Origin of the sequence: Flavobacterium aerium, from assembly GCF_030766725.1 — a bacterium.
GTDB lineage: Bacteria > Bacteroidota > Bacteroidia > Flavobacteriales > Flavobacteriaceae > Flavobacterium > Flavobacterium aerium.
This window is the reverse complement of record NZ_JARQWR010000002.1, coordinates 346,029-428,540: the sequence shown is the minus strand read 5'-3', so window position 1 is coordinate 428,540 and position 82,512 is coordinate 346,029. Positions and strand designations below refer to the sequence as shown.

The 82,512-nt window shown below is 32.5% G+C and carries 76 protein-coding genes, 1 other RNA gene and 2 riboswitches (1 of these 79 cut by a window edge); of the genes, 35 read left to right on the top strand and 42 right to left on the bottom strand.

What is annotated here, in order from left to right; genetic code table 11:
• A partial coding sequence (locus tag P6733_RS04525) for an immunoglobulin domain-containing protein (RefSeq protein ID WP_459553638.1) occupies positions 1–6,640 on the bottom strand: 6,640 nt, incomplete at its 3' end.
• Between the two features lie 31 nt (positions 6,641–6,671).
• Positions 6,672–7,205, bottom strand: coding sequence for a hypothetical protein (locus P6733_RS04520; RefSeq protein WP_306350417.1), 534 nt, complete (start codon positions 7,203–7,205; stop codon positions 6,672–6,674).
• A gap of 559 nt (positions 7,206–7,764) precedes the next feature.
• On the opposite strand from P6733_RS04520, the gene P6733_RS04515 reads away from it, so the two are divergent.
• The 7 genes from P6733_RS04515 to P6733_RS04485 all read left to right on the top strand — a co-directional run bounded on the left by P6733_RS04515 (position 7,765) and on the right by P6733_RS04485 (position 15,915).
• The gene (locus P6733_RS04515; RefSeq protein ID WP_306350416.1) at positions 7,765–8,253 is read left to right on the top strand and encodes a SixA phosphatase family protein; all 489 of its coding nucleotides are present in this window, start codon (positions 7,765–7,767) and stop codon (positions 8,251–8,253) included.
• Positions 8,250–10,361 (top strand): polyphosphate kinase 1, encoded by a 2,112-nt coding sequence (gene ppk1, locus P6733_RS04510; protein WP_306350415.1) that lies wholly within the window; start codon positions 8,250–8,252, stop codon positions 10,359–10,361. The genes P6733_RS04515 and ppk1 overlap by 4 nt, the downstream gene beginning before the upstream one ends.
• Before the next feature lie 12 nt (positions 10,362–10,373).
• Positions 10,374–11,264 (top strand): Ppx/GppA phosphatase family protein, encoded by an 891-nt coding sequence (locus P6733_RS04505; protein ID WP_306350414.1) that lies wholly within the window; start codon positions 10,374–10,376, stop codon positions 11,262–11,264.
• Positions 11,265–11,462: 198 nt separating this feature from the next.
• Positions 11,463–11,669: a Nif11-like leader peptide family natural product precursor gene (locus P6733_RS04500; RefSeq protein ID WP_306350413.1), complete on the top strand. Its 207-nt coding sequence runs from the start codon at positions 11,463–11,465 to the stop codon at positions 11,667–11,669.
• Positions 11,670–11,768: 99 nt separating this feature from the next.
• Positions 11,769–14,579 carry a type 2 lanthipeptide synthetase LanM gene (lanM, locus tag P6733_RS04495; RefSeq protein WP_306350412.1) on the top strand — a complete coding sequence of 937 codons (2,811 nt, stop codon included), beginning with the start codon at positions 11,769–11,771 and terminating at the stop codon, positions 14,577–14,579.
• Between the two features lie 62 nt (positions 14,580–14,641).
• Positions 14,642–15,190, top strand: coding sequence for a GNAT family N-acetyltransferase (locus P6733_RS04490; RefSeq protein WP_306350411.1), 549 nt, complete (start codon positions 14,642–14,644; stop codon positions 15,188–15,190).
• A gap of 11 nt (positions 15,191–15,201) precedes the next feature.
• On the top strand, positions 15,202–15,915 hold the full coding sequence (locus P6733_RS04485; RefSeq protein WP_306350410.1) for an aspartyl/asparaginyl beta-hydroxylase domain-containing protein: 714 nt from the start codon (positions 15,202–15,204) through the stop codon (positions 15,913–15,915).
• Positions 15,916–15,940: 25 nt separating this feature from the next.
• Here the strand turns inward: P6733_RS04485 and P6733_RS04480 are convergent, their stop codons facing one another.
• Positions 15,941–16,354: a hypothetical protein gene (locus P6733_RS04480; protein WP_306350409.1), complete on the bottom strand. Its 414-nt coding sequence runs from the start codon at positions 16,352–16,354 to the stop codon at positions 15,941–15,943.
• A gap of 19 nt (positions 16,355–16,373) precedes the next feature.
• Here P6733_RS04480 and P6733_RS04475 point away from each other — a divergent pair, with 19 nt between their 5' ends.
• The gene (locus P6733_RS04475) at positions 16,374–16,661 is read left to right on the top strand and encodes a hypothetical protein (RefSeq protein WP_306350408.1); all 288 of its coding nucleotides are present in this window, start codon (positions 16,374–16,376) and stop codon (positions 16,659–16,661) included.
• Here the strand turns inward: P6733_RS04475 and dnaX are convergent.
• From dnaX to P6733_RS04440, 7 genes are all read right to left on the bottom strand, one after another.
• The gene (gene dnaX, locus P6733_RS04470; RefSeq protein WP_306350407.1) at positions 16,621–17,706 is read right to left on the bottom strand and encodes a DNA polymerase III subunit gamma/tau; all 1,086 of its coding nucleotides are present in this window, start codon (positions 17,704–17,706) and stop codon (positions 16,621–16,623) included. The two genes, P6733_RS04475 and dnaX, sit on opposite strands and share 41 nt — an antisense overlap.
• A 132-nt stretch (positions 17,707–17,838) precedes the next feature.
• Positions 17,839–18,372, bottom strand: coding sequence for a DMP19 family protein (locus tag P6733_RS04465; protein WP_306350406.1), 534 nt, complete (start codon positions 18,370–18,372; stop codon positions 17,839–17,841).
• 73 nt (positions 18,373–18,445) lie between these two features.
• Positions 18,446–19,072: an HD domain-containing protein gene (locus P6733_RS04460; protein ID WP_306350405.1), complete on the bottom strand. Its 627-nt coding sequence runs from the start codon at positions 19,070–19,072 to the stop codon at positions 18,446–18,448.
• Positions 19,073–19,106: 34 nt separating this feature from the next.
• A complete protein-coding gene (locus P6733_RS04455; protein ID WP_306350404.1) occupies positions 19,107–19,544 on the bottom strand; it encodes a hypothetical protein in 438 nt (145 codons plus the stop codon).
• Between the two features lie 205 nt (positions 19,545–19,749).
• On the bottom strand, positions 19,750–21,066 hold the full coding sequence (locus P6733_RS04450) for a TolC family protein (RefSeq protein ID WP_306350403.1): 1,317 nt from the start codon (positions 21,064–21,066) through the stop codon (positions 19,750–19,752).
• 5 nt (positions 21,067–21,071) lie between these two features.
• Positions 21,072–24,167, bottom strand: coding sequence for an efflux RND transporter permease subunit (locus P6733_RS04445; RefSeq protein ID WP_306350402.1), 3,096 nt, complete (start codon positions 24,165–24,167; stop codon positions 21,072–21,074).
• A gap of 5 nt (positions 24,168–24,172) precedes the next feature.
• A complete protein-coding gene (locus P6733_RS04440; protein ID WP_306350401.1) occupies positions 24,173–25,243 on the bottom strand; it encodes an efflux RND transporter periplasmic adaptor subunit in 1,071 nt (356 codons plus the stop codon).
• 626 nt (positions 25,244–25,869) lie between these two features.
• Between P6733_RS04440 and P6733_RS04435 the strand changes: the two genes are divergently transcribed.
• Entirely contained in the window at positions 25,870–27,402 is a 1,533-nt protein-coding gene (locus P6733_RS04435; RefSeq protein ID WP_306350400.1) for an amidohydrolase family protein, read from the top strand.
• Here P6733_RS04435 and P6733_RS04430 read toward each other — a convergent pair.
• The 4 genes from P6733_RS04430 to P6733_RS04415 form a co-directional block, all read right to left on the bottom strand.
• Complete coding sequence (locus P6733_RS04430; RefSeq protein ID WP_306350399.1) at positions 27,399–27,788, bottom strand: hypothetical protein; 390 nt, start codon at positions 27,786–27,788, stop codon at positions 27,399–27,401. The genes P6733_RS04435 and P6733_RS04430 overlap by 4 nt on opposite strands.
• Entirely contained in the window at positions 27,769–28,329 is a 561-nt protein-coding gene (locus P6733_RS04425) for a LemA family protein (protein ID WP_306350398.1), read from the bottom strand. Before P6733_RS04425 ends, P6733_RS04430 begins: the two co-directional genes overlap by 20 nt.
• 3 nt (positions 28,330–28,332) lie before the next feature.
• Entirely contained in the window at positions 28,333–29,067 is a 735-nt protein-coding gene (locus tag P6733_RS04420; RefSeq protein ID WP_306350397.1) for a hypothetical protein, read from the bottom strand.
• A gap of 185 nt (positions 29,068–29,252) precedes the next feature.
• Positions 29,253–30,578, bottom strand: a complete 1,326-nt coding sequence (locus P6733_RS04415) for a T9SS type A sorting domain-containing protein (RefSeq protein ID WP_306350396.1) — start codon at positions 30,576–30,578, stop codon at positions 29,253–29,255.
• A 123-nt stretch (positions 30,579–30,701) separates the two neighbouring features.
• Positions 30,702–30,880, bottom strand: a riboswitch (cobalamin riboswitch).
• A gap of 141 nt (positions 30,881–31,021) precedes the next feature.
• Between P6733_RS04415 and P6733_RS04410 the strand changes: the two genes are divergently transcribed.
• A complete protein-coding gene (locus P6733_RS04410) occupies positions 31,022–31,846 on the top strand; it encodes a hypothetical protein (protein ID WP_306350395.1) in 825 nt (274 codons plus the stop codon).
• Positions 31,847–31,903: 57 nt separating this feature from the next.
• On the opposite strand, the gene P6733_RS04405 is transcribed toward P6733_RS04410, so the two are convergent.
• The 8 genes from P6733_RS04405 to P6733_RS04370 all read right to left on the bottom strand — a co-directional run bounded on the left by P6733_RS04405 (position 31,904) and on the right by P6733_RS04370 (position 39,984).
• On the bottom strand, positions 31,904–32,359 hold the full coding sequence (locus tag P6733_RS04405) for a DUF2750 domain-containing protein (RefSeq protein WP_306350393.1): 456 nt from the start codon (positions 32,357–32,359) through the stop codon (positions 31,904–31,906).
• Between the two features lie 118 nt (positions 32,360–32,477).
• On the bottom strand, positions 32,478–34,067 hold the full coding sequence (locus P6733_RS04400) for a hypothetical protein (protein ID WP_306350392.1): 1,590 nt from the start codon (positions 34,065–34,067) through the stop codon (positions 32,478–32,480).
• A 139-nt stretch (positions 34,068–34,206) separates the two neighbouring features.
• Complete coding sequence (locus tag P6733_RS04395) at positions 34,207–34,659, bottom strand: DinB family protein (RefSeq protein WP_306350391.1); 453 nt, start codon at positions 34,657–34,659, stop codon at positions 34,207–34,209.
• Between the two features lie 115 nt (positions 34,660–34,774).
• Positions 34,775–35,368, bottom strand: coding sequence for a hypothetical protein (locus P6733_RS04390; RefSeq protein ID WP_306350390.1), 594 nt, complete (start codon positions 35,366–35,368; stop codon positions 34,775–34,777).
• Between the two features lie 22 nt (positions 35,369–35,390).
• On the bottom strand, positions 35,391–36,401 hold the full coding sequence (locus P6733_RS04385) for an XAC2610-related protein (protein ID WP_306350389.1): 1,011 nt from the start codon (positions 36,399–36,401) through the stop codon (positions 35,391–35,393).
• Positions 36,402–36,416: 15 nt separating this feature from the next.
• Positions 36,417–37,310, bottom strand: a complete 894-nt coding sequence (locus tag P6733_RS04380) for a hypothetical protein (protein WP_306350388.1) — start codon at positions 37,308–37,310, stop codon at positions 36,417–36,419.
• Between the two features lie 128 nt (positions 37,311–37,438).
• A complete protein-coding gene (locus P6733_RS04375) occupies positions 37,439–38,650 on the bottom strand; it encodes a serine hydrolase domain-containing protein (RefSeq protein ID WP_306350387.1) in 1,212 nt (403 codons plus the stop codon).
• A 215-nt stretch (positions 38,651–38,865) separates the two neighbouring features.
• Positions 38,866–39,984, bottom strand: coding sequence for a C1 family peptidase (locus P6733_RS04370; RefSeq protein ID WP_306350386.1), 1,119 nt, complete (start codon positions 39,982–39,984; stop codon positions 38,866–38,868).
• A 69-nt stretch (positions 39,985–40,053) separates the two neighbouring features.
• On the opposite strand from P6733_RS04370, the gene P6733_RS04365 reads away from it, so the two are divergent.
• From P6733_RS04365 to P6733_RS04335, 7 genes are all read left to right on the top strand, one after another.
• Complete coding sequence (locus tag P6733_RS04365; RefSeq protein ID WP_306350385.1) at positions 40,054–40,896, top strand: 1,4-dihydroxy-2-naphthoyl-CoA synthase; 843 nt, start codon at positions 40,054–40,056, stop codon at positions 40,894–40,896.
• 54 nt (positions 40,897–40,950) lie between these two features.
• The gene (locus tag P6733_RS04360; protein ID WP_306350384.1) at positions 40,951–41,466 is read left to right on the top strand and encodes a PH domain-containing protein; all 516 of its coding nucleotides are present in this window, start codon (positions 40,951–40,953) and stop codon (positions 41,464–41,466) included.
• The gene (locus P6733_RS04355) at positions 41,467–42,966 is read left to right on the top strand and encodes a PH domain-containing protein (protein ID WP_306350383.1); all 1,500 of its coding nucleotides are present in this window, start codon (positions 41,467–41,469) and stop codon (positions 42,964–42,966) included.
• A 67-nt stretch (positions 42,967–43,033) separates the two neighbouring features.
• A complete protein-coding gene (locus P6733_RS04350; RefSeq protein ID WP_306350382.1) occupies positions 43,034–43,933 on the top strand; it encodes a 1,4-dihydroxy-2-naphthoate polyprenyltransferase in 900 nt (299 codons plus the stop codon).
• Positions 43,934–43,946: 13 nt separating this feature from the next.
• The gene (locus P6733_RS04345) at positions 43,947–44,624 is read left to right on the top strand and encodes a metal-dependent hydrolase (protein WP_306350381.1); all 678 of its coding nucleotides are present in this window, start codon (positions 43,947–43,949) and stop codon (positions 44,622–44,624) included.
• 79 nt (positions 44,625–44,703) lie between these two features.
• A complete protein-coding gene (locus tag P6733_RS04340) occupies positions 44,704–45,759 on the top strand; it encodes an o-succinylbenzoate synthase (RefSeq protein WP_306350380.1) in 1,056 nt (351 codons plus the stop codon).
• A 31-nt stretch (positions 45,760–45,790) separates the two neighbouring features.
• Entirely contained in the window at positions 45,791–46,042 is a 252-nt protein-coding gene (locus P6733_RS04335) for a hypothetical protein (RefSeq protein WP_306350379.1), read from the top strand.
• Between the two features lie 2 nt (positions 46,043–46,044).
• On the opposite strand, the gene P6733_RS04330 is transcribed toward P6733_RS04335, so the two are convergent.
• On the bottom strand, positions 46,045–46,515 hold the full coding sequence (locus tag P6733_RS04330) for a nuclear transport factor 2 family protein (protein WP_306350378.1): 471 nt from the start codon (positions 46,513–46,515) through the stop codon (positions 46,045–46,047).
• A 159-nt stretch (positions 46,516–46,674) separates the two neighbouring features.
• On the opposite strand from P6733_RS04330, the gene rnpB reads away from it, so the two are divergent.
• Together rnpB and P6733_RS04320 are read left to right on the top strand one after the other, a co-directional pair.
• An RNA gene (gene rnpB, locus P6733_RS04325) (RNase P RNA component class A) lies at positions 46,675–46,983 on the top strand.
• A gap of 31 nt (positions 46,984–47,014) precedes the next feature.
• Entirely contained in the window at positions 47,015–47,749 is a 735-nt protein-coding gene (locus P6733_RS04320) for a class I SAM-dependent methyltransferase (RefSeq protein WP_306350377.1), read from the top strand.
• A 6-nt stretch (positions 47,750–47,755) separates the two neighbouring features.
• On the opposite strand, the gene P6733_RS04315 is transcribed toward P6733_RS04320, so the two are convergent.
• Positions 47,756–48,601, bottom strand: coding sequence for an AraC family transcriptional regulator (locus tag P6733_RS04315; protein ID WP_306350376.1), 846 nt, complete (start codon positions 48,599–48,601; stop codon positions 47,756–47,758).
• 82 nt (positions 48,602–48,683) lie between these two features.
• Between P6733_RS04315 and P6733_RS04310 the strand changes: the two genes are divergently transcribed.
• Entirely contained in the window at positions 48,684–49,889 is a 1,206-nt protein-coding gene (locus P6733_RS04310) for an MFS transporter (RefSeq protein WP_306350375.1), read from the top strand.
• A gap of 65 nt (positions 49,890–49,954) precedes the next feature.
• Here P6733_RS04310 and rsmD read toward each other — a convergent pair whose 3' ends face one another.
• Both rsmD and P6733_RS04300 read right to left on the bottom strand, forming a co-directional pair.
• Entirely contained in the window at positions 49,955–50,548 is a 594-nt protein-coding gene (gene rsmD, locus P6733_RS04305; RefSeq protein ID WP_306350374.1) for a 16S rRNA (guanine(966)-N(2))-methyltransferase RsmD, read from the bottom strand.
• Positions 50,545–51,366 (bottom strand): DUF3822 family protein, encoded by an 822-nt coding sequence (locus tag P6733_RS04300; protein ID WP_306350373.1) that lies wholly within the window; start codon positions 51,364–51,366, stop codon positions 50,545–50,547. The genes rsmD and P6733_RS04300 overlap by 4 nt, the downstream gene beginning before the upstream one ends.
• 146 nt (positions 51,367–51,512) lie before the next feature.
• Between P6733_RS04300 and P6733_RS04295 the strand changes: the two genes are divergently transcribed.
• From P6733_RS04295 to P6733_RS04285, 3 genes are all read left to right on the top strand, one after another.
• Positions 51,513–52,937, top strand: coding sequence for an ATP-dependent DNA helicase (locus P6733_RS04295; RefSeq protein WP_306350372.1), 1,425 nt, complete (start codon positions 51,513–51,515; stop codon positions 52,935–52,937).
• Between the two features lie 134 nt (positions 52,938–53,071).
• Positions 53,072–53,797 (top strand): 3-deoxy-manno-octulosonate cytidylyltransferase, encoded by a 726-nt coding sequence (kdsB, locus tag P6733_RS04290; protein ID WP_306350371.1) that lies wholly within the window; start codon positions 53,072–53,074, stop codon positions 53,795–53,797.
• Between the two features lie 187 nt (positions 53,798–53,984).
• Positions 53,985–54,308: a hypothetical protein gene (locus P6733_RS04285; RefSeq protein ID WP_306350370.1), complete on the top strand. Its 324-nt coding sequence runs from the start codon at positions 53,985–53,987 to the stop codon at positions 54,306–54,308.
• Between the two features lie 79 nt (positions 54,309–54,387).
• Here the strand turns inward: P6733_RS04285 and P6733_RS04280 are convergent, their stop codons facing one another.
• The 9 genes from P6733_RS04280 to P6733_RS04240 form a co-directional block, all read right to left on the bottom strand.
• Positions 54,388–54,900, bottom strand: coding sequence for a nuclear transport factor 2 family protein (locus tag P6733_RS04280; protein ID WP_306350369.1), 513 nt, complete (start codon positions 54,898–54,900; stop codon positions 54,388–54,390).
• 28 nt (positions 54,901–54,928) lie between these two features.
• Complete coding sequence (locus tag P6733_RS04275) at positions 54,929–55,321, bottom strand: nuclear transport factor 2 family protein (protein ID WP_306350368.1); 393 nt, start codon at positions 55,319–55,321, stop codon at positions 54,929–54,931.
• Positions 55,322–55,325: 4 nt separating this feature from the next.
• A complete protein-coding gene (locus tag P6733_RS04270; RefSeq protein ID WP_306350367.1) occupies positions 55,326–56,144 on the bottom strand; it encodes an MBL fold metallo-hydrolase in 819 nt (272 codons plus the stop codon).
• Positions 56,145–56,146: 2 nt separating this feature from the next.
• The gene (locus P6733_RS04265; protein ID WP_306350366.1) at positions 56,147–56,764 is read right to left on the bottom strand and encodes a DsbA family protein; all 618 of its coding nucleotides are present in this window, start codon (positions 56,762–56,764) and stop codon (positions 56,147–56,149) included.
• 105 nt (positions 56,765–56,869) lie between these two features.
• On the bottom strand, positions 56,870–57,451 hold the full coding sequence (locus P6733_RS04260) for a Crp/Fnr family transcriptional regulator (protein ID WP_306350365.1): 582 nt from the start codon (positions 57,449–57,451) through the stop codon (positions 56,870–56,872).
• A gap of 28 nt (positions 57,452–57,479) precedes the next feature.
• Entirely contained in the window at positions 57,480–58,028 is a 549-nt protein-coding gene (locus P6733_RS04255) for a GNAT family N-acetyltransferase (RefSeq protein ID WP_306350364.1), read from the bottom strand.
• 47 nt (positions 58,029–58,075) lie between these two features.
• Positions 58,076–58,471 (bottom strand): peptide-methionine (R)-S-oxide reductase MsrB, encoded by a 396-nt coding sequence (gene msrB / locus P6733_RS04250; protein ID WP_306350363.1) that lies wholly within the window; start codon positions 58,469–58,471, stop codon positions 58,076–58,078.
• A gap of 26 nt (positions 58,472–58,497) precedes the next feature.
• Complete coding sequence (msrB, locus tag P6733_RS04245; protein ID WP_306350362.1) at positions 58,498–58,965, bottom strand: peptide-methionine (R)-S-oxide reductase MsrB; 468 nt, start codon at positions 58,963–58,965, stop codon at positions 58,498–58,500.
• A 4-nt stretch (positions 58,966–58,969) separates the two neighbouring features.
• Positions 58,970–59,833 (bottom strand): alpha/beta hydrolase, encoded by an 864-nt coding sequence (locus tag P6733_RS04240; RefSeq protein WP_306350361.1) that lies wholly within the window; start codon positions 59,831–59,833, stop codon positions 58,970–58,972.
• Positions 59,834–60,062: 229 nt separating this feature from the next.
• On the opposite strand from P6733_RS04240, the gene P6733_RS04235 reads away from it, so the two are divergent.
• Together P6733_RS04235 and P6733_RS04230 are read left to right on the top strand one after the other, a co-directional pair.
• Positions 60,063–60,878 carry a M48 family metallopeptidase gene (locus P6733_RS04235; RefSeq protein WP_306350360.1) on the top strand — a complete coding sequence of 272 codons (816 nt, stop codon included), beginning with the start codon at positions 60,063–60,065 and terminating at the stop codon, positions 60,876–60,878.
• A 65-nt stretch (positions 60,879–60,943) separates the two neighbouring features.
• Positions 60,944–62,263 carry an MFS transporter gene (locus tag P6733_RS04230; RefSeq protein ID WP_306350359.1) on the top strand — a complete coding sequence of 440 codons (1,320 nt, stop codon included), beginning with the start codon at positions 60,944–60,946 and terminating at the stop codon, positions 62,261–62,263.
• A gap of 38 nt (positions 62,264–62,301) precedes the next feature.
• Here P6733_RS04230 and P6733_RS04225 read toward each other — a convergent pair whose 3' ends face one another.
• Genes P6733_RS04225 through P6733_RS04210 form a run of 4 tightly spaced genes read right to left on the bottom strand, consistent with a single transcriptional unit; the run spans position 62,302 to position 65,176 of the window.
• Entirely contained in the window at positions 62,302–63,021 is a 720-nt protein-coding gene (locus P6733_RS04225) for a head GIN domain-containing protein (RefSeq protein ID WP_306350358.1), read from the bottom strand.
• A gap of 22 nt (positions 63,022–63,043) precedes the next feature.
• Entirely contained in the window at positions 63,044–64,105 is a 1,062-nt protein-coding gene (locus P6733_RS04220; protein ID WP_306350357.1) for a hypothetical protein, read from the bottom strand.
• The gene (locus P6733_RS04215) at positions 64,086–64,628 is read right to left on the bottom strand and encodes an anti-sigma factor (RefSeq protein WP_306350356.1); all 543 of its coding nucleotides are present in this window, start codon (positions 64,626–64,628) and stop codon (positions 64,086–64,088) included. Before P6733_RS04215 ends, P6733_RS04220 begins: the two co-directional genes overlap by 20 nt.
• Positions 64,625–65,176 (bottom strand): RNA polymerase sigma factor, encoded by a 552-nt coding sequence (locus P6733_RS04210; protein ID WP_306350355.1) that lies wholly within the window; start codon positions 65,174–65,176, stop codon positions 64,625–64,627. Before P6733_RS04210 ends, P6733_RS04215 begins: the two co-directional genes overlap by 4 nt.
• A 208-nt stretch (positions 65,177–65,384) precedes the next feature.
• Here P6733_RS04210 and P6733_RS04205 point away from each other — a divergent pair, with 208 nt between their 5' ends.
• The 7 genes from P6733_RS04205 to P6733_RS04175 all read left to right on the top strand — a co-directional run bounded on the left by P6733_RS04205 (position 65,385) and on the right by P6733_RS04175 (position 75,170).
• A complete protein-coding gene (locus P6733_RS04205) occupies positions 65,385–66,296 on the top strand; it encodes a DUF6252 domain-containing protein (protein WP_306350354.1) in 912 nt (303 codons plus the stop codon).
• 197 nt (positions 66,297–66,493) lie between these two features.
• Entirely contained in the window at positions 66,494–68,944 is a 2,451-nt protein-coding gene (gene lon, locus P6733_RS04200; protein WP_306350353.1) for an endopeptidase La, read from the top strand.
• A gap of 169 nt (positions 68,945–69,113) precedes the next feature.
• Complete coding sequence (gene porQ, locus P6733_RS04195; protein WP_306350352.1) at positions 69,114–70,133, top strand: type IX secretion system protein PorQ; 1,020 nt, start codon at positions 69,114–69,116, stop codon at positions 70,131–70,133.
• 5 nt (positions 70,134–70,138) lie between these two features.
• Positions 70,139–70,831, top strand: a complete 693-nt coding sequence (gene cmk, locus P6733_RS04190; RefSeq protein ID WP_306350351.1) for a (d)CMP kinase — start codon at positions 70,139–70,141, stop codon at positions 70,829–70,831.
• Between the two features lie 165 nt (positions 70,832–70,996).
• The gene (locus P6733_RS04185; RefSeq protein WP_306350350.1) at positions 70,997–72,253 is read left to right on the top strand and encodes a nucleoside permease; all 1,257 of its coding nucleotides are present in this window, start codon (positions 70,997–70,999) and stop codon (positions 72,251–72,253) included.
• Positions 72,254–72,518: 265 nt separating this feature from the next.
• Entirely contained in the window at positions 72,519–74,297 is a 1,779-nt protein-coding gene (rpsA, locus tag P6733_RS04180; protein WP_306350349.1) for a 30S ribosomal protein S1, read from the top strand.
• Positions 74,298–74,615: 318 nt separating this feature from the next.
• Entirely contained in the window at positions 74,616–75,170 is a 555-nt protein-coding gene (locus tag P6733_RS04175) for a fasciclin domain-containing protein (RefSeq protein ID WP_306350348.1), read from the top strand.
• A 74-nt stretch (positions 75,171–75,244) separates the two neighbouring features.
• Here the strand turns inward: P6733_RS04175 and pheT are convergent, their stop codons facing one another.
• Both pheT and P6733_RS04165 read right to left on the bottom strand, forming a co-directional pair.
• A complete protein-coding gene (gene pheT / locus P6733_RS04170; RefSeq protein WP_306350347.1) occupies positions 75,245–77,671 on the bottom strand; it encodes a phenylalanine--tRNA ligase subunit beta in 2,427 nt (808 codons plus the stop codon).
• A gap of 185 nt (positions 77,672–77,856) precedes the next feature.
• On the bottom strand, positions 77,857–79,167 hold the full coding sequence (locus P6733_RS04165; RefSeq protein ID WP_306350346.1) for a Na+/H+ antiporter NhaC family protein: 1,311 nt from the start codon (positions 79,165–79,167) through the stop codon (positions 77,857–77,859).
• Between the two features lie 70 nt (positions 79,168–79,237).
• Positions 79,238–79,335: riboswitch (SAM-I-IV-variant riboswitch) on the bottom strand.
• Positions 79,336–79,748: 413 nt separating this feature from the next.
• Here P6733_RS04165 and P6733_RS04160 point away from each other — a divergent pair.
• Positions 79,749–80,468: a hypothetical protein gene (locus tag P6733_RS04160; protein ID WP_306350344.1), complete on the top strand. Its 720-nt coding sequence runs from the start codon at positions 79,749–79,751 to the stop codon at positions 80,466–80,468.
• Positions 80,469–80,478: 10 nt separating this feature from the next.
• Here P6733_RS04160 and P6733_RS04155 read toward each other — a convergent pair whose 3' ends face one another.
• A complete protein-coding gene (locus P6733_RS04155; RefSeq protein ID WP_306350343.1) occupies positions 80,479–80,928 on the bottom strand; it encodes a GNAT family N-acetyltransferase in 450 nt (149 codons plus the stop codon).
• 202 nt (positions 80,929–81,130) lie between these two features.
• Here P6733_RS04155 and P6733_RS04150 point away from each other — a divergent pair, with 202 nt between their 5' ends.
• Positions 81,131–81,580, top strand: coding sequence for a tRNA (cytidine(34)-2'-O)-methyltransferase (locus P6733_RS04150; RefSeq protein ID WP_306350342.1), 450 nt, complete (start codon positions 81,131–81,133; stop codon positions 81,578–81,580).
• Between the two features lie 101 nt (positions 81,581–81,681).
• Positions 81,682–82,512 carry the 5' portion of a vWA domain-containing protein gene (locus P6733_RS04145; RefSeq protein WP_306350422.1) on the top strand. Its footprint extends 291 nt past the window's final position, so the window shows 831 of its 1,122 coding nt (coding positions 1–831); the start codon lies at positions 81,682–81,684; its stop codon lies off the right edge, out of view.

Below are 82,512 nucleotides of genomic sequence, written 5' to 3'. Positions count from 1 at the left end.
AGAAGGTCTGTGTTGTTTGTGTTGTTGTTGGTGCTTCTGTTTTAGTAATAACTACCGTTACCGCTAAACGTGTTGCACTCTCACAAGAGTCTGCCGTTTGAGAGGCGTAATACGTTGCTCCATCTACTAAAGCAGTTGTTGTAGCTAGAGCCGTAGTTGAAGTAGCACTCGCGTACCACTGCACCTGTGTTCCTGTTACTTGTAAACTTGCAATAGTAGTGTTATCAATTTCACAGAATGTCTGTGTTGTCTCACTTGTTGTTGGCGCTTCTGTTTTAGTAATAACTACCGTTACCGCTAAACGTGTTGCACTCTCACAAGAGTCTGCCGTTTGAGAAGCGTAATACGTCGTTCCATCTACTAATGCTGTAGTTGTAGCTAGAGCCGTAGTTGAAGTAGCACTCGCATACCACTGAACCTGTGTTCCTGTTACATTTAAACTTGCAATAGTAGTGTTATCAATTTCACAGAAGGTCTGTGTTGTTTCACTTGTTGTCGGTGCTTCTGTTTTAGTAATAACTACGGTTACAGCAAAACGTCCTTTACTTTCACAGATTGGTCCACCACCTCCATATTGAGATACATAATAAGTTGTTCCATCCACTAAAGCTACTGTTGATGCTAAAGCAGTTCCACCTGTAGCAGCAGTATACCAGTTAAAATCAGTTCCAGGTGCCTGTAAAACACCAGTTGCTTGTAAATTAGCAACAGTAGGATTATCAATTTCACAAAAAGTTTGATTTGTCGATCCTGTTGGAGTAAATGGTTTAACGATAGTAACCTTTACAACCAAACGTTCTTTGCTTTCACATCCATCTACAGTTTGAGAAGCATAGTATTGGAATCCTTGTCCCAAAATAGTTGTAATTGGTAATTCATCTGTTGAAGTAGCACTTGCATACCATTTAATATTTATTCCAGAAACAACTAAGTTTTGTAAAGTTGCCTCATCAATTTCACAAAATGTTTGTGCAGTAGATCCTATAGGAGCTGGTGTAACAGTGATTTTGGCTAGAACGGCTAAACGAGTTTTGCTTTCACAACCGTTTGCGGTTTGAGAGGCGTAATACGTCGTTCCATCCACTAAAGCTACTGTTGATGCTAAAGCAGTTCCACCTGTAGCAGCACTATACCACTGAATTGCAGTTCCTGTTACATTTAAATTTGCAATAGTAACATTATCAATCTCACAGAATGTTTGTGTAGACTGTGTTGTTGTTGGTGCCGGTGTAACAGTAATTTTGGCTAGAACGGCTAAACGAGTTTTACTCTCACATCCGTTTGCGGTTTGAGAAGCGTAATACGTTGTTCCATCCACTAAAGCTACTGTTGACGCTAAAGCAGTTCCACCTGTGGCAGCAGAGTACCACTGAATAGTTGTTCCTGTTGCTTGTAAGTTCGCTACTGTTGGATTGGCAATCTCACAGAAAGTCTGTGTAGACTGTGTTGTCGTTGGTGCTGGTGTAACAGTGATTTTGGCTAGAACGGCTAAACGAGTTTTACTCTCACATCCGTTTGCGGTTTGAGAAGCGTAGTAGGTTGTTCCATCCACTAAAGCTACTGTTGACGCTAAAGCTGTTCCACCAGTGGCAGCAGAGTACCACTGAATCGTAGTTCCTGTTGCTTGTAAGTTCGCTACTGTTGGATTAGCAATCTCACAAAAAGTCTGTGTTGCTTGTGTTGTTGTTGGCGCTTCTGTTTTAGTAATAACTACCGTTACCGCTAAACGTGTTGCACTCTCACAAGAATCCGCTGTTTGAGAAGCGTAGTAGGTTGTTCCATCTACTAAAGCTACTGTTGTTGCTAAAGCTGTTCCACCTGTAGCAGCAGTATACCACTGAATAGTTGTTCCTGTTGCTTGTAAGTTTGCTACTGTTGGATTGGCGATCTCACAGAAAGTCTGTGTAGACTGTGTTGTGGTTGGTGCTTCTGTTTTAGTAATAACTACAGTTACTTCCAAACGGATTACGCTTGGACATGCATTTAATATTTGAGTAGCATAATACGTCGCTCCATCTACCAAAACAGTTGTTGGTGCTAATGGAGTTGTTGAAGTAGCACTGGCGTACCACTGCACTTGTGTTCCTGTTACTTGTAAACTTTCTATAGTAGCGCCATCAATTTCACAGAAAGTCTGTGTTGCTTGTGTTGTGGTTGGTGCTGGTGTTTTATTAATTCTTACTGTCACTGCTAAACGTGTTGCACTTTCACAAGAATTTGCTGTTTGAGAAGCATAGTACGTTGTTCCATCTACTAAAGCGGTTGTTGTAGCTAGAGGAGTTGTTGAAGTAGCACTGACATACCACTGAATCTGAGTTCCTGTTATTTGTAAGTTTGCAATAGTAGTGTTATCAATTTCGCAGAAAGTCAGAGTCGTATGTGTTGTAGTCGGTGCTGGTGTAACAGTAATTTTTGCAGTTACCGCTAAACGAGTTTTACTCTCACATCCGTTAGCAGTTTGAGAAGCGTAATACGTTGTTCCATCCACTAAAGCTATTGTTGCTGCTAAAGCTGTTCCACCTGTGGCAGCAGTATACCACTGAATAGTTGTTCCTGTTGCAGATAAATTCGCTACTGTTGGATTGGCAATCTCACAGAAAGTCTGTGTAGACTGTGTTGTCGTTGGTGCTGGTGTAACAGTAATTTTTGCAGTTACCGCTAAACGAGTTTTACTCTCACATCCGTTAGCAGTTTGAGAAGCGTAATACGTTGTTCCATCCACTAAAGCTACTGTTGCTGCTAAAGCTGTTCCACCTGTAGCAGCAGTATACCACTGAATTGCAGTTCCTGTTGCTTGTAAGTTCGCTACTGTTGGGTTTATAATCTCACAAAATGTTTGTGTTGACTGTGTTGTCGTTGGTGCTGGTGTAACAGTAATTTTTGCTAGAACGGCTAAACGAGTTTTACTCTCACATCCGTTTGCTGTTTGAGAAGCGTAATACGTTGTTCCGTCTACTAAAGCTACTGTTGCTGCTAAAGCTGTTCCACCTGTGGCAGCAGAGTACCACTGAATCGCAGTTCCTGTTGCAGATAAATTCGCTACTGTTGGGTTTACAATCTCACAGAATGTCTGTGTTGACTGTGTTGTCGTTGGTGCTGGTGTAACAGTAATTTTGGCTAGAACGGCTAAACGAGTTTTACTCTCACATCCGTTTGCGGTTTGAGAAGCGTAATACGTTGTTCCATCCACTAAAGCTACTGTTGACGCTAAAGCAGTTCCACCTGTGGCAGCAGAGTACCACTGAATAGTTGTTCCTGTTGCTTGTAAGTTCGCTACTGTTGGGTTTACAATCTCACAGAAAGTCTGTATTGATTGTGTTGTCGTTGGTGCTGGTGTAACAGTAATTTTTGCTAGAACGGCTAAGCGAGTTTTACTCTCACATCCGTTTGCGGTTTGAGAAGCGTAATACGTTGTTCCATCCACTAAAGCTACTGTTGCTGCTAAAGCAGTTCCACCTGTAGCAGCAGTGTACCACTGAATAGTTGTTCCTGTTACTAGTAAGTTTGCTACTGTTGGGTTGGCGATCTCACAGAATGTTTGTGTTGTTTGTGTTGTAGTTGGTGCTGGTGTAACAGTAATTTTTGCTAGAACGGCTAAACGAGTTTTACTCTCGCATCCGTTTGCTGTTTGAGAAGCGTAGTAGGTCGTTCCGTCTACTAAAGCTACTGTTGCTGCTAAAGCAGTTCCACCCGTTGCAGCAGTATACCACTGAATAGTTGTTCCTGTTGCAGATAAGTTTGCTACTGTTGGATTGGCAATCTCACAGAATGTTTGTGTAGACTGTGTTGTAGTCGGTGCTGGTGTAACAGTAATTTTTGCTAGAACGGCTAAACGAGTTTTACTCTCACATCCGTTTGCGGTTTGAGAAGCGTAATACGTTGTTCCATCCACTAAAGCTACTGTTGATGCTAAAGCAGTTCCACCAGTGGCAGCAGTATACCACTGAATAGTTGTTCCTGTTGCTTGTAAGTTCGCTACTGTTGGATTGGCAATCTCACAGAATGTCTGTGTAGACTGCGTTGTGGTTGGTGCCGGTGTTTTAGTAATTTTTACTACAACCGCTAAACGAGTTTTACTCTCGCAGCCATTTGCAGTTTGAGAAGCGTAATACGTTGTTCCGTCTACTAAAGCTACTGTTGCTGCTAAAGCTGTTCCACCTGTGGCAGCAGAGTACCACTGAATCGCAGTTCCTGTTGCTTGTAAGTTCGCTACTGTTGGATTAGCAATCTCACAGAATGTTTGTGTTGACTGTGTTGTGGTTGGTGCCGGTGTTTTAGTGATTTTTACTACAACCGCTAAACGCGTTACACTCTCGCATCCGTTTGCTGTTTGAGAAGCGTAATACGTTGTTCCATCCACTAAAGCTATTGTTGCTGCTAAAGCTGTTCCACTAGTGGCAGCAGTATACCACTGAATCGCAGTTCCTGTTGCTTGTAAGTTCGCTACTGTTGGATTAGCAATCTCACAGAATGTTTGTGTAGACTGCGTTGTTGTTGGTGCTGGTGTAGCCGTAACCGTAACTTTTATAGGTGTTTGATTAGGGCTAATACAAGAAGAAGATTGACCTTCAGCAACATAATATGTTGTTTCTCCAGCTACTAATGTAGAAGGTGTAATTGAAAGTTGAGGCGAAGCTGTTGGACTTGTATAATAGTATAATGTATAAGCTGGATTAGTAGCAGTAGCTGTTAAAGGTTGTGCCACTGCATTCTGACAGTATGTAATATTTACGGACGTAGGTTTTGTTGTAATATTTGTAACCTGAATTGTAAATTTTAATGAGCAACCATTTGATCCAGGAGGAACAGCATAGTAAGTGTTTGTTCCCGTTGAAGCTGGAAATGGATTACTTGCTGTATACTCAGTAGAAGAGCTAGTTACAGGAAATTGGTTATAGAATCTTGATCCTGGAGGAAAAGCACTATTAACATCTGTAATAGGGATGCTTGTAGTTACGTTACAATATACAAAAGCTCTTTCACTTGGCGTATTACCACAATTATTGGCTACATAATCAGTTGCATTAATTGGAATTCTTAAAGGTTCAGTTATAGCTTCACCCTGACAAATTCCATCTTGTGTGTATCCTTGTATTAATGCTTTGTTTTCAAATTTTGTACCTGTAATTGCTCCAGTACCACTAGTTGCTCCATTAATGGTAATTTCATTACCACAAGCAGTATTCTTTAAAAGAACACAATCTTCTGTAGCTTTTAATTTGAAAGAAAGTGTTGCTAAAAGATCATTGGTATTTGCAGGAAGAGGTAATGTACCAAAATCCCATACAATGGATCCTGTAGCTCCTAATGATGGATCAAAATATAAATTATTTGGTGTTGGAGCAGGATTGAAGTTGATTGTTTTGGTTAAACTTCCGTTTACAAAAGTGGCTGAATAGGGTATAGGAATAACAATTTTAGAATTATTGATAGCTTCTGTACCTTTATTTTTTATTTCTACTTTATAAGCAATTTCTTGACCAGGTAATATGGTCGGATTAGGAGTGATTGGTGCGTTATTGATTGTTTGAGCAGTGATATTAGCCTCCAAATCGGGGATGTAAGCTTCCACAGACATTACAGCATTGTAGATGATGTATGTATCTTGGGATGTACCATATCTGAATTTTACTGAAGATTGACTGTTTCCAATCACTTTATTATCAGCATTTGGTATTTCAAACATACTAATATCGATACCCGTATTATTTGCTAAATTAGGATTTCTTGCATTTCCTCCTGTATTAATAGAAGAATTAAAGAAATTATTGGTTGAATTACCTGAGTGATTTAAAGTTAACCAAGTTGCATCGCTACTTTTTTGAATTTGAAAATAATCACCCGAGATATTAACGTCTCCTTCACCAGCCATTAATCCAAGTTTCATTTTTACATTACCATTTTGAATGGTATTAAAACCTGTGATTGGTAATTCAAAAGCATTATTACCACTGGCAACATATGCATATCCATCAAAAAGAGTAATATCTCTCCAATTCATTTTTGAATTTTCGTAGATAATAACCATTCCCCAACCGCCATAATAACCAGTTCCTCCACCATTTCCTTCAGTTAATGCCATGTCGGCAACCCAATATTCTCCAGTACCTTGTGCTTTTACTAAATCTGTAACTTCAACATAGGCAGCATACATACGATCGTCACCAGGGAATTGAATATCACTTGTTTTAGCTGTATACGATGTGTAAGAAGATTGTCCAGGACCTTTTAATTTTATTTTAGTTTTATCAGCTGTAGATGGAGTAGCATTTGTTCTTCCTGACCAATATAAACCGGCATAGATGATATTTGAACAAGATTCAATACTCCCATTTTCTGGAGTGAAGTTTAATGTTGCAGATGATGAATTATTAGTATTAGAATCATTGTCTTTATCTACTTTAACCATGTAATTGTTATTACCAGTATTATTGCCATAACTATATAGCGTAAGGTTGGTATTTCCAATCATCGTAAAGTCTCCTTTAATGTTGTATACTTTTTTTGATGGAGAGTATTGTGATGTTCTTTGGCTAAAGTTTTTACGTATTTGTGCATTTACAAATGTTGTGCTACTAAAAACCAAAAGCATTATTAAAAATAAAGCTCTATAGGTATTATTAAGATAATTCTTTTTCATTTTGTAATCGTTTAAATTAACCGATATGTTGTTATTGTGCTATAGAAATAGAGTAATATGTCACAACACTTGTGGGGATGTTGATTAACTTGTTTTTTAACTGATTGGGTGTAGTATTAAATTCACTAACGATATAGATGTATTTTAGATTTTTAAGTTCAGCTGCTTTAGATAAATCAATTGTATTATTCAAATCAGAGATATTTTTTAGATGAATAATTAAAACTTCAGCAGATTTTAAAGAACTATTAAATTGGAATATCTGATTTAAGGATATAAGATCCGTCTCAATTCCTAAAGGATTTGACAATGTAGTATTGATTTGATTGCCATTCATGAAATAAGCATTATTTTCTCCGTTTTCAGTTAATTTTTGAATAGTAGAAACAGCAGATTTTGATTGTGAACCATCAAGCGAAATAATTTCTTGTGCTTCTCCATTTATAGAAATAAATAAGGAGAACAATACAGGCAAAAATATTTTAATATGAAGATTGAATTTGGGGTTCAATGAGCTATAAATTTCATTCATAATTTTTAATGCTTGTAGGATTATTTTTTTCATTTTTTGGTGTATTATTTTTTGATTTAATAACATAAAAAATCAATTCATTAAACGAAATTATACTATTAGATGAATAAATATTTATAATCTCCATGAACAGCAGATAAACTCGATAAACTAATCAAAGCATTAAAATATCCTTAATAAATGCCTGTTTTAGGTTATCATATAGTATATATAATGAGTTTTTTATATTAATAATTTATTTTTAATAGATATTCTTGTAATATTTATAAAATGTTAACATTAATCTTAATGATTTGATTTTTAAGGAAGTAATTATATTGGTGGATTTTGGATTTCTAAAGACTCCAATTTGTATTCAGCCTTGGAGAAATTATTGAATATTATTTTAGAATAAATAGGGATAAATAATATGCTTGATTTAGCTCTATAATTGACTTTCAAAAGGTGGATTAATTACGGCTATTTGAAGTAGTAAATGTTTTTTTAAGAGGCTGTAAATTTCATGTACGAATTAACATTTTTTTAAAGGGGTGTATTTAAAAATATACGATATTGTAGTAAGTAAACTTTTATTAATTAAAATAAATTTAGGATGAAAAATTTAATAATTGTTAGACATGGGAAATCAAGTTGGGATACAGCATTTGAAGATATAAATAGACCTTTATCAAGTCGAGGGGTAAAAGATGCTCATTTGGTTTCTACCAATATTGCAAACTATTTGCCGAAAACATTTATTATTTGGAGTAGCCCAGCAAAAAGAGCCGCAGAAACGGCATTAATTTTTTCTCAAAATTTATCATGTCCAGCAGAATCAATAATTGTAAAGGATGAACTTTATACTTTTGATGAAAAAGAATTAGAAAGAACAATAAAAAATTGTAATAATGAATTTGATAGCGTTATTCTTTTTGGTCATAATGAAGCAATCACTAACTTTGTTAACAAATTTGGTGATGTTACAATAAATAATGTCCCCACATCTGGGTTTGTATCCATTGGATTTGAAGAATCAGATTGGCAACACATAAAAAAAGGAAAAACACAAAAAGTAATTTTCCCAAGAGATTTAAAAATATGATTGAGACAGTTCACAATAAATATGTAGACCGAGAGAAAAGTTGGTTAACATTTAATGCAAGAGTACTTCAAGAAGCAGGAGATAAGTCGGTGCCTTTATTGGATCGACTTCGGTTTTTAGGAATCTTCTCAAATAACTTGGATGAATTTTTTAGAGTTCGTTATGCCGCAATCAGACGTTTAAGTTTATCTGGTATTTCTGGAGAGAAAGTATTGGGTGGAATTTCTGCAAAGCAATTATTAAATGAGATTACTCAAATTGTTATTAGTCAACAATCAGAAAGCTTGCGTATTCTTAGTAACATTGAAAGTGAATTAGAAAGAGAGAATATTTTTATAATTAATGAAAATGAGATTTCGAGAGAGCAGGAAAATTTTATCAAAGATTTTTTTATCCAAAAGGTAAGTCCGGCACTCGTTACAATCATATTGAATGATTTAGCTGAATTTCCGATGCTAAAAGATGCTTCAGGTTATTTGGCTATAAAATTAGTCATGAAAAGTAAACCTACTTCAATGCTAAGTTTAGTTAAGCCGAAACCTGATGTACGTTATGCTATTATTGAAATTCCAAAAACAATTAACCGATTCGTTGTTTTACCTTCAGATAATGATAAGAAATATGTGATTATGTTGGATGATGTTATCCGATATAATTTGCATAGCATATTTAATATTTTTGATTACGAAAGCATATCGGCTCATATGATTAAGATTACCAGAGATGCTCAACTTGAGATTGATAGTGATTTGAGTAAGAGTTTGATGGAGAAAATATCATCCAGTGTAAAAGACAGAAGAATTGGGGAACCTGTACGATTTGTTTATGATCAGTCGATAGGAAAAGATACCTTAAAATTCTTTTTAGTTAAAATGGGAATTGATTCTACAGATAGTATTATACCTGGAGGTCGATACCATAATCGTAGAGATTACATCGGCTTCCCTAATTTAGGAAGATATGATTTATTATACAAGCAGAATGCGCCATTACCTGTTGATGGACTAAGCTTAGAGGGAAGTATATTAGAAAAAATAGCGAAAAGAGATTATTTGGTGAATGCACCTTATCAATCATTTTCATATTTAATAAAATTCCTAAGAGAAGCAGCCTTAGATCCAAAAGTTACCACTATAAAAATAACACTATATCGATTAGCATCCAATTCGCAAATTATTAGTTCGCTTATTAATGCTGCAAAAAATGGTAAAGTAGTGACCGTCCAAATTGAATTGCAGGCTCGATTTGATGAGGCAAGCAATATTTCCTATGCAGAACAAATGCAAATGGAAGGAATACATCTGATATTTGGGATTAAGGGTTTGAAAGTACATAGTAAAATTTGTGCTATTGAACGATTGGAAGAAGGAAAAATTAAGCGATACGGTTTCATTTCTACAGGAAATTTTAATGAATCTACAGCGAAAATTTACACCGATGTAACTTTGTTAACTTCTCACCAACAGATATTAAAAGATGTAGCTAAGATATTTGATTTCTTTGATATCAATTATCGAGTACATCGTTATAAACATTTAATCGTTTCACCTCATTACACACGTTCTAAGTTTTATAAACTAATTGATAAAGAAATATATAATGTTTCTGCAGGTAAGCTAGGGTATATAAAACTAAAAATGAACAGTTTATCTGACTTCAAAATGATTGATAAATTGTATGAAGCAAGTAGGGCGGGAGTGAAAATTCAGTTGATTATTCGTGGAATATGTTCTTTAATTCCAGGTGTAGAGGGGATGAGTGAAAATATAGAAGCTATCAGTATTGTAGACAACTATTTGGAACATTCTAGAGTATATATATTTGGGAATGGAGGTGATCCTGAAGTTTTTATTTCATCAGCCGATTTTATGACCAGAAATTTAGATGGTAGAGTTGAAGTTACCTGTCCAATATACGATCCAGAAATTAAAAAAGAATTAATCGAAACATTTAATATAGGCTGGAGAGGTAATGTTAAGGCAAGAATACATGCCGATGCTTTACAAAACAACTATCGTTTACGCAATAAGGATAAAGTATTTAGAGCTCAATTGGAAACCTATAATTATTATAGAAATAAAATTGAGGTCATTACAGAAAAATTATAATACAGTATTAGAATGATTACTATAAAAAAATATGCAGCGATTGATATTGGTTCAAATGCGATGCGATTACTAATAACAAATATTGTTGAGCAGCCCGGCAAAGAACCACAATTCAATAAAAGTTCATTAGTTCGTGTACCAATTCGTTTGGGACAAGATGCCTTTACTGTAGGTGAAATTTCTGAAGAGAACATTCTAAGAATGATAGATGCAATGAAAGCATTTAGTTTGTTGATGAAAGTTCACAAAGTAGAAAAGTATTTAGCATGTGCAACATCAGCAATGCGTGAAGCTTACAATGGAAAGGAAGTTGCTGATTTGATTAAAAAGAAAGCAGATATAAAAATTGATATTATTGATGGTAAAAAAGAAGCAAAAATTATTGCTTCAACAGATTTACATCATTTATTAAAAACAGATGAAACCTACTTATTTGTTGATGTAGGAGGCGGAAGTACTGAATTTACTTTGTTTTCAGATGGTAAAATAGTTGCTTCAAAATCCTTTAAGATTGGTACCGTTCGTTTACTGAATAATATGGTTAGCGATATTGTATGGCAGGAAATTGAAAAATGGATAAAATTAAATACTGAAGCCTATGAGCAGGTTACTTTAATCGGTTCTGGGGGAAATATTAATAAATTATTCAAAATGTCTAATAAGGCACAGGATAAACCAATGTCATATATGTATTTGAATTCTCAATACAATTTTTTAAATTCTTTATCCTACGATCAACGAATTTCAGAACTAGGATTGAATCCAGATCGTGCAGATGTTATTATACCAGCTACAAAAATTTATCTAAACTCCATGAAATGGAGTGGTGCCAGAAATATGTTTGTACCAAAAATAGGTTTGTCAGATGGAATTGTAAAAGCTTTATATTACAATAGAATTTAAAGCTTTAAAGGAATATAAAATTTAAGATAGCGGGACAATAGTTCCGCTATTTTTTTTTGCTTATTTTTTAGAGTAATAATTGATTATTAGTGAATTAGGTATAAATACGGGGTGGATAAACAGGTATTTATACGCTATTATAATCTATAATTTATAGTGTACTTTGAGTATTAATATTAACCTCTAAAATTTAACATTATGCCTACTAAAAAATTCCTTGAAGCAGTAAAAAGTGATTCTGCTTTAAAAAACGATCTTACGTCAGCTTTTAATGAAAGTTTGATTAAAGTAGCAAAAAAACATGGTTATGAAATCTCAAATGCAGATTTAAACGCGAAAGATCACAAATCTACTGGTTCAGTTGGTTGTGTTTCTACTACAAAAACGTTGGTTTGTACTGTATAGTTCAAAGCAATTGATTGAAAAACAAGAGTGCAATATTTATTTAATATTGCACTCTTGATTATTAAAATAGTTTTACCTGTTTACTATAAAAGTTCAAAGATGAAAAATATTGAAAAGCCTTTTCAACTTCATATGAAAGCTATCATTTTCTCGGAATCTAAAAATCTTAGAATTCTAATCAATAATCCAGATGATATTTTATTGCCAGATAGTGTATTGTCTATTGGTAAATTTGCTTTTGATCAGGATTTTTGTGACTTTGGATCGACCAATATTCCTCTTTTTAGTATTCAACAAAATCTAAGTCCGATCCTTAAAGAATCAGATGATATTCTAAATGCTTATAATGATAACTTCTTTAATAATAACGGGTTAGTTGAATTTTCAAAAAAATATCCTTTAATATATACACTTAGTAAAGAGATATTGAATCAGACAACAAATTTTTATAAAGAGATATATCAACATATCGATTTAGATAGGGATATCCTTTCAAAACAATTCAATTCGAGTAGACCTCTTGGTCATGTTAAATCAATAGAGATCAATCAGGGAGATGTTCATAATGAAGGGAAAAGTACAGCAATAATCAAATTCAATAGTGGTTTAAAAATCGTTTATAAGCCAAGATCAGGTAGTATGGACATCGCTTTCAATGCTTTATTAGATCATTTGTCTATAGAAATTGGAATCCAATTTAAAACTGCTATTACCCTAGATAAGGGCGAATATTTTTGGATGGAATTTATTGAACATATACCTGTGTCCCATAAAAAAGAACTTTCAGAATATTATGTAACCAGTGGAGCTTTGCTTGCTGTATGTTACTTATTGAATGGAACCGATTTTCATCATGAAAATATTATTGCGCATGGTAAATATCCCGTATTAATAGATTTAGAATGTTTATTTGGCGCTACAGATGAAATGGGCGATGGAACATATTCCGTTTATAATACTGGACTTGTACCTTTAAATGTATATGAAGGTGAAAAAAGCGAGCCTATTGACAGTAGTGGCTTTGGAGCTTCTGGAAAACAAATTTCAGCATTAGAAGCATGGAAATGGGAAGATATCAATACCGATGCTGTTCGATTGACAAAATCTCAAGGAGTATTTATAGCCGATACCAATCAGCCTGAATACAATGGTCAAAAAATTTCACCAGAACAATATCAAAAACAATTTATACAAGGCTTTGAAACTGTTTGCAAATGGTTTATTGCTCATCAAGATGATTTAGATAAAGCAAATTTTATTATGAATCATTTCAAAGATAAACCTTTCAGAGTAGTTATCAGAAACACAGTAGATTATAGAAGTATTCTTGATAATTCACTTGTTGCAAAAGCTTTAATATCCGACAAAGAAAGAAAAAACGAAATTTATGATTCATTAAATGAGTTTCAACCTTTTATCTATTTAAATAGTAAAATTAAATCCAAAGTTTTAGCCAAAGAGTTTGATGCTATAAAGCGAATGAATATCCCTTTATTCACGGGAAATACTTCAGAAACATTATTGTTCGAGTCCAATCATTTAGTGAGCAATGAATTTTTCAAAGTTGTACCGTATCAATTTATTATTGATAAAATTAAACGACTAACAACCAATGATATAAAAAGTCAAATTAATTTGATTCATTCGGCTTTCATTCTACGTTATAAACAAAATACAGATTCTTATTTTCATAAAAAAAGGATTTCTAAACCCATTGAAAATATTGAATATAATGATGAAGTTTTGACCAATGAAGTGAAGAGAATTGCTTCACAAATTAGAAAAAGTGCAATTAAAAATAAAACCTCTTATTTATGGAATTGTTATACATCCTCCAGTAATAAGAAATTATTTTATAATACTTTGGGAACAGGGTTTTATGAAGGTAATCTAGGAATGTCTTATTTTTTTAATCTTTTCGGCAAATTAACGGATGATAGACAATTTGAGAAAGATGGGATTCAAATCATAGAATCTGAAATCAAAAGGTCTTTATCGGAAAATTATAATGTTGATATTTCTATGGCAACAGGATTAGCAGGACTAATCTATTCCTTATTAAAATTACCTAAAAATAAAGGAATTCAATTAGCCTTACCAATTATAGCTTTAATAGAAAGAGAAGATATAATTAATGATAAAAAATATGATATTATGTCTGGAACAGCTGGCTTATTGTTGGTTCTTTCATCTCTTTATAAAACAACTCAATCTAAAGAAGTATTAGACTTAATGATACTCATTGGAGATCATTTGGTAAAAGAATCAATTATAGATCCTTCTTCAGGATTTAGAACTTGGCAATCCGAATTGTTTAATAAACCTATGACCGGTTTTTCTCATGGAGTATCGGGCATTGGTTGTGCATTATTAGCCTTATATGAATGTACTGAAAACGAGGAATATAAAAATCTATTTTATGAAGCCTTAGCATTTGAAAATTTTCATAAGAATAATACTCTTTCGAATTGGCAGGACTTAAGAGAAAATAATGGAAGCTGTAAAACGGCATGGTGTCATGGTGCCCCAGGAATTGGTTTAGCACGATTGTATGCCTATAAAATCCTAAAAGACCCTTGTTTATTGGAGGACATAGAAAGAGCCATTGTAGGAACGAAGAACGATCTTCAAAATGAAACTGATTTTTATTGCTGTGGAAATACGGGGAAAATTGACTTTTTGATCGAAGCTTCCAGAATACTTGATAGACCGGAATTATTGATGAAGGCAAGACAATCTATCATGAGGATTTTGTATAAAAAGAATGAAAGAGGGTATTATACAACCTATGAAATTCCAGAAATTAGCCTGGAAAATCCATCACTTTTTAGAGGAACCGCTGGAATTGGTTATACTTTATTAAGATGTATGGAAAGTTCGGAAATTGGATGTATGGGATTACTACAATAATCAATCTTCAGACGATTTGATTTCTCAATTATCGAAAAATGGTTTCTTATAAAAACGAAACAATGATTAAATATAGCACTACGCGTACTTTAATTAGAGAATTAACCACAGATGATTCTGAGTCATTTGCCGAATTAATGATGGATCAGAATATTAATCGGTATTTGAATCCTACAGGAGAATCATTGGATAAAAACTCATCTGAAATAGTATTGAATCATGTGGTCCAAAACTATGATTCAACAACTCCCATTTTTTTATATGCGGTCGTAAAAAACGATGCATTAGAAAAAGTAATCGGATTGGTTTCACATAAAAGAATAAATCAAGATGAAGTAGAGATATTCGGAGCGTTAAGTCCTAGTTTTTGGGGTTCAAGAATTAGTAATGAAATGATTATTGGTCTAATTGAATATATATTCACTACAACATCTTTCAAGAGTATAATTATATATATCAAACAGGAAAATAGATCTGCTAAAGCATTAGCCGAAAAATTGGGATTCAAAAATAATGGACTAGCTTATAACTCAGTATTTGATGGTGACGTTCATTTGCTAAATCTAGTTAAAACAGAATTCATGAATGGATTGATTGTAAGTAAAATATAATAACAAAGGATATGAAATATAGTGCAACAGAATTAGGAGAATTTCAAATTGAAATGAAAAAGCAAAGTCTTGTAGGGGACATGCCTATATTCTTAAAAGAAGAGTTTCCTTGGGTTGATGTATTAGAGAAAAATCATACTGAAATACGTCAGGAATTTGAACAATTTATTGATAGAATAAAACAAGAGAATTTACCGAATTTACAAGATATATCAAAGGAACAACTTTTAATAACCAATGATGAGCATTGGAAAATTTTGCCATTACTATTTTATAATGAAATCAATAAAGCAACGGTATCCTGTATGCCTAAAACATTTTCATTAATTAATACAATTCCTGGAATCACAACCTGTTTCTTTTCTGTTTTATCTCCGGGAAAACATATTCCAAAACATAAAGGCCCATATGCAGGTGTTTTACGATGTCATTTGGCTATAAAAGTTCCTCAAGCAATTGAGAAATGTTGGATTACGATTGATGATATTATTTACAATTGGAAAGAAGGTGAAATTGTAATTTTTGATGATACTTATGATCACGAAGTCTATAATAATACAGAGGAGACCAGAGTTGTATTGTTTATTGATTTTCTACGCCCATTACCAGATGCTTTGACTGAAATTAATCTAGAGATTATGAATGAAATTCAAAATACAGATTTTGTAAAACAACCTACATCAAAATATGAACAATGGGAGAAAAAACATCTGATGTCCGTTTAATCAGAATGAGATGAATCGAAACTAATTAAAGAACATCCAAATCAAAAGTCTTTCTTAGAATATCTAGATTAGGGTTTTTTTCACGTAATCGGTCGTATTTATCCTGACTGGTAAAAGCATATTTCTTCTCCACAGTTTCATTTACGGTAACGATAATATTAATCAGGTGATTGTGTAACTTGCCTCTAATATAACCTAATAAGCCATGTTTTTCGTTATCAAAATCGACTTTAGCACCTTCATTTGGTAATTCCAAATGAATATCTGATCCTTGTAACGTTGGATCATTGATTTGCATATAAGTTGCCATAATCATATGTCCTTTTTGTCTCAATCGTTCCGAGTACTTATTCCAGATTAGTAACATTTCTGTTTCTGTAAATGCTTCTGTCGGTTGCTCTTTTGCGTTTTCTCTATGGAGCGTTTTTTGACTTTCCATTAATTCTCTCTTAGCTTTAATGCTAGATAATGAAAGAGCCGATACTTTTGGTGCACCAATGCCTGCTATAGGATTTGATGCAGGAGGTGGGGTAGCTGTAACAGTATTTATTACCGAAGTAGGTTCATTTACTACAGGAATATTTGTATCTACAGAAGAAGGCTCAGTATACGGAACTGCTTCTGGTTTATGGTTAACAATTTCAGTTGAAGTATTGTTTTCTGTTGTAGGTGCTACATTTTTTACCTGTAAAGCAGCAACAGGAATTATATATTGCTTAGCTTTTTTTTTTCTCCATCAAAAGTAATGGAGGCCAATTGCATCAAACAAAGCTCGACTAAAAGTCTTTGATTTTGACTAGTCTTGAATTTCAAATCACAATCATTAGCCAATTCAATTCCAGTTAATAGAAAATCCTGTGAAGCCTTTTGAGATTGAATTGCATACAACTGTTTAGCTTGATCACCAGTTTCTAATAAAGATAGAGTAATTGGATTTTTACTTACTAATAAGTCTCTAAAGTGAGAAGCAAGTCCGGCAATAAAATGATGGCCATCGAAGCCTTTTGCCAATATATCATTGTAAGCCACTAATAATTCTGGAATTTTGTTTTCAAGAATTAAATCAGTCATATTGATATAATACTCGTAATCCAGTACGTTTAAGTTTTCAGTAACGGCTTGGCGTGTTAAATTAGTTCCACAATAACTAACAACGCGGTCAAAAATAGAAAGGGCATCACGCATTGCACCATCAGCTTTTTGTGCAATAATATGCAAAGCATCATCTTCATAAACAATGTTTTGACTTTTTGCAACTTCAGCTAAATGATCTTTGGCATCTTTTACAGTGATTCTTTTAAAATCAAAGATTTGACAACGAGAAAGTATCGTTGGAATGATTTTATGTTTCTCTGTAGTAGCCAGAATAAAAATGGCATGTTTCGGCGGTTCTTCTAATGTCTTAAGAAAAGCATTAAAAGCCGCTTGAGACAACATGTGCACCTCGTCAATAATATAAACTTTATATTTTCCGGTTTGGGGTGGGATACGTACCTGATCAATAAGATTACGAATATCATCTACAGAGTTATTCGATGCAGCATCCAATTCAAAAACATTAAATGCAAAATCTTCTTCGGGATTATCGTAATCAGGTTGATTGATTTTACGGGCTAAAATTCTAGCGCAAGTAGTTTTTCCAACACCACGAGGTCCAGTAAATAATAAGGCCTGAGCAAGGTGATTGCTTTCTATGGCATTCAGTAAAGTATTCGTAATGGCCTGTTGTCCCACAACATCTTTAAACGTTTGTGGTCTATACTTTCGAGCCGATACAATAAATTCTTCCATAGTTTTTTATTCGAATACAAATATAGTGATTGCACCTAAATCATCCAATATTATTTCTTCTTTTAAGAATATTATTCTAGAAAAAGAAGAAATAAAAGATTTGGATTTTGATATTGAAAAGATTGCAGTTTTCTAATTTTTGCTAATTTCTTTCCCTAGTATTTTCTCCAGTTCTACGAACATATTATCAATACTTAAGACTAATAAATCAGGTTGTTTTTTTAACCAACTTGAGTTTAATGCAATAAGATCTTCTTTTATAGTATAAAAACTATCATCATTCATTTGATCTCTTAGTTTGTTTTCTCCAAACAAATCAGTTTCTAAGAAAGCATCAATCACCTCTTCAGCTAATGAACTTACAAATTTGGCTCTATTTCTAAAATAAGCTAAATGTAAGGTCGCTTTCATCGATTCTAAACCTTCTTCAATAAGCAATACAATTTCTTCATTCCAACTAGAATTATACACAAATTGAGCAAATCCACCATTGTTAACTTGCGCTAAATAATAATCTACATAATAACTGATGAAAGCTTCTTTTTTGATTAATTCTGGATCATATCCTTCTTCAAGAAGTAAATTAACAACAGTAATGTTTGATTGGATAATAGCATAAGGATCCGAATTGTTGAATCCATTTTCAGAAACAATAATATTTTTCATGATTTTAATGACGTTAGTTTAATACAAAAATAGTACAATCCGTTTGTTTTATGGTGGTGCAGTCGTTATGAAATTATATATTTTTTAATTCATGCATCAGATTTAAACGACTCTGTTTTTCAAAACGATTATAGAAAAATGAAGTTTTATAAATACGATCCATTTCCAAAAAATGTTGAATAACTTTTTTTCGCCCTGCTGTATAGACTAATTTGGGATATATCGAATATTCCTTTTGAATGTCTTGGGAATATTTTCCATAGGTATTTAAATCTTGTCCTAAAATAGATAAATCGGCATCTAGAAAAATAAGAGTATCATTATCGTTATGGGATTGATGTGTTTTCGTTGCCAAAATTTGCTCTTTACATTTCTGAATTAACGGCTCAGGAACATTTAAATATTGCAATCGTTCTTCGGCCAATTCAGCACTTTTTTCTTCATTATCAGTCAAAGAAGCATCATAAATAACATCATGGTAGAATAGGGTAAAGAGTAGGGTATCCCAATCTTTTATATTATCCTTATTCTCTAAAAGCAATTGAAGGATATTTAACAAATGTAATAGCGTATGATAATGACGGTCTTCTGCTGTATAATGTTCCTCTATTTCCTGCCATAATTTTGTGACCAGAAAATGGTCCTGACAATATTTATTTGCCAAGGAAGTAAAGGTTTGATGTAAAAGAACTGAATGCATGTATTAGGTTTTAATAAGATTTGATTATTGGAGACTACTCATATTCGTCTTTCCAAACTTTAGAATTAATTGCCGATGCTTTATTATCGCTATTCATCGTAACTCGTACTTCTTTAATCCCTCTATTTTTATGATATTTTGCTTTAAAGCGATATACATTCTCATTAGAAGATTTAAGATGAATTACTTCAATCAATTCCATATCAATAAAGTTACCGTATTCTTGTCGAATTTTATTACATATGGCTAATAATTTATCAGGAGTAATTCCATTAATGACTTTTGGGGTTGCTTCACTTGTAGAAAACTTCTTAAATTTAGAAGTATGACAGCTTTCCGATAAACGTTTACCTAAATCGTATGCTTTATTCATTTGAGCTTTATCGGCCGATTCAGGATTTATCCTAACAAAGGAAGGTTTACAACTTATAAATAACAATAAGAAGGGAAGAAGTAGGGCAATTTTTTTCATAGCATTGGTCATCATTAATTCAATAAATTTTGCTTTAGCTTTTTTACTAAGATAGAATTTCAGACTTAAAATTAAAAAGCAGTTCTAGACTTTAACGATTTTTTATGCAAAATAGGATATTGATTGAAGAAAAAAATACAATTATAATGTATAAAAAAAGGCAGCCTATGTACTAAGCTGCCTTTAATATGCTTTGAAAGGAATATTATTTAATTAAATCAATATTTCCAGCTAATTCCTTTAATGATATTTCAGATAATTTTGCTTGAAACTGAGCATTGCTGTTGCGTACTCTAGCATTTACGTAGTTTAATTGAGCCGTTCTAAACTCCAAAGGAGCAATGGTTCCTATTCTGTATTTTTCCATTGTAATCTCAAGATTCTGTTTGGCTATTGCTTCATTACGTTGCTCCAATTCTGTCAACTGTAAATTGGTTAAATAAGTTTGATAACTAGTTGATAATTGTGTTACAATAGCTTGTTTCTGTTGGTCCAAAACAATTTGAGAGTTCTCAATCATTAAATGAGCAACTTTTTCATTTCTACGTTGAGCCAGGCCATCAAATAAATTCAAAGATGCATTAAATCCATAGTTTAAACCTCTACTAGATGTTTGAGAGGTAAATCCTAAACTGGATTCGGTTTCATTGTAATTATAACCTGATGTTAGATTAATTGTAGGATATCTATTGGCTTTAACCTGTTTGAGTTGTAATTCAAGTACCCGTTTATTGACTACTGCAATCTGCAATTGTGGATTTTGTTGTTCCGCACGAGAAGTTAATTCTGGTAATAACAAAGCACGATCTACAACAATTGTGTCTACAACAGAAAATGATGTATTAGGTTCACGAGCTAAAATCTGATTCAATAAGATCTTTGTATTAGCATTCAGTTCTTTTTGGCGCAATAGAGTAGTTGTATCAGTATTGATATCTACCTGTGCATTTAAGACTTCTAATTTTGATGCTTTTCCAATGGTATATCGATTTTCAGCAGTTGTTAATCGAAGCTTAGAAATAGAGATAGCCGTATCAAGAGCTGTAAGCTGTTGTTCCTGCTGAACTAAATCATAATAGGTGGTAATGACATCACTGATTTTAGTTAGGATAACCCCTTTCAATTCTGTTTCTCCCAGTTTTTGTAATTCTCTCAGCTGTTCATGTTTAGCGAACATTTTGAAACCATCAAAAACGGTCCAACCTAGCGTAACACCATAACCAAGACTATTATTTTTTGCACCATCCAAGTTACGAACAGTTCCATCGGCTTGCGTTTGTGAAGAATTCGTTCGGTTATTATTATTCGTGATGGTTGCTTTAAGATTGGGTAGCATTCCCGCGTTCCCTAGACTAACATTACGTTCATCTATTTTTAAATCATTTGCAGCAATTTTAATATCATAATTGTTTTCTAAAGCAATTTTTACGGCATCTTCAACCGTCAAAACTTCTTGTGCATACGCATGGTTGCACAATATAAAACCAATAATAAGGCTTTGAAAGAAGATTTTATATTTCATACTTCTTAATTATTTTCTTTTTCAATTGCATCTAAATTATCAAACTCAGGTCTATGTTTACGGTCTTTTGACCACATAAAGTAAATGGCTGGAATAACAAAAAGCGTTAATATTAAAGAGAAAATAGTTCCTCCCACAATTACAACTCCCATTCCAATACGGCTTTGTGATGCAGCTCCTAAGGACAATGCAATAGGCAATGCTCCTAATGAAATTGCTAAACTCGTCATTAAGATTGGACGCAAACGAGATTCTGAAGCTTCCATGATGGCATCAATTTTTGATTTACCTTCTTCCCGCAGTTGGTTCGCAAATTCTACAATTAAAATACCATTCTTGGTCACCAGACCAATCAACATGACGGTTCCAATTTGACTAAAGATATTCCACGTTTGTCCAAATAACCATAAAGAGAATAATGCTCCCGCCACAGCCATTGGTACTGTTAGAATAATAATAAATGGATCAATAAAACTTTCAAATTGAGCCGATAGGATTAGATAGATTAATAATAAAGCCAATCCAAAAGCAAACATAGTATTTGAACTACTTTCTACGAAGTCACGGGACTCACCACCTAAATCGGTTGTAAAGGTATCATCCAATACTTTTGCTTTAATACGGTCCATTGCTTCGATACCATCACTAATACTTTTTCCTGGAGCTAATCCAGCAGAAACAGTGGCAGACATATATCGGTTATTATGATACAATTGTGGTGGACTACTTTGTTCTGCAATAGAAACAACATTATCCAATTGGATTAATAAACCAGTGTTACTTTTTACGTACATTGAAGTCAAGTCAATTGGCGCTTCACGATCTTTTTGATCAAATTGTCCAATTACCTGATATTGTTTTCCATTCATCATGAAGTAACCAAAACGTTGTCCACTCAAAGACAATTGTAGTGTTTGTGCTACATCAATAACAGAAACTCCTAAACTTTGTGCTTTTTCACGATCAATGGTAACATTGATTTCAGGTTTATTGAATTTTAAATTTACATCCGTAATAGAGAAGGTAGGATCTTTACTAGCTTCATCCATAAATTCAGGAATTTTTTCTTCTAATTTTTGGAAATTAGGAGCCTGAATAATGTATTGGATGGGCATACCACCTCTACGGTTTACAGAAATGGTAGGTTGTTCAGAAACAGATGTTTTAGCTTCGGAATATTGCTTTGTCCATTTCGTTAAATCGGCTGCTAATTCTTTTTGTGTACGCTTTCTTTCGTTAGGTTCAACCAAAGCTATACGAATACGTCCACTGTTCACAGAAGCAGATCCAAAACCTGGAGAAGTAATAACTAAACTTACTTTTTTCTCTGGAATTGAATCATTAATCATTTGACTTAATTCCTGCATGAAACGATCAGTATACTCATAAGATGCCCCTTCGGGAGCTGTTACATTAACCCCAATAAAGCTTCGGTCATCATACGGAGCTGTTTCTTTTTGTAATAAACTATAGAATAGACCAATTAATCCTAAACAAACGATGATGATAGGGAAACTAATCCATTTTCTTTTCATGAATCCTTTTAAAGAATCTGCATATCCTGTATTTAATTTGACAAAGTAAGGTTCTGTAAAATTATAAAATCTTGATTTTTTATGCACTCCACCTTTCATCAAATAAGCATTTAGCATTGGTGTAAGTGTAAGCGATACGAAAGCGGAAATTAATACGGCAGCACCGATGACGACTCCAAATTCCCGGAATAATCGACCGACAAATCCTTCTAAGAATATAACAGGTAAAAATACAGCTGCCAAAGTGATCGAAATAGAGATTACCGCAAAAAAGATTTCATTTGAACCTTTAATTGCTGCCTGAATAGGACTCATTCCTTCCTCTACTTTTTTAAATATATTTTCAGTAACAACAATACCATCATCTACTACAAGTCCTGTTGCTAATACAATTGCTAATAATGTAAGTACATTGATAGAGAAACCACACAAGTACATAATAAAGAAAGTTGCAATTAATGATACCGGAATATCAATTAATGGTCTAAAAGCAATCGCCCAGTCACGGAAGAATAAATAAATAATAAGAGTTACTAATATCAGGGAAATCAATAAGGTTTCTGCTACTTCAACTACCGATTTTTTAATGAAGGTAGTATTATCAATTGCAATATTCAATTTGAAATCGGCAGGTAACTCTTTTTTCAGCTGTTCATATTGGATATAAAATGCATTCGCAATATCGATATAGTTTGTTCCAGGTTGTGGAATAATAGCCAAACCAACCATTGGTAATCCAGATTCACTTAATTTAGTTTCTAAATTTTCTGGGCCTAAGGACGCCGTTCCAATATCACTTAATCGAACGATACGATTGTCATCTGCACGGATAATGATATTATTGAATTGCTCAGCTGTAGATAAATTTCCAGCCGTTTTTACCGTTAATTCGGTATTGGCACCCGTTAATTTACCAGAAGGCAATTCTACGTTTTGTTTGTTTAAAGCATCACGTACCTCAGACACTGTACAGCCATAAGAAGCCAATTTATTTGGGTCAATCCATAAGCGCATGGCATATTTCTTTTGTCCCCAAATTTGGACGCTACTTACACCCGGAATCGTTTGTAGTCGTTGTGCAATAACATTTTCGGCATAATCACTTAATTCCAAGGCATCTCGCGTATCACTTTGAACCGTCATTGTAACGATAGGATCAGAGTCGGCATCGGCTTTAGATACTACTGGAGGAGCATCAATATCTTGCGGTAAACTACGAACGGCTTGTGATACTTTATCACGCACATCATTCGCTGCTTCTTCAAGATTTTTTTCTAAATTAAATTCTATGGTAATATTACTAGAACCTTGATTACTTGAAGAAGTTATATTTCGAATACCATCAATCGAATTAATTGCTTTTTCAAGTGGTTCTGTAATTTGAGATTCAATAATATCGGAATTTGCTCCAGCATAGTTCGTACGAACAGAAATTTGAGCTGGGTCAATAGAAGGGAATTCACGAACGCCTAAATAGGTATATCCAATAATTCCAAAGAGTATTATACTAAGGTTAATTACTATAGTAAATACAGGGCGTTTTATGCATAATGTTGATAAACTCATTGTATTTAGTTCTTAGTATTAACAAGGGTTACTTTTACTCCTGTACCATTTTTTAATCCCATTACCCCCGTTGTTAATACAGTGTCACCAACTTTTAAACCAGTTGTAACAACAATGTTTTTATCAGTACGAGTTGATGTTTCCACTATTACTTCTTTCGCTTTTCCTTTTTCTGTAATAAATACTTTTTTTCCATTTTGGATAGGAATAACTGCTTCAGATGGTATTACTAGGGCATCAGTAGTATTACTCAATGGTAAATCTACATTTGCAAAAGTCCCCGGAATTAATTTTCCATCAGGATTTTGTGCAATAGCTCTCAGTTTTAAGGTCCGGGTTGCAATTTCAATTTCAGGTTCGATGGCATAAATTTTTGCTTTATATCTTTCTGTAGAACCTGCTACACTAAAAGAAACATCGGTATTCACTTTCATTTGATTAGCATATTTCTCGGGTATAGAAAATGTGATTTTCAAAGGATTTTGACTCACTAATTTAGCAACTAGAGTAGCAGGTGTTACATAACTACCTGGCGATATATTACGCAATCCAATTCTTCCAGAAAAGGGTGCTCTAATCGATGTTTTTGCAATCTGAGCTCTAATTAATTGACTTTGCGCCTGAGCTGATTTTAAATCTGCACGAGCTACATCATATTCTTCCTGGCTAATGGCTTCTTTTTGTAGTAATAATTTGGCTCTTCGTTCATTTTCAGCAGCCAAATCTTGTTTTGTTTGTGCTTGAGCAACCTGAGCACGTAGTTCTAAATCGTTTACTTTAAAAAGTACCTGACCTTTAGTAACAGAAGACCCTTCTTCAAAATAAATACCTTCTACAACTCCTGAAATTTCGCTTCGAATTTCGATTTGTTCATTGGCTTCAATGGAACCTGAAAGCAGAATATTATTTGCAAAATTACTGGCTGAAACGACTACGCCGTTTACCCGCATTTGTGCTTTATTTCCGCCTTTATCTTTGGCTTTTCCATCATTACTTTTGTTCTCCGTAATTCGATAAACAATTAAAGCTCCAATTCCAATAACTAGGAGAAAGATTGCAATGTATTTTACTTTCATAGTAGGGATATAACGTGTAGTTTTTGATTCTGTTCACTTCCTATTAAGTGACTAAACAAAACTAAATCAAATATTCTCATTGTTCTTAATTTTAATTGTATTTAACAATTTAATTCTTAAAAAACATTTTATGAAAATTATAAAAAGAGAAGGGGATAATAATTTATTAAATTAAAAATTTACTACTCCATTTTATACGTCTTTTTAGTCTATAAGTCAACTTAAAATATTAGACTATTCGAAGTTCATTTGGTTTAATGTATAAATGATAATTAACATAATTTAATTTTTTATTCTACTAGAAAAAAAACCATTTAATTAATAATTATTATTAATTTTTAAGTTACAAATCATTTACTTGCAGCATGTAATTTATTTTTTTTGTTAAACAGATAGCAAAAAAATAATTTCATTAAGAAATTTATTTTTTTTTAATTTCTCTTTCGTAATAATGAATATACTTTTTATTACGATTCTATTGACTCCCCTTTAAAGTTGTAAATCATTGACTGTAGTTGTGCCATTTTCTATTTTGGAAAATGATACTACACCATAAAATTTAAGTAAGAATTATTCCAATTTTTGCTTGAGTAAACTATTTATTTAACCATTAAAGTGTATTAATTATGGAAGACAAGAGTAAGGATTCAGATTCATCAGATTTGAATGAGTTTTTAGGAAAAACGAGTAGAAAGAATTTTTTAAGAATGGGAGGAATACTAACGTTAGGAACGTTAATGGCTCCCACATTGTTGGCAAGTTGTAAAAACAAGCCCGACAAAGACGATAAAATTCCAATCGATTTAATGGGGAAAACAGGAGTAAAATACTTGTTGAAAGGTGGAATTATCCTAAGTATGGATGATAAAGTAGGGAATTATAAAAAAGGAGATGTTTTAATTGATGGCAAAATAATCAAAGAGATTAAACCAAATATTAAAGTAGGAAAAGATGTTCATGTTATTGATGCCGAAGGGTATATTGTCATGCCAGGTTTCATTGATACGCATCATCATCAATATGAAACTGCAATTCGAGGATACCTGGCGGAAGCTTTGTTGCTAAATGATATGAAACCGGATAATCCTCATAATTACATCGATGTATTGATTAATAAACTGACACCTGTTTTTCGTCCAGAAGATTCTTATATCGCAGTATTACTATCTTCTATAAATCAAATAGATGCTGGTGTAACAACAGTTGTAGATACCTCGCAAGTAGCACACTCCATGAAGCATATAGATGCTATAATAAGAGGATTAAAAGATGGAGGAAGAAGAGCATTGTTTTCTTTCTCAAGTGGTTCAGGACCAAATGTTCCTTTTCCCCATAAACTAGATCTTATAAAAAACACTTACTTTTCTTCAACAGATCAATTATTAACGATGGCTATGGGAGCAGAAGTAGAGGGTGAACATTTTAAATACTATTGGGAATTAGCTCGAAAAGCAGGAATACCAATTGTGTCACATATTGTTGATAATTTAGGCACTACACCTGCATTAGAAAAAGCAATTAAATATAACTTATTAGGATCTGATAATCTTTTAATTCATTGTACAGGATTAACGGATTCAATGTGGGAAGGGATTGCAAAAGCTGGCTCAGCAGTATCGCTAGCGGTTCCAATCGAATTAACAATGCGTCATGGAATGCCACCCATTCTTCAAGCATTAAAAAATGGAATTCAACCTTCATTAAGCACTGATGTAGAAGTTACAATGACCCCTGATTTTTTTACTCAAATGCGATCCATATATACTTTACAACGTGGTTTGGTAAATGAAATGGTATTGGAAGGTGTGGAAAATACTCCGAATCTGATTACTTGTAATGATGTGATTCGATATGCTACAATTGAAGGGGCACGAGCAACACATTTAGATCATAAAACAGGAAGTTTGACTCCGGGTAAAGAGGCAGATATTATATTATTGAGAACAACAGATTTAAATGTTATGCCACTCAATAATGTAACAGGTTCTGTAGTTACCTTAATGGAACGTATGAATGTAGATACTGTTATTATTGCTGGTAGAATCAAGAAATTTAGAGGCAAAATGCAAAACATTGATACTAAGATGTTAAATACTAAAATTATAGAATCTAGAGATTATCTATTTCATAAGGCAGGTATAAAACAGAATATCTTTTAGCGTTTTTCTTTAATTTTTTTTCCCTTCTTTAACTGTAAATCTTCCCCGAATTTTAATAGTGTCGCATAGTTTACATACCAAAAAAGTGTAATTCCCAAAAAGATAGTAAGCCAGATATAGGCTAATTTCACTCCACTAATTTCTGGAGCTATAAAGAAGAGAATCATGATCGGGACTATTCCAATAAATAGACAAGATAATAAAGAAAACATCAAGGGTGCCATAATTCTAGTTATAATTTTCATCTTCTTGAAAGGGTAAGATAGAATGGTTAATCCAATAATAATTCCAACGACACCTAAAAAAGAGAATCCCAGAACAACTTCAGGGTTCTGGTTCAGGATCTTTTCATATCCAAAAAAATAATTAAAATCTAATCCCTTCATATTTAGTTTCTTCAGGAGTTACGATAAGCATATTTTGTGTTTTATATCCCAATAATGAGGCGAAAATTGTATTTGGAAATTCACTAATTCCAATGTTATATAGATTCACACTATCATTGAAAAACTCTCGACGGTCGGCAATTTTATCTTCCAAAACAGAAACTCTTTTTTGTAATTCTACAAAACTTGCATTCGATTGTAAAATAGGATAACTTTCTGACACAGCAAAAACTGATTTAATTGCCTTTGACATTTCATTTGAACTCTCAATTTTACTATTTATGTCCTTTGCATTCAGGAAGTCTGTACGTAATAAAGTCAGTTTATGGAGTAAATCCGTTTCATGATCCATGAATTTCGTAACAATAGTAAGTAGATTTGGAATTTCATCGGCACGTTGTTTCAAGATTACATCGATGTTTGCAAACGCTTTTTCAATATTAAATTTTAACGCAACGATTTTATTGTAAATACCAATTAGAAAACTAAAAAATACAATTACAAGTATTACGGCAACGATTATAATGATGGTACTCTGCATGTTTTAAGAAATTAAAATATATAATATGATTATTGTTATACAAAATAGGGTAGTTGTAAAAGACTTTAATAATGGATTGTATTTATTCCAAAGCGATATGTCATCGGGTGGAGCAATCCCAAATATCTTTTGTGAAGCTTCATGGCGAAGAATAGTTTTGCCATTGTCTGAAGCAGCATAACCAATGATGAATATCTCCTGATCTGGCATTAGGTAGGTTTCAGAATGACGTTTTAAATGTCCTTCATAAGCATCAACCTTCATCATATGGAAATCGATTCCTTTTCCAAATACATCCATTTGTCCCGATTCATCTTTTAGTATAAAATCGGCGCAAACAATTTCACTATGTATTGTATGATAACTTACATCTCCATCACGGTCTTCACTACGCTTCGCAATTTCATATTTATAACCAATACATGGTTTTGAAAAATAAGGGGAATTAATTAAATCTTTTGCAACGGCATTACCTTTTAATTCAGCAAGACCCATCGCTACACTTCTCACATTTGAAGTAGGTAAAATAGCTTGCATTTTTAAAAATCTACTTCGGGAGCTTGGTTTTAATACATTTATAATAATTAGTACAAAAACAGCTAAAAAAACATAATTTATGCCTAGTGAAAAGTGATAGAATATCCAACAAGCTAGTGCTATAATAGCTACTTGCAGGAGTATCTTAACCCGTTTATGTTCTTTGAAATATTGTTCAATATTTTCTTTATTCCACGACATTGTTGTAAATTTTATAAATAGAATGCATCGTTGTAAAAATATCCTTTTTATTCCTATAATGCATATAATTCATTTCTGTTTTATGAAAAATTACAAGCAAATTTTTTAAAAGCTCATAGTATTCCATAAAAAAAGCAGTGTTGGGGAACACTGCTTTATTATTGAAGTACGTATTTCAAAAAATGTTAATGAGTAATCACTACCTTCTTAACAATACTTTTAGTAGAATTAGCTTCTTTTATTTGTGCAAAATAAATACCACTAGCTAAATCACTTACATCAATAGTTGAATTATTATTAATACTATTAACCTGTTTTACAGTTGCACCCCAAGGGTTAATTAAAGTCACAGTATAAGCTGAACCAATTGATTTAGTGTCTAATCTGATATTCAATATATCTTTTGTTGGGTTAGGATATACAACATAATTTATGCTTACATTATGATCTCCAACACTTAATTTATCGAATGTTTTTAAACTCAATTCGTTTACAATTTTACATCCTGTAATATTTCCAGTTTCAATAAGTTGATAAGTTGTACCATCTACAATTTCGTAGCTAGAATCGGCAGAGAAATTATTGGCAGATCCAATAGCAAAATCACCCGATTCAGGGTCAACAGTAAATGCTTTTCCATACGCTGCACCGTATCCTGTGAAAGCAGTTGTATAAATTCCAGTAGTTGGAATGTTTGGCGTGTTGATAGTATAAAGGTGTACACTTCCATTATTTAAGAAATATAATTTATGTTTTGCAAATCGCAATTGCTTTGCATTAGAAACACCTGTCAAAGTAATTGGCGTACTTAAAACATCGTTGTTTGCAACATCCATTTTCAATAATGTAGACGTTGAAGCTACTTTTCCTAACAACCATACATTATTATTTTCTGCGTCGTATTGAATACCTTCAATAGCTCCAATATTAGGTTGAATTACACTCGTTACTGTATTTGTAGTGACATCTACTTTTACAATTTTGGTACCGTATACAACATAGACAGCACCATTAGCATATAACATATAGTTAGAATAGCTATTTGCTGCATTAGTTGGATCAACTACAGGAGTAGTGGTATTTGTCACAAGATCAATTTGATAAAGTTTTGATGAATTATTACTCGTAGAAACATAAGCTTTAGTTTCCCCAGCATCTGTTAATGTTTGCGGTGCACCAATATTGGTGAAAGTTGCAACATTAGTAAAAGAAGGATAATCAACTACGACTACTTTATAAGTATTTGCTTTAGACAATAAAATAGCTTTATCACCTATAATTTGAAAATCTTGTAATACATCTAATCCTGGTAAATTGTTTGCCGTTCCGTAAAATGGACCCGTTGTTAATGAGCTGGCTGATGCTTGTGAAGCAACATTAAATATATCACCATTTGGAGTTCCAAAGTTTCCTTCGGCAACGGCCATTAATTCGAATGTTTTAGTGTTTGTTTGTGCTATACTGCATATAACACTGAAAAAGGTTAACCAACTAAGTAAAATTATTTTCATTTTTTTTCTGCTCCCTAACGAATAAGGAATTAATAGGTTGATGTAATAATCAGAAAAAAACGAATAGCAGAATGCTGCCGTACAGTGACAGTATTGTTGCATTTACATTTTTTCTCCGAAAACGAAATACTCTACTTAAAGGCAGGTCTCCTGGCTCAGTCCTTCATTTTGCCTTCCCATTATGTACAAACAGTGGCGATTAAAATGAATTGATAGACTTTACAGTTGCGGGAACAGCCTTTGTTTTTCACAAAGTTCCCTTTTAATTCTGAAATTCTGAAACCTTTAAGCCCTGCAAAAGTAAACATTTTGTAAATATCAGTGGTATTTGAGATCAAATATTATCAATAATTCAGTAAGTACTTAAAATCATGAAACATTTGATAGAAGTAAAAAAGATAGTATATTGGGGTAATGAAATTATAGAAAAATAATACAGAAAAATGGATAAAAAAGCGAAAGATATACTGTTTAAAACCTTTTGGAAAAATGGATGGATTGATGATAAAGACATACATACTGCTCCAGAAGATCTTGAATATGCAAAATCAAAAGGGTTAATGTTTGACCCATTAACAATTACTCATGATGAGTGTTTAGCCAAGATTATTACAATAGTAGAACAATTGCCTTTGGAAAAAGTAGCAAAAGCTTTTTTGAGTAGTTTATCTACAAAACGATTAGATTGGCGCTCTGGACTGGCTTCTTATGTATTAGCCAAGCAAATGATTGCCCATAAATACTCTAAAGCTATAAGTGGTGAATCCTATGATGAAAATGGAAAAGTTACTCATCAAACCTATACTTGTGGTATTTGCCGTGATACACAATATGGAATCATTGGAAGTGAAAATTATAAAAATATAGATTTGAATGTGCTTAATTTTGAGCGTCTCAAATGGGGTGGAGTACGACATGGTAATTTAGATTATACATTATTTGATTTGGAGCAATTTGTAAAAGAAGCTATTAGTGAGCCTACTGTAGAAGATATAAGTACTTTTAAAGCAATTTTGACAACAATTGAAGCGAGTAAACCGGAAGATTATCCTAGTGCTTTGGAAAAAAATTTGGCAAAAACAATTAAATCTTCAAAGAATGAACGTCAGATTATGATGGAAATTCTAGCTAGTATTGGAGTACTAGCCCCGGGATCTTATGATAGACCCAATAAAGGAAAGTCGGATTGGGTATATGTTACTTATTGGCGTGGAGAAGATCAATATAATAAAAAAGCTGTAAATCAATATTTTGGAGCTTATCTTTAAGGTATAAAAAAAACCGATTGTTATGAAGCAATCGATTTTTTTTATGTTTTAGGAGTATTATGCCATACTATCTAATATTTGTTGTTCTAAATCGGTCATACTTTCAAATTGCGTAAGCTCAATTTCTTTAGATATAGCTTTTAATTCTTTAATAATTTCAAGAATTAAAGCAGGTGGTTCAATTTCATAACCGAACATATTTTGATCAAATTCTGTTCCTACTAAGATTTCATCATTATACATACCAATACACCATTCTTCGATAAACTCATCTAATGCAATTTCCTTTGGAGCATAAGCATCCCAGGAATCTTTCGCACAGGCTTTGGCCAATGCTTCTTCAGACCAAAAGCAAATTACATCTACAGGATTTCCTTCTGCATCTTCATAATCATTTGAGCTGGATGTAGCAAAACCACTATTGCTTTTTAAACCATAAACTATACCCGTCTGACAGATTTTTTTAATAAAATTCTGATGTCTTAAATCAATGGTAATGGCATCTTGTAACATAATTATTTTTTTCTGAGGTTAAAAATGAAGTAAAGCATAATCTTGTTTTACCACAGCCCGAAGGTAGGAATTCCATGGAGTAAAAACAAATATTTATCCAATCACAAAATGAATGACTTTAACGTTTTCCAAATAGTCTTTTCCAGAATGGAACTTCTTTTTTTACAGGCTCTGGAGTCTCTTCTTTTTTGGTTTTAATTTTCTCATAGTATTCAAAAATACTTTCTTGTAAATCCTCACTAACAACCGATTTAATCCAATCTTGTCGATCTTCAATGTATTTTAAATAGGTTGTCGCTGTATTCATCCAGTTTTTATCCGATGAAGGAATAAAGAAAACGCCGTAACTATAACATTCCAAATACAAATGATAAACGACATCATCTTCAGCAGGAATATGGTGTAAGCCGTACTGAATTTCTTTTAAAAACAAATCTGATTCATCCAATAAACGATAAGTATTACTCAACAGATAGTGATAATAGTAGAGTAAGTTGTTTGCCTTTGTTTGCGTAAGAAGTGTTTTTAATTGTACTGTAAATAACTTTAAATATTTGGTAGCTTCTTCTTCATTTTCATCAAATCCATGTTTGCCAAAATAATAAGCATCACCCAATAAATTATTAGCCCAAGAAAATCCTTCTTTTTGTTTTTCTATAATCCATAATTTAAATAGTTTATCATGAGTTACCTGATTCTCTTCTTTAAACCAATTTTCGGTGTTAAAAAAACTATATTTATAGGATAATCCTGCAAAAGCATCATATGATTTTTGATGCCATTGGCTAGGAGCTAAGTCTAGGTAGTTAATTTCTGAAGCTAATAAAACTAATGATTTTACATGTTCTTTTTTCACTAAAATAAAAGCAATATCATCATTTCCATTTTGAAAACTTAGAGGCGTATAACCCAAACGTTCTGTATAAATAGCTCCCAATGATAAAGAACAATCAGCAATATGATTACCAACCATTTCCAAGTCTAAGGCTGTGAAATTAAAAGAGGATAAACCTAAATTTTCAAGCTGTGCATTCAACATCCAATTGATGGTAGGAGCATCTGCTTTCCAGTCATTTATTTCAGCATTATGATTTAGCCATTCTTCAATAGAATTTGTCCATTCGATAGATAAATCACTCTTTGCAATAACTTGATGTAATTCATGAAAATACGATTGATCATAACAGGGTAAGTTTGTAAGGGACAAAATTTCCAAAGCGTGTTCCTTGGTGAATTGTAACGTAGGAGTCAAATACGATTCGAAATCGTCTTCATCATTATATTCTTCTACGTATTCTTCAATGATTTCTTCAGGCTCTTCAACAGGAATCTCTTTTGCTAAATGATATGAAGCTTCATCTGTAAAAGCCTCAGCAATGTAGGTTTCGTAATAATCTGCTTCAGCACTATTTAGTTTCATCAGTGTAGCATAATCATTTCCTTTTTTATTGAATAAATAAGGCTTTGGAGCAATCAGAATGGCTCCTTTGTACCATTGATCCACTGCATCAAATAAAATTAAATAAGAGAAGGGAGCCACTTCATCCGTAGATATAGGTGCTTCTAAAGCAATACCAATTGCTTTTTGTTGATTTGGATTATAGGTGAGCGATTTTTTAAGAAAGCGATACCCATTTAAAGCGAGGTATTTCTGCTCAATATTATTTAGTTCTTCTTCGAGATGAGGAATTATTTCGGGATTAATCATAGTATACAAACTTCAATAAACAATTAAGGTATTTGGCATACTTTTTAGAATGCAACTGCAAAATAGTTCATTTTTTAAAAATATAAAACAGAATACTTTGAAAAGATTTAAAGTATTCTGTTTTATAATCTTAGACCAATTAGTTTGTGTGATCTAATAGTCTTCTGTGGTAATTAATTTGTCCTAAATGATAGGTCAAATGGTTCGTTAAGTGAGTAAGCAAATAAGCTGTTGATGTTTTCTTTTCCAAAATTTCAGTAGGGAATTCATCTCGAAGCTGCTGATCTGTCAGTGCATCCAGCGTATTGTCAATAATAAGCATTACTTCATCTATTTTCTCTAATAAAGTTTCTCGAGGAACATCTTTTTGAGAAAATTCAAGATCACGATAACGTACATAACCTGTGTTTCCTAAGGTACCTCCAATAAAAGTATTCAAATTACCGATTAAATGCAGGCATAGATTCCCGCCAGAATTGGAAATTCCTTCCTTAATAATCCACAAATTCTTTTCATTCTGATAACTCGAAATTTCAAGTTTAAGCGCTTCTAAATGTTTGCGATAGAGCGCTTTTAAAATTTTCTGTTGCATAGTGAGTTTAGTTTTTTTCTTGTTTGTTTGTCTTTATTAAAGGTCTTTAATTTTTTTGACTCACAATATTTTAAACTCAATATTTTGTAAACAATTATTATCGTTATTATAAATCTTATTTTACCAAATGGTCTTTATTGGCTTTTTGTATATCACCATTACTCTTAATGATATAACGCTCTTTTGTGATTTTCGAATCGTCTTCTCCATAATTGGTTTCTTTAACAATAATTTGATTTTTCTCGATCAGGCTTTCTATTCTTGATGAGGATTCTGCCGTTTCATCATAAGCAATACCTAAATGATTGATGTATTTATAGTTATTGTCATAATTAATTAAAGCTGTAAAGAGTTCCATTTCTCCTTTTTGATAGGTAATTACAAGCGTTTTGAAGTTATCTGATAGTTTCAAACTGTAATTTAAAGAATAATCAGAACCATCTTTCAATATTGTTTTTAACTGCAAACTATCAATTTCAAAAGGTTTTAATACATGAGTACTTTTATAATTATCAAAATTTGTTGAATCGGTTACCGGTAGGTTTTTAATCTCACTATCAATGGTGAAAGAATGATTTATTGCGACAGGAATCTTAGTGATACTGTCATTTGCGTTAATTGCATCGTCCTTTGGTGTTGTTGATTCATTTTTGCAACTACTAAAAAGAAGAACTAGTGCCGATAGCGCAATTAAAATTTTAGATTTCATGTTTATTAAATTTTATAAATAATTATTTTAGAATGACATTTTCCCATTTTTGATCTACTATATACTTCAAACTTCCTGTGACTGAGGAAGGAACACCAATCCAATGATGTGTTTTATCTTTTACAATCACATCAATACCAATACGATCCGAATTCTGATAGATTATATATTTAGCTTCTTTTGTTTGGAAACTAAGTGTATTAGCTGTTTTACTATATTCAAAGTTTTGATCACTTTCTACAGTACGAATTGGGTATGAAAACTCTACTTGATTGTCTTTTTGAAGTACAGCATAAATAAGCCCTTCATCAATCTTAAAGAGTAATACTTCTTTGTCTTTGTCTTCTATCATAAAGGAGACAATAGGAGTGAGGTCATCTCTATAGAGTACTTCTTTTGTTTTTGTCACCATCTTTTTACCATTCCATGTTTGTTCTGATATTGCAAAAAAAGGTAATTGAGCTGTAGCCGCTTCTTCTATAATTTTGATAGCAAACGGCTTATTATTCTGAACAGTGTATTCTACATATTGATGCCAGCAACAACCACTTTTAGTCATGGTTTGGATAGTTTTAGTTTTAGGATCGGAATAAAACATTCCACAATTTTCCTGTGCCAATTGTGTAAAGGCATCACTATATTGAAATCCTTTTTTAGTACCTAGAAAAATTTGAAAAGAAGGGCCATGATAACAGCTATTTTGACCATCTTGAATAGAGAAATCATTAATCCCATCAAAGTTGTAGTCATTGTACATAATTAAACTCTGCTCTCCATAAGGTAGCTCATTAATGTTTGCTAATGCCTTTCCATTGTGCAAACTTAAAGCCAGCTCTTCCGATTCTACTTTGATTAACTCTTTGTTTGTTTTGCGATCATAAATAGCAACCCAGCCAGGACTAAATACTTCGGAAGAATCGTTAATGTATATTTTTCCATAATATTCCTTGGCGAAATTATCTACTTTATAAACAGATTGAGCCGAAACTATACCTATCGTGAGTAGTAAGTATATTGATAGTATTGTTTTCATTCCTAATAAACTTATTTATGACCAAAGCCCTTGATAAATCGTGTCATAATTATCCACTTCAATAATTTCAAAACCTACATTTTGTAAAAAGAATTTCTTCCCTTCATCTAATGGATTGTCACTACGTTTATAAAGATACCAGCCTTTGTGTTTTCGGCTCGGGTATTTTTTATAGTATTTAAAACGCTCGATTAGTAACCATCGTAAAAAAGTTTCATTTTCATCAAGCCCTAATCCGAAGATAAATAATGATCTATGGAAAACAATATGCAGCCACGTCGAATTTCCTTTCCAATCAGAAATGTTCTTCGCATTATATAATTTTCCCATCGGACTATTAATCAACATTCGGGCTCTTTCAACGCTTCCCATGTAATGGCTTAGTCCTAAGCGAATACTTCTATGATAATGCGTCATTCCATTGATATACCATACTCCAAACCCTTCCAATGGAGATTTTAATTCCGTATTGGCATGGTAACAATTCCAAGGATAATAATCGGTAAAACGATCTTGTTCAATTTTATACAAATCGTATTCAAATGTTTTTGCAAATGTTGCTTCAAAATTAGTAGTGAGTAGAGGAACATTCAATTCCTTAATCCGGGATACAATCGTTTCATGATGCAGTAAAGGCTCCCAATCCTCCATTAGTGTAGCGACTTCCTTTTGCAATTGAATACTCGAATTATTGATTAAATCCAAGATATCGTAGAATTCTGTTATGGAAACACCACTGGGTCTTTTTAATACAGTGTGTAATGAAGCTTTATCCCATAATTTAAGCAATAAATCATCCCAAGATAAAGCATTGGGGTTATTAGGATATCGATTTACTCCATTACCAATAACGAATGCTATATCATCCTTATTTTCTGCAATTATATTCTTGATTTCGGCTGTGCTCATAGTACTAATTAGGACTAGGCTAATATACCGCACTTTTTTTTAACAGCCTTGAAAAGTGTTAATTTTGATGCATAAAAAAACGGAGACTAAAACTATTAGTATCCGTTTCTATATTTTAAAGGAAGTACTTATTCTTCCATTTCATTCTTATCTAATTTCAAAGGATAATTACCGAAAATAACTGCCAGATTTCGAACTTTATAGGTTTTTAAAGTATACTTATTTGATAATGAAATAACAGTTACAGTATCTTGTTTTAACTTGACATATGATGATGTATTACCATGCCACCATCCGTTGTGATAGAACATTTTCTCTCCACTGTCCCATTCTAGCATACGAATTCCTAAACCATAATTACGATCACCACGGCGCTCATAACTATAACCTTTAAATACGGCTGCTACCAATTCAGGATTTAAAAACTCTGGAGCATAGGTAGCCATGTCAAATTTTAATAAATCTCTTGGTGTAGCATAAATATTCTTATCTCCGTAAATGTTGTCTAAATAATTAATGTCGTACCGCAACTTATTTCCTTTGTAGGATTGGCTTGTGTTTATACCATCACGATCAAAATCATAAACAAAAGTATCATTCATCTCGAGAGGATCAAATATCATTTTTTTCATTGCCTCACGGTAATTTAATCCCGTGATTTTTTCAATTACCAGTGCCAATATCACGTAATTCGTGTTACAGTAATTAAAATGAGTATCTGGCTTTGATAATAAACCAAATTTATAGGTGCTTAATAAATCTAAAACATCCTGATTGTTCATCATTTTTCGCTGATTCCAAACTTTTTTGTCATCGGTAAAATAGGCATAATTCGGCAATCCACTGCGGTGATTCAATAACGTACGTATTGTTATCCTTGCATAAGGGAAAGTCGGCAATATACTGTTGACCGTTTGATTCAGACTTATTTTTTGAGCATCAATTAATTTTAAAATAGCCGTTGCCGTCAATACTTTACTGACAGATGCAATGTGAATAGGCGTATGGGCTGTAATTTCACTATTATTTTTAAAATCGGCTTGGCCTTCGTATTTTTCATATATAATCTGACCATTTTTTGCTACAAGAAAACTTCCATTCATTCCAGCAGGTCCCCAGTTGGCCTGATAAAATTTTTCGATACTGTTTCTTTTTTTATTAACGTATTCAGGATCGAGAGTAGAGAGTTTTAAATTGAAAGGTGCTACTTTAACAAAAGTGTCATTTTCTATAGAAGCAAAATGGTTCTGTGCAATATCTTGGTTCTCCTTTTTACAGGAAAAAAGAAATAATGATGAGAAAAGTATGGCGAGTGGTATTGTTGGCTTTATAACGTTCATCGGAAATTGTTGGGTATAAGGACAAATATAATTAAACAAATAAAAAACTAACTTTATTTTATAAAAAGGTTAACGGGGAAAAATGTTAAAAATTGAGTCGTCCCTTAAAAAGTTTTGCACTACAGCAAGCAATTTATTGTTAATAACAGTAAAAGAAAAAGCGGCTGCCTATATGGATAGACAGCCGCTTTTAAAATAATATGAAAATCTAATGATTAAATATTTAAATCTTTTTTAGTTTTCTTTGTTAAGGCATCTTTGTGTACTAAAACAGAAATCGTTTTAAGTTTCAAATACGGAACACTCATGTAAACATAACCATCATTAGCCACACGTTTACTATCAGTTCCCCATGAGTTTTTTACTTTATAGTAGATATTCCCTTTTTGATCTTTTACCTTACCTACAATATGCATTAGGTGATCATCTTGTGTATCTAAATTTTCAAATTCAGCTTGTCTAAATTCTGGAGTAATATTTTTTTCTGGCTTGATTTCAGTCAAAATAGCTTTAGCATCCTCATTGTTGTCTGGAATTACTGCAACACCACTTTTCCCAGAAAATGTAGCTTCACTCACATCACAATCCAAAGCAATAGTAAATCCTTTACTCAAAGCATTATCTATATTTTCAACAAACTCATTTAAAGGCAAATTGTAGAAGCTTCCATTCGAAAAGTTATCAGGAATATCGATGATGAAAGGTTTATATACAGGTTCATTAGTAAATGATGTTATAGAAACATAATCATTAGGATTTAATTTTGTCATGGCTAAAAAGCTCTGTGGAGTATATTTTTTACCCTCAAATGTAAATTCAGTTACATTTTTACCCATGTACACATCCAATACAGATGAAACAGCTTCTTTCCATTGTGGAGATAATTTCTTAGCCGGGTTTTCTACATATACTTTAAGCATTCCTTCCAGTACAGCAACCATTTCAGTATGATTGTGTTTCTCTACATTCGGAATCAATCCTGTATAAGCACTTAATGGTACAATCCCGTAATCACGAGCACTATTGATAACATCATGGGATAACCCTCCTTGACCGAATTGTGCTTTACCCTGACGCATTACATAATTCCAAGCTTTTTTTGGATAAGTATTGCGTACATTATACATTTCAGATAAGTCAATTTTTTTTCCAGTAATTCGAATAATTTCTGCTTCAAGAAATGAAGTTGTTGAAAAACTCCAACAAGTTCCTGTAAGGTCCTGAGAGATTACTGGAGTAGCATCAATATCAATAACTGTTTGGAATTCATATGCTTGAGAATATCCAATTAGGGTAGAACCCATAAAAAATAAGGTCAGTAAAACTTTTTTCATTAGAAATAGAAATTTTCAATAATAATAGATTGCAAAAAATGGTTTAATTTTACGCTAAAATAGAGAATTATGAATAAACTAGATTGGAAAATCGTAAAAGAATACGAAGATATTACCTATAAAAAATTAGACGGTGTTGCAAGAATCGCTTTTAACAGACCTGATGTGCGTAATGCCTTTCGTCCTAAGACCGTAGGAGAATTATTTGAAGCCCTTTTAGATGCTCGTGAAGATACATCTATAGGTGTAGTTTTATTATCTGCTGAAGGTCCATCTTCAAAAGATGGTGTTTATTCTTTTTGTAGCGGAGGTGACCAAAATGCAAGAGGTCATCAAGGTTATGTAGATGATTCAGGTATGCCAAGATTAAATATTCTTGAAGTACAACGTTTAATTCGTTTTATGCCTAAAGTAGTTATTGCTGTAGTTCCTGGATGGGCTGTAGGTGGTGGACATAGTTTACACACCGTTTGTGATTTGACTTTGGCTAGTAAAGAACATGCTATTTTTAAACAAACTGATGCCGATGTTACTAGCTTTGATGGTGGATATGGTTCTGCATATTTAGCTAAAATGGTAGGGCAGAAGCGTGCTAGAGAAATTTTCTTTTTAGGAAGAAATTATTCTGCACAAGATGCATTCGAAATGGGAATGGTAAATGCTGTTATTCCTCATGCAGATTTAGAAGATACGGCTTTCCAATGGGCACAAGAAATCCTTGAGAAATCACCTACTTCTATAAAAATGCTTAAATTTGCAATGAATGCAACAGATGATGGTATGGTAGGTCAACAAGTATTTGCTGGTGAAGCAACACGACTTGCTTATATGACCGATGAAGCAAAAGAAGGTAGAAATGCATTCTTAGAAAAAAGAAAACCTAATTTTAAGGATATCAAATGGATTCCTTAAATTAGTACACCGACCTATTTTAAAAAGATAATCGTATTAAAAACAAATACTATATTGGAAAATTTTTCTAATGAAACTATCGATATTACTGCACTTCCCAAATATGAGGAAGTGCAGTTTTTATCATTACATCCCAATTATTTAAAAGTGATTTATATTAATATCACTGTTTTTCTTTTGCTTTTAGCAGGAGCTATTGGGGTTCTTCTTCATTTTATTGAAGAACTAAAAGCCTTCACGACCTATATCGGGATAGGCTACTTAGTTTTTGCTATTTGTCTTTATATCTATGGACGATTAAGCTTCAAGCTCAGAGGTTATGCACTACGAGAACATGATATTTTGTTTAAAAGTGGAGTAATTGCTACCAAAACTATTATTGTTCCGTTCAATCGTATTCAACACGTTGCGATCCATGAAGGATTGATTTCAAGAATGTTCAAATTGACTATTCTAGAAATATTTACAGCTGGTGGAAACAGCAGTGATATGCACATTAGAGGTTTAGAAAAAGATAAAGCAGAACCAATTAAACAATTGTTAATGGGGCAAATTCAAAACCAAATATAAATGGCATTTGATTTTAGCCATCCACAACGACAGTCCCTTATGGGTATTGTTGTAATGTTTGCGGATACACTTCAAAAAATTATCCGTGGACTATGGATTTTTATTGTTCTTCTGATATTCAAATTTGACAAATACAATACACCCACATTATGGATTAGTATTGGCGTTGGCGTACTTCTTATTGCTATTGTTGCTTATTTACGCTATCGAAATTTCACCTTCTTTCTGGATGAAAAGCACAAAGAATTTGTAATCAGTAAAGGTATTCTTGAAAAAGATAAACTATTAGTCAAACTCGATAAAATACAACAAGTCAATATCAATCAATCTTTTTTACAAAAGTTGATTGGTGTATACAGCTTGGATATTGATACTGCAGGAAGTGATAAGAAAGAAGTACATATTCGCGCGATTCATTATTCGGTAGCCCTAGCTTTAAAAGAAAAATTACACAATCATGAACTAAAAAATCATGAAGAAGTAGAAACAATTACTGATGCTGAGCCTGATACAAGCGGTAAACCATTTTTGAAAATTGGATTTTGGACCTTGGTAAAAATTGGTATTACCTCCAATTATATTAAGAGTTTCCTAATCCTTCTAGGATTTATGATTACGGCCTATCACAATATTAAAGACCTATTGAGAGCCGCAGAATTTGAAGAGGAAACAATTGATTATTATATTGATAAAAATCTTCTTATTGAGTCTATTTTCTTTATTGTTCCAGTATTAATGTTCTTGACTATTTTGATTAATTTTTTCAGAATTGTAATCAAGTATTTTAATATTAAAATCATCAAACAGAATCGTTCATTGCTTTTAAGCTATGGTCTTTTTGAGAAGAAAAACACGTTACTAAATGCTCAGAAAGTTCAGATTTTTAAGTATACCCGAAACTTCTTCCAACGAAGAATGAATATCATGGAGCTTAAAATCCAACAAGCCAGTAGCACTGAGGATGAAGAACAACGTTTAGCCGTTCATATTCCGGGATGTAACCGAAAGGAATTGGATAAAATTTTACAGATTATATTTAATGAAATTCCCAAGAAAGGAACGAAGTATGCTCCAAGCTATCGATATTGGTTAATCATTGTTATAGTCGATATTGTATTACCATTACTTGTTTATGGGCTAATTGGGTTATACGGAACAGCAGAAGTATTTGATTACTATCAACTTGTTTTATTATATGCTGCTATAGCAGGAATTATTACATTCTATAGTTATAAACATTACCGATTATATGTCAATGAAGCCTTTATTACACATAAAAAAGGGGCATGGGATGTAGAACACAGTATTATTGAAGTACATAAAATTCAAGCCATTACCACAAAACAATTTTTCTGGTGGAAAATGGCAAATATTGGGCATGTAACGTTACATACGGCTGGTGGAACAATGCATTTTAAATATGCTAATTTCAACCAAGTTCAAGCCTTAATAAACCAATGGTTGTATCAGGTTGAGACCTCAAAGAAACATTGGATGTAAAAACAGAAGTATTTCTAAGCTTCTTTATAAAAATTAGAAATAATAGAATTTAATTTTAAACAGTACTATGAATACTAAAGCATGGATTGAAGCAGCGCGATTAAGAACGTTGCCTTTATCAGTATCAGGAATTATATTAGGGACATTCTATGCGATTTCGCACTCTATTTTTAATTGGAAAATCGTTGGCTTTTCATTATTAACAACACTAGGTCTTCAAATATTATCCAATTTTGCCAATGATTATGGAGATGGCGTGAAAGGAACGGACAATAAAGACCGTATCGGACCGCCAAGAGCTGTTCAAAGTGGAACGATTACTGCTCCTCAAATGAAAAAAGGAATTATTATTACCGCTGTACTAACGTTTATCAGTGCCTTACTATTAATCTATGTTTCATTTGGAACCCGTTATTTAGGATATTCTGTATTCTTTATTGTATTAGGTATTATAGCTATTTATGCTGCTATAAAGTACACTGTTGGTAAAAATGCATACGGATACAAAGGTATGGGAGATATTTTCGTATTTTTATTTTTTGGATTAGTCAGTGTAATGGGAACCTATTTCCTTTTTGTAAAACAATTGGATTACCTATTGTTATTCCCTGCTGCAGCTATTGGATTTTTGAGTGTAGGTGTTTTGAATTTAAACAATATGAGAGATGTTGTTTCCGATGAAAAATATGGAAAAAACACTTTAGTAGTGAAATTAGGATCAGAAGTAGCCAAAAATTATCATTATTTCTTAGTCTTAATGGCGATGTTTCTAATGGTTATATTTGCTATTTTAAATCAATTTAGAATTGATCAATACTTATTTGTATTAGCCTTTGTACCTTTATTAAATCATATACGTATTGTGTATAATAATAATGAACCAAGAGATCTAGACCCTCAATTAAAAACATTAGCATTAAGTACTTTTTTATTGACATTCTTGATGTCAATTTGTTTAATCTTTTAATACAACTTAGAATATGAAAATTACATTTTACGGACACGCAAGTTTAGGAATTGAAGTAAATGGAAAACATATTATTGTGGATCCTTATATCTCAGCTAATCCTAAAGCAGCACATATTGATGTTGATACGCTAAAAGCTGATTATATTTTAGTTACACATGCTCATAACGATCATACGTTTGATGTGGAAATGATTGCAAAACGTACGAATGCGAAAATTGTTTCTAATGCTGAAATTGCCGACTATTATAGCAAAAGAGGATTCGATTCGCACCCTATGAATCACGGGGGAAGTTGGAATTTTGATTTTGGAAGTGTAAAATATGTAAGTGCAGTTCATACAAGTTCTTTCCCTGACGGAAGTTATGGAGGACAACCTGGAGGATTTGTTATTGAAAGTGAACATAAAAACATCTATATCGCAGGAGATACAGCTTTAACAATGGACATGCAATTGATCCCTTTACGCACAAAGCTTGATTTAGCGATTCTACCGATCGGAAATAATTTTACGATGGATGTAGAGGATGCTATCATTGCATCCGATTTTGTGGCTTGTGATAAAGTCCTAGGCTATCATTACGATACTTTTGGTTATATCATGATTGATCATAATGATGCAAAGCGCAAATTCTTTGATAAAGGGAAAGATTTAATGCTTCTTGAAATAGGAGAAACTTTAGAATTATAGTGAATAAAGAATAAAAATAATAAGAAAGTCTTCTGTTTTGGTTTACAAAAAGCAGAAGACTTTTTTAATACCCATACGAATGAAAGCAACCTATCACAAATACATTTTAAATTTCAAACAACCCAGTGGTACTTCCAGAGGTGTCATCACAATCAAAGAAACTTGGTTTATTGTTATTGAACACAATGGGAAAACAGGAATTGGAGAATGTGGAATTTTACGAAGTTTAAGTATTGATGATCGTCCAGATTATGAAAAAAAATTAAGTTGGACATGTGATAATATCACTCTTGGAGAAGCGGCCTTATGGGAGGCTTTACTTGAGTTCCCTTCGATACAATTTGGTGTAGAAATGGCCTTTCAATCGTTGCAGGCCGAACAACCTTTTTTATTGTTTCCGTCAGCCTTTACCAAGGGTGAAAAATCAATTCCAATCAATGGTTTGGTTTGGATGGGTGAAGAGGGATTTATGAAGAAACAAATTGAAGAAAAACTACACGCCGGTTTCGATTGCATTAAGTTGAAAATAGGAGCTATAAATTTTGAAAAAGAACTGGCTTTATTGCGTTTTATTAGGTCGCATTTCACGGCTGAACAGATCGAAATTAGAGTAGATGCTAATGGTGCTTTCAATGTAATTGATGCTTCATATAAGATATTCCAACTATCTGAATATAAAATACATAGTATTGAACAACCTATCGCTAAAAACCAACATGACATGATGGCAGAGCTATGTTCTGATACTCCAATTCCAATAGCATTGGATGAAGAACTTATTGGTGTGTTTGAGTTGGAAGAAAAAGAGGCGCTTTTGCTTAAGATAAAGCCTCAATACATCATTTTAAAACCAAGTTTAGTAGGCGGCTTTAAAGGCACCAAAGAATGGATTTTATTAGCCGAAAAGTACAATATTGGATGGTGGATTACTTCGGCATTAGAAAGCAATATTGGATTAAATGCAATTGCGCAATGGACCTTTTTACAGCAAAATAATAGACCACAAGGATTAGGAACTGGAGGTTTATATACCAATAATTTTGAAGCTCCTTTGGTAGTTGAAAAAGGACATTTACGATATGATCCTACGCTACAATGGGACAATTTTTTTCAAAAGATGAAACTTAATTCCTAAAAGAAAACATTGATTTAGTACACTCATTACAATGAATAAAAAATTGAAAGAAGAAACATTGCTTAAAAATGCAATGATTAAAAAAGTCCAATTTGATACAGAATGGTATTATGATCTTAAAGATGTTTATGACTATCTGAATGAAGATTTATCAGCAGTAGAATTTATTCATCTGCCTTTTTTAGTAGAAGAGGAACGAGTAAATACAAAATGTGCAACACTTGAAGATATTGAACGAGGACGTAAAATAGAACCCAATAAAATCAGTATTAAAAAGAAATAATGCTATTGTGTTTTTGTTTGGTACTTATCCAGTAAAGCACGTGTTTGTTTGCGAACAGAATTTCGAACAATCGATGACCACCCTAATAAATAACCTGTTAGACCTAAGGCTTGTTTCGACCAGTTCCATAAACTGAAAGAATCAATATGCTTATAGATTAAACCATCTTTAAATTCAAACTTAGCATCAATGCTATTGTGTACATTGCGATTTGTTTTACTAAATACATAGTAAGCATCCCAATGAGCGCTTCCTTTCGTCTCATCGGCTTTTACCGCAGAAAATGTAACTTTTATATTTTGATTATTGGATAACAACATTGTCCACATATCCTTCACATCTTTTGCATTCAAAGAACCAAATGCAGGATCTTCAAAAGTAACTTCATTATGGTAGCAACGAATCATTCCGGCAGCATCTTTATTTGAAAAAGCGGTATAAAAAGCAGTAATCAATGTTTCATTGGCATTCATAACAAATTCGATTTAAGGTTAAAACAAATATATTACAATACTTTCTATAATTTTCTACGTCAGAAAAAATTTATAACGGTAATAATCTGCACGTTAGGAATGATGCGCGAAGTTATGATTATGGGTTTCATTAAAACGATATAATTGTTGTAGCTTTGCACCGCAGACCGCCTTATCGTCCCGAGCAATCGGGGAGGAAAGTCCGGGCACCAGAGAGTAGCATAGCGGGTAATTCCCGTCATCCGTTTTACGGAGAGGACAAGTGCAGCAGAAAGTATGTACAGGTAATGCTGTAGTGAAACCAGGTAAACTCTATGCGGTGAAATGTCATGTATATCAGCAATTAAGAGCGACTCGTTCGATGCTGAGGGGTAGGCAGATGGAGATTATTGGTAACAATAATTCTAGATAAATGATAAGGGTTCGTTTCGGCGAATACAGAACCCGGCTTATAGGTCTGCTTTTTTATTTTACACTTCAATTTTTATAAGATATACTTATGAAAGAAAACAAATACGATTCTATTAATTTTTTTACTGAATATAGCAAAATGAATCGTTCTATAAACGGTTTAGAAGGAGCAGGTGAATGGCACATACTACAAAAAATGCTTCCTGATTTTAAAAATAAACGTGTTTTAGATTTGGGTTGTGGTTTTGGCTGGCATTGTCAATATGCCGCAGAACAAGGTGCTGCATCTGTTGTCGGAATTGATATTTCAGAGAGAATGCTTGCAGAAGCCAGAAAGAAAAACAATTTCTCAAACGTAGAATACAAGCTAATACCAATTGAAGACATTGATTGTCCTGCTGAATCATTTGACATTGTAATCAGCTCGCTTGCCTTTCATTACCTAGAATCGTTTAATAGCATTTGTCAGAAAGTGAATCATTGTCTTGCTCAAGGTGGTTCTTTTGTTTTTTCTGTAGAACATCCAGTATTTACAGCACAAGGAAAACAGGATTGGCATTATGATGAAACAGGAAAACCATTACACTGGCCAGTTGATCATTATTTTGAATCTGGGATACGCACCGCTAATTTTCTTGGAGAAGCTGTAACAAAATACCATAGGACCTTAACAACTTATATTAATGATTTAATTCAGTCAGGATTTGAAATTAAAGCTCTTTCTGAGCCAGAACCTGAAGAACGGTTATTAAAAATGATTCCCGGAATGGATCAGGAACTACGCAGACCCATTTTTTTAATTATTGCTGCACTGAAGAAATAATAGTTTTTAAGATTTTATGGCAGTACGTCTAATTTCCTTTGGATTCAATCCACTATTATTTTTTACAAATTTATTGAAATGGCTTAGATCATTGAATTCAAATTCATTGCTAATTTCTTTAATTAATGCTTTGCTAAATTTTAAACGATTCTCAATTAGTTTGAATTTATAATCACCAATATATTTTTTGATGGGTACGCCCATATTTTGTTTGAATATACTACTCAGATGATTGGGCGAAAGATTGAACTTTGAAGCTAATACTTCCAAACGATGTAATGCAGGATTATGAATTGTAATATGTATTTCATCCATAATTGCAATGAATAAATCACCATGTGATGTAGGGCTTAAAAGAGGGACATGGATTGCGTTTTTCTTAATTAAAGCAAATACAGCCCGTATAAGATATAATACAACTTCATTAGAAGGATTTGGGGCACTTTGCCATTCCCGTGTAATTAGAAACATTAATTGCTCAATTTTACTCATTTCTTCACTAGATTTCACTAGAAATGAATCACGCATTACACTTACAGCAATGAGGTAATCAATTAATTTATTCCATTCATCTTTTGCAGAAGAAGATGCTCCCCCTAAATAAGTATTGCTAAATTTCAATACACTAAACTTTGTTTCTTCTTCAATTTCAAATACATGATAATCGGAAGGAGCCAAGAGGAATAAACACGGACCTTTGTAAGGTTGACGATCATCATTCAATTCATGAATACCGCTACCATAATGAAGAAACATTAGTTCAAAATGATTGTGATTGTGCAATGGAAATGGCCATTGCATGGTCGTGAAATGGCGGATAAATAAGGCTTCATGTTGTATAAAACGCTCCATATATATTTTTACAATTTTATCGTTGAAAAGTACAATTTTTAAGTTAAATGAGAAGATACATTTGTTGAAAATTTCAAAGCAAATGAATCCAATTCCCGAAAAGATAAAATTACATCCTGCGATTATTCCAGTCATGGCTATAGCAGCAGGTGTAATAGTAGCGAATGTCTATTATAGTCAGCCTATACTAAAAGAAATAAGTCGATCCATACAGGTCAGCGAGAGTGAAATAGGACGGATAACGATGTTGGCTCAATTAGGTTATGGGTTGGGTATGTTTTTTCTATTACCATTAGGCGACATGTTGAATCGAAAGAAATTGATTATATCCATTTGTATACTGTTGGTACTAGCTTTATTAGCTTTTGCCTTCTCATCATCACTTCCCGTACTTTGTGTATTGAGTTTTTTGGTTGGGCTCTTTTCTGTGCCAGCACAAATTATTCTCCCCATGGCAGCAACCTTAGACAACGTAAATCGCGGAAAAACGGTAGGAAAGGTATTCAGTGGGATTTTAGTAGGAATTCTAGGTTCTAGAGTAATTAGTGGATTGATTACAGAATGGTGGGGTTGGCGCTATGTATATGGTATTTCAGCTGCTTTAGTATTAATTATGATTGTATTCCTTCAAATGTATTTGCCTAAAGTCCCTTCAAAATTCAAAGGAAATTATATTGATCTTTTGAAATCTACCGTTGCTTTAATCAGTGAATACCGAGTATTACGGCAATCTGCCTTATTAGGTGCTTTTACATTTGGTGTATTTTGTTCTTTCTGGACTACTTTAACCTTCCATTTAAGCGCACCTCCTTTGAATTATCATACTGGAGAAATTGGATTGTTTGGTTTAATCGCTATTGGTGGAGCATTGGTAGCTCCTTATTTTGGAAAATTAGCCGATAAAGGAAATAGTTATAAATCCTTATTAATCACAGTTTCAATGATTATTGGTAGTATCCTTTTGATTAAATTATTTCCATTATCGATTATGGTTCTTATTGTGAGTGTGTTTTTCTTGGATATTGGTGTACAAGCAACACAAATTACTAATTTTTCTCTTATTTATAGCTTAGATGAACATTCTCATAGTCGATTGAATACGATTTATATGACGACCTATTTTATTGGTGCCGCTGTAGGAACTTATTTTGGATTGTTGTGTTGGAAAATGGGAGGATGGAATTTATCCACTTCACAAATGTTACTCTGGAGTATGATTGCTATATCGATTGTTATTTTTTCTGAACGTGTGAATAAAAGAAAACTAAGAAAAAGTACCACTATTTAAATAAAAAAATCCCCGACCGTTTTAATTGTTGGGGATCTATATCGTTATCTTAAAAAGAATAATTTCTATCCTTCTTCTGTATCTTCAAATTCATTTTCGTTTAAATCTTCTGCTTCATTTCCTTCAATTTCGAAGAAACTAAACACAGAACCACCATAATTCTTTTGGAACGAAAAATGGATCATATGTGATAATTTGGTGTATTTAGAATGTTCTATCACCATCATACCGTCTTCTGAAAGCAATTCATTTTCAAAAATCAACAATACAATTTTTTCAAATTCTTTCTGATCTAAATTATAAGGTGGATCAGCAAAAATAATATCATAAGTTGCTTTGTTTTTCTCTAGAAATTTGAAAACATCACTTTTTATAGCAGCGATATTAAAATCAAATTCTTCAGCCGTTTGCTTAATGAATTTTACACAGCCAAAATCTCCATCCACAGAAGTAATGTTGTCACTACCACGGGAACCAAATTCAAAACTAATATTACCTGTTCCAGCAAATAAGTCTAAAACTTTTAAACGATCAAAATTAAAATAGTTGTTCAACACATTGAACAAAGCCTCCTTAGACATGTCTGTGGTAGGACGTACAGGGAGATTTTTAGGCGGAGAAATTCTGCGTCCTTTGTATTTTCCTGAAATTATTCTCATGATTGAAGTAGTATAAAATGTTTTAAAATTTCTGTTGAAGATAAGTTATTTTGTCTTTGCAATAAACTAGAATCTAATAATGTTATATTTCGTATGTATTTGTAAGCCAATTGATAGTATTCACTTTCTTCCTGTAAGTCACCGAACAATTGTAGTTTGAAATTTTCAGGATTCAGATTTAATTGTTCTGCTGTAAACAAAAGATAATATAAGAAATCTTCTGGAGTTTTATATTCAAAAGAATTAAACAAAAGAAGTTTTTGATTTTGTACTACAATAATTTCAAAATGCTGATTTTTAAAATGTACAAAAACTTGTTTATCATCTCTGTTCTTAGAGATATCTAGGATTGTAGTAACAAGTACACTATGTACATGTTTATAATCAAATGAACCTAATTGATCAATGATAAAGTTATTGATATTTACATATGGAATGTAAATATTATTGATTTCATAGTTGGAAAGGACATCATAGGCAAAGAAATCCGTTTCAAATACTTTCGTGTTGTATTGTAAATAACTTCCTAAATAATTTTCATCAAAAAGGGCAGAAGGCACCAAAGCGGACAGATTACTATCATGAAGTACAATAACTTCATCAAATATATTCTGAAGGATAGCATGCTCCTGAAAAACACGTTTCAAACAGTCTTCAATTTGAGTAGGATTAGGATAATGAGCAAAATCAATTTCCTCTAGTGCTAACACTTTATTATTCAACGTATCTAAACAACAAAAAGAGAGCCTGTCTAAAGCGACCTGCAATGTCAGTTTTTGATATTTTTTATCCGTGATGTTAGGGGTTGATGGTACCATTATACTCGTAGTCCTTTACTCTTTTTGGTTGCTATTTTTCAATACGTGAGTGTCGCAAAACTACAATTTTTTTCTTTCCTAAAACGCATTTCCCTCGAAATTCCGCAGTATCTTTGGGCTTTTACTAATACAATTAAATTCAAAGAATGAGTTCAGGACTATTTTATGCCATTTTAAAGAAAAAGTTTCCGTTTCAACCCACATACAAACAGGATATTTTTTTCCAACAAATAGCGCAGTTTGTCACGAATACGAATAACGATGAAATTTTTGTATTAAAAGGATATGCAGGAACGGGTAAAACTACAGTAATTGCAACCATTGTAAACCATTTGGCAGATATCAATAAAAAATATGTTTTGCTTGCACCTACAGGTAGAGCTGCAAAAGTTATTGCCAATTATTCTAATAAACCGGCGTATACGATTCATAAAAAAATTTACTTCCCAAAAGGACAAAGTGGTGGGGGAGTACAATTTACAATGCAAACCAATAAACATAAAAATACCGTTTTCATTGTAGATGAATCTTCAATGATTTCGGATACCAATTCAGATAGTAAGCTTTTTGAGAATGGATCTTTATTGGACGATTTGATCTCTTATGTTTATTCGGGTACCAATTGTAAAATGATTTTATTGGGTGATACAGCACAGTTGCCTCCAGTACATATGGATGTAAGCCCAGCTTTAAATACAGATTCTCTAGCATTACATTACAATAAAGAAGTGTTTCATATCGAATTTGATGAAGTAATGCGTCAGGAGGAGAACTCGGGGATACTATTTAATGCTACTGAATTACGAACACTACTGAATGATAACTTTTTTGATACTTTTAAATTCAATTTAAGAGGATTTAAGGACATTGTACGTTTAACTGATGGTTACGATATACAAGACGCCATAAATACCGCATATAGCAACTACAGCATTGAGGATACGGCATTTATTGTCCGTTCTAATAAAAGAGCAAATCAATATAATGAACAAATCCGTACCAAGATTTTATTCAAAGAGAGTGAATTGTCTGTAGGCGACTTTTTGATGGTTGTAAAAAACAACTATTTTTGGTTGAAGGATAGCTCGGAAGCCGGTTTTATAGCCAATGGAGATATTATTGAAGTATTAGAATTATTTAGTATTCAAGAGCTCTATGGTTTTAAGTTTGCAAAAGTTAAAATCCGAATGGTCGATTATCCAGATCAACGACCTTTTGAAACAGTTTTACTATTGGATACCATAACTAGTGAATCTCCTTCATTAACCTATGAACAATCGAATCTTTTATACCAAGAAGTATTAAAAGATTATGAAGAGGAAACTACTAAATTTAAGAAGTTTACAAAGGTTAAAGCAAACCCTTACTTTAATGCTTTACAGGTTAAGTTTTCGTATGCTATTACATGTCATAAATCACAAGGTGGACAATGGAATACTGTTTTTATTGAGCAACCTTATTTGCCCAATGGTATTGATCGAGATTATATCCGATGGTTGTATACTGCTATCACCAGAGCAAAAGAGAAACTTTATTTGATAGGATTTAAAAACGAGAGTTTTGAAGAATAATCAAAAGAATTGTATTTAAATAATTTACACATTTAGCGTATATTTTTAAATGTAAATAACCAAGTATATAAAAAACATACCGGAAAAAAAGTTTAGTTTTATCAAAGTAATGCAATTTTAAAAAATATTATAAAATGAAAATAATAGCAGTCATTCCCGCACGATATGCATCCACACGTTTCCCTGCAAAATTAATGCAAGATTTAGGAGGTAAAACAGTTATTCTACGAACGTATGAAGCTACTGTTGCTACTGGATTATTCCAAGATGTATTTGTAGTTACCGATTCTGATATTATATTCAAGGAGATAGTTTCTCATGGAGGAAAAGCTATTATGAGTGTTGCAACTCATGAATCAGGAAGCGATCGAATTGCTGAAGCTGTAAAGAACATGGATGTGGATATTGTGGTGAATGTTCAAGGTGATGAGCCGTTTACTCAAAAAGAACCTTTGGAAAAGGTATTATCTGTTTTTAATGGACCAGAATCTGCAGCAATTGATTTGGCTTCCTTAATGCGTGAAATAACAAATAAAGAAGAAATAAACAATCCAAATAATGTAAAAGTCATAGTAGATCAAACGGATTATGCTTTATACTTTTCTCGTTCGGTAATTCCATATCCAAGAGATGAAAATGCAGGAGTACGTTATTTTCAGCATATCGGAATTTATGCATTTAGAAAACAAGCAATTTTAGATTTTTATAGTTTACCCATGCGATCATTAGAAGCTTCTGAAAAACTAGAACAACTTCGTTATCTAGAATATGGTAAGCGTATTAAAATGGTTGAAACAAATCATGTAGGAATAGGGATTGACACTCCAGAAGATTTAGAAAAAGCACGAAAAATGCTATAATATTAAAAAGAGCTAATTTATCGATTAGCTCTTTTTTTGTTTAGTACTATTTATTTTATAATAATAAACTTGTTAATTTTTTGTTATTGTATTGAAAAACTGCTATTTAAGTTTTTTTTGATTATTAAATTTTATTACCTTTAATACAAATTGCTTAATTTAAAATCAACCTTTAATCAAAATTACTATGAAAAAATCGAACATTTTTACGGGTTTATTAACCCTAGGATTAGTGGCTACAGTGTCATTATCTACACAAGCACAAGAGAAAAAAGAATCTGTAGGAGAAAAAATTGAAAATACGGCGAAGAAAGTAGGAGACAAAACTGCCGAAGTAGCCGTTAAAGGAGTCTCAAAAGTAGGAGATAAAGTTTGGGATGGAAAAATGGCACCTGATGGAACGGATGTCTATATTAACAGCAAAAACAAAAAGTATTATGTAAATAAAAAAGGTAAAAAAGTTTATTTAAAAGAATCTGAAATCAAAGATAGACCAGAAAAGAAAAAATAAACCTATTTCCTATAATACATAAAAACAGCCCTATTCTTATAATTTAGAATAGGGCTGTTTCATTATGACATAAATGAATTTAAAACATTGGATGTTCATTCGCTGCTTTTGCAGGAACATCCTGCATTACATCCCAATGCTCCATAATCTTACCATCTTTCAATTTGAAAATATCAATCACTGAGGTTACTTTTCCTTGCTCTTTATTTTTCAAATGAATATAAACAAAATCACCGTCAGCACCAATATGTTGAATATCAATTTTCTCTTTAGGTGCATCTACAAACCAATGTGATGCTGCTTCCTTAAAAGCAGTTCTTCCATCAGCTACAGTAGGATTATGCTGAATATAACCTTCATCTATGTATTTATCGATGGCTGTCAAGTCTTTATCACCAAACAAAGATTGATAAAAATCGGCGACTACTTTTTTATTATCGTCTTCTAATTTTTGTCTGTCTTTTAGGGTTGTTAGTTCTAGATTCTGAACTTCTGTTGCTATAGTAGAAGTAGTATTTTCTTCTGCTTTTTGATTGCATGAAACGAATGCCATACAAGTAACAAGAGCTGTAATTAAAATTATTTTTCTCATCTTCATATTTTGTTTTTTAAGAGGTTAATTATTTTTGCATTGCATCAACTACCGTTTTGCTATCGACAAATTGCTCAAAGCGTATTGCTTTATCATTCTTAAATTCCCATAAATGTGCTACTCTAGCACTCATGAATTTACCTGTTTTATTATAAATTCCCGAATAAGTTCCGTAGGCAACTACTTTATTTCCAGAGGCAACGTAATCTTCTATACTAAGTTTATAGTTTGTCCATTCCGTTCCAAGTTTATAAAAAACATTTTTAAATATTTCATCATAACCAATATATGTTCCAGCATAAGGGAAACCTACGGCTTCTGTCCATTCAGCATTTGGAGCTAATGCTTTTGCAGTATTAATTCCATTTTGTTCGGAACTTCCACCTTCATAAGTGCTTTTTACTATTTCAAGATATGTCATAGGATTACCATTTAATTTCACCTTTGTTGACTTTTGCACCCAATTCTACTGAAAATGTCATCCCTAAATTTGGAAATTGTTTTTTCATTACATCACTCAGGGCTGTAGAGGAGTCTGCTTTAGCTAATTCTGTTTCAAATGAAGCCAAATAATTCTTACTGAATTCGATTGCTGTTGTGTCCAATACAGTTCCTTTTTTAAAATGTCCAGGAACTACAATTTGAGGTTTTAAATCCAACATTTGGTTTAGAGAATTGGTCCATTTTTTACGATCTTCAATTGAAGCTCCATCTGCTGTCCATAAGTGTAGATTACCAAATACATTCACGCCACCAAGAATGGCCTTACTACTTGGAATCCAAACATATGTTCTTTCAGGAAAATCTCCTTCTAATCCCATTATTTCAATTTTATGACCTTCTAACTCTAAATAATTTGCAGGTAAAACTTGTGGTAGCACAATATTTTTTGTTCCATTTTCATTTAATTTTGGCCCCCAAACATCCAATTTCTTCTGTGACGTTTTCTTGATATGCTCTACAGTATAAGAAGTAGCATAAACAGTTACTTCTGGAAAGTTTCGCTTTATAACTTCCAAACCAAAGTAATAATCAGGATCGCCATGACTTACATATATAGCAGTTAATTTTTTCCCACTGGCTTTAATTTCATCGACTAATTTTTGCGCATCACTTAATGTAAATTGAGCATCAATGAGTATTGTTTCATTTTCACCTGAAACTAATACTGAGGCTACACCAAAGCTATTCTCATCTGCATTATAAACCGTTAATGATAATGGTTTTGTTTGAAATTTTTCCATAATTAGAGTATTGTGTTGATTTTTGAAGTTATTGTTTCGTATGTTGAGTATCCTTGTTCGATAAGATATAAATCGTCGTTGGCTTCTAACAATAGTGTAGGGAAGGAGACTGCATAATTTTTAGCACGAACAAATGTCAATCGTGTTTTTGTCTTTATTTCTTTAGAATTAAACAGTTTTAAAAACAAATCTTGATCAAGATTTAATTCTTTGATTATCTCAATATAGGTTTCTTCAAGATTTAAATCCTTTCCTGAAAAATAACGCGCTTTTTGTATCGCCACAGTAAAAGGTATTGTTTTTTCTTTCCACAATTCCTGAACAGCTATAATTGCTCTTGATGGAATTTCACTATCCAATACAATCTTGTCATTCTGAATGAATTCAAAATAGGCATCTCCAAATTTTGTCCCGGTTAGTTCTTCAATTTGTAAATCGTGTTTCTGAAAATAACTAGCCATTTGTTTCGACTGATTACGCGTATTTTCATCAATCCACATTCCACCTGGTAATACTTCAAAATCTATTTTGTCCTTATATTCATTGAAAATTTTCAAAGTATTTGTACTATTACCGTAGCACCACCCACACAGTGGATCCATGATATAAATTAGTTTCATTTGCTTTCTTTTTTAGTGATTAATTGCAAAACTGTCACTTTTATTATTACAGTACAAATGTAAATCAGTTATATTTCGAAAAAGTTGAACTAGTTCAAAAAAGTATTAATGAGGAGAAACTAGTTTTTTCCGAATTTTACTTAAAAATTCATGTGTTATGCCCAAATAGGAGGCAATATGCTGTTGCGAAAGGCGCTGTTCTAATTCAGGATATTTAGTAATAAATTCTATATAACGTTGGTCTGCGGTTTTATTAAGAGAAGAAATCATTCTGCGTTGTAGTGCTACTAAACTCTTTTGTGTCATGATGCGAAATAACTTTTCTACAAAAGGTAATTGCTCATAAAGTGCTTCTTTAAAAGGTTTAGTGATGAGAAGGACTTCACTATCTTCAAGGGCTTGAATATTTAATATAGAAGGAATTTGATTGGTAAAACTATCAATATCTGCAATCCACCAATCTTCGATTGCAAAGTATAACACATTAGAAGTGCCATTTTCACTCGTATAATAGACTTTAAAGCAGCCTTTTGTTACATAACCTTCGAATTTACAAATCTCACCTTCTCGAAGTAAAAACTGTCCTTTCTTTATTTTACTTACATAGAAAGGAGCTGTAAATTGTTCGAATTCATCATTTGTAATGATGATATGCTTTTCTATATTTTTACGGAGTGATTCATACATACTGCTACTATGAATTTGGGAATGATATTTAAAATTTCTTTTTGAAATCTTCGTCCAAAATACCAAAAAAATAACAATCAGTCCATCCCATTTTAAGGGGAAGGGCTTTTCTTTTGCAACCTTCCTGAACGAAACCTGATTTTTTTAATACTTTAATGGAATCCGTATTATTTATAGCACATTTAGATTCAATACGATGCAAATTCAACGTATGGAACCCAAAATTAAGTATTGCATTTACAGATTCTGTAGCGTAACCTTCTTTCCAAAAATAGGGATGTAGTTTATACCAAATTTCACCCGCATTAAATTTAGATTGATTTAATTGAATGGATATCAGACCAATAAATTCATTGGTTTCTTGATTAATTATAGCAAATATATGGGAGGTTCTATCTGTTTTTTCCTGTTCTTCAATCCATTGACTTACAATTTTCTTTGTTGCAGTAACATTTTTAGGAACTTCTAAAGTACTGAATTCATTGGTTTCAGGATTAGAAAGTAGTTGATGAATCACTTCATTATCTTTTATTGATAGATCTCTAAGCACTAATCGTTCGGTTTCAAGCTGTATCATAATGTATTCTGTTTGCAATTCAACAATAGTGCGTAATGTACTAAATTTTATTTATCTTCCTTAAAATCAACCGATAAAGAGTTCACACAGTAACGCTGTCCCGAAGCAGTAGGTCCATCGTCAAAAACATGTCCTAAATGGCTTCCACAAGTTGCACATAGTATTTCTGTACGACTCATACCATGTGACGTGTCTTTAATGTATTCTACTTTACCTGGAATAGATTCGTCAAAAGAAGGCCAACCACAATGGGCATCAAATTTTGAATTACTTTCAAATAAAGGTTCACCGCAAGCGCCACAGCAATAGGTACCTTTTTCATAATGAAGATTATATTTACCACTATGCGGAAATTCAGTGCCTTTTTGACGTAAAATTTTATAACGTTCTAATCCAAGCTCTTGTTTCCATTGCTCTTCCGTTTTTTCAATTGGATATTTCATACGTTCGATTTTAGAATTAGTATAGATTATTTGGCTGGTATAAATTTGATGGAGGCCGAATTTGTACAAAAACGTTTTCCGGTAGTATCTACTGGTCCATCGTCAAAAACATGCCCTAAGTGACTTCCACAATTGGCGCATAATACTTCGGCACGGTTCATTCCAAAGCCATTATCTTCTTTATAAATAACAGATCCTTTTATAGCTTTATCAAAAGAAGGCCAACCACAATCTGAATGAAATTTGGAATCTGAATTAAATATTACATTTCCACAGGCAGCACATACATATTTACCTTTGTCAAAAGTGTTCCAGTATTCTCCTGTAAAAGCTCTTTCTGTTCCTTTTTTTCGAAGGATTTCATACTGTTCTTTAGTCAGCTCTTTTTTCCATTGAGCATCAGTTTTCTGAACTTTAAAAACGGATTGATTTTTATCTTGTCCTTGACAGGATAATAATCCAAATAATAGGAATAATAAAATGAAATTTTTCATGACTTTAATTTTTAATGAATTTTACAATACGTTCAATAACTTTGGAGTCACCCAGTATCTTTCGATGTCCTAAACTTTTAGTAATCATTAATTGTCCATCCTTCAGGTGTTCATAAATATGATGTGCTGCCGAAACAGGAACATCATGATCATCTTCGTCATGAATAACTAATACTGGAATAGGGACTTCCTCTGAAGCTATATACGCAGAATAACTGTTCAGGGTTTCACCTAAGCGTTTTTCTAATTGTACTTTCATCTCAGCCGCAATCGTAAGTTTCATTTGTAATTTTAGTACAAAATCATTTAGTATATCTTCTACAACATCACCACTACCTATTACGACAAGTTTATGGAGAACTAATCCTCTTTTTACAGCATTTAATAAAGCCATTCCTCCTAAAGAATGCCCAACAGCATATTCAAACGGTCCATATAATTGTTGTAAATGAAGAATTGTTTGCACAAATTCTCTCATATGACTTGTTTTACCTGAAGACTTTCCATGAGCAGGAGCATCAAAACTAACGGTTGAATACCCTAATTTTAAAAATTCATCGGCAATTTTCACCAATTGAGTTCCACGTCCTGACCAGCCATGCACTAATAAAATCTTCTTATCACTTTTGCCATAATGATAAACCATTACATCTTTTTTTATTGCTGGAATCGTTACTAATACCTGCTCACTTTTAGTATCCATTTCTAATTCTCTACTAGGCATTCTATGCTTCATAGGTGTCATAAACAGCTTCATAGCAAAATTAGTCGCGGCCTTTTTAGAAATGAATTGAGCAACTTTGGCTGTGAATAAGATGGGTTTGGGGATTTCAATAGATTGTTGATGCTTTGGCTTTTCTTTACTCATTTGGATTAAAATAAAATAGATACTGCAAGTTAGTCTTTATGTGAATTTAATGCCACAAATACGTCATAAATTATACTTAAAAATAATAATGGATTATAAGCGATTATCATAAATTACGTTTTATGTATAGTCAATGTTATTTTAACATATTCTACACATAAAATAAATATTATTTTTGTAGTCTAATCGTTAAATCTTTATATTTTTGTTTAAAAATAGAGTGTATAATATGAAGAGTCGTAGTTTTTTAGTTTTATCAGCCCTTTTGGTTTTAGCTTTTTCTTGTTCGAAAAATCCATTCACAGGTAAAAGCAATTTGAATTTTGTATCAAACAGTGAATTGTTTCCAATGGCTTTCCAGCAATATGATCAATTTATCACTGAAAATAAGGTTGTTACCAATACGACTGATGCTAAAAGAGTAGAAACTGTTGGAATCAAAATAAAAAGTGCAGCAGAAAAATATTTGAATGCACACGGGTATTCAGGTTACTTAAATGATTATAAATGGGAGTATAAATTGGTGGATGATAAAGCCGTAAATGCTTGGTGTATGCCAGGTGGAAAAATTGTATTCTTTACGGGAATATTACCAATATGTAAAGATGATGCAGGTATGGCTACTGTAATGGGACATGAAGTTGCCCATGCTTTAGTAAATCATGGTGCACAACGTATGAGCGCTTCTCAATTACAACAATTGGGTGCTGTAGGTCTTTCTGCAGCAGTAGGAGGTAAGAGTACTCAAGCACAAAATTTATATATGCAAGCCTATGGTGTTGGAACTCAATACGGTGCCTTATTACCTTTTAGTAGAAGCCATGAAAGCGAAGCTGACATGATAGGATTAACTTTAATGGCTATTGCAGGTTATAATCCTGATAATGCAGTACCTTTTTGGGAAAGAATGGCTAAATCTGGAGGAGCAGGACAACCCGAGTTTTTAAGCACACATCCATCCAATCAAACTAGAATAGAAAATCTAAAGAAGTTAATACCACAAGCGAAGGCGGAAGCCGCAAAGTATGGTATTGCATTTAAATAAATAATATTTATCTTCGAGCTGCTCAAAATGAGCAGCTTTTTTTAAGTCTAAAATTTAAATATCTTATGAATACAGCATTGCAAAAAGGAGATAAAAAGTTATTAAATGCCTGGGCATTTTATGATTGGGCAAATTCAGTTTATGCACTTGTAATTTCATCTTCAATTTTTCCTTTATACTACGGTGCTTTATTTCGTATAAAAGGAATCGAAGAAATTTGGATTTTTGGACATTTGGTTCGAAGTGAATCTTTAATCAGTTATGTAACCGCAATAGGTTTTTTTATAGTAGCACTTATTTCACCTATTTTATCGGGAATTGCCGATTATATGGGGAATAAAAAGTGGTTTCTCAAATTCTTCTGCTACATGGGTTCACTTTCCTGTATGGGATTGTTTTTTTTCTCTTTAGATCATTTAGTTTTTAGTTTACTCGTTTACATGCTCGCCTTAATTGGTTTTTGGGGAAGCTTAGTTTTTTATAATTCCTATTTGCCAGATATTGCTTATCCAGAACAACAAGATAAATTGAGTGCAAAAGGGTATAGCTTAGGTTATATCGGGAGTGTAGCCTTATTGGTAATTAATTTAGTTATGGTGCTTAAATTTGATTTATTTGGTTTTCCAGATAAAGTAGTAGCCATGCAGTTTTCATTTCTATTAGTAGGAATCTGGTGGCTCGGTTTCAGTCAATACACTTATTATTATTTACCAAACTATAAGAATGGTAAAAAAATGCATAAAGACTTATTTTTAAATGGTTACAAAGAATTAAATAAAGTTTGGCTTCAACTGAAAGAAATTAAAAGCCTGAGACGTTATTTGGGTGCTTTTTTTGTTTACAGTATGGCGGTGCAAACCGTAATGATTGCTGCGGGTTATTTTGGAGAAAAAGAAGTAGACTGGGGAGATGATGACAAACGAGTTATGGGATTAATTGTAAGTATACTATTAATTCAAATTATAGCTGTTGTAGGAGCTTATTTAACTTCTAAAGCTTCCGCAAAATTTGGGAATATTTATACCCTTATTGTCATTAACATTATGTGGATTTTAATCTGTATTTATGCCTATTTTGTAGTAACACCACAAGAGTTTTATGTAGCAGCTAGTTTTGTAGGGTTGGTTATGGGAGGTATACAATCTCTATCCCGTTCAACGTATTCTAAATTATTACCAGAAACATTAGATACCACTTCTTTTTTCAGTTTTTATGATGTTTCAGAAAAAATAGGAATTGTAATTGGTATGTTTATTTATGGTTACATTTCTGATGTTACGGGAAAAGTACAAAATGCGATATTATTCTTAGTCGTTTTCTTTATAGTAGGGGTTTTACTTTTACTTAGAGTGCCAAAAAAAGGTATTATTTTATCTGAAAAATAGACAAAATAATACCCTACCTAACTACAATTTAGTTTGAATTAATTTTTTGAAATACTCCCTGAACCAGAAGTTTTAGTATCTTGTTTAGCTGGATTTCCACTGTATTGAATATCCCCAGAACCACTTACGCGAGCTTTAAGTGCATTACTAGCGTATACTTTTGCATCTCCAGATCCTGAAATTGAGACCTCTACGTTTTGTGCTTTAAAATCACTGCATGACAAATCGCCTGAACCAGAAACGTTTCCAATAAAATCGGTTGTTTTACCCTTTAATCGTATATCGCCAGATCCTGTTATGCTAACATTTGTTTTGGTATTATCTAAAGATAAATTGATATCACCAGATCCAGCAAGGATTACATCCATATTAGCTCCTTTAATGGTGCTTTTACTATTAATATCCCCAGAACCCACTAATGAGATTTCATCTAATGTTTCAACAGGAACAGTAATTAGTAATTTATTTTTGCCTGTACGTAAGGATATTCCTTTTTGAGTAGAAATAGTAAGTGTATTATTTGTAACCTCAGTAACGATATAATCCAATATGTTTTGATCTCCTTCTAACGTTAGGTTTCCTTCAGTTCCAGAAACTAAATCAATATCAAAGAAGCCTACTACTTTTACTTTATCATAAGCAGCAGTTTTACGATCTACTTTTCCGTTTTTTCCATTACCATTAATGACTTCATTTTTTTGAGCACTTACAGTGGTAACAAGGAGTAGAGTAAACAGGGAGAATGCAATTTTTTTCATAAATAATATAGTTTGATTTGTATTAATTCTTAGTAATATTAATATTGCCATATTCTGTATCAATATTCATGGAATTTACTCCACTGGATTTATAGTATCCTTTGTAATACGATGTTTTATTATTGACTTCTTTTTTAGTTTGAATTTCGAGATTTGAATTACTTTTTAAATTCCCATATTTCAAATTAAATTCAAAGTCAAAGGCGTAATTTGGATTATGACCAATCTTAATATTAGTGTATTTTGCAGCAATTTTCACATCTTTTGCTTTAGGTCCCATTTCGTTTACACTTACTCGGCTATAGCTTGTAGTCAAATTCAATTGTTTTGAAATATCTCCTAATACAATTGTTAGATAGTCCCCAGAACCATCAACCTGATCTGCATTATCAACTTTAATTTTACCATATTCAGCGGTATAATTTAGGTTTGAAACATTACTAATAACACCCGAAGTATAATCACTTTTTAAGACTAACTTATCTGCTTTTGTGATAATAAAATCAGAATACTTTGCGACTAAATTACCTCCTTTAATATATCCAAAACTAGAGTTATTGGAGTATTCTAATGAAATGGCATTCATATCATTTTGAAGTTCATTGATGGATAATGGTCCATAACGACATACGATATCTGATTTTCCCCATAATTTATCAATGATAATTCCTCCATATTTATTATTCAATTTTACATTTCCATTTTTCGGAATTTTTATGGCGTAATTTACTTCAATATTCATACTAGACCTTGATCTTGTATCTCTTCCAAAAACAGTTTTGGCAGTAATATTGTTCTTATCTCCACCCATTAAGACAGAAATTGATTCAAATTTTTGCTCTACTTCATCCTTATTGTTTCCGCTTACTTTAATTGTCACTTCAATAGAAGTTTTGTTTTCATTCCAAACAGAAATATTTATGCTTCCATAGGTATTGATTACATCTAATGAGGCTTCAGTATTCACTAAATATGTTTTTTGAATCTTTCTCTCTTTGGTGAATTTTCCATCAATCGGATTTGCTAATGCACAAAAAGGCAATAACATGATGATGGCAATCGTTTTATAAAGTTTTATTCTCATGTTGTTTTTCTTTTATTTTATTAGTCATTTCAATACGAAGTAATACTTCTTCTAAAAAGGTAACACGGGTTTGTAAATTCGTAATCATTGCATGTACCAGTTGTTTATTCTCTCCATTTTCTTTCAGCTCCTTTTTAATTTTATCATAATCCGTATCTAATTTTTGCATTTGCTTCATGGCATCATCTACCAACTGCTTGCTTTCAGGACTATCATTGTTTTTTATTTTGGACAATTCTGTATTAATGATTGCCGTAAAATACTCATGCGTTTCCTGTGTTTGCGGTGATACATTCGTCCAGATTTCCTGTTTTGCAGTAGTTGCCTTATTTAAAGTAACAAATAAGCCAATAAACAAAACAATAGAAGCAGCCACAGACAAAGGAATCCAATACCGCGTCTTAGTTTTTTTTTCTATTTTTTTTAGAAAACGTTTTTGGTGCCCTAAAGGCGGTTCAACTTCATTCCATTCATCCTTCAGTTGAAACAACAACTGCTCTAAATCATCTTTTTCCTCTTTCATAAATCATTCAATTTTTGTCTTAAACTCTCTTTTGCTCTACTGATCGTTGTTCTACAGTTTACAGCACTAATCTCCATAATCTCACTAATTTCTTCTTGATCATACCCTTCTATAAAGAATAAGGTTAATGCAATCCGGTAATTATCTTTTAACGATTGAATTGTTGAAATAACCTGTTGAACTTTTACAGCATTCAAATCAATTGCATAATCATCATCCTCTTTATCTTCAACCTTATAAAGCACTTTATCTAAAGGATCGACAGAATACTTATTTAGTTTTTTATAATTATCCAAACTATGATTGACTACAATCTTTTTTAACCAAGCACCAAAGGCTACTTCTCCTTTATAAGCCTCTAACTTAGTAAATGCTTTCAAGAAAGATTCCTGCATAACATCCTCGGCCCAATGAGAATCTTTTACAATTCTTAAGGCAACATTATACATCGCTTTATAAAAACGGTTGTAGATTTCAAATTGCGCGTTTTGATTTCCTTTTTTACAAAGTGCAATTAAATCGAGAATATCTTCACTGGTATTGTTCAAACTAATTTGTGTTCTTTTTTATAATGACTTATCTTTTTTTCAATTGTTACACTTTTTGAAAAAAAAATATTTTATTTCTACAGTACAATAAATACAGACCATTTCATAATAATTCTAAAAATGTGTATTTTTTATACTGTATTCCTTAATAATTTATTAAAATAGTTATATTTGAAAATTAATAATTAATTTTTAGATAAATCCAGAAATGAAAAAAATTAAATTTTTATCAGTTTTATTCCTGATGATCGGAGCGATAAGCTTTACTGCATGTGATAATGAACCATTAGATCCAGCTTTGGGTGTTGACAATGGAGGTAATGGTGGTTTAACTCCAAATAATTCGTCCTTTAAAGTAAACTTCAACGGACAAACATTTGTTTCTTCTAGTACAAACGCTGTAATTGCAAATAATAAAATCCGTATTGTAGCAACAAGAGGTACAAATGGAGAACATTTTGGGTTTATTATTGATGGAACTACCGTAGGTACTTACGTAAATAATGCCTTAGTTGAATATACCCCTTCAAATACAACAAATGGATATGGTTATTCTAATGTATATTTAGGAAATGATCCAAGTGTTGTTCCTTTTAGTGAAGTTAAAATTACAACGATCAATACAACTAATAAAACGATATCAGGAACTTTTAAATATAAAGGTTTTTGGAGTGACTTTAATGTAACAAATATTCCTGCTATAGATTTCACAGAAGGGATTTTTACAAATTTACCGTATGATACAACAGAAACTGGAGTTGTAGAAGATACTTTCTTTGCAAAAGTAGACGGTGTTGAATTTGTTGAAAATAATATTACTGTGGCTATTGTTAACAACCAATTTAGCATTGTTGCTAGTAAAACATCTAACAATTTTAATATCGGTTTAAATTTTGCAGAAAATATCGCAGTGGGAACTTATCAAATTTCTGGTGTATTAGGTCAAATACCTGCTGCTAAATACAATAATGGAACATCATTACCTGCTGCATCAGGAACAATTAAAATCATTAGTAAAACAGCCGATCGTATAAAAGGTACTTTTAGTTTTGTAACTGCTCCAGGAACAGGAACTATTACTTACCAAGTATCAGAAGGTGCTTTTGATGTAGAATATTAAAGAATACGTTTATATATAGAATTAAAATCCGTCATTATTGGCGGATTTTTTTATGGCACAATGATTGTCAATACTTATACAAATACCATAGTATACTTTTATATAAATATTGATATACAGCTAAGTAATTGTTCCCAAACGATTTTTTTGATTTAAAGAACAATTAAAGTTTAATGACAAAACGACCGAAAAAAACTATGTCGAATCACAAAATACTAAATATTGACAGTTTGTCACTTCAAGAGTTTGATTCTGAAGCGGAATTAATTCCATTGATGACTCCAGAGGACGAGGAAGAGATGAACAATGAAGAACTGCCACACGAATTGCCTATTTTACCTTTGCGTAATACGGTTTTATTCCCTGGTGTTGTTATTCCTATCACTGCAGGAAGAGATAAATCGATAAAATTGATTAATGATGCTAATGCAGGAGGAAAAACTATTGGAGTAGTTTCTCAATTGGATGAAAATGTAGAAGAGCCTACAATTAATGATATTAATAAAGTAGGAACTGTTGCCCGAATTTTACGCGTTTTAAAAATGCCTGATGGAAATACAACTGTAATTCTACAAGGTAAGAAACGCTTTGAAATTGAAGAAGTAACAAGTGAAGAACCTTATATCAAAGCTATTGTGAAGGAAGTTCCTGAGAATAGACCTGATAATAACGAGGAAGAATTCACTGCTATAATTGATTCTATTAAGGAGTTGGCTATTCAAATAATAAAAGAAAGTCCAAACATTCCTACTGAAGCAACTTTTGCTATCCGAAACATTGAGAGTAAATCATTCTTAATCAACTTTGTATCGTCTAATATGAATTTGACGGTAAAAGAGAAACAAGGATTATTGATGATCAATGATTTAAAAGAAAGAGCATTAGAAACATTGCGTTACATGAATTTAGATCTTCAAAAATTAGAATTGAAGAACGATATTCAATCTAAAGTTCGTTTTGACTTAGATCAACAACAAAGAGAATATTTCTTGCAACAGCAAATGAAGACCATTCAGGAAGAATTGGGTGGTGTTTCACATGAAGAAGAAATAGAAGATTTGCGTGAAAAAGCAAAAACTAAAAAATGGGACGATAAAACAAAGCAACACTTTGAAAAAGAGTTGTCTAAGTTACAACGCATGAATCCTCAAATGGCTGAATTTTCTATTCAGAGAAACTATTTGGAGCTTTTTGTTGAATTACCATGGAATAGTTTTTCTAAAGACAATTTCGATTTAAAACGTGCTCAAAAAGTCTTAGATCGTGATCATTTTGGTTTAGACGACGTTAAAAAAAGAATTATCGAACATTTGGCAGTCTTAAAACTGCGCAATGATATGAAATCGCCAATCCTATGTTTATATGGACCTCCAGGAGTAGGTAAAACATCGATTGGAAAATCTGTAGCTGAAGCTCTAGGCAGAGAGTATGTACGTATCTCTTTAGGTGGTTTACGTGATGAAGCCGAAATTAGAGGACACAGGAAAACCTATATAGGAGCAATGCCAGGGCGAATTATTCAAAGCCTTAAAAAAGCGGGAACTTCAAATCCTGTATTTGTACTGGATGAAATTGATAAGCTATCCTATAGTAATAATGGAGATCCATCTTCTGCATTACTAGAAGTATTAGATCCAGAACAAAATAGCGATTTCTATGATAATTTCTTAGAAATGGGATTTGATTTATCCAAAGTAATGTTTATTGCTACTTCAAATAATATGGCTAGCATTCAGCCGGCATTAAAAGATAGAATGGAAGTCATTAATATGACCGGGTATACTATTGAAGAAAAAGTTGAAATTGCACGTCAACATTTATTACCAAAACAATTGAAAGAACACGGTTTGACTGCAAAAGAGTTAAACATTGGGAAAAAACAATTGGAAAAAATTGTAGAAGGATATACCCGTGAATCTGGTGTAAGAGGATTAGAAAAGCAAATTGCCAAAATGATTCGAAACGTAGCGAAATCAGTTGCTATGGAAGAACCATATAATGTGAAAGTAACCGATGAAGATGTTATCACTGTTTTGGGTGCACCTCGTTTAGAACGTGATAAGTACGAAAACAATGATGCGGCAGGAGTGGTTACAGGATTAGCTTGGACTAGTGTAGGAGGCGATATTTTATTTATTGAATCTATTTTATCTAAAGGAAAAGGAAACTTGACCTTAACAGGTAATTTAGGAAATGTAATGAAAGAATCTGCTACTTTAGCAATGGAGTATATTAAAGCTAATGCCGAATTATTAGGAATTGACCCTGAGGTTTTAGAAAAATTCAATGTGCATATTCACGTACCAGAAGGAGCAACGCCTAAAGACGGTCCGAGTGCCGGTATTGCCATGTTGACTTCTTTAGTTTCTTCTTTCTTACAACGAAAAATCAAAAAAAGTTTAGCCATGACTGGTGAAATTACTTTACGTGGTAAAGTATTACCGGTAGGAGGAATCAAAGAAAAGATTTTAGCAGCAAAACGTGCTAAGATTAAAGAGATCATCCTATGTCATGAAAACAAAAGAGATATTGATGAAATTAAACCTGAATATTTAGAAGGATTAACCTTCCATTACGTGAAAGAAATGAGTGAAGTATTAGCAATTGCTATTACAGATCAAAAACCAAAACACGCTAAGAAATTATAAGGAAATCTTAGAATAAATAACATTTAAAATTCCAAAAAACTAAACATAATCTTATAAAATAAGGTACAGTTTAGTTTTTTGGAATTTATTATTTAAAAAGAGTGTTTATTTATTAAAAATAATATCTTCGTACTTGCGTTATATATTCTGGATTCATCGATTGCTCAACATGCAAAAAAACATATTTTTTTATTTTCTGATATTAGTTTGTTCCGTTTCCTATGGTCAGATAGGAGGTAAATATACCTATCAGTTTTTAAATTTAGTTACTTCACCGAGGCAAGCAGCTCTTGGTGGAAAAACAGTAACAATATATGATTATGATGTAAACCAAGGATTATTTAATCCTGCCACAATAAATAGTGAAATGGACAACCATTTATCCGTCAATTATGGGAGTTATTATGGAGAGGTTACCTATGGAACAGCAGCCTATGCTTATACGTATGACCGTCATAAGCAAACGTTTCATGCAGGAGTAAATTATGTGAATTATGGATCCTTTGAGGGACGAGATGAAAACGGATCATTAACCTCAAGTTTTACGGGGAGTGAAATGGCTTTATCATTAGGATATGCATATAACATACCTTGGACAGATATTTATGTAGGAGCCAATTTAAAGATGATTTCTTCAACTCTGGAAACATACAACTCTTTTGGAGGTGCGATCGATTTAGGAGCTTTATATGTAGACGAAGATAATGATATAAATATAGGTTTGGCAATTCGTAACATTGGAACTCAATTTACGACTTATGCTGGAGCAAATGAAAAATTACCTTTGGAAATTATTGCAGGAATTTCACAAGAAGTAGAAAATGTTCCTGTACGTTGGCATTTGACTTTAGAGAATTTACAGCAATGGAATATTGCTTTTTCTAATCCTGCCCGAGAGGAACAAAGTTTAGACGGTGAAGTAGTTCGTGAAAAAGTATCTTTTATCAACAATGCATTGCGACATGTAATATTAGGTGCAGAATTATTTCCAGGAAAGAGTTTTAATATACGTTTAAGCTATAACTTTAGAAGAGGTGAGGAGCTTCGTATCACCGACCAACGAAATTTCTCTGGAATTTCGGCAGGATTCGGATTACGTTTTAATAATATTAGATTTGATTATTCTTACTCTAGATATACGGTTGCGGCCAATACTAGTTTGTTTGGATTAACGATTAACCTTCAATAATAATTTTGGAAAAAAGAATAACCATCGCTATCGACGGATTTTCCTCTACAGGAAAAAGTACAATTGCTAAAGAATTAGCACAACAATTAGGCTATGTATATGTAGATACTGGCGCAATGTATCGTGCCGTAACATTATATGCTATGCGCAATCATTGGATTGATCAAGATCATTTTGATAAAGCTAATTTGGTACAACATCTTTCGGATATTAAATTATTATTTCAATACAATTTTAATTTAGGATTTTCTGAAATGTACTTGAATGATGTGAATGTAGAAAAAGAAATTCGAACGCTTGAAGTTTCTAATTTTGTTAGTAAAATAGCTGAAATATCAGAAGTACGTGCAAAATTAGTAGAACAACAAAAAGAAATGGGTAAAAACAAAGGAATTGTGATGGACGGAAGAGACATCGGAACCGTTGTTTTTCCAGAAGCAGAATTAAAAATATTCATGACAGCAAGCCCTGAAACACGTGCTCAAAGACGATATGACGAGTTGATTGCCAAAGGACAAACTGTCCTATATCAAGATGTCTATAAAAATGTAGTAGAACGCGATTATATCGATACACATCGTGAAGATTCTCCTTTAGTTATGGCCGAAGATGCCATAAAAATCAATAATTCTAATCTAGATCGAGCAGAACAATTTCGCATAATTTTAGATTTAGTTCATAAAGCACTTCAAAAATAGATTCATAATCAGTAATTTAAAGCCGTATTTTAATTTCTATTATTTTTAAAGAATATCGCTGTTCAAAATTCTTAAAAAGTTTTACAGCCCATATCAATAATTATTAATAGTTTTACCAGCTTTTATTGCAATTTTTTGAACTACAATTAAAAATATAAAAATACTATGAGTATTAAGAATCGTCTGATATTGATGAATGTTTTGCAGTTTTTTATTTGGGGCGCTTGGCTACTGACTATTGGTGCATACTGGTTTCAAAATAAACAATGGTCGGGTACTGAATTTGGAGCTATTTTCTCCACAATGGGAATCTCAGCTGTTTTTATGCCTGCATTAGCAGGAATTATTTCCGATCGTTGGATCAATGCCGAAAAACTATATGGTTTTTTCCATATCATGGGAGCAGTGACTTTATTCTGTCTTCCTTTGGCAGAAACTCCTTCTTCCTTTTTTGTAATTATTCTGATTAATATGATTTTCTATATGCCTACCTTATCACTTTCGATTACGGTAGCTTATAATGCCCTTAAAACAAACGGTAAAGATGTTGTAAAAGACTATCCACCGATTCGTATTTGGGGAACCATTGGTTTTATCATTGCTTTGTGGACAGTAAGCTTAACGCATAATGAAACATCAGCAAATCAATTTTATATAGCTTCAGCGATTTCATTATTACTAGGTCTGTATGCCTTCACATTACCTAAATGTCCTCCAAGAGCTAAAGATATTGCTAGTAAAACATTTGTAGATGCCTTAGGTTTAAAAGCTTTTACCTTGTTTAAAAACAAGAATTTTGCTATTTTCTTTATCTTTTCTATGTTATTAGGAGCAGCGTTACAGCTTACAAATGCTTATGGAGATACTTATTTACATGATTTTAAAAATGTAGAGGAATACAAAGGCTTAATTGCAGTGAAATATCCAGCTATTATTATGTCGGTTTCTCAAATATCTGAGACACTCTTCATATTAGCAATTCCATTCTTCTTGCGTAATTTTGGAATTAAATATGTAATGCTATTCAGTATGATTGCTTGGGTATTACGATTTGGATTATTTGCTTTTGGAAATCCTGCTGATGGACTTTGGATGATTGTACTTTCTTGTATTATCTATGGTATGGCATTTGACTTCTTCAATATTTCTGGATCTTTATTTGTGGAAACACAAACCGATGAAACTATTCGTGGTAGTGCACAAGGATTATTCATGATGATGGTGAATGGTTTTGGTGCTTTATTTGGAAGTTTCGCGAGTGGATATATTATTGAAACGTTTTTCACGTATGCTGATCAATCCAAAGACTGGCAAGGAATCTGGATTACATTTGCTTCCTATGCGCTTGTTTTAGCGATAGTGTTCCCTTTTATATTCAAATATAAGCATGAACCAAAAGATGTGGCACACATTAGTCACTAATCATAAATAAAATATATAAAGAAAGCTATCTCATCAAAAAGATAGCTTTTTTGCATTCTATAATAGAGTAGGTAGAGTGAACTACTTCATAATCAAAGATTTTTATTGATATTTTTTGTAAATAGATAAAAAAGTATTAATTTTGCGCACCTTTTGGCGGAGAAGAGTTTCCATTAGGTATCAACTATTTATGTAAAACACTTCTGTTGTTTTCTATCGCATAAAGAAACTCGAGAGAATACAGAATACAAATTTTATATCAGCAATGTCTGAACAAGTAAAAACACAAGAAGATTTTTTAGCTAATTTTAACTGGCATAACTTCGAAGAAGGTATCGATGCAGTAGACGAAAAAAATCTTAGAGAATTTGAAGAATTAGTTGACAAAACTTTTGTTTCAACTGATAGTGAAGATGTAGTAGAAGGTGTCGTAGTTAGATTAACTGACAGAGAAGCTATCATTGACATCAATGCAAAATCTGAAGGAGTTATCTCTTTAAACGAATTCCGTTACAACCCAAACCTTAAAGTAGGTGATAAAGTTGAAGTATTAATCGACATTCGTGAAGACAAATCAGGACAATTAGTATTATCTCACAGAAAAGCTCGTACAATTAAAGCTTGGGATAGAGTTATCAATGCTAACGAAACAGGTGAAATCGTTAATGGTTTTGTTAAATGCAGAACTAAAGGTGGTATGATCGTTGACGTATTCGGTATTGAAGCATTCTTACCAGGATCTCAAATTGATGTTAAACCAATTAGAGATTACGATCAATATGTAAACAAAACTATGGAATTCAAAGTGGTTAAAATTAACCATGAGTTCAAAAACGTTGTTGTTTCTCATAAAGCGCTTATTGAAGCAGATATCGAAGTACAGAAAAAAGAAATTATCGGTCAATTAGAAAAAGGACAAGTATTAGAAGGTGTTGTTAAAAACATTACTTCTTATGGTGTGTTCATTGACTTAGGTGGTGTAGATGGATTAATCCACATTACTGACCTTTCTTGGAGTAGAATTAACCACCCAAGTGAAGTTCTTGAATTAGACCAAAAATTAAATGTTGTTATTCTTGACTTTGATGACGAGAAAACAAGAATTCAATTAGGTTTAAAACAATTAAACGCTCACCCATGGGATGCATTAGATTCTAAATTACAAATTGGTGACAAAGTTAAAGGTAAAGTAGTAGTTATTGCTGACTACGGTGCTTTCATCGAAGTTGCTGAAGGTGTAGAAGGTCTAATCCACGTTTCTGAAATGTCATGGTCAACTCACTTAAGATCTGCTCAAGATTTCGTGAAAGTTGGTGATGTAGTAGAAGCTGTTATCTTAACATTAGATAGAGATGATCGTAAGATGTCATTAGGTATCAAACAATTAACTCAAGATCCATGGACTGATATCACTTCTAAATACCCAGTAGGTTCTAAACATACAGGTATCGTTAGAAACTTTACAAACTTTGGTATTTTCGTAGAATTAGAAGAAGGAATTGATGGATTAATTTACATCTCTGACTTATCTTGGACTAAGAAAATTAAACACCCATCTGAATTTGTAAATGTTGGTGAAAAATTAGATGTTGTAGTATTAGAATTAGATGTTGAAGGACGTAAATTATCTTTAGGTCACAAACAAACTACTTCTAACCCATGGGACAAATATGAGGATTCATTCGCAGTTGGAACTATCCACTCTGGTGAGATCTCAGAAATTGTTGACAAAGGTGCTACAGTAGAATTTGGAGAAGATATCGTTGCTTTCATTCCTACACGTCACCTTGAAAAAGAAGACGGTAAGAAATTGAAAAAAGGTGATACTGCTGACTTTAAAGTAATTGAATTCAACAAAGAATTCAAAAGAGTTGTAGCTTCTCATACTGCTATTTTCAGAGAAGAAGAAGAGAAAAATGTGAAAACTGCTGTTGAAAACAACAACAATAATTCATCATCTTCTAATAATTCTGAGAAAACTACATTAGGTGATCTTGATGTATTAGCTGAATTAAAAGAAAGAATGGACAGAGGAGAGAAATAATCTCTAATCCATCTTATATACTAGAAAAGTCCCTAAGCAATTAGGGACTTTTTTTTATGCCTATACTTTTATAAATAGAATTTTGGTTTAACGAGCTCCTTTAAACGTAATAATACCTGACTCTACTTCAAGCATCCAAAATGAGTCCCTTAAAATAAATCATTTATATAAATCTACAATCTACTGTTAATCAATAGATTATTTCAATTACAAAACATCATGTTTCTTAAATAAATGTTAAAATTCGTTTTAACAAAACCAAGACGAATCTATTCCCGTAAATGACATTATAAATTAAACTTTAAAAAATCATTTATCATGAAAACTAAAAATTTATTATCCGTTGCACTAGTTGCTTTTGTAATGTTATTTGGAGCTTCCGCTTTTGCTCAAAAATCTGTTAAAGTTGGAGGTGCTCCGATGTACCCAAATAAAAACATTATCGAAAATGCAGTAAATTCTAAAGATCATACAACATTAGTTGCCGCAGTAAAAGCAGCAGGATTAGTTGAAACATTAGAAGGAGCAGGACCATTCACGGTATTTGCACCAACAAACGAAGCATTCAATAAATTACCTAAAGGAACAGTAGAGACTTTATTGAAACCAGAAAATTTAAAAATGTTACAATCAGTATTAACGTATCATGTTGTTGCCGGTAAAATGGACAGTGCAGCAATTGCAAAAGCAATAAAAGCTGGAAATGGTAAAGCTACCTTAAAAACAGTAAGTGGTGGAACATTGACTGCAATGATGGATGGTAAAAAATTAGTATTGAAAGATGCAAAAGGAAACAAATCAACAGTTACAATCGCAGACGTATACCAATCTAATGGTGTGATTCACGTAGTTGATTCAGTATTATTACAATAAAAAGAATGTTAGATTTTAGGTTTGGTTGATTATACGAAAAAGCCCCGATATTTATCGGGGCTTTTTTATATTTATTATCTTAAGACAGCGCCTAATTGGCTTTCGAAGTTCTGAATTAATTTACTCATAATCTTTTCGATCTGTACATCTGTCAAAGTTTTAGAACCATCTTGTAGTGTAAAACTAACAGCATATGATTTTTTACCTTCTGGTAAATTCTCTCCTTCATAGACATCAAAAAGATTAATCTCTTTTAAAATACCTTTTTCAGTTTGTTTTGCGATAGTATAAATCGTCTCAAAATTAACCTCTTTATCAATTAGTAGCGCTAAATCTCTACGAACTTCTGGGTATTTTGAAATTTCAGTATATTTTACTTTATTAGAAATCAATTTCAAAATTAGATTCCAATTAAAGTCAGCAAATAAAACTTCTTGTTTAATATCAAAATGTTTTAATACTGATTTTTTAATAGTTCCTAATTCTACTAAAGTATCTGTACCACGAACTAAAGCTATTCCTTCTGCAAAGAGATCCGATTGAACAGGAGCAGATTGAATTCCAGTTTCCAATCCTAATCGAGATAAGATTGTATTGATATATCCTTTAAACATAAAGAAATCAGTAGGAGAGGATTGATTTCTCCAACTTTCGGCTATGCGATTTCCGGTTACAGTTACCGTCAAATGCTTAGGTTCTTCGTATCCTGATGGTAGTTTATGGTAGCTTTTACCAAATTCAAATAATTTTAAATCTGATTTTTTTCTATTAATATTAAATGATACCGCTTCCAATGCGCTAAATAATAATGATTGACGCATTGTCGATAAATCATTACTCAATGGATTAAGCATTGTTACATTAAATTCCTCTTTCAATGTTTCAGATAACTGAACATATTCTGGAGTAGTCAATGAATTGGCCATCATTTCATTAAATCCTAAGGAAACTAATTGATTTCCAATTATATTTTGAATTTTATGATCTTCAGTACGTGATGAATTTGATGTTGAAGCATTTAATTTCTGAGTAAAATTGATATTGTTATATCCATAAACTCTTAGAATTTCTTCAATGATATCAATTTCTCTTAATACATCGACACGGTAAGGTGGAATCTGCAAACCTAAACCTGCATCTGAAACGCTATTCACTTTAATATCCAATGATACTAAAATCTTTTTAATGGTTTCTTTTGATAGCTCCTGACCAATAATTTTGGTCACATTATTGAAATTCACAAAAACTGAAAAATCTTCTACTTTCTTTGGGTAGATGTCGATAATATCCGACGTGATTTCACCACCTGCAACTTCTTGAATTAATATTGCTGCTCTTTTCAAAGCATATTCTGTAATATTTGGATCGATTCCTCTTTCAAAACGGAAAGAAGCATCAGTATTCAAAGCATGTCTTTTAGCCGTTTTACGTATAGAGATTGCATTGAAATAAGCACTTTCTAAAAAGATAGCACTTGTATTTTCATTTACTCCAGAATCTTTACCTCCAAAAACTCCAGCAATACACATTGGTCCACTTTCATTACAGATCATTAAATCTTCTTGGTGTAATGTTCTTTGTACATCATCCAATGTTGTAAATTTTGTTCCAGCTGGAACCGTTTTTACAATTACTTTATTTCCTTTAATTTTATTAGCATCAAAAGCGTGCAATGGCTGTCCTAATTCATGCAATACATAATTAGTAACATCTACTACATTATTTTTTGGTGTAAGTCCAATAGATTTTAAACGGTTTTGTAACCACTCTGGAGAAGGACCTACCTTAATTCCAGAAATAGTAACTCCACAATATCTTGGCGCTAACTTACTATCTTCTACTTTAACGTCAATTTTCAACGTTCTTTTATCAATTCTAAAACTACTCACAGAAGGAGTAATTAATTCCGTATTTACATTCGTTTGTGCTAAACCTGCTCTTAAATCACGAGCAACACCCAAATGACTCATTGCATCTGCACGATTTGGTGTTAAACCAATTTCAAATACTTCATCATTTTCAATACTAAAAACTAAAGCAGCAGGTGTACCTGGTACCAAATCTTCACTCAAAATCATAATACCATCATGACCTTCACCCAAACCTAGCTCATCTTCAGCACAGATCATACCATGACTTTCTTCACCTCTGATTTTTCCTTTTTTGATTTGGAATGCTTGCCCATCTTTATCATATAAAGTTGTACCAATAGTAGCAACAGCTACTTTTTGACCCGCAGCAACATTTGGAGCTCCACATACAATTTGTACCGGAATTCCATTTCCTAAATCTACAGTGGTTAAACTAAGTTTATCTGCGTTTGGATGTTGGATACAAGTTAAAACATGACCTACAACAATCCCTTCAAGTCCACCTTTTACAGATTGGTATTTCTCAACTCCTTCAACTTCAAGACCTAAGTCGGTTAACAGTGCTGCCGTTTCTTCTGACTTCCAGTCTATTTTTATGAATTGTTTTAACCAGTTGTATGATATTTTCATTTGTATGTATTATAATAAGTGTCGCAAAGATAAGAATTGAGGATTGGAGTAGAAAATAAAACTTTTTGTTTTTTAAAGATAAAATGCTATTCCATTTAATAATTGATTATTACGAACTGATTTTGTGATTTTTCACTTTCTAAATCCATTAATCTATTTTAGATTTCTTTTTTTTTCTTGACTGCTTATTTTAATAATCTACGTTCCCATAAACTGCTATAAATTGATAGAATTGTAAAAATAAATAATAAAGCTAAATACCAAACATTTGAGATCAAATCAAAATAATTCAAACGACCACCGGCAAAACTTAAGATCAATAAAACTTGAGCTCCATAGGGTAGAATCCCTTGTATAATACAAGAAAATATGTCTAAAATAGAAGCTGCTTTTTTGGAATCAATATTATATTTCTCACTAATTTCTTTTGCAATTTTTCCTGTAATAATTATTGATACCGTATTATTGGCTATAGCCATATTGGTAATACTCACTAACGATGCTATTCCTAATTGTGCTGATTTTTTGCTTTTTATTTTAGTGTTTATTTTATACAAAACATAGCGAATACCGCCTGCTTTTTCTACCAATGCAGCCAAACCACCTGTAAGCATTGATAATAGAAAAATTTCTGTCATACTGGTAAATCCTGCATATATGTTTTTTGTAAATTCAATTACTGTAAAATCACGGGAAACTATTCCTATAATACCCGAAAGAATAATTCCAATGAATAGAACCGAAAATACATTCATTCCCGCCATTGCCAAAACGATTACTACAATATAAGGTACAATTGCAATTACAGAATAATTTGAATCTTCTATCAAAACAGCTATGGTTTCCTGTCCAATACCTTGATAATATAGAATAATAATAGTAAGTAGTGCTGCGGGTAAAGCAATAAAGAAATTAACTTTAAACTTATCTTTCATTTTACAACCCAAAGATTGAGTAGCTGCAATAGTTGTATCTGATATAATAGAAAGATTATCACCAAACATAGCACCACATAATAAGGAAGCGCTCATTAAGGCTAAAGAAGCGCCACTTTTATCTGCTAAACTCACAACGATTGGCCCTAAGGCAACAATTGCTCCGACAGATGTGCCTGTTGCTAACGATAAAAAAGAAGCTATTAAAAACACCCCTAATGGGAAATATTCTACGTTGATTAAATGAATACCAATATTAACGACAGAGTCAACACCGCCCATCGCTTTGGACACTGTTGCAAATGCTCCTGCAAACAAATAGATTAAACACATGGTTAAGATTTTATGATCTCCACAACCTTTAATCAAAGTGTCAATTTTCCCTTGAGTGGTCCCTTTGAATAGTATAAATGCAACGAAAATCCCGACTAATACTGCGACTGGCGCAGGTAGTGCGTAAAAATCATTCATAAAGTAACCAACTCCTAAAAATGTTAAAATAAATACCAGTAATGGCAATAAAGCTAAAGAATTTCCTTTGTGGTTTAAATTTTCAATCATCGTTTTTGTCTAAAATATTAATACAATATCACGATGGAATAGCAAAATGATTACAAGAAAAAAGTAGTAGAAGTACAACGTTTTTTCCAATGAATATTGGCATATCGTTTTAGCACCTTGCTTGTTGTTGCAGGTTGCTATCTCTTTTTGAGATTCGTGATAACTGGTGCAAAAGTATATAAAAGAGATTAATTATTCAATTTTATAATAAAAATAAATAGCTGATACATAAATTCATAAACATTAAATAAACCTTATTCTGATACTTTTTGGGCTTATAGTCCTATTGCTTTGATATGAGATAACCTTTCTTTGTTTATATCCGAAATTTGAAACCAAGTCATCTATCATAAATTGCAATCGGGAAATACAATTTAAAATCTTGGTAATACTATAGGATATAGTAAAAAGACCTTCCTTCTGTAGGTGATATAAAATTTAGAATATTTTGATAAACCAATCCCCATGGAAAGATTCATTTTTTCCATTATTCTATTCATAGCAAATTGTTTTATATCTACTACAAAGGAGGTTTTTCTTATTTTTGTAATTGAATACTCATTACAGAAGCATCAATTATAATGAAAATAACCAATAGAATACCATTACTATTTTTTTACTTTATTTTTAGTTTTACAATAGGAGGAATACCGCTTCTAAATGCTCAGACCAAATCTATTTTTAAAGAAACTTTTGAAAAGAAAAGAGTAGAGAAGAATTGGAAAATTATAAACGGAACCTGGGAAGTGAAAGATTCCCTTTTGCAAGGGACTGCAAATGCACAATGGGCGATAATAATTAGCAAAAAGTCATTACCCGAAAATTACATTCTTACATTTTCAGCATTAGTAGAGCCGGAAACCTATTTATTTGAAATCATGCTAAACTTACACAAAGAAAAATTCATAGGATTACTTTATAATCAATTGGATAAAGACATTGCTTTTGAAGACCGTTCATTTTATCCAAATTTAAAGAAAGAGAACTATTATATTCGGACAACAGGAAATGTAGGTCGATTACCTTCCGTAGATAATTCAAAAGAATATAAATGGTGTGATTGGAAAATTCAAAAATCTGGGGACAAAATTTTTATATGGATCAACAATGAAAGTATTATAAGGTATGATGATACGACATATAACATATTAAAAGCTGAAGGCAAATTTGGTTTTGCTATCAATGGGAAAGCAACAATAAAAAATATTCAGTTGTATCAAACAAAAGGACATGATTCTGAATCGCCAAAGGATTTTACACCCAAAAAGAAAGAACGCAAACCCTTCTTTGTGTTCGAATAATCCCAAAAATTTAAATCTTTTTACTCATACAAATACTACTATCCACATCTATATATTGTCCATAATTTGGAATCATTTTGTAATTACATTTTTTATATAGAGCAATAGCATCAACTTGTTTTTTACCTGTTTCAAGTATACAGTAGGAAAAACCAAGCTCAAAAGCCCATTTTTCTAAATCATTTAGGATTGATTTTGCAATACCTTGACCTCGATAATCTGGATGAACAAACATCCGTTTGATTTCAGCCGTTACAGCGTCATATTTTTTAATAGCACCACAACCTACCGCACTATCTCCTTGATAAGCTACAATAACATGGTGAATTGTATCAACTTTATTGAATTGCGAAAAAAAAGCATGGTCATCACCATCTTTCTCTTTTAAATCCTGATCGAGTAATACAATCAATTTACGGAAATCAACGTGTTCTGAATTAGTTCTTAGTAAATGTAACATAGAGATTTATAACGAGTAATTATTATTTTTTCAAAACCATAACTTCATTCAATAAGGCATTATACTTTAAAAATAGTATTAATTTTGAAACAAACAACCAGAATAATAATTCATCATAAACTTTTAAAATTAAATGAAATTAGATTTTAGTGTCACCTCGATTTTTCTTAATCTTGCGGTACACAAAAAGTAAAAAGAAAAAATGCTGAATATTGTATTAATAGAACCCGAAATACCAAATAATACTGGAAACATAGGTCGGTTATGTGTGGGAACAGGATGTAATTTACATTTGGTTCATCCACTAGGATTTGAAATAACCGATAAGCAATTAAAGCGTTCTGGATTAGATTATTGGGTACATTTAGATTGGTTCGAATACAAAACAGTAGAAGAGTGGATGGAAAAAATACCGGATACTTCCCGTGTATTTTTATTTAGTTCACACAGTGAAAAATCATATTTAACAGAAAAATTCCAAGAAGGAGACTGGTTAGTTTTCGGCAAGGAATCTGTGGGATTAAGTCCTGAAGTACTTCAATTATTTTCAAATCATCTTACAATTCCTTCTACAGGATTAGTTCGTAGTTTTAATTTATCCAATACTGTTGCTTTTGCTATAGGAGAAGCAAGAAGGCAAATTATGTTTTAAAAAACTCCTTTATTTTCAGATGGAGTAACCCTTATTTTTAACTAAATATTATTATACATTTTAGAAAAGTGCTATTGAAAAAATAGTAATTTTAAACTATGATGCAAAATGATAAAAGAAAAGGTTTTTTCTTCAAAAAATATGAGGCTCCCAATTTATCTCCATTTGATAAACTATTTGAAGTATTCAAAGAGTTAATCGTTTATACTTCTGGAGATTTTGATGAGGCCATAAGCTGGTTACGCGAATTGGATGTAGAATACAAGCTTACTGATGAGAATTACACCATTGATGACTTTATTGAGGACCTTAAAAAAAAGGGATACATTCGGGATGACACGAAGAATGATGGATCTGGAGGAATAACACTTACAGCAAAAACTGAACGTGCCATTCGTCAACAAGCATTGGATCATATTTTTGGTTCGATGAAACGTAGTGGACAAGGAAATCATAAAACGAAACATAGTGGTAATGGCGATGAACATACGGGTGAATTTAGAGAATTTCATTTTGGTGATGGTTTAGAACGTATCGCTTTAACAGAAAGTTTGCGCAATGCACAAATCAACAACGGACTGGATACTTTTCAACTAACTGAAAATGATCTTGTTGTTGAGGATACACATTATAAAGCACAAATGAGTACGGTATTAATGATTGATATCAGTCACAGTATGATTTTATATGGTGAGGATCGCATAACTCCTGCGAAAAAAGTTGCTATGGCGCTTGCTGAAATGATTACAACCCGTTATCCTAAAGATACATTAGATATACTTGTTTTTGGAAACGATGCTTGGGCAATATCCATTAAAGATTTACCTTATTTGAAAGTAGGTCCATACCATACCAATACGGTAGCAGGTTTAGAATTAGCCATGGATTTACTACGCCGCAAGCGAAATACAAATAAGCAAATATTTATGATT

What these genes read in the sequence shown, in the direction of transcription:
- P6733_RS04520 (WP_306350417.1), bottom strand. Translation starts at nt 7,205, where the DNA reads ATGAAAAAAATAATCCTACAAGCATTAAAAATTATGAATGAAATTTAT.
- P6733_RS04515 (WP_306350416.1), top strand. Translation starts at nt 7,765, where the DNA reads ATGAAAAATTTAATAATTGTTAGACATGGGAAATCAAGTTGGGATACA.
- ppk1 (WP_306350415.1), top strand. Translation starts at nt 8,250, where the DNA reads ATGATTGAGACAGTTCACAATAAATATGTAGACCGAGAGAAAAGTTGG.
- P6733_RS04505 (WP_306350414.1), top strand. Translation starts at nt 10,374, where the DNA reads ATGATTACTATAAAAAAATATGCAGCGATTGATATTGGTTCAAATGCG.
- P6733_RS04500 (WP_306350413.1), top strand. Translation starts at nt 11,463, where the DNA reads ATGCCTACTAAAAAATTCCTTGAAGCAGTAAAAAGTGATTCTGCTTTA.
- lanM (WP_306350412.1), top strand. Translation starts at nt 11,769, where the DNA reads ATGAAAAATATTGAAAAGCCTTTTCAACTTCATATGAAAGCTATCATT.
- P6733_RS04490 (WP_306350411.1), top strand. Translation starts at nt 14,642, where the DNA reads ATGATTAAATATAGCACTACGCGTACTTTAATTAGAGAATTAACCACA.
- P6733_RS04485 (WP_306350410.1), top strand. Translation starts at nt 15,202, where the DNA reads ATGAAATATAGTGCAACAGAATTAGGAGAATTTCAAATTGAAATGAAA.
- P6733_RS04480 (WP_306350409.1), bottom strand. Translation starts at nt 16,354, where the DNA reads ATGGAAAGTCAAAAAACGCTCCATAGAGAAAACGCAAAAGAGCAACCG.
- P6733_RS04475 (WP_306350408.1), top strand. Translation starts at nt 16,374, where the DNA reads ATGCTAGATAATGAAAGAGCCGATACTTTTGGTGCACCAATGCCTGCT.
- dnaX (WP_306350407.1), bottom strand. Translation starts at nt 17,706, where the DNA reads ATGGAAGAATTTATTGTATCGGCTCGAAAGTATAGACCACAAACGTTT.
- P6733_RS04465 (WP_306350406.1), bottom strand. Translation starts at nt 18,372, where the DNA reads ATGAAAAATATTATTGTTTCTGAAAATGGATTCAACAATTCGGATCCT.
- P6733_RS04460 (WP_306350405.1), bottom strand. Translation starts at nt 19,072, where the DNA reads ATGCATTCAGTTCTTTTACATCAAACCTTTACTTCCTTGGCAAATAAA.
- P6733_RS04455 (WP_306350404.1), bottom strand. Translation starts at nt 19,544, where the DNA reads ATGAAAAAAATTGCCCTACTTCTTCCCTTCTTATTGTTATTTATAAGT.
- P6733_RS04450 (WP_306350403.1), bottom strand. Translation starts at nt 21,066, where the DNA reads ATGAAATATAAAATCTTCTTTCAAAGCCTTATTATTGGTTTTATATTG.
- P6733_RS04445 (WP_306350402.1), bottom strand. Translation starts at nt 24,167, where the DNA reads ATGAGTTTATCAACATTATGCATAAAACGCCCTGTATTTACTATAGTA.
- P6733_RS04440 (WP_306350401.1), bottom strand. Translation starts at nt 25,243, where the DNA reads ATGAAAGTAAAATACATTGCAATCTTTCTCCTAGTTATTGGAATTGGA.
- P6733_RS04435 (WP_306350400.1), top strand. Translation starts at nt 25,870, where the DNA reads ATGGAAGACAAGAGTAAGGATTCAGATTCATCAGATTTGAATGAGTTT.
- P6733_RS04430 (WP_306350399.1), bottom strand. Translation starts at nt 27,788, where the DNA reads ATGAAGGGATTAGATTTTAATTATTTTTTTGGATATGAAAAGATCCTG.
- P6733_RS04425 (WP_306350398.1), bottom strand. Translation starts at nt 28,329, where the DNA reads ATGCAGAGTACCATCATTATAATCGTTGCCGTAATACTTGTAATTGTA.
- P6733_RS04420 (WP_306350397.1), bottom strand. Translation starts at nt 29,067, where the DNA reads ATGTCGTGGAATAAAGAAAATATTGAACAATATTTCAAAGAACATAAA.
- P6733_RS04415 (WP_306350396.1), bottom strand. Translation starts at nt 30,578, where the DNA reads ATGAAAATAATTTTACTTAGTTGGTTAACCTTTTTCAGTGTTATATGC.
- P6733_RS04410 (WP_306350395.1), top strand. Translation starts at nt 31,022, where the DNA reads ATGGATAAAAAAGCGAAAGATATACTGTTTAAAACCTTTTGGAAAAAT.
- P6733_RS04405 (WP_306350393.1), bottom strand. Translation starts at nt 32,359, where the DNA reads ATGTTACAAGATGCCATTACCATTGATTTAAGACATCAGAATTTTATT.
- P6733_RS04400 (WP_306350392.1), bottom strand. Translation starts at nt 34,067, where the DNA reads ATGATTAATCCCGAAATAATTCCTCATCTCGAAGAAGAACTAAATAAT.
- P6733_RS04395 (WP_306350391.1), bottom strand. Translation starts at nt 34,659, where the DNA reads ATGCAACAGAAAATTTTAAAAGCGCTCTATCGCAAACATTTAGAAGCG.
- P6733_RS04390 (WP_306350390.1), bottom strand. Translation starts at nt 35,368, where the DNA reads ATGAAATCTAAAATTTTAATTGCGCTATCGGCACTAGTTCTTCTTTTT.
- P6733_RS04385 (WP_306350389.1), bottom strand. Translation starts at nt 36,401, where the DNA reads ATGAAAACAATACTATCAATATACTTACTACTCACGATAGGTATAGTT.
- P6733_RS04380 (WP_306350388.1), bottom strand. Translation starts at nt 37,310, where the DNA reads ATGAGCACAGCCGAAATCAAGAATATAATTGCAGAAAATAAGGATGAT.
- P6733_RS04375 (WP_306350387.1), bottom strand. Translation starts at nt 38,650, where the DNA reads ATGAACGTTATAAAGCCAACAATACCACTCGCCATACTTTTCTCATCA.
- P6733_RS04370 (WP_306350386.1), bottom strand. Translation starts at nt 39,984, where the DNA reads ATGAAAAAAGTTTTACTGACCTTATTTTTTATGGGTTCTACCCTAATT.
- P6733_RS04365 (WP_306350385.1), top strand. Translation starts at nt 40,054, where the DNA reads ATGAATAAACTAGATTGGAAAATCGTAAAAGAATACGAAGATATTACC.
- P6733_RS04355 (WP_306350383.1), top strand. Translation starts at nt 41,467, where the DNA reads ATGGCATTTGATTTTAGCCATCCACAACGACAGTCCCTTATGGGTATT.
- P6733_RS04350 (WP_306350382.1), top strand. Translation starts at nt 43,034, where the DNA reads ATGAATACTAAAGCATGGATTGAAGCAGCGCGATTAAGAACGTTGCCT.
- P6733_RS04345 (WP_306350381.1), top strand. Translation starts at nt 43,947, where the DNA reads ATGAAAATTACATTTTACGGACACGCAAGTTTAGGAATTGAAGTAAAT.
- P6733_RS04340 (WP_306350380.1), top strand. Translation starts at nt 44,704, where the DNA reads ATGAAAGCAACCTATCACAAATACATTTTAAATTTCAAACAACCCAGT.
- P6733_RS04335 (WP_306350379.1), top strand. Translation starts at nt 45,791, where the DNA reads ATGAATAAAAAATTGAAAGAAGAAACATTGCTTAAAAATGCAATGATT.
- P6733_RS04330 (WP_306350378.1), bottom strand. Translation starts at nt 46,515, where the DNA reads ATGAATGCCAATGAAACATTGATTACTGCTTTTTATACCGCTTTTTCA.
- P6733_RS04320 (WP_306350377.1), top strand. Translation starts at nt 47,015, where the DNA reads ATGAAAGAAAACAAATACGATTCTATTAATTTTTTTACTGAATATAGC.
- P6733_RS04315 (WP_306350376.1), bottom strand. Translation starts at nt 48,601, where the DNA reads ATGGAGCGTTTTATACAACATGAAGCCTTATTTATCCGCCATTTCACG.
- P6733_RS04310 (WP_306350375.1), top strand. Translation starts at nt 48,684, where the DNA reads ATGAATCCAATTCCCGAAAAGATAAAATTACATCCTGCGATTATTCCA.
- rsmD (WP_306350374.1), bottom strand. Translation starts at nt 50,548, where the DNA reads ATGAGAATAATTTCAGGAAAATACAAAGGACGCAGAATTTCTCCGCCT.
- P6733_RS04300 (WP_306350373.1), bottom strand. Translation starts at nt 51,366, where the DNA reads ATGGTACCATCAACCCCTAACATCACGGATAAAAAATATCAAAAACTG.
- P6733_RS04295 (WP_306350372.1), top strand. Translation starts at nt 51,513, where the DNA reads ATGAGTTCAGGACTATTTTATGCCATTTTAAAGAAAAAGTTTCCGTTT.
- kdsB (WP_306350371.1), top strand. Translation starts at nt 53,072, where the DNA reads ATGAAAATAATAGCAGTCATTCCCGCACGATATGCATCCACACGTTTC.
- P6733_RS04285 (WP_306350370.1), top strand. Translation starts at nt 53,985, where the DNA reads ATGAAAAAATCGAACATTTTTACGGGTTTATTAACCCTAGGATTAGTG.
- P6733_RS04280 (WP_306350369.1), bottom strand. Translation starts at nt 54,900, where the DNA reads ATGAGAAAAATAATTTTAATTACAGCTCTTGTTACTTGTATGGCATTC.
- P6733_RS04275 (WP_306350368.1), bottom strand. Translation starts at nt 55,321, where the DNA reads ATGACATATCTTGAAATAGTAAAAAGCACTTATGAAGGTGGAAGTTCC.
- P6733_RS04270 (WP_306350367.1), bottom strand. Translation starts at nt 56,144, where the DNA reads ATGGAAAAATTTCAAACAAAACCATTATCATTAACGGTTTATAATGCA.
- P6733_RS04265 (WP_306350366.1), bottom strand. Translation starts at nt 56,764, where the DNA reads ATGAAACTAATTTATATCATGGATCCACTGTGTGGGTGGTGCTACGGT.
- P6733_RS04260 (WP_306350365.1), bottom strand. Translation starts at nt 57,451, where the DNA reads ATGTATGAATCACTCCGTAAAAATATAGAAAAGCATATCATCATTACA.
- P6733_RS04255 (WP_306350364.1), bottom strand. Translation starts at nt 58,028, where the DNA reads ATGATACAGCTTGAAACCGAACGATTAGTGCTTAGAGATCTATCAATA.
- msrB (WP_306350363.1), bottom strand. Translation starts at nt 58,471, where the DNA reads ATGAAATATCCAATTGAAAAAACGGAAGAGCAATGGAAACAAGAGCTT.
- msrB (WP_306350362.1), bottom strand. Translation starts at nt 58,965, where the DNA reads ATGAAAAATTTCATTTTATTATTCCTATTATTTGGATTATTATCCTGT.
- P6733_RS04240 (WP_306350361.1), bottom strand. Translation starts at nt 59,833, where the DNA reads ATGAGTAAAGAAAAGCCAAAGCATCAACAATCTATTGAAATCCCCAAA.
- P6733_RS04235 (WP_306350360.1), top strand. Translation starts at nt 60,063, where the DNA reads ATGAAGAGTCGTAGTTTTTTAGTTTTATCAGCCCTTTTGGTTTTAGCT.
- P6733_RS04230 (WP_306350359.1), top strand. Translation starts at nt 60,944, where the DNA reads ATGAATACAGCATTGCAAAAAGGAGATAAAAAGTTATTAAATGCCTGG.
- P6733_RS04225 (WP_306350358.1), bottom strand. Translation starts at nt 63,021, where the DNA reads ATGAAAAAAATTGCATTCTCCCTGTTTACTCTACTCCTTGTTACCACT.
- P6733_RS04220 (WP_306350357.1), bottom strand. Translation starts at nt 64,105, where the DNA reads ATGAGAATAAAACTTTATAAAACGATTGCCATCATCATGTTATTGCCT.
- P6733_RS04215 (WP_306350356.1), bottom strand. Translation starts at nt 64,628, where the DNA reads ATGAAAGAGGAAAAAGATGATTTAGAGCAGTTGTTGTTTCAACTGAAG.
- P6733_RS04205 (WP_306350354.1), top strand. Translation starts at nt 65,385, where the DNA reads ATGAAAAAAATTAAATTTTTATCAGTTTTATTCCTGATGATCGGAGCG.
- lon (WP_306350353.1), top strand. Translation starts at nt 66,494, where the DNA reads ATGTCGAATCACAAAATACTAAATATTGACAGTTTGTCACTTCAAGAG.
- porQ (WP_306350352.1), top strand. Translation starts at nt 69,114, where the DNA reads ATGCAAAAAAACATATTTTTTTATTTTCTGATATTAGTTTGTTCCGTT.
- P6733_RS04185 (WP_306350350.1), top strand. Translation starts at nt 70,997, where the DNA reads ATGAGTATTAAGAATCGTCTGATATTGATGAATGTTTTGCAGTTTTTT.
- rpsA (WP_306350349.1), top strand. Translation starts at nt 72,519, where the DNA reads ATGTCTGAACAAGTAAAAACACAAGAAGATTTTTTAGCTAATTTTAAC.
- P6733_RS04175 (WP_306350348.1), top strand. Translation starts at nt 74,616, where the DNA reads ATGAAAACTAAAAATTTATTATCCGTTGCACTAGTTGCTTTTGTAATG.
- pheT (WP_306350347.1), bottom strand. Translation starts at nt 77,671, where the DNA reads ATGAAAATATCATACAACTGGTTAAAACAATTCATAAAAATAGACTGG.
- P6733_RS04165 (WP_306350346.1), bottom strand. Translation starts at nt 79,167, where the DNA reads ATGATTGAAAATTTAAACCACAAAGGAAATTCTTTAGCTTTATTGCCA.
- P6733_RS04160 (WP_306350344.1), top strand. Translation starts at nt 79,749, where the DNA reads ATGAAAATAACCAATAGAATACCATTACTATTTTTTTACTTTATTTTT.
- P6733_RS04155 (WP_306350343.1), bottom strand. Translation starts at nt 80,928, where the DNA reads ATGTTACATTTACTAAGAACTAATTCAGAACACGTTGATTTCCGTAAA.
- P6733_RS04150 (WP_306350342.1), top strand. Translation starts at nt 81,131, where the DNA reads ATGCTGAATATTGTATTAATAGAACCCGAAATACCAAATAATACTGGA.